Genomic DNA, 113,024 nt, shown 5'->3' on the forward strand with positions numbered 1-113,024 from the left:
CCGACGGCGTCGCGCACGTCGGGCTCGACCTGGGTGACGAGCACACCTCGCTCGCCGGGCGTGGAGAGGTCGAAGAGGAGCGGTTCGTCCCACCGCGCCTGGTGGAACCGACGGTGGGCGGGCTTCGGGGCGATGGGCAGGCTCATGCGCGGTGCTCCTCGGATTCTGCGATGAGGTCGAGCGTGGATGCGGCCTCGGCGGCGGATGCGGCGACGAGACCCGTGACCGCCGCGGCGAGCCGGTCAATGTCGCGCTGCGAGGTCATCTCCGTGACGCACACGACGAGCTCGTGCTCGCCGCCCGGCACGCCCGGCTCGATGCCCTCGGCGCGCAGCGCCGTGACGATGCCCGAGGCGGTGAGGCCGGCGCCCGAGACGTCGATCGCGAACTCGCGCAGGTGCACGGCGCGGTCGGTGAGGCGGATGCCGGGGATGGCGGCGAGTGCGCGCTGCGCGTAGGCGGTGCGCGCGAGCAGCACCTCGCCGAGCTCGCGCATGCCGTGCGGTCCCATGAGGGCGAGGTGCACACCGGCGGCGATGCCCCAGAGGGCCGCTGCAGTGCCGACCCACTCTTTGCCCTCTTCGCGGTGCGCGAACGAGGTGCGGTCGTAGGCGACGTCGCCGAAACCGATCTCACCGGGCACGTCGGTCGTCGCGAGCCCGAACAGGCGCGACGGCATCTCCATGACGAAGCCGGGGTCGTCGTGCACGGCGATGAAGCCGCCGTGGGCACCGCCGTACCACTGGTGCAGGCCGAGCGATTGGATGTCGCCGCAGACGATGTCGGCACCCTGCTCGGCCGGGGGCGTCAGCACGCCGTACCCGACCGGGTCGGTTCCGACGACGAGGATCGCGCCGACCGCGTGCGCGGCGTCGGCGAGCGCCTGTAGCCGATGCTCGATCGCACCGGTGCGGCTCGGGGTCTCGACCCAGACCGCGGCGACGTCGTCGCCGATCCGTTCGGCGATGGATGCGACATCCGCCGTGCCGTCGACCGGGTCGACGAACTCGAGGTCGAGGTGCACCCGCACGTAGTCGCGGACCTTCGAGAGCTTCGCGGGCAGCACGTCACTGGCGACGAGCACCCGGCGCCGGCCGGTCATCCGACCGGCCATCGACAGGCCGGTCGCGGTCGCCTGGAACCCGTCGTAGGTGGGCACGTTGACGACGTCCATCGAGAGCAGTTCGCCCATGAGCGACTGGTACTGCCAGAGCGCCTGGAAGCGGCCGTGGTCCTCGTACGGCTCCCCGGCGTAGGCGGTGAGGAACTCGCTGCGGCCGATGACCTCGTCGACGACGGCGGGTACGTGGTGGTGGTAGGTGCCCTGGCCGAGGAAGCTCAGCCGTTCGGTGGTGGGCACGTTCGAGGCGAGCAGCCCGGAGACGTGGCGGACGAGGTCCTGCTCGGCGACGAGCGGCTCGGGCAGGTCGAGGTCGCGGCCCAGCCGGAGGTCGGCGGGCACGTCGGCGTAGAAGTCCTCGACGGATGCCGCGCCGACAGCGGCGAGCATCTCGGCGCGCACGTCGGGCGCGGTGTTCGGGATGTACGGATGCACGAATGGTCGGTTCATGGGTGGTGCCTCACTCGGTGGTGTCGGACAGGGTGATGAACGGGGGCTCGCTCGCGCGTGGCGAGGCGAGCACGGCGACGCCGAGGGGCGGGAGCACGAGTCGCGCAGCGACGACCCCGTCGGCGAGCAGGTCGGTCGCGCCCTCAGGCACGTCGACGGCGAGCTCGCGCGGGCCGTGGTTGAGCACGAACGTGTAGTCGGTGCGGTCGTCGGCACGGGTGACGACCTCGAGGTGCGGGTCGGTGCGGTCGTGCGCGGGCAGTCCGGCGTCGGTGAGGGCTCGCCGCATGGCGGCGACGAGGCCGTCGGGTGCGAGCACCGCGCCGAGGTACCAGGCGGTGCCCGCGCCGCGCGCGCAGCGGGTGATCGCGGGTCGTCCGTCGAGCACGCCGCCGGTGAAGCGGGCGACGACGGATGCCTCGAGGCCGGCCTCGATCCACTCGGTCCACACCGGCGCGTCGTGGCGGTCGCCGTCGAGGGCGATCCGCTCGACCGAGCCGTCGGGCACCGGCCACGGCTCGTCGACCTCGATGCCGAGGAGCGGCCGGAGTAGACCGGGAGCGCCGCCCGGGTGCACCTTCTCGGTGGGGTCGACGACGCCCGAGAACGGTCCGACGACGACGGTGCCACCGGATGCGGTGTAGACCTCGAGCGCCGCAGCCTGCGCGGCATCCGTCACGTAGAGGTTCGGCACGACGACGAGGTCGTACCCGTCGAACGGGCCCGTCGCTCGCACGGTGTCGACCGGGTGACCGAGCGCGTGCAGGGCCGCGTGCCAGTCGCGGGCCTGCTGCAGCCAGCTCAGGCGCTGGGACGGAAGCGACTCGGTCGCGCTCGTGGCCCACCACGAATCCCAGTCGACGACGAGGGCGACGCGGCTGCGCACGCGCGTGCCGCGGACCGCCGCCAGGCTCTGGAGTTCGCGACCGAGGGCGGCCGTCTCCCTGAAGGTGCGGGATGACTCGCCGCGGTGCCCGAGCATCGCCGAGTGGAACTTCTCCTGGCCGTAGCGGGCCTGCCGCCACTGGAAGAACATGGCGCCGTCGGAGCCGTGCGCGATGGCCTGCAGGCTGTCGATGCGCATCCGGCCGGGGGCCTTGGGCACATTGACGTCGCGCCAGCTGACGGCGCTCGCGGCCTGCTCGAGCAGCAGCCACGGCTGACCGCCCTTGAGCGAGCGCATGAGGCCGTAGTTGAGCGCCGCCGGCACGTGCGCGAGCGGATCGGCGGGGTCGGGGTAGGCGTCGTCGGTGACGAGGTCCTCGTGCTCGGCGAAGCGCCAGTAGTCGAGGTCGCGGAAGAGGCTCATGAAGTTCGTCGTGACGGGCAGCTCGGGCGTGACCTCGCGCAGCACGTCGACCTCGATGCGGAAGAGCTCGAGCAGCGCGTCGGAACTGAAACGCTCGAAGTCGAGCAGCTGGGTCGGGTTGATCGGTCCGGTCGCGCGCCGGGGCGGCTCGATCTGCGTCCACGCCGTGTAGCGCTGGCCCCAGACGTTCACGCCCCACGCCTCATTGAGCCCGTCGAGGTCGCCGTAGCGGGCCTCGAGCCAACGCCGGAAGTGCGCCGCCGACTCGGGGCACCAGCACCGCGCGACGTGGTCGCCGTACTCGTTGGAGACGTGCCAGAGCACGACCGCAGGATGCTGCCCGTAGCGCTCGGCCATCGCCCGGGCCATGCGCGCGACGTGCTCGCGCCAGACGGGCGAGCTCGGGCAGTACGCCTGGCGGGAGCCGAACTCGAGGCGACGACCGTCGGCATCCCACGGCAGCATCTCGGGGTGGGCGCGCACGAGCCACGAGGGTGGCGTGGCCGTCGCGGTCGCGAGGTCGATGCGGATGCCGCCGGCCCAGAGCACCTCGATGACGCGGTCGAGCCACTCCCACTCGTAGATGCCAGGGGAGGTCTCGAGTTGCGGCCACGAGAACACCGGCAGGCTCACGAGGTTCACCCCGGCCTCTCGCATCAGGCGCACATCCTCATGCCAGACCTCTTCGGGCCATTGGTCGGGGTTGTAGTCGCCGCCGAAGGCGAGGGCATCGAGGCGGATGCGGCGCGGTGTCGCGTCGGTCACGCGGATCCTCTCGGTCGGATGTCTGTACAGCTCGTTCTGCGCACTGTATTCTGTATACAGACACGCTAAGCCGCAAGTCGACGAGGGTCAAGCCCTAGGCTTACGGCGTCGGCCCGACCGGCTGGAGGATGGATGGCGATCGAACGCAAGAACCTGCGTTCCCAGGTGCGCGACGAGCTGCTCGCCCGGATGCGGGCCGGGCAGGTCAGCCCGGGCGAGGGCATCAACGAGGTGCAGCTCGCCGCAGAGCTCGGCGTCAGCCGGACCCCCCTCCGCGAGGCGCTCATCGCCCTCGAGAGCGAAGGGCAGATCACCAGCGAGAACGGCAAGGGCTTCCGCTTCGTCCCGCTCTCCGCGACGGAGTTCGAGGAGCTCGCGCCGGTGATGGCCGCGCTCGAGAGCCTCGCCCTCGAGCTGAGCCCCCGCGACGAGCTGAAGTCGATCGGCCGCCGGCTCGAGGAACTGAGTGCCGACTTCCAGCAGGAGGTCGTCGAGCACGCCCTCGTCGTCACGAAGGACGACGAATGGCACGCGATCATGCTCTCGGCGTGCCCGAATCAACGCCTCCTCGAGGTCATCGAGAGCACGCGCGGCGCGTTCCACCGGTACGAGTCGCTGCTCGTGCCCAACGACGTGATGATCGAGCGCGTCGCGGCCGAGCACGCCGAGATCGCGCGGCACCTCGCAAAGGGCGACGTGGCCGCGGCATCCGTCGCCCTGAAGGCCAACTGGATGAACGGGATGCGCCGCATCGTCGAGAACGCCTCGAGCGCGTACTTCAGCGCCTGAGCGGCTCATCTCACCCCTTCACGGCTCCGCCGTGCGATCGCTCAGTCGCCCTGCGACAGCGCGACCGCGAGGTCGATGAACAGGGCGGCGGACCATCCGAATGCCGTGGTGGCACCTGCGGCGCGTTCGCCGGTGTTCGGGTCGAAGTACTCGTGCGGTCCGCCGGCGTGCATGACGAGCTCGAGGGTGCGTTCGGCGAGCGTGCGTGCGCGGTCCGGGTGGCCCGATCGCTCGAGGCCGTCGGCGACCAGTGCGTTGGTGTTCACCCACACGGGGCCGCGCCACATCCGCTGGGGATCGTGATCGGGATCGCCGACGGCCACGGTCGGGATGGGCCAGCGGGTGGCGAACCGGCGCGGGTCGTCGAGCGCGGTGACGAGAGTCTCGACGATCGCCTCGGGCAGGCCGCCGGTCAGCAACGGCATGAGGCCGACGATCGTGTCGCTCGCGACCGGGCGCCCCGCGGCGAGCGACCGGAATCGGCCGGTCGGCTCGTCCCATAGGGTGAGCAGGTGCGCGAGCGTGCGCCTCGCGCGCTCGCGATGAGCGGATGCCGCGGCCGCGCGGCCCGCGTCGGGCTCCGGCTCAGCGCCCCATCGCTCGACCAGATCCGCGAGCTCGAGGTCCTGGCGCACGAGGTACGCCGCGAGGTCGGGCGTCGTCGTCGGCAGCGGACCGTCGAACACCGGGCTGTCGTCGAGTCCCGACGAGTACGGGTGCCCGTACTCGGGCAGGCCGTCGCCGTCGAGGTCGGAGTGGGCGAACCACCACTCCTGCGAGCGGCGGATGGTGCCGATCATGCGGCGCACCCAGTCGGGGTCGGCGCCGTCGGCCTCGAGCACCTTCCGCATCGCCCAAGCGGCGAGCGGCGGCTTCGTGAGCGGCACCGGGGCCGACGGGTCCGCGACGGCGGAGCCGGCGCGACGGAGCGTCTCGCGGTCGGCGGCCGGCAGGTCGTCGCTGCTCGCCAGGATGCCCTCTTCGTGGATCACATCGGGCAGCTGCCCATCCGGAGTCGGGAACCGCAGGGCGAGATCGAGTTGCTCGCGCGCGAGTTCAGGGTCGCCGTGGCGCAGGCCGACGGCGATGAAGTACGCGTCCCACTGCCAGAGGCCGACGTAGCCGATCTTCGAGGGCACGACGGCGCGTGCGTCACCGAGGTGCGGCAATTCGACGGTGTTGGCGCCGAGCACCCACCAGCAGAACGCGGCCATGTCCTGCAGGTCTGGTCGCACGACCGGGCAGCTCGCGAACCAGTCGAGCCAGACCCGCCGGGTCGCCTCGACGTGCTCGCCGTGGTCCTCCGACGGTGCGACCTCGACCTCGCGCGACGGGCCGAGCGAGAAGACGACGGATGCCGCGTGCGGGCCGCCGATCCGGATCTCCTCCGGCTCGTCGCCAGGCTGCCGCGTCCAGCACACCAGTACGTCGCCACTGCTCCGCACCCCAACGGACCACGTGGACGCGCCGGCGAACGTGAGCGAGACCTGGTCGCCGAACTCGATCACATGCGGCAGCACCCGCGTAATCGGCAGGGTCACGCCGGCGGAGTCGCACACCTCGAGCGCCTCCAACGCCACGCACTCGGACAGCGAACGCTCGTACTCCGACGTGTGCACGCGCAGCCGATCGCCGTCGCGCAGCATGAGGATGCGGGAGCGCGGCAGCGTGAACGGGGCTCGCACGAGGTCGAGGTGCGCGCCCGCGCGTGCGGCGGCGGATGCGGCATCCGCTCGCCCCACGACGCGCCGTGTCGACACCGGCACGACGCTCATCGGCCGCCCAGCCCCGACGCAGCCATGCTGTTCAGGATGCGACGCTGCCCGATCACGAAGGCCACGAGCATGGGAATCGTGGCGAGCGCCGACGCCGCCATGACGAGCCCGTAGTCGACCGACCCGAACTGGCCGCGGAAGCTCGCGAGGAGCAGCGGGACCGTGAAGAGGTCGGGCGAATTCAGCAGCACCAGCGGGAACAGGAAGCTGTTCCACACGTCGAGCGCGACGATGATGCTGAGCGCGCCGAGGCCGGGCTTGAGGTTCGGCAGGATGATGCTCCAGAAGATGCGCCAGCGGCCGGCCCCGTCGACGAGCGCCGCCTCTTCCAGCTCCTTGGGCAGGCTGAGCACGAACTGCCGCATCAGGAACACCGCGAACGGGTTCACGAGCATCGCCGGCACGATCAGCGAGAGGTGGGAGTCGACCCATCCGAATTGAGCCATCAGCAGGTAGAACGGGATCAGCGTGACCTGCTTCGGGATCATCTGCGTCGCCAGGAACACGATGAAGAGCACGCGGCTGCCGCGGAAGCGGATCCGGGCGAACGCGTATCCCGCCATCGACGCGGTGAGCAGGGTGCCGACGACCGCCAGCACGCAGATGTAGATGCTGTTCAGGTACGCCTGCCCGAAGGGCACGGCGTTCCACGCGCCGACGTACTTGTCGAGCGTCCACGGGTCGGGCCAGAAGCTCAGCGGGTCCTGCAGCAGCTGTGGGAGCGTCTTGAACGAGGTCAGCAGCATCCAGACGAACGGGAACACCATCGCGAGGCCCGCGACGGCGAGCGCGGTGTGGATGAGGGCGCGGCCGACGGTGCGGCGGCCGCGTTCCCGTCCGGGGTGCGGTCCGGCGCGGCCGGTGCCATCGTGACGCTCGAGGTCGGGGTCGCCGACGAGCGGCTGGGTCAGGTCTGCGGCGGTCATGCGGCGTCGTCCTCGTAGTGCACGAACTTCTTCTGCGCGCCGAACTGGATCGCGGTGATGACGAGGGTCAGCAGCAGCAGGATCACGGAGGCGGCGCTGGAGGGTCCGAACTCGAACCTCCCGAAGCCCAGGTCGTAGATGTGGTAGACGATCGTGCGGGTCGCGTTGTCGGGGCCCGCATTCGCGGTGAGCACGAACACCGTGTCGAACGTCTGCAGCGACGAGATGAACGCGACGATCGACGAGAAGAACACGATCGGCGAGAGCAGGGGCAGGCGGATGTTGCGGAAGAGGCGCCACGCGCCGGCGCCGTCGATGCGCGCGGCCTCGATCACCGACGGCGAGATGTTCTGCAGTCCGGCGAGGAAGATGATCACGTTCAGGCCGAGCGACGACCAGATCGACACGATGCACACCGCGAGGAGCGCGAGGCTCGGGTCGTTGAGCCAGTCCGGCGGGGCGACGCCGAACACGTTCGCGATCGTGGTGCTCAGCACGCCGTCGGCGCGGAAGAGCTGCTGCCAGATCATGGCGACGGCGACCGTGCTCGTGACGACCGGGGCGAAGAAGAGGATGAGGTAGAGCGTGCGCGTGCGCAGCCGCTCGAGGGCCACGGCGATCACGACCGCGAGGCCGAGGCCCACGGGCACCGTGATGACCGCGATGAGCAGCGTGTTCACGATCGATCGCAGGAGCAGCTCGTCCTGCAGCTGGGCCGTGAAGTTCTCGAAGCCGACCCATTCGAGCTCGGTGAGCCCGTTCCATGACGCGAACGCGAGCACGAGGCTCGCCACGAACGGCAGGAGCACGAACAGCGCCATGCCGACGAGCTGCGGAGCGACGAAGACGTAGCCCCAGCGGCGGTCGCGGCGGCGCCAGGCCGCCTCGCGGCGTGGGCCCGTTGCGCCGCGGCGAGACTCACGCCCCCCGGTCGACGCGGGATGGCCGGGCTGATCGGGCGGTGCTGCGGGCGCGGGCGGCGCGACCGGGGTTCCGGTCGCGCCGCCCGTCGTGATCGCCATGGGTCGACTCACTCCCCCGACTTCTCGGCGACGAGGTCGGCGGCGGCGTCGAGCGTCGCCTGCGCGTCGGCCTTGCCCTCATACAGCTCGAGGAACAGCGCGCTGATGTCGCCCGACAGGCCCGGCACACGTGCCTCGGCCGGGTGGTTGGCAAAGCCGATGTCGCGCATGTCGAGGAAGCTCTGAGCGTGGGCCGGGTAGCCGTCCTCGAGCACCACGTCGTCGGCACCCGTGATGGAGGGCACCGCGTTGCCGCCGCCCTGGAGGCGGAACGTCTGCCCCTCGGACGAGAGGAACTCGGTCCAGAAGGTGAACGCGGCATCCTTCGCATCGGTGCGGCCGTTGATCGCCAGGTACGACGCGGCGACGCCGGTGGGCGCCTCGGCGCCGTCGGGAGTGGGCCAGCGGACGATGTCGTAGTCGTCCTCGACGCCCGCGCTCGTCACGGTGCCGATCGTGTAGCGGCCCTGGACGAAGAACCCGGCGCCGTGGGTGACGAAGACGCTGTCGGCGCCGGCGCCCTCGGGCATGGTGTCGGCGACGACGAACGTGCCGTCCTGGAACTCGTCGCCGAGCGTCGTGACGGCGTCGATCGTGGCGGGGTCGGTGTTGCCCACGAACTCGCCGGAGTCGTCGTAGGCGGTGCCGCCCTGCGCCGAGATCCAGCTGTAGTGCGTCGCCCAGTAGTTCCAGAACATCGAGCCGATGAGCCCGGCGTCGGCGAGCTTGTGGTTCATCTCGAGGTACTTCTCGGTGGTCCATTCGCCCTGCTCGGCGAGCGTGGCCGGGTCCTCGGTGATGCCCGCGGCCGCGAGCGCGCTCTTGTCGTACCAGAGCACGTCGGGGTTGGAGTCGTTGGGGGCGGCGAAGTACTCGCCCTCGCGCTCGGCCACCCCGAACAGGCCGGGGAAGAAGTCGTCGGGCTGCGTCTGGCTCTCGTCCGACTCCATCAGGTCGCGTAGCGGCAGGAGCACGTCGGCGTCGACGAACTGGCCGAGCATGTCGTCGCCGATGTAGAAGACGTCGGGCGCGGTGCCGCTCGTGAGCTGCGCGAGGAGCTTGGAGTGGTAGTCGCCGTAGCTCGCGACCGGCTGCAGCTCGACCTTGATGTCGGGATGGCGCTCCATGAAGTCCTCGTTGAACTCCTCGAAGCGCGTGAGCTCCTCGGGGGTCCCCCACGTGGACCAGACCACGGTGTTCTCGTCGGACGCGCCGCCTCCCCCGCTGCACGCCGCCAGGCCGATCGTCATCATGCTGATCGCGCCGGCCGCGAGCAGACGCCTCGTCATTGAGTTCGCACGGCGCATCGCGCCCCACCTCTTCCGTCGTTGGTCGTTCGCCGGCATATCCGGCACTCAGTATTTTGTATACAGAACGCAGGAAGGTCAAGCCCGAAATGGAATCCGCTTGCACTCAATGACGGCTGAGCGGGGCCAGGTGATGCTATGTGGTGGTCATGCGGGCCGCCCGCTCGATGAGCGCCCGCACCTCGGGCACGAGCTCGTCGACCGGCCCCTCAACCGGCAATCCCGGTGCGACGGCCGTGATCGGCAAGACCGCGACGGCGGATGCCGCGGCGCCGATCTCTGCGCGCCATCCGCTGACCTGCTCTGCCGAGGCGACGTACACGATGCGCCCGAGCCCGACCCACGCGTGCGCCGCCGAGCACATCGGGCAGTGCTCCCCCGACGTGTACACCGTCGCCGCCGCCCGCTCGTCCGCGGTCAGGTTCGCCGCCGCCCAGCGCGCGATCTCGAACTCCGGATGCCGCGTGGCATCCCCCGTGGTCGCCTCGCGGTTGCGGTCTTCGAACCGCACGACCCCCGCCCCGTCGACGAGCACCGACCCGAACGGGCCGTCGCCGGCGTCGAGCGCTTCGCGCGCGAGCTCGACCGCCCGGCGGAGATGGACGAGATCGGCCTCGGAGATCGTCATGCACCCAAGCTAGGCGCGCGCCTGCGCCGATGGCACCCCCGTCCATAGGATGTCCCGGTGCCACTCTTCGACCACATCGGCATCACCGTCGATGACCTCCCCCACTCGATCGCCCAGTTCGACCCGGTGATGCAGGCGCTCGGCTGCACCCGGCAGGACGCCGACAACAGCGTCTCCTGGTACCTCGGCGAGGAGGAACTGATCCTCTTCCCCGCCCGCGAACCGGGCACCGGCCCGCACCGGCACGGCCAAGTCGGATGGCAGCACCTCGCGTTCCCAGTCGAGTCCCGCACCGAGGTCGATCGCCTCCACCAGATCGCGACGGATGCCGGGTGGACGGCGGTCAGCGGACCCAAGCCGTTCCCGCGCTTCAACGACCGCTACTACGCCTCCTTCGTCGAGGACGACAACGGCATCCGCCTCGAGTTCATGCACAACCCGCCACGAGAACCGGCCGCGGACTGAATCTCGCCGCTGACCCGCGTCGAGACGTCCGCTAGTTCGGCGAGCCGTGAGTCAAGAGGTTCCGGACCCATGCTTCATGGTCGTCGAGATCGAACTGGGCGAAGGCCAGGCTCTCGTCGATCCACTCCTCTGACACGGTCGCGGTCTTCTCCTGGGAAGCCGTGAGGTCGGGCTCATTGACGCTCGTCACGCCCAGCCAGACCGGCAGCGCCTGTGTGTCGAGGATGATGCTGAGCAGCTTGAGCTCGATCTCGAGTGCCTTCCGAGCGTCGGAGGAAAGCGTGTCCCACTCGATCCGGCGGCTCGCGTCATGCCCTGGTGCCGGGATGAAAGGTGGTGCCGCTGCGTAGCGGGATTGGATGGTGTGTCCGAGCAGTTCGGCGCGCTGGATGATGGCTTGCTGGGCTTCGTTCCACCTCTCCGCGCGTGGCAGGGCGTCCTGCATGTCCTCCAGCGCCTGCTGCGCGGCATCGAGCTTCTCGGCTTCTGCTTCGGCTTCCTTGCGGAGCTTCCGGCCTTTCCAGACGAGCACGCCACCGATGGCCAGAAGCGCGGGCAAGGCGACGATGCCGGCCAGGACCGCCGCACCGCCCGCCACGCCCACGCGACCGGCTGCGAGTGAACCGCCTCCGAGCCAGGCGAGGGTCGTGCTGGAGGCAGCCGCGCCGGAGAGGGCGGCGATCGCGGTCCCGGTCGACGCGGTCCCCGCGGCCGAGAGGGCGACGAACACACCGGCCGCGGTTCCTGGACCCGGCCCAGCCCCGGCGCCCGTGCCTGCCGCGCTCTCGGTCACCGCCTTCAGGATGCTGACCTCCGTCTGCCCCCTGAGCCCTCTGATCTCGTCCTCGAGAGATCCTGCCGTCCTGTCGGTCGCCCCGGCATCGTTGGAATCGAGCATCGGTTGCCAGTCGACCCTCGCGGCGGTCTCGAGGAACGGCAGGACGAATGCAGTGCACGCGCGCTCCAGCGTGCGCTCGGAGTTGCGGATCTGGAACGTGACCCGTTCGGTGAGCAGGTTCGACGATGCGATGATCTGGGCTCGCCTGGCCTCGTTCTCGAGGTGGATCGGCCCAGCCATGGCACGGGCGAAGACGCCGGGGCGCGAGAGCACCGCGAGCGCTCGCTCCGTCTCCTCCTCGAGTTCTGCCTCGGTGTGTCCGAGCGTGTCCAAGAGACGTTGGCGGTACCGACCGGTCGGGTCGGTCTTGCCGGACTCGATGCGGGAGATCGCGACGGCGGCGCTCTTCGGGCTCTCGTCGCTTCCATATCCGGCGATTCGCCCCAGCTCCTGCTGGCCCTTGCCGTTGGCGCGTCGCCACTCCCGCCCCCACGCCTTGAGTACGGATGCCTGCGCGGTCAGCCGGGGCTTGGGAACGGTGCGCTCGGTTGCCACTGTTGACACCTACCCTAACTTCGTGCCTATACTCGGGCTAATACGGGGCTAACTTAGCATCCGCACGACTCACTATATAGGGAGATCATCATGACTATGAGTGCACTGCCGGCGTGGTCGGATCGGTCGGAGCAGGACACGCCTTCGTCCGGGGCCGGTACGAGCGAGCCTCGATACGATGCCCGCCCTCGCAACGGCAGCAGTCCCTGGCTGATGCTGTTTCCCCTCGGGGCTGCGGCGGCAGTCTCGGCGGCTGTCCTGCTGCGGAAGCCGGCCGTGCGCAAGGCGTGCGGCGAGGTCGTGCGGGATCCCGAGGTGCGCGATGTCTGCAGGGATGCCGGCGAGCGGGCCTACCGCGTGATCGCTGCATCGTGGCGTCGGCATGGCGGTCCGGAGGGATTGGCCGAGACCTTCCTGCGCTGACCTCGCCGACGGCGACCACGGCGCGCTGGAGGCGGGGCCGGGACGTGTCAGCACCGAGCCGGACCCGTGCGCCGGGTCACAGCTCGTCTTCCATCAGCGCCTTGATGTTCTCGGCACTCCTCTGCATCCGATCGGTGATCAGCGCTTCGTCGACGGTATCCGGTACCTCTGCGGCGATCGTGACCGACGTCGTCGACGGATCGACGGATTCGAAGCTGGCCCGGCCCGGCATCTCGTATCCACCTTCCCGGATCAGGACTCCGAACGTCCTGTCCCGTTCGAACTCCACCACTTCCATGGTGCCGTCCACCGGTGCGCCGGAACGGACATTCCGCCGGCGGATGACCGTCCCCATGGCGATCGGGGCGTCGGACGTCGCTTCGAGCTCGATGTCGGGATCCCAACGAGGATGGTTCCGGACGTGGTCGTCGGCGTACCAGGCGAAGACCTTTCCGATCGGTCGGTGAACCTCTACAGACGCCTCGATCCACATCATCGCCTCCGGGACCGACACCCCGTCGCGCACCATCGGCCACCTCCATGCTGCTCATGCCGGGCACGATCCGCAACGCGGCCCGAGGGAGGACGCTCGTCGAGGAAGCCGCTTTGTAGTGCAGGGGCTTCTTGACTTCCTCGGTGAGGCCGACGCCGTCGCACAGCTCCCGCGTGTGCTGCGCCTCGTTGTCGTGGAGCGGGCCACCACCGGTGCAGCGCCGCGAGCGGCTACAGAGCACTGGGCACCCGACGCCGCCTACGGAATGCGCCGCCTCGCCCAGCGTTGGAGACCTGTATGAAGCGCATCGGTTTCCTCTCGTTCGGCCACTGGTCGAACTCGCCTGGCTCGCAGGCACGATCGGCGTCCGACGTGCTGCTGCAGTCGATCGACCTGGCGGTCGCGGCCGAGGAGGTCGGTGCCGACGGCGCCTACTTCCGGGTGCACCACTATGCGAACCAGCTCGCGAGCCCGTTCCCCCTGCTCGCGGCGGCCGGCGCGAAGACGAGCCGCATCGAGCTCGGCACGGGCGTGATCGACATGCGCTACGAGAACCCGGTGTACATGGCTGAGGATGCCGGCGCCGCCGACCTCATCGCGGGCGGCCGCCTGCAGCTCGGCGTCTCGCGCGGGTCACCCGAGTCGGTCATCGAGGGCTACCGCTACTTCGGCTACGAGGCGCCCGAGGGTTCGACCATGGCGGATGTCGCCCGCAACAACACGACGGTGTTCCTGAAGGTCATCGACGGGGCGCGGTTCGCCGAGCCGAATCCGCGCCCGATGTTCCAGAACCCGCACCCGGGGCCGCTCGGCATCCAGCCGCAGTCGCCGGGTCTGCGCGACCGCATCTGGTGGGGCGCCGGCTCCGATGCGACCGCCGTGTGGGCGGCCGAGCAGGGCATGAACCTCATGAGTTCGACGCTCAAGGAGGATGAGTCGGGCGAGCCCTTCCACGTGCAGCAGCGCAAGCAGATCGAGGCCTTCCGCGCGGCCTGGGCCGAGGCGGGCCACGAGCGCGAACCGCGGGTCTCGGTGAGCCGATCCATCTTCGCCATCGTCAACGACCTGGACCGCCGGTACTTCGTCGGAGGTGGCGACCGCTCGGACCAGTTCGGCGTGATCGACGACTTCCGCGCCGTCTTCGGCCGCAGCTACGCCGCCGAACCCGATGTCCTGATCGAGCAGTTGCGCGAAGACGAGGCGATCGCCGCCGCCGACACCCTGCTGCTCACCGTCCCCAACCAGCTGGGCGTCGACTACAACGCGCACGTCCTCGAGTCGATCCTGACGCACGTGGCGCCGGCGCTGGGGTGGCGGTGAGCGGGCGCCACGAGTTGAATTCGCGCTCGATGAGCGCTCGCACCTCGGGAACCAACTCGTCGACCGCCCTCGACCGGCAATCCCGGGTGCGACGGTCGTGATCGGCAAGACCGCGACAGCGGATGGCGCGGCGGCGAGCGTTGCGCGCCATACGGAGATCTGCTCGGCTGACGCGACATAGATGATCCGTCCGAGCCCGATCCAGGCGTGCGCCGCCGAGCGCATCGGGCAGCGCTCCCCCGACGTCTACACCGGTGCCGCCGCCCGCTCGTCGGCGGTCAGGTTGGTCGCCGCCCAGCGCGCGATCTCGAACTCCGGATGCCGCGTGGCATCCCCCCTTCGTCACCTCGCGGTTGCGGTCCTCGAACCGCACGGTGCCGGATGCATTGACCAGCTCCCATCCGAACGGACCGTCGCCGGCGTCGAACGCTATACGCGCGAGCTGGAACGCGCGGCGCAGGTGGACGAGGTCGGCTTCGGAGATCGTCATGCGTCCCGCGCTTAAACGACCGCTCCTGCGCCTCCTTCGTAGAGGACGACAACGGCATCCGCCTCGAGTTCGTGCACAACCCGCCGCCCGAGTGGTGATGGACTAATCCGGCGGTGTGGGCAAAGGGCCACATGGTAATGTCGCGCCACCGTCGTTCATCGCCGCATGCTGGTCAGTATGGAGCGAACTGCAATCGCACCGCACGACTTGGAGAAAAGATGCCTCAAGACGCCCTGATCGAAAGCACACGCGAGCTTTTCGGGCGAGTTGTATATACCCACAAGACTCATGAGAAGGAGCGAGAACGACTGTCACGCCTCGGCACATTGTCGAGGTGGACGAATATCATTCTGAACGCCTTGACCCTTGGAGGCGTTGTTTCCATCTTCAATACCGGAAGCCAAGAAGCCCTCATCGCCACGGCGTTGCTTGCGACCCTATCCGCGGCTTATGCGCTGATTCAGCTTAGCTTTGATCCGGTTGGAGCGGCTGCTAGTCACCGAGCCGCAGCGAAGCGCCTCCTGGGGATCCGAGACGAGCTTCAATTGCTGCTTTCGGATCTGTCTGACAACGCTGTCGACCCAGACTCCGCGCGAGCACGACGGAATCGTCTGGCTGACGATGCGCAATACGCCTATGAGCTCGCGCCCGACACGAGCCCGAGGTCGTATCGGGCTGCATCTAAGGCACTCCAGGTTGACGAAGATATGACGTTCAGCGACGAAGAATTGAACCATTTCCTGCCAAAGGCACTGCATTGGCCGAAGTCGGTGGAATAGATCGCATCTCTCGCAAATCGCGGAACGGCAGGAGAAACTCTACTTGCCCCCGTAGGGATGTAGTATCCGTTGCTGCGAGATCGGGTCAAGCGCTTCGGGCCCGTCGCCGTACCACACACCCGTTGCGACCCATACTTCATAGAACAAGAGCCACTGCGACGCCCAAGGGACGAAGGTGTCAGTGAATAGCATGTGCGGGCGCCACTCCCCGTGAATGTTTAGGCAAAGGGCACCAGAGTCGAAGACGTGAGGCAATAGTCCGTCAGCATTCGGCTTCAGTGCCGGAGCGTCAACGTAAATCTCCGCCGGTGCTACGGCCGCAGCCTCGAGTCGCACGCTGTAAATTTCGCTTGCAGGGGCAGGTTGGAGTCGACCGTGCCAGGAGAGCTTGCCGTGCTTTAGATGCGGTCGTGTATCCGGGAACGCCGTCCTGAGCGCCAGAGCTTGCTGGGCCAGCCGAAGCTCAGCGCGCGGGCCCGCCATAGAAGGTGTTCTTCTTGACGACGCGGCTGGGAGAAGGTGAGGACACCGCACCCCGCGGATGCATCTGCAGGGAACCTGTGCCACCTTGCATCGTTACGGTGTTGGTGGACCGGGCGACCGATAGACCGCTAGCGACTGACTCCAGCGCGTGGCTCGCGACGCGCGCGCCGAAAGATCGGTTGAGCGACTCGCCAATACGGTGAATTCCAACGGATGCACCGAGCTCCGCGAAATCCCGAGTTGCTTTTTCCATCCACGTGAAGAACCGGGTTGCCCGGTCAGGCTCGGTTGCCCAGTAGTCGGCGAAATTCTCATCGGGCTCGACGGGATTAGGCAGACGCCACTCGCCGAGCGAGTAGTCGAGGTAGCTCGGCATCCGAGAAGTGACTCCGCGCAGCACATCGAAGAGGTCGCCACCTTCTTCGTATGCGAGTGCGGCGAGAGTCGTAATGATGATCGAAGCGGGCCGATCGGCCGGCCGCTCAGCGAAGTACATGTCACGGTGTCGCTTGAGGGCCTGAACGGATCGCTGCAGCGAGGTCTTGACTCGCCACTCCGGGACATCGTCGATGTTGAGCGCCCTCGCCAGCAGCACGCGCTCGGCCTGCACCTCGGCCGCCATCCGACCATGGAACCACTCCGCGTAACCGTCAGGGTTCGAGTGCTGCCAACTACGCAGGTTCTGATCGGTGATCAGAACGCCCTGATCGATCGATCCATCAGGGATGGCAGGAAGGATATCCAAATGCATACCCGGCCAGCTGAGTGTCCAGCATCTGTCGCTCTCGGCGACCGATGGGCTGCCGGATGCGGGTGCACTCGCGTAGGACTTCACGGCCCGTCCGACATCATCTTTCAGCTCGCTCTGCGTAACTGAGGACTGAGCGAGACCGCGGAGCGCGACGCAGTCGATGTCGATGTCGTCACTAGCAGTGAGCCGGCGAGTTTCCGTTCCGAGCCGAAACGAACCCTGAGTGAACACGCGATTCTCCGTGCGAGTGCTCTCCCACTGTTCGTCGAGTGCGGAGCCCACACCCTCGTAACGTCGAACAGCTCGATCTCTTTCGTTCGGCGTGATGTCGAGAGAAGCAAGACCTCGGCCGAGAAGAGCATCCAGAGTGCCCCATCTACCCGAGGGTGCAGCTCCAATTGAGGGCTCGGTCAGCGTCATGATCAGAAGTCCCAGTCCTCGTCCTCGGTGTTGACCGCCTTGCCGATCACGTACGACGAGCCCGAGCCCGAGAAGAAGTCGTGGTTCTCGTCGGCGTTCGGTGAGAGGGCCGCGAGGATCGCGGGGTTCACGTCGGTGACGGACTTCGGGAACATCGGCTCATAGCCGAGGTTCATGAGGGCCTTGTTGGCGTTGTAGTGCAGGAATTTCTTGACGTCTTCGGTGAGGCCGACGCCGTCGTAGAGGTCCTGGGTGTACTGCGCCTCGTTGTCGTAGAGCTCGTAGAGCAGCGAGAACGTGTAGTCCTTGATCTCGTCGCGGGTCGCGTCATCCGCCCGCTCGAGGCCCTTCTGGAACTTGTAGCCGATGTAGTAGCCGTGCACGGCCTCGTCGCGGATGATCAGTCGAATGAGATCAGCCGTGTTCGTCAGCTTCGCGCGCGACGACCAGTGCATCGGCAGATAGAAGCCCGAGTAGAAGAGGAACGATTCGAGCAGCGTCGAGGCCACCTTGCGCTTCAGCGGGGAGTCGCCCTGGTAGTACTCCATGACGATCGCGGCCTTCTTCTGAAGGTTCTCGTTCTCGACCGACCAGCGGAACGCGTCGTCGATGTCCTTCGTCGAGCACAGCGTCGAGAAGATCGACGAGTAGCTCTTCGCATGCACCGACTCCATGAACGCGATGTTCGTGTACACCGCCTCTTCATGCGGCGTGATCGCGTCGGGGATGAGCGAGACCGCGCCGACCGTGCCCTGGATGGTGTCGAGCAGCGTCAGGCCGGTGAACACCCGCATCGTGAGCTGCTGCTCCTCGGGCGTCAGCGTGTTCCACGACTGGATGTCGTTCGACAGCGGCACCTTCTCGGGCAGCCAGAAGTTGCCGACCAGGCGGTTCCAGACCTCGAGGTCCTTGTCGTCCTGGATGCGGTTCCAGTTGATCGCGTTGACGTGGTCGACCAGCTTCACCTTGCCGTGGTGGGCGGGGTCGTTGGCGGCCGCGTTGACCGGGTCGGTGAGGGTCATGTCAGTTCCTTCTGGGGCGGATGTCGCGAAGCGGACGGATCTTCAAACGTGAGGGATACTCACTACAGCGTGCAGCTGACGCACATATCCAATTCGGTGCCCTCGAGGGCCTGCTGGCGGAGCCGGATGTAGTAGATGGTCTTGATGCCCTTCTTCCACGCGTAGATCTGGGCCTTGTTGATGTCGCGGGTCGTCGCGGTGTCCTTGAAGAACAGCGTGAGCGACAGGCCCTGGTCGACGTGCTGCGTCGCCGCGGCGTAGGTGTCGATGACCTTCTCGTAGCCGATCTCGTACGCGTCCTCGTAGTACTCGAGGTTGTCATTCGTCATGAACGGCGCCGGGTAGTAGACGCGGCCGAGCTTGCCTTCCTTGCGGATCTCGATCTTCGCCGCGATCGGGTGGATCGACGACGTCGAGTTGTTGATGTACGAGATCGAGCCGGTCGGCGGCACCGCCTGCAGGTTCTGGTTGTAGATGCCGTGCTCCTGGACGGAGGCCTTCAGCTCCTCCCAGTCGTGCTGGGTGGGGATGTGCACGCCGGCATCGGCGAAGAGCTCGATGACCCGCGCGGTCTGCGGCACCCACGCGGCATCCGTGTACTTGTCGAAGAACTCACCCGAGGCGTACTTCGAGTCGGCGAACCCGTCGAACGTCTCACCCCGCTCGATCGAGATCTGGTTCGACGCCCGCAGCGCGTGGAACAGCACCGTGTAGAAGTAGATGTTCGTGAAGTCGATGCCCTCTTCGGAACCGTAGAAGATGCGCTCGCGGGCGAGGTAGCCGTGCAGGTTCATCTGCCCGAGGCCGATGGCGTGCGACTTGTCGTTGCCGTCTTCGACCGAACGCACCGACGAGATGTGCGACATGTTCGACACCGCGGTCAGGCCCCGGATGGCGGTCTCGACCGTCTTGCCGAAGTCGGGCGAGTCCATCGCCAGCGCGATGTTCAGCGAGCCGAGGTTGCAGGAGATGTCCTTGCCGATCTGGGCGTACGAGAGGTCTTCGTTGTAGGTCGTCGGCGTGTTGACCTGCAGGATCTCGGAGCACAGGTTCGACATGTTGATCCGGCCCTTGATCGGGTTGGCCTTGTTCACCGTGTCCTCGAACACGATGTAGGGGTAGCCCGACTCGAACTGGATCTCAGCGATCGTCTGGAAGAACTCGCGCGCGTTGATCTTCGTCTTCTTGATGCGCGGGTCGTCGACCATCTCGCGGTAGTGCTCGCTGATCGGCACGTCGCCGAACGGCTTGCCGTAGACGCGCTCGACGTCGTACGGCGAGAACAGGTACATGTCCTCGTTGTTCTTCGCGAGCTCGAACGTGATGTCGGGGATGACGACACCGAGCGAGAGCGTCTTGATGCGGATCTTCTCGTCGGCGTTCTCGCGCTTGGTGTCGAGGAACCGCATGATGTCGGGGTGGTGCGCCGATAGGTACACCGCGCCGGCGCCCTGGCGCGCGCCGAGCTGGTTGGCGTAGCTGAACGAGTCCTCGAGCAGCTTCATGACGGGGATGATGCCGCTCGACTGGTTCTCGATCTGCTTGATCGGTGCACCTGCTTCACGGATGTTGCTGAGCAGCAGTGCCACGCCGCCGCCGCGCTTCGACAGCTGCAGCGACGAGTTGATGCCGCGGGAGATGGACTCCATGTTGTCTTCGATGCGGAGCAGGAAGCACGAGACGAGCTCGCCGCGCTGCGCCTTGCCCGTGTTGAGGAACGTGGGCGTCGCGGGCTGGAAGCGGCCGGCGATGATCTCTTCGACGAGGTCGATCGCGAGCTGCTCGTCGCCGCCGGCGAGGCCGAGCGCGGTCATGACGACGCGGTCCTCGAAGCGCTCGAGGTACCGCTTGCCGTCGAACGTCTTGAGCGTGTAGCTCGTGTAGTACTTGAACGCGCCGAGGAACGTTTCGAAGCGGAACTTCTTCGAGTACGCCAGGTCGTTGAGCTTCTGGATGAACTCGAAGTCGTACTGCGCCAGGACCTCGGGCTCGTAGTACTCCTTCTCGACGAGGTAGTCGAGGCGCTCCTTGAGGGAGTGGAAGAAGACCGTGTTCTGGTTGACGTGCTGCAGGAAGTACTCGCGCGCCGCCTCGCGGTCTTTCTCGAACTGGATCTTGCCGTCGGCGCCGTACAGGTTCAGCATCGCGTTGAGCGCGTGGTAGTCCATCCCCGCGTTGCTCGTGCGCGGTGCGTCGATGACGCTCACGCCACTGTCGCGGCCGGATGCTGCTGCGTTGACCAAAATGCGTCCAATCCCTCGTCGACGGCGCGAACGTCGTCTGGTGTTCCGAACAGTTCGAAGCGATACAGGTGCGGCACGTGGCACTTCGCGGCGATGATGTCGCCGGCGAGGCCGTAGGCCGTACCGAAGTTGGTGTTGCCCGCGGCGATGACGCCGCGGAGGAGGGCCCGGTTGTGCGGGTCGTTCAGGAACTTGATGACCTGCTTGGGCACCGCTCCATGACCGTCGCCGCCGCCATAGGTCGGCACGATCAGCACGTAGGGCTCGTCGGCGACGAGCGGGGCATCCTTCGCATGCAGCGGGATGCGCTCCGCCGGCCGACCGAGCTTCTCGACGAACCGGGCGGTGTAGCCCGAGACGCTCGAGAAGTAGATGAGGTTCGTCATTGCTGCTCCAGGTTCCGCATCACGACCCCCCGGTCGCTGCTCCCGGAAGCGTTACGCGAGCCGGCTCGCCAGCTCGTCGATCTTGTCGGGGCGGAAGCCCGACCAGTGGTCTTCGTCGGTGATGACGACCGGGGCCTGCAGGTACCCGAGCTCCTTGACGGCGGCGAGCGCCTGCTCGTCCTGCGAGAGGTCGAGCACCTCGTAGTCGATGCCCTTGCTGTCGAGGGCTCGATACGTCGCGTTGCACTGCACGCACGAAGGCTTGGTGTAGACCGTGACCGTCATGTCGAAACCCCTCTTCTCTGGCCCCTGAAGGAGCCGACTCCCCCGGTGTTGCTGGTGTCCTTCAATACTACATCTAGTGGCTGACCAAATGCACGACCACAAGATGATGTAGTTACATCCGTGTAGTTTTCCACCGCGTTCTCCACCGTTCATCCCCAGCCCGAGATGGGCCTGACCGGCGGATTTCCGCGGTTCCGGTCGACGTTCTCCACAGGCCCGCTCGTTCGAGCGGATTCTGCCTGTGAACAGATGCCGGGCGTGTCGCGGCGTGTCGCGCCATCCCGATATCTGGGCCTTCATGGCCCCCCGACCCCAACATGTGGTGTTGCCCACGTTCATGCTTCCACCACCCACCGACATTCGACTGGCGGATGGCACGGCGCGTCGCGGCCCGGACGGCCTGCAGCTCGCGGGCAGGTAGCGTGAGCGGGTGATCTCCCATAGCGCGGCCCCATTCGCGGCGAGTCCCCGTCTCCACGTGCGCACCGCACCGGGACTGCCGATCGCGCAGCGACTGGCCGGCACGTCGCTGATGGGCATGCTCGTGGCCGTGGTCACTTTGGCGATCGGAGTCGGCGGGACGCGGGGCGTCCGAGATGGTCTGGTCGCCGCCGTCATCGGGCTTGCTGCCGGCGTGGTGGTGGTGGCCGTTCGGCGCTGGTTCATCGTTCGAGAGGCACGGACCCGGTTGGAGGCGCTCCGCGAGTCGGTGCCCGATGCCGATGCGGTGGCGGTTCGCAGCACGCTCGCCGTCACGGCGTCGGGCCCGGTCGAACGTGATGCCGCCGGCGAGCGTCGCAAGCCCGGTCGATCGTTCCAGTTGCTGACGCTCGACGCGGACGGTTTCGAGCTCAGGGAGCGTCCGATCGGCGGACCTCAGGGATCGGTGTTCGTCCCGTGGGCCGCGGTCGAGGCGATCCGGGTCGGCAGCGCCGACTTCGCCGAGTTCACGGAACGCGCCATCCTGATCGCCGCGGATACGGACCAGGGTGCATTCGTCGTCGGCCTCGCGCCAGTCGACGATCACACCCTCCTGCTCCGCCCGACCGCGGAGCACGAGTACCTGAACCTCATGAATGAGCTGATCCGCCGCGCGGAGGCGATCCACCCCCTGTCGCAGGGCCTCTCACCCCGGTAGCGTGGCCCGCGGACCGAACCCCGCAGACCGGACCTGCGAAGGAGGACCGCATGGCCCCGTCCCACACCGTGATCTCGCGCGACGGCACGTCGATCGCCTACGACCGGGAGGGCGACGGCCCGCCCGTCGTGCTCGTCGGCGGCGCGTTCCAGTTCCGCGCGTTCGATCCGACGACGAAGCAGCTCGCGAAGCTGCTCGCCGGTCGCGGCTACTCGGTGATCAACTACGACCGGCGCGGGCGCGGCGAGAGCACCCACGAGGGCAGCATGACGCTCGCCGACAGCATCGCCGACCTCTACGCAATCGTCACCGAGCTCGAGCGCACGGGCGATGCGCCGCAGGGCGTCGCTCTGTTCGGCAACTCGTCGGGCGGCGCCATCGCGCTCGCGGCCGCCGCGGCAGGGTTCCCGGTCAGCGCGCTCGTGACGTTCGAGGTGCCGCTCGATCCCGAGGGCGGATCCGAGGGCGAGGAGTTCCTCGCCGGGCTGCGGGACCGCATCGCCGGCGACGATCCCGACGCGGTCGTCGAGTACTTCATGAAGGACATGCCGCACGAGTGGCTCGAGCAGGCCAAGGCGAGCCCGTCCTGGCCGGTCATGGTGCGCATCGGGCCGAGCCTCGAAGCGGATGCCGAGTCCATGGCGTGGTCGCAGTCGGCGCCGCACGCCGAGCTGCTCGGCGGCATCACCGCGCCCGCACTCGTGCTCGTCGGCGAGGAGACGCTCGACGTGATGGGACCTGCTGCCGATGCGATCGCCGCCGCCATGCCGAACGCCGAGCGTCGCGCCATCCCGGCCGCCCAGCACCAGTGGCAGCCCGAGCAGATGGCCGAGACCATCGCGGAGTTCCTCGACGCGCACGTCGAGCGCTGAGCCGTCCCAGCGGCCGCGAAGTGACGCGAACGGCGCGAACTCCCGCGGCATGGAGCACCTTGCTTGCGTCACGTCGAGGGCCGAACGGCGCCGACCGGCTAGGAGGTGACGGCCGCGCGGTCGCGCGTGGGCGCGGCCGTGCTCGTGCGCACCACGAGGTCGGGCACGCGCGGCGCCGGCATGCGGTCGTCGTCGCCGAGCACGGCGAGCACGCCCGCCATCGCGTCGCGTCCGAGCGCGTCGAAGTCCTGCCGGATCGTCGTGAGCGGCGGCGCGAAGAACGCCGCCTCGGGGATGTCGTCGAAGCCGACCACCGAGACGTCGCCCGGCACCGAGCGACCCGCCTCGGCCAGCGCGTGCATCACGCCGAGTGCCATCTGGTCGTTCGACACGAACACCGCGGTCATGTCGGGGTCGCCCGCGAGCGCGCGCCCGTGCACGTACCCGCTGCCCGGCGACCAGTCCCCGACCAGGGGCTCGCGCGCCGGCAGGCCGTGCTCGCCGAGGGCGGCGCTCCAGCCGCGGACGCGCTCCGCGGCATCCATCGCGTTCGTCGGCCCGGCCACGTGCCGGATCTCGCGGTGACCCAGGGCGATGAGGTGCTCGACCGCGAGGCGCGCGCCCGCGTACTGGTCGAGCCACACGCGGTGCATCTCGCCGCGATCCTCGGAGGCGACGGCGATGATCGGCACGCCGAGTTCGATCCCGTCGAGCGCGTCGAGCGCGGCGCGCTGCGCGGCGATGAGCACGATGGCCTCGACGTTCTGGCGCACGAGCAGCTCGGCCGTGGAGCGCATGCTCGCGGCATCCGTCTCGAGCATGCTCGCCGTGATGACCGCGTACCGCGCGTCGCGGGCCGCCTCGTTGAAGTGCAGCGCGGTCGACGACGGGCCGTAGTCGGGCGCGCCCGTGACGATTAGGCCGAGCGTGCGCGTGCGCCGCGTCACCAGCGCGCGTGCCGCGGGCGACGGCACGTACCGCAGCTGCTTGATGGCCTGCTCGACCCGTGCGCGCGTGGCCGGTCGCACGTTCGGCAGGTCGTTGAGCACGCGCGACACCGTCTGGTGCGACACGCCGGCGAGCCGGGCCACGTCGAAGATCGTCGCCGCCCGGGTCTTGTCGTCGTGATCGCTCACTCGCTGCCTGGCTCCCTGCCCCGCGCCCCCGGCGCGCTCGTCATGTCGATTATCCCGCCCGGAGCGGGCCCGGGCGGGGAGGCGGAGCGCCCGGTCCCCCGCGGGAACGGGCGCTGCGCCATCCGCTCGCGCTCACCGCCGCCGGGCTGTGAGCACCTTCTGCAGGATGATGAACACCAGCAGCAGCGCGCCGATGAAGATCTTCGTCCACCACGACGAGAGCGTGCCCTCGAACGTGATGATGGTCTGGATCACGCCGAGCACGAGCACGCCGAGCACCGAGCCGAGCACGAAGCCGTATCCGCCGGTGAGCAGCGTGCCGCCGATCACGACCGCGGCGATCGCGTCGAGCTCGGTGCCGATCGCCGTGAGCGGGTAGCCCGACAGCGTGTAGAAGGTGAACAGCACGCCCGCCAGGCCCGAGCAGAAGCCCGAGATGACGTAGACGAGCACCTTCGTGCGCGCAACCGGCAGGCCCATGAGCAGACCGGATGTCTCGCTGCCGCCGATCGCGTAGACCGTGCGGCCGAAGCGCGTCGCGTGCAGCACCCACACCGCGATCGCGACGACGACGAGCGCGATGATCACGCTCGGCGTGATCGACATGCCGCCGCCGAGCGGGATGCGCGACACCGCGAGCTGCACGAAGGTCGGTTCGCTGATCGAGATCGAGCTCTGGCTGATCACGTAGCAGAGGCCGCGCGCCAGGAACATCGCGGCCAATGTCGCAATGAAGGGTTGCACCTTGAACACGTGGATCATGAGTCCGACGAGCAGCCCGAGCACGCTCGTCAGCACGAGGATGAGCGGGATCACGACCGCTGGCGACCATCCCGTCTGCAGCGTGCTCGCGGCGATCATGCCGCTGAGCGCGACGACCGCGCCGACCGACAGGTCGATGCCGCCGGTGAGGATCACGAAGGTCATGCCGACCGCGAGCACGATGAGGTACGCGTTGTCGACGAGCAGGTTGAGGAACACCTGCCCCGAGAAGAACCCGCGGTAGCGGATGCCGCCGATGACGAAGACCGCGACGAAGAGGATGGCGGTGACGGTGACGGGTCCGTACTTCGGGCTGGTCAGCAGCGCGGCGGCGGCGCGGCCGGCGCGGGCGAGGGGGCTGCCGCCGGATGTCGCGGGGCCGGTGCCCCGGCCGTTGCCGGCGCGGCCGGAGCCACCGCCGCGGGTCGGGCGCAAAGCGCGTCGGGCGGTTCCGCGCGGGGCGCCACCGGGTGCGTCGAGCAGCTTGGTCATGATGCGGCGAGCCCCTTCCCGGCTCGGACGGCGAGGCGTCTGCGGAATCCGCTGAACGCCGCGGCCGTCGTGGGCGACTGGAGGAGGCAGACGACGGTGACGACCGCCGCCTTGAACACCATGGTCGCGATCGGCGGGATGCCGACTGTGTACACCGTGGTCACGAGCGTCTGGATCACGAGCGCCCCGACGAGCGTGCCGAGCAACGTGTACCGCCCTCCGGCGAGCGACGTGCCGCCGATGACGACCGCGAGGATCGCGTCGAGCTCGATGAACAGGCCCGTGTTGTTGGCATCCGCCGCCGCGGTGTTCGCGGTGAGGATGAGCCCGGCGATCGCCGCGCACAGCGCGCAGAACGTGTAGACCGCGAACAGCAGTCCGCGCGCCCGAACACCCGCCTGGCGGCTCGCCTCGGGGTTGATGCCGACCGACTCGATGAACATGCCGAGCGCGGTACGCCGGGTGATGAGCGCAGCGGCGCCGAACACCACGGCGGCGATGATGGCCGCGATCGGCAGTCCGAGCCAGAAGCCCGAGCCGAGGGCCTTGAACGGCGGGCTGTTCACCGTGATGATCTGGCCCTCGGTGATGAGCATCGCGACGCCGCGCCCCGCGGTCATCAGGATGAGCGTCGCGATGATCGGCTGGATGCCGAGCACGGCGACGAGGAACCCGTTCCAGACGCCGAGCACGAGCGAGATGCCGAGCGCGACGGCGACCGCGACCGCGACGGTCGCCGGGCTCGCCGGGTCGGGCGAGCCGAGGATGATCGAGCACGCGACGGCCCCCGAGATCGCGGCGACCGCGCCGACCGAGAGGTCGATGCCCCGCGTCGCGATGACGAGCGTCATGCCCACCGCGATGATGAGCGTCGGCGCCCCGTTGCGCAGGATGTCGATGAGGCTGCCGAACAGGTGCCCGTCGCGCACGGTGATCGTGAAGAAGCCGGGGAACGCGACCAGGTTGATCGCGAACAGGACGAGCAGCATCACGACCGGCCAGAACAGCCGGCTGGCGACGATGCGGGCGAGCAGGGCGCTCATCGGGTGCCTCCTGCGGCGGGGTCGGTGGGTTCGGCGGGGTCGGTGGGTTCGGCGGGGTCGGGGGTGACGGATGGCGCGGGGGCGCCGGCCGCGACGGACGCGGGTGCTGCCGTGGCGCCGGATGCCGCGGGCGCGCCATCCGTCAGCTCGTCGAGCGCCTCGTCGTCGGACGCGACGCGCCCGTCGGCGATGAGCCCGAGCAGCGAGTCGACCGTGAGCCCGTCGTTCTCGAGGTCGGCGACGACGTGCCGGTCGCGGAGCACCACGACGCGGTGGCTGAGCCGCAGCACCTCTTCGAGCTCGGCCGAGATGAACAGCACGCTCATGCCGTTCTCGGCGAGGTTGAAGACGAGCTTCTGGATCTCGGCCTTCGCCCCGATGTCGATGCCGCGCGTCGGCTCGTCGAGGATCAGCAGGCGGGGTGCGATCGCGAGCCATCGCGCGAGCAGCACCTTCTGCTGGTTGCCGCCCGACAGGTTGCGCACGAGCGCATCGGCATTGCCGGGCCGGATGTTGAGGGCCTGGATGTAGGACTGCGCGAGCTCGTCCTGCTTCTTCTTCGGGATCGGGCGGAACCAGCCGCGATCGGCCTGCAGCGCGAGCACGATGTTGTCGCGCACGGTGAGGTCGCCGACGATGCCCTCGTCGCGCCGGTTCTCGGACGAGAACGCGATGCGCTTCGAGATCGCCTGCCGCGGCGTGCGCAGCTTCACCGTCTCGCCGCGGATCGTCAGCTCGCCCGTGTCGGCACGGTCGATGCCGCCGAGCAGGCGGGCGAACTCCGTCCGGCCCGAGCCGAGCAGGCCGGCCAGGCCCACGACCTCGCCCGCCGCGATCGGCAGGTCGGCCGGGTTGATCGCGCCGCGACGACCGAGCCCCTCCGCCGAGACGAAGGTCGCGGCATCCGATTCGTCGACGACCACCGTGTGGACGCGCTGCTCGAGCTCGTCGAGGGCGGTGAGCTCCTTGCCGATCATCTTCTGCACGAGGTCGATGCGCAGCAGCTCGTCGACGAGGTATTCGCCCACGAGCTTGCCGTTGCGCAGCACCGTGAGGCGGTCGCAGATCTCGTACACCTGGTCGAGGAAGTGCGAGACGAACAGGATGGCGACGCCCTGGTCCTTGAGCGAGCGGATGACGCGGAACAGCTCGGCGACCTCGTCGGTGTCGAGCGACGAGGTCGGCTCGTCGAGGATCAGGACCTTGGCGTTCACGTCGATCGCGCGGGCGATCGCTACGAGCTGCTGCACCGCGAGCGAGTGGTCGCCGAGCAGCGAGCCCGGGTCGATGTCGAGGCCGAGGCCCGCGAGCAGCTCGGCCGAGCGGCGACGCATCGCGCGCCAGTCGACGCCGCCGAAGCGGCGCGGTTCGCGACCGAGCAGGATGTTCTCGGCCACGGAGAGGTTCGGGAGGAGGTTGACCTCCTGGTAGACCGTGGAGATGCCCGCGGCCTGGGCCTGGGCCGGCCCGCTGAACGAGACCTGCTCGCCCGCGAGCGTGATCGTGCCGGCGTCGATGCCGTACACGCCGGTCAGCGCCTTGATCAGGGTGGACTTGCCGGCGCCGTTCTCGCCCATGAGCGAGTGCACCTCGCCCGGGAACATGCGGAAGTCGACGTCGTCGAGCGCCTTGACGCCGGGGAACTCGATCGAGATGTCGCGCATCTCGACGACGGGCGCGGTCGCGGCGGGCTGGTTGGTCACGTTGCTCTCCATCGAGTCGTCGGATGGTGCGGGGCCGGGGAGCCACCGGCCGGCGGCGTCCCGAGACCGTTCGAGCTGGTCTCGAGCGCCGCCGGCGGTGCTCCCCGTCCCCCAGAGGGGCTCAGTACTGCCGGTCGGGCAGGGCCTCGACGGCCTGCTCCTGGGTGAACGTGGTCTCGTCGGTGATGATCCGCTTCTCGACCTCGCCGCCGTCGTTCAGCGTCGTGATGATGTCGACCAGCTGGCCGCCGAGGAGCGGCGAGCACTCCACGATGAAGTTGATCTTGCCATCGGCGAGCGCCTGCATGCCGTCCTTGACCGCGTCGACCGTGACGATCTTGATGTCCTCGCCCGGCACCAGGCCGGCCGCCTCGATCGCCTCGATCGCACCGAGGCCCATGTCGTCGTTGTGCGCGTAGACCAGGTCGATGTCGGGGTTGGACTTCAGCAGCGCCTCCATGACCTGCTTGCCGCCGGCGCGCGTGAAGTCGCCGGTCTGGCTGGCCACGACCTCGAGGTTCTCGTTCTGGCGGATGACGTCGGCGAAGCCCTCGGCGCGGTCGATCGCGGGCGCGGCGCCCGTGGTGCCCTCGAGCTGGACGATGTTCACGGGCTCGGTCGCGTCCTTGTACTCGTCGAGCACCCAGAGGCCGGCCTTCTTGCCCTCCTCGATGAAGTCGGAGCCGAGGAAGCTCACGTAGAGCGACTCGTCCTTCGAGTCGACGGCGCGGTCGGTGAGCACCACGGGGATGCCGGCGGCCTTGGCCTCGTTGAGCACCGCGTCCCATCCGGTCTCGACGACCGGCGAGAAGGCGATGTAGTCGACGTCCTGCTGGATGTACGACCGGATCGCCTTGATCTGGTTCTCCTGCTTCTGCTGCGCGTCGGAGAACTTCAGCTCGATGCCGGCCTCCTCGAAGGCGGCCTGGATGTCCTTGGTGTTGGCGGTACGCCACCCCGACTCGGCGCCGACCTGGGCGAACCCGACGACGAGCTCGTCGAGCGGCTTGGGCCCTTCGGCCGCGGCGTCGCCGGTGCTGGCGCATCCGGAGAGGGCGAGGAGCATCGCGCCTGCGGCGGCGATGCCGATGAGCTGCTTCTTCATCAGCTGGAACCTCCTTGTTCACTGGCCGGCGGCGGGGGTGCTGCGAAGTCTCGGTGCGCCGGGCGGCCAGTCCATTCGGGCCGCAGTCGAGATGTTAGCGCTCACTTGTGAGCGCTCACAAGTGTGAATTCGATAACGGATGGGTCACGGTGGCGGCGAGGCCGAAGCTGCGCGGTTTCTGGGCGAATCGCCAGCCGTATCTGGTCGTGGCGCGGGACGGGTCGGCGCGCTCGAGTTCTCGATTGTGAGCGCTCAACTCGCACGGTCTGTGTCAGGTCGTTCACCCGCCGGACACACCGCTACGGCAGGATGCTCGACATGACCGAGCCGTTCCAGCTCATCGTCGGCGCGGGGCCCGTCGGCACCGCCCTCGCCCTGCAGCTCGCCGACGGCGGCGAGCGCGTGCGCGTCGTCACCCGCTCGGGCGGCGGGCCGAGCCATCCGCTCATCGAACGGGTCGCGCTCGACGCGAGCGATGCCGGCCTCCTGGCCGATGCGGCCCGCGGAGCCAGCGTCGTGGTCAACTGCGCCAACCCCGGGTCGTACCCGCTCTGGGAGAAGGTGTGGCCGCCGCTCGCCGCATCGATCCTGCGCGCGGCCGAGACCTCCGGCGCCGTGCTGGTGACGATGGGCAACCTCTACGGCTACGGTCCTGTCGACGGGCCGATGCGGCGCGACACGCCCCTGCGGCCGTCCGACCACAAGGGCGCGCTGCGGGCGCGCATGTGGGAGGACGCGCTCGCCGCGCACGAGGCGGGTCGCGTGCGCGTGACCGAGGCGCGGGCGTCGGACTACGTGGGGCCGACTGCGCCGGTCTCGAGCGGACTGCTCCCGATGTACGCAGCGAAGACGCTCGCCGGACGCCCCGCGACGGTGTTCGGCGATCCCGACGCGCCGCACTCGTGGACCGCGGTCGACGACATCGCCGCCACGCTCGCGGTGCTCGGGCGCGACGAGCGGGCGTGGGGGTCGGCGTGGCTCGTGCCGTCGAACCCGCCGGTGAGTGTGCGCGACGCCCTGCGCGCGCTCGGCTCGCGGGTCGATGCCCGCGAGCCGCGGCTGTGGCGGATGCCTCGGTGGGCCGTGGGCGCGCTCGGCGCCGTGGTCCCGATCCTTCGCGAGGTGCGCGGCGTGATGTACCAGTTCGAGCGGCCGTTCGTCGTCGACGCGACGGAGACGACCGATGTGTTCGGCCTGCAGCCGACCGACTGGGAGTCGCTGCTCGACGCGACCACGCCCGCCTGGCGCGAGCGCATCAGCCGCTGACACTGGTGGTCGAGGAGCGCCGGGTTGACCGCGGTCAGCTCGGTCGTTGACATCCGGAGCCGCCGAGAGGACCGTGGTGAGTGAACATACGCGGTGGGAGGGGGCCGCGATATGGCATCTTCCAGCTCGTCTCGCCTTCGTGCGCTGGCAGCGACGGTCCTCCTCGCCTTGGGCGCGGCCCTGGGCGCGGTGACGACCGCGTCAGCCGCGCCGCAGGTCAGCCCGCCTCTCCTCGACCTCGATCCGAATCAGGGAGTGCCCGGCACACCGGTCAAGGCCGTCGCGACGGGCTTCGCAGACTGCCCGATCGAGGGCAACGACGACACCGACCCCTCGGAAGTGGACTTCGCCTGGTTCGAGCAGGGGACACCGAGCGAGCTCGCGACGGCCGAGATCTCGTCGGGGACCGCGAGCACCTCGTTCGTGGTGCCGTTGGATTCGAGTCCGGGCGTGCACACGGTGGTCGCTCGCTGCGCGGGCGACGTGAGGATGACGACGGAGGCGAGCTTCGAGGTGACGCCGTCATCGGTGACGACGACCGTCCCCGATCTGATCGGCCTCTCCATCGATGAGGCGGCGGCGGAGCTCGAGGAAGCCCAACTCGTGCTGGGGAACGTCTCGGGCACGGGTGAACGCGTGGTGTCCCAGGTGCCGCCGCCCGGTACCGACGTCGTCCTGCAATCCGCGGTCGACGTCGACCTGAATGCACCGCCGACGTTCACCGCGGTTCCGGATCTCGTCGGGCTCACACTCGCCGAGGCGCAGGACGCGCTCGCCGACGCGGGTTTGGCGGCCGGAATCATCTCGGGTACGGGTGATCGGGTGGGCGAGCAGTCGCTCGCGCCCGGCACCGAGGTGACCGCCGGAACACCAGTGGACCTGACGATGCAGGCCGTCCCTCCGCGCACCGTTCAGGTACCCGACCTCGTCGGGATGTCGACACAGGACGCGCTTGCGGAGTTGGGTTCCCTCGGGCTGCGGCTCGTCGTCTCCAGCTCGTCCGATGGGAACACCGTCGCTTCGCAGGACCCGGCGCCCGGGACGGCCGTGCCCGTGGGGTCCGACGTCACCGTCGTCACGACCGCCGCGCCATCCGTCTCGACCGAGATTCTGATCCTGGCCGTCGTGCTCCTCGTCCTCGCGATCGTCGTGGCCGCGGCCGCACTCGCTCGAATCCTGTACAACTCGGCACAACGCGCGTGGGTTGCCAAGCACGTGCATGTGAAGCTGGTCACACCTGTCGACGTGAGCAGCACGATCGTCGCTGCGCCCGGCGAGCCCGACGGCACCCGGCACGTGGTGCGGATCGAGCCTCATCCAGGTGAGCGCCACCACGATCTCGAGGAGGTTCGACCATGACCACATTGGCGCCCACGCACGAGGATCGGATCACCGTGCTCGACCTGCTCGGAGCCCAGGGGCGCGCTCACCTCACCGCTGACGAGATCGCCGATGCGCTGATCGAGGCCGATCGCGATGGGGCCAGATCAGGCGGCGTGGACAACATGTCGACTGCTGCCCGGAGAGCCGTGTACGGCCAGGTGGCCGTCGCCGCCCACCGATTGCTCGACGTCGACCTCACGGACGCGATCGTCGGAGGCTGGCTCAAGTACAAGGCGCTCGTGGACGCCGGACGTCGAACCCTCGGCTCCGCCGCGCGCGAGATCGTCGAGCTCGTCTCCCACCGCATCACATCGACCTACAAGCCGGTCATCCAGGTCTACGTCGATGGGCTCCCGGTCGGCAGCGTCGAGTTCCGGCTGGAGCTCGTCTTCGAGATCATCGGTTGCTCCGCCGTCGTCGCAGCCGGTGACCTCGTCGCGGTCGAGGGTGGCGACGTGAAGGTCACCGGCACATTGGCGGTGAAGGGGAAGGCGATCGCCACGAAGAGCAAGCAGTTCGACTCGCATCTGGTGGTGAACCTGCGACGCCCGGTGCACCTGACGCAACGTGCGTCGTGACTCGAAGGACTACGCCTTCGGCGCCTTCGCCCCGGCCTTGGCCGCCTGCTTCGTCGCACGCACCTTCGCGAGCGACTCGGCATCCGTGATGTCGGCGACTGAGGCGAAGCACCCGTCCTCGCCGTAGTGGCCGACGGCCTCGCGCCATCCGGACGCCTCGACCCCCAGCTGCTTGCCCAGCAGGGCGAGGAAGATCTTCGCCTTCTGGTCGCCGAATCCCGGCAGGGCCTTGAGGCGCCGGAGCACCTCAGGTCCGTCGGGGTCGCCCTGCGTCCAGATCGCGGCGGCGTCGCTCCCCCAGTCGTCGCGCACGGCGCCGGCCAGCGCCTGGACGCGGCCCGCCATCGAGCCCGGGTAGCGATGGACTGCGGGCGTCTGCTTGAAGACGTCGACCAGGTGGTCGGGATCGACCGCGGCGATCGTGTCAGGCTTGATCGAGCCGACGCGCTGCTGGATCTTCAGCGGCCCGGCGAACGCGGTCTCCATCGCGACCTGCTGGTCGAGCAGCATGCCCACGAGCAGCGCGAACGCGTCGGTGCTGAGCAGTTCGTCGGCCGCGGCATCCCCGGTGATGTTGAGCGTCGTCATGCGTTCCATCCTCCCACCGGATGCGGCGGGCGGGCCGGGCCGGTCGTGTCGCGGCGGCCGCGCGACATCCGGCACCCGTACGTCGCGGTCAAATCGAACGGTCTTGCGGCATCGCGCGGGTCCGCGACAGGGTGGAGCGCGGAGCCCCCGTCCGGACCGCCTGCCTGTCTGGGGGCATTCCGGACAGGAACTGTCCACATCGTCGAGGAGACTCGTCGTCGAAGAGAGATGCCGGGCACACCCGCCCGGCCCGACCCGGAGGACCACCACCATGGACTGGAAGATCGAGCTCATCCACGTGCCCGTCACCGACGTCGACCGCGCGAAGGAGTTCTACGTCGAGAAGCTCGGCTTCAACGCCGACCACGACCAGCGCGTCAACGAGAACCTGCGCTTCGTGCAGCTCACCCCGCCCGGTTCGGCGTGCTCGATCGCGATCGGCGAGGGTCTCGGCGCCACGCTCGCGCCGGGCTCGCTCGACGTGATCCAGGTCGTGATCCCCGACGCCGACGCCGTGCTCGCCGAGCTGCGCGCGAAGGGCGTCGAGGCCGAGGGCGTCGACGAGCAGGCCTGGGGCCGCTTCATCACCCTGCGCGACCCCGACGGCAACCGCTGGACCCTGCAGCAGCTGCCCGCCTGGTCGGCCTCCTGACCCACTCGGCCGGGCCGGTTCGAAGGATGAGACACGCCAGACCTCCGCATGCGAGGTCATCGCGCGGCCCATCCTTCGAATTCGGTGCCGGATGGCGCCGCGCGCGCCGGAACGCATGAGAATCCGGGACACGGGCGGCCCTGCGGGTCCATTCCCCGGATTCTCCTGCGTTTCTGCATCGACGAGGTACGAGCAGCCCCTCAGCCGCGGAGCGGCGCCGTGCTCGCACGCACCACGAGCTCGGGCACGCGCGTCGTGCGGTCGGGCGCCGACGGCTCGTCGCGCAGCACGTCGAGCACGGTCGCCATGATGTCGAGGCCGAGGGTGTGGAAGTCCTGCCGCATGGTCGTGAGCGCGGGCGTGAAGAACGCCGCCTCGGGGATGTCGTCGAACCCGACGACACTGAGGTCGCCCGGGACCGAGACGTCCGTCGCGTGGCACGCGGCGAGCAGCCCGAGCGACATCTGGTCGTTGCCGACGAACGCGGCGGTGGCCCATCCGTCATCGAGCAGCTGCCGCCCGGCGGCGTGACCGGATGCCGCGAGCCAATCGCCCACGATGGGCTCGCGTTGCTCGAGCCCATGGGCCGTGAGCGCGGCGGCGAATCCGCGGCGGCGCTCCGCAGCATCCATCGAATCGGCCGGACCGGCGACGTGCGCGATGCGCCGATGCCCGAGCCCGATGAGGTGCTCGGTCGCGAGCCGCGCTCCGGCCGCCTGATCGAACGACACGCGGTGCGTTCCCGGCGCGCGCTCGGACGCGACCGCGACGACGGGCACGCCGGCGTCGATGCCGCGCAGCACGTCGACGCCCTCGCGCTCGCCCGAGATGAGCACGATCGCCTCGACGCGCTGCAGCACGAGCCGGTGCACCGCCTGGGTGAGCTCGTCGGCGTCGAGGGCGCGCATGCTCGCCTGGCTCACGGCGTAGCCCGCCTCGCGCGCGGCCTCGTTGAACCCGAGCGCCGCGCTCGACGGGCCGTAGTCGGGCCGGCCCGCCTGGATGAGCCCGATCGAGTCGGATCGGCGCCGCGCCATCGCCCGCGCGGTCGGCGAGGGCGCGTAGTTCAGCTCGGCCATCGACTGCCGCACGCGCTCACGCGTCGCGGCGGCGACGCCGGGCAGGTCGTTGAGCACGCGCGAGACCGTCTGGTGCGAGACGCCGGCGTGCCGGGCCACGTCGAACATCGTCGGCACGCCGGCCGCGGCCGGATCGGCGGCCGGCGCCGAGCCGCCCCCCGCGGTCGGGTCGGACGCGGCAGCCGGGTCCACCGCCCGCCCCGCCGCATCCGCCCCGGTCATCGCGCTCAGCCTCAGAGGCCCTGCGCCAGTCGGTAGTACGCCTGGTTCCAGCGCACCTCGCGCTCGAAGCCGCGCTGCGTGGTCTCGTCGTCGATCACCAGCAGCTCGACACGCGCCATCTCGGCGAAGTCGCGGAAGACCTCGACGCCCACGGCCGTCGACATCACCGTGTGGTGGGCCGCACCCGCAGTCAGCCATGCCGCCGCCGAGGTCTGGAAGTCGGGCGCCGGCTTCCAGACCGCGCGGCCCACGGGCAGCTTGGGCAGCGGATGCCGCGGCTCGACGTTCTCGACCACGTTCGCCGTGAGCCGGAACCGGTCGCGCAGGTCGCTCATCGCGACGACCACGGCGGGGCCGGGGTCGGCCGTGAACACCAGGCGCACCGGGTCCTCCTTGCCGCCGATGCCGAGCGGGTGGATCTCGAGCGACGGCTTGGCCGTCGTGATCGACGGCGCGACCTCGAGCATGTGCGCGCCGAGGATGAGCTCGTCGCCGGGCGTCAGGTCGTACGTGTAGTCCTCCATGAGCGTCGCGCCGCCGGGCAGGCCCGCGCCCATGACGTTGGCGATGCGCACGAGCACGGCGGTCTTCCAGTCGCCCTCGGCGCCGAAGCCGTACCCCTCGGCCTGCAGGCGCTGCACCGCGAGGCCGGGCAGCTGCCGCAGCGCGCCGAGGTCCTCGAACGACGTGGTGAACGCACCGAAGCCGCCCTCCTCGAGGAACGAGCGCAGCCCCAGCTCGATCGCCGCGCCGTAGCGCAGCGAGTCGTGGCGGTCGCCGCCGCGCCGCAGTTCAGGGGCGACGTCGTACTCGTCCTCGTAGAGCGCGACGAGCTGGTCGATCTCAGCATCGGACGCGGCGTGCACCGCCTCGGCGAGCTCGTTCACGCCCCACGTGTTGACCTGGACGCCGAACCGCAGCTCCGCCTCGGTCTTGTCGCCCTCGGTCACCGCGACGTACCGCATGTTGTCGCCGAAGCGCGCGAGCTTCAGGCTGCGCGAGGCCGCGAGGCCTGCGGCGGCGCGCTGCCACGTGCCGAGCTCGGCCTGCACGCGCGGGTCGCTCGCGTGGCCGACGATCGTCTTGCGCGGCACGCCGAGGCGGGTCTGGATGTACCCGAACTCGCGGTCGCCGTGCGCGGCCTGGTTGAGGTTCATGAAGTCGAAGTCGATCTCGCCGTACGGCAGCTCGACGTTCGCCTGCGTGTGCAGGTGCGCGAGCGGCTTCTGCAGCGCGTCGAGGCCGGCGATCCACATCTTCGCGGGGCTGAACGTGTGCATCCACGCGACGACGCCGATCACGTTCGGTGCGGCGTTCGCCTCGAGCACGATCCTCTTGATCGCGGCCGAGTCGGTGAGCACCGGCTGCCAGACGACCTTGACGGGCACAGCGGATGCCGCGTCGAGCGTCTCCGCGATCGTCCGCGACTGGTCGGCGACCTGGCGGAGGGTCTCGGGGCCGTAGAGGTGCTGGCTTCCGGTGAGGAACCAGACCTCGTACCCGTCGAGCGAGGTGGTGAGCGGAGTGCGGGTCATGGGATGTCCTTACTGCTGTCGTGTGTCATCGTGCTGCGAGCGATGCGGGTCACGCGGTCGTGCGGTCGTGTGGTCGTGTGATCGTGCGGTCGGGTCGGTTCTTCGAGTGGGCGATCCTGGCGGCTCGGACGGTCATCACCCCACCGACTTCGCCCACTCGAGGTCAGAGCGCCGCGACCGCGGCGGCTTCGACGGCGAGCCCGGCCCGGTAGCGGTCGAGGTAGGCGGCGAAGCCGGCGATATCCGCGGGATCGGGTTCGACGGTGTCGATGTCGGCGCCGGCGAAGACGCGCTGGTCGAGGTAGGCGCCGAGGTCGAGCTCGCCCGCCGCGTCGAGGTAGGCGGCGAGCACCGCGATCCCCCACGCGCCGCCCTCGGACGCCGTCTCGCCGACGGCGACCGGCGCGTCGAGCGCGCCCGCGAGGAAGCGCTGCGCGACACCAGCGGTGCGGAAGATGCCGCCGTGCGCGAACATCCGGTCGATCTCGACGCCCTCGCCGGCGAGCACGCGCATGCCGAGCGCGAGCGTGCCGTACACGCCGTAGAGCTGGGCGCGCATGAAGTTGCCGAGCGTGAACCGGCTGTCGGGCGTGCGAACGAACAGCGGGCGCCCCTCGTCGAGGCCCGCGATCGGTTCGCCGGCGAGGTGGTTGTAGGCGAGCAGCCCGCCGGCGTCGGCGTCGCCGTCGAGCGCCTCGCGGAAGAGCGCCTCGAACACGGCATCGGACTCGAGCGGCGTGCCGGCGGCGGCGGCGAACCGGCCGAACAGGCTGGTCCATGCGGCGAGCTCGCTCGCGCCGTTGTTGCAGTGCACCATCGCGACCGGGTCGCCGGCCGGCGTCGTCACCAGGTCGAGCTCGTGGTGCGCGTGCGACAGCGCCCCCTCGAGCACGACCATCGCGAAGATGCTCGTGCCCGCGCTGACGTTGCCGGTGCGCGGGGCGACCGAGTTCGTCGCGACCATGCCGGTGCCGGCGTCGCCCTCGGGCGGGCACAGCGGGATCCCGGGCCGCAGGCCCCCGCTCGGGTCGAGGTACGCCGCGCCCTCATCGGTGAGCCGCCCGGCCTCGCGACCGGCGGGCAGCACCTCGGGCAGCAGGTCGGCGACGCGGAGACCGGGCGCCCGGTCGGCGACGAGCCCGTCGTAGACGCCGAGGAGCCGCGCGTCGTAGTCGTGCGTGTCGGCGTCGATCGGGAACATTCCCGAGGCGTCGCCGACGCCGAGCACCATGCGACCCGTGAGTCGCCAGTGCACGTACCCGGCGAGCGTCGTGAAGCTCCGGATGTCGCGGACGTGTGCCTCGTCGTCGAGCACCGCCTGGTGCAGGTGGGCGATCGACCAGCGCAGCGGGATGTTCAGCCCGAACCGCTCGCTGAGCTCGGCGGCCGCCGCGCCCGTCGACGTGTTGCGCCACGTGCGGAACGGCACGAGCAGCTCGCCGTCGCGGTCGAGCGGGAGGTACCCGTGCATCATCGCGGAGACGCCGATCGCGCCGAACGTCGTGGGCTGCACGCCGTGGCGGCGCCGTACATCGGCGACGAGGTCGGAGTACGCGGCCCGGAGGCCGGACTCGACGGACTCGAGCGAGTACGTCCAGCGGCGGTCGACGAACTCGTTCTCCCACTCGTGGCTGCCGACGGCGAGCACCTCGGTGGGGTCGGGCCCGACGAGGCAGGCCTTGATGCGCGTGGAGCCGAGCTCGATCCCGAGCGACGTGCGCCCCTCGAGGATCGTGGCGCGCGCGCCATCCGTCGTGTTCTCGGTGTCGCTCATCGGCGAGCGTCCTCCTTCTGCGTCGCGGCGGCTTCGTTAGCGCTAACAGTCCCCGATGTTAGCGCTAACGAAGCGCCCTGCCAACCCGCGCACGCCGCCGCCCGGCGCTCGCCGACCGACCCAGCCGCCGAGAGTATGCCGAACATCGCCTCTCGAAGACCGGAAGCGCCGTTCGGCATACTCTCGCCGCTGGTGGCGGACACGAACGGCGCCCGCGCGAGCGCGCGGGCGGGCCGGATGCCGCGACCCGCGGGAGCTACGGCGCGAGCGGTCCGCCCAGGCGCCCAGCCGCCGAGAGTTTGCCGAACGTCGGCTCCCACAGTCCGAAAGCGCCGTTCGGCATACTCTCGCCGGACCGTGCGACGGGCACATGCGGCCAGGGCGCGGGGCGACCCGCCGCGGCACGACGAGGGGCGGATGCCGCAGCATCCGCCCCTCGTTCGCCAGGAGGTCGCGCGGCCTAGCTTCCGCCGGCCCGCCGCTTGTTGTACACGTCGAACGCGACCGCGAGCAGCAGCACGAGGCCCTTGACGGCCTGCTGCCACTCGATGCCGATGCCGAGGATCGACATGCCGTTGTTCAGGACACCGATGATCAGACCACCGATGATCGCGCCACCGATCGTGCCGACGCCGCCCTGCACGGCCGCGCCGCCGATGAACGCCGCCGAGATCGCCTCGAGCTCGAAGCCGTCACCGGCCTTCGGGCCCGCGAGGTTCAGGCGGGCCGTGAAGATCAGGCCGGCGAGTGCCGCCAGGAAGCCCATGTTCACGAACAGCCAGAAGTCGACGCGGCGGGTCTTGATGCCCGACAGCTCGGCCGCGTGGCGGTTGCCGCCGATCGCGTAGATGTGCCGGCCGAACACGGTGCGGTTCATGACCACGCTGTAGACGAGCACCAGCACGCCGAGCACGATCAGCGTGACCGGGATGCCCTTGTACGACGCGAGCGAGTAGGCGAAGAACCCGATCGCGGCGGAGATCAGCACGAGCTTGGTGATGAACCACGGCATCGGCTCGACGTCCTGGCCGTACTTCTGGCGGCCGCGACGCGTGCGCACCTGCTGCACGACGAGGATCACGATCGCGAGCGCGCCGACGCCGAGAGTCAGCGGGTCGAGCTCGAACTCGCCGAACACGTTCGAGAGGAAGCCGTTGCCCAGCGCACGGTACTCGGCCGGGAACGAGCCGATGTTCGAGTTGCCGAGCACGACGAGCGCGAGTCCGCGGAAGATGAGCATGCCCGCCAGGGTCACGATGAACGCCGGGATGCCGACGAAGGCGACCCAGAATCCCTGCCAGACGCCGACCGCGGCGCCGACGAGCAGCGAGAGGATGATCGAGAGCCACCACGGAAGTCCCCATTGCACCGCGAACACGCCCGAGACGGCACCGACGAATGCGGCGACCGAACCGACCGAGAGGTCGATGTGCCCGGCGATGATCACCATGACCATGCCGATCGCGAGGACGAGGATGTACCCGTTCTGCACGACGAGGTTGGAGATGTTCTGCGGACGCAGCAGGATGCCGTCCGTCAGGATCGCGAACAGGACCACGACCAGGACCAGCGCGATGAAGATGCCGTTGCGACCGAGGTCGCTGAGCATGTGCGTCAGCCGGTCGGTGAACTTGTTCTCGACGGGATTGGGGCTCGCTGCCGCGGGAGTGGTGTCTTCGAGGAGCGGTGGATTCGGATTCGACATTGGTGTCTCCTGGTGTGATCCGCGAGCCGCCGGCTAGCGGGGCTTCTCCATGGTCATGAGCTTGAGCATCTCTTCGGGCGTGGCCTCCTCGACCGGAAGCTCGCCCGTGATGCGGCCCTCGGAGAGGGCGTAGACGCGATCGCAGATGCCGAGCAGCTCGGGCAGCTCGGACGAGATCACGAGGATGCCCTTCCCCTGCGCCGCGAGCTCGTTGATGATCGTGTAGATCTCGTACTTCGCGCCGACGTCGATGCCGCGCGTGGGCTCGTCGAGGATGAGCACGTCGGGATCCGAGTAGATCCACTTCGACAGCACGACCTTCTGCTGGTTGCCGCCCGAGAGCTTGCCTGTCTTCACGAGCACGCTCGGCGCCTTGATGTTCATCGACTTGCGGTACTTGTTCGCGACCGCGTACTCCTCGTTGTCGTGCACGAGGCCGTACTTCTCGAGCTTCTTCAGCGACGCCATCGAGATGTTGCGCTTGATGTCCTCGATGAGGTTGAGGCCGAAGGTCTTGCGGTCCTCGGTCGCGTACGCGATGCCGTTCTCGATCGCCTCCGCGACGGTGCGGGTCTTGATCTCCTTGCCGCGCAGGAACACCTTCCCGGAAATCCTCGATCCGTAGGACTGGCCGAACACGCTCATCGCGAACTCGGTGCGCCCCGCGCCCATGAGGCCCGCGATGCCGACGATCTCGCCGGCGCGCACGTTGAGGTTCACGTTGTCGACGATCACGCGCGACGTGTCCTGCGGGTGGTGGGCGGTCCAGTCCTCGACGCGGAACAGCTCCTCGCCGATGTTCGGCGTGTGGTCGGGGTACCGGTGCTCGAGGTCGCGACCCACCATGTCCTTGATGATGCGGTCCTCGGTGACATCCTGCTTGGCGATCGTCTCGATCGTCTTGCCGTCGCGGATGACCGTGACGGTGTCGGCGACCTTCTTGATCTCGTTGAGCTTGTGGCTGATGATGATCGACGTGATCCCCTGCCCCTTGAGGTGCAGGATCAGGTCGAGCAGGTGATCCGAGTCCTCGTCGTTGAGGGCCGCGGTCGGCTCGTCGAGGATCAGCAGCTTCACGCGCTTCGACAGCGCCTTGGCGATCTCGACCAGCTGCTGCTTGCCGACGCCGATGTTGCGGATCTTCGTCGTCGGGTTGTCCTTCAGGCCGACCCGCGCGAGCAGCTTCGCGGCCTCGAAGTTGGTCTTGTTCCAGTCGATGAGGCCGCCGGCGCCCCTCTGCTCGTTGTTGAGGAAGATGTTCTCGGCGATCGACAGGTACGGGCTGAGTGCGAGCTCCTGGTGGATGATCACGATGCCCTTGGCCTCGGAACCCGTGAGGTCACGGAACTCGACGGTCTCGCCCTCGAAGACGATCTCGCCGTCGTAGGTGCCGTGCGGGTACACGCCCGAGAGCACCTTCATCAGCGTCGACTTGCCGGCGCCGTTCTCGCCGCAGATGGCGTGGACCTCGCCGCGCTCGACCTCGAAGTTCACGTTCGCGAGGGCCTTCACACCCGGGAACGTCTTGGTGATGCCGCGCATCTCGAGAATGTGGGTGGTCATCCTTGCTCCTGCTCCAGTGCCGGTGCGCCGTCCGGTGCGACGGATGCCGCGGCCGGGACCTGAGGCGAGAGTACTCCCGCCTCAGGTCCCGACACGCGGTGTCGCGTCATCCGATCCGGCTCAACGGCGAATCAGCCGTTGATTTCCTCTTCGGTCCAGTAGCCGCTGTCGACCAGGACCTCGGTGATGTTGTCCTTCACGACGATCTGCGACTCGAGGAGGTACGACGGGACGACCTTCACGCCGTTGTCGTAGTCCTCGGTGTTGTTGACCTCGGGCTCCTCGTCGTTCAGCAGCGCGGTCGCCATGTCCACGGCCACGGTCGCGAGCTCGCGGGTGTCCTTGAAGATGGTCGAGTACTGCTCGCCCGAGTTGATCGCCTTGACCGAGTCGAGCTCGGCGTCCTGGCCCGAGATGATCGGCCACTCGTCGCCGACCGCGTAGCCGGCGTCGGTGAGGGCCGAGATGATGCCGCGCGAGAGGCCGTCGTACGGCGAGAGGACCGCGTTGACGGTCGATCCGTCGGAGTACGACGAGGTGAGGAGGTTCTCCATGCGGCTCTGGGCGACCTGGCCGTCCCAGCGCAGGATGGCGGCCTGCTCGAACTCGGTCTGGCCCGACTTCACGACGAGCGTGCCCTCGTCGATGTACGGCTGGAGGGTGTCGATCGCGCCGTTCCAGAAGAACGTCGCGTTGTTGTCGTCGGGCGAACCGGCGAACAGCTCGATGTTGAACGGGCCGGCGGGCGCGCCGTCGACCGCGGTGCCCTCGAGGTCGGTCAGGCCGAGGCCCGCGAGGAGCGACGTCGCCTGCTGCACGCCGACCTTGTAGTTGTCGAACGAGGCGTAGTAGTCGACGTTCTCGGAGTCGCGGATGAGGCGGTCGTACGCGATGACGGGGATGTCGGCGTCAGCGGCGCTCTGCAGCACCTCGGACAGCGTAGTGCCGTCGATCGCCGCGATGATCAGGGCCTCTGCGCCCTTGGTGATCATGTTCTCGACCTGCGAGACCTGGGTGGGGATGTCGTCCTCGGCGTACTGGAGGTCGACCGAGAAGCCCTGCTCCTCGAGCTGCTCCTTGACGGAGTCGCCGTCCTGGATCCAGCGCTCGGAGCTCTTGGTCGGCATCGCGACGCCGATGAGGCCGCCGTCGCCCTCTCCGCCGCCTCCGCCGCCGCCCGAGCACGCGGCGAGCGCGAGCATCGAACCGGCCGCCAGCGTGGCGAGGAGCACCTTCTTCGTGCTGTTCACGGTGTGTCCTTTCACTGTGTGGTCATGGACGTCGTCGTCTTGGTGACGTTGCGGAATCCGGCCTCGTCCATGACGACCGGCTTCCCTGCGGCGTCCGTTCGGGACCGCGGCTGCCGCAAGCTCTTCAGTTGTGGATGGTCAGCTGGTGGGTGGGTCAGCTGGGGATCGGTCGACGGGCGTCCGAGGACTGTCCGTAGACGTTCTGGTACCGGTCGTACAACCGGTCGATCGCCTCCTGGGGGATCGGGATCAGCGGGCCCGCCTCGCGGGCGAAGTGCACGGTGCGCGCGACATCCTCGACCATGACGGCCGCCTTGACGGCGTCCTTCGCGTTCGCGCCGATGGTGAACGGGCCGTGGTTCTGCATGAGCACCGCCCGCGAGCGGTGCCCGCTGAGCGTCTCGACGATGCCGCGGCCGATGGAGTCGTCGCCGATGATGGCGAACGGCCCGATCGGGATCGGGCCGCCGAACTCGTCGGCCATCGCGGTGATGACGCAGGGGATCTCCTCGCCCCGTGCCGCCCAGGCCACCGCGTACGTCGAGTGGGTGTGCACGACGCCGCCGACCTCGGGCATGTTGCGGTACACGTACGCGTGCGCGGCGGTGTCGGACGACGGCGACCGCTCGCTGCCCGGCGTGCCCGGGATCACGTTGCCGTCGAGGTCGCAGAGGATCATGTTCTCGGGCGCCAGGTCGTCGTAGCTCACGCCCGAGGGCTTGATCACGAACAGGTCGGCGCCGGGGACCCGGCCCGAGACATTGCCGCCGGTCCAGACGACCAGGCCGTACCGGGTCAGCTCGCCGTGCAGCCGGGCGACGTCGGCCCGGACACGGGCGATCGCGACCTCGATCTGCGGGCCGAAACTGGTCACGCGGACTCCCTCGTCGAATGGTGCGGCCGCCGCGGCGGCGATGGATCCTGGCCGATGTGACCGTGATGTGACCGTTCACATGGCGAGTCACATGTTAGCCCCACGATCGGCTCGGCTGTCAACTGACCGATGATCACGGAACGGTAACGGGCCGGAATCCGCCGCCGCGCGCCGTCAGAACGCGGGCGTGCCGACCGACGACCGCACGATGAGCTCGGGCACGATCGTGCCGCGGTACTCGGGCGCCGAAGCGTCGATGTCGCCGAGCAGCAGCGCGACGCAACGTCGCCCGAGCTCGGCGAAGTCCTGGCGCACCGTGGTGAGCGGCGGCCAGAAGTGCGCGGCCTCGGGGATGTCGTCGAATCCGATCACCGAGACGTCCCTCGGGATCTCGAGCCCGGCGTCGCGGACCGCGTGCATCACGCCGAGCGCCATCTGGTCGTTCGACGCGAAGATCGCCGTGAAGTCACGGACGGTGAGCAGCTCGCGGCCGGCGTAGTACCCGAACTCCGCCGTCCAGTCGCCGAGGATCGGCGCGGTCGTGGGCACGTCCCGCGCGCTCATCTCGTCGAGGAATCCGCGCATGCGCGCCTCGGCCTCGATCCAGTCCTGCGGGCCGGCCAGGTGGTAGATCTGGCGGTGCCCGCGCTCGATGAGGTGGCGCGTGGCCAGCCGCGCGCCCGCGATCTGGTCGACCGAGAGCGTGTGCTCGGGGTCTCGACCGGTCGACTGCAGCGTCACGTACGGCACGTCGATCGACAGCTGCGCGAGCGTGTCGAACACGCGCACCTGCGGCGCGATGACGACGAGGCCCTCGATGCCCTGCGCGGCGAGATGGGCGAGCCCGTCGGCGATCGAGCCCGCATCGCCCGACTCGATGTTGGCCGTGGTCACCCAGTACCCGGCCGTTCGCGCGGCCGACTCGATGGCCGCGATGCTCGAGGCCGGCCCGTAGTGCGTGCTCGACGCCGACAGGATCCCGATCGTGCGCGAACGGCTCGTCACGAGGGCGCGCGCCGCGCGATTGGGCTTGTACTGCAGCTCGGCCATGACGTCGAGCACGCGCTGCTTGGTCTCCGGGCGGATGCTGGGATGGTTGTTCAGCACGCGCGACACGGTCTGGTGCGACACGCCCGCCAGGCGCGCCACATCGCGGATGCTGGGCGCACGCCCACGCACGGACTCCTGCGTCGTCTCCGGCACGTGACCTCGGTTTCGATCCCGGCATGTTCACGGTCACACATGCCGCCGCGACCATTATGCACTCGGATGGCGGGAATGTGACCGTCACAATGTGACCGTCACAATGTGACCGTCACATCGGCGGAGAGGACGTCAGCGGGGCGGACGCACCCGCGACGACAGGACGACGCCGACGATCGCGATCCCCACCGTCACGAGGAACTCGGCCGTGAACGCGTCGGGGCCCACGACGCTAGCGACGAGGGCCGTGATCGCGAGGGCGACCGCCGCGCCGAGCGACTCGCCGATCGTCAGCGCAGCGCTGTTGAAGCCCTGCGCCTCCTGCGTCGACTGCTCGAGCACGGAGACCGAGAACCGCGGGTACATGAAGCCCATGGCGGCGCCGCACGCCGTCCAGGCGACGAACGCGATCGCGGGCGAGAGCGTGAAGGCGGCCACCGCGAGCACCACCACGAGCGAGATGGCGAGCACGACGGCGCCGATCCGCACCACGTCGACGTTGGAGACCCGGTCGCCGAGTCGTCCCTGCAGCCACGACGCAACGGCCCACGAGATGCCGGCGCCCGTGAGCACCGCGCCGGCGAGGCTCGGCGCGAACTCGTATCGGTCGATGAGCAGGTACGGCAGGTAGATCTCGGTAGCGAAGAAGGCGCCGGCGACGATCGCGCGCATCAGGACGGTCGCGGGCATGCCGCGCGCGGCCCGAAGCGCGCCGGACGGGAGCAGCGGCCGAACGGCGACGATCGCGACGACGATGCCCGCGACGGCGACGATCCATCGCCACGGCTCGGGCAGCTCCTTCGCGAGGCTCACTCCGAGCGCGGCGAACGCGGCGAGGATCGACCACGCCAGTCGAGAGCCGCTCCACGGCACCGACGGGTCGCCCCGCACGCGGTCGTGCACGCGCAGCAGCGGCACGAGCATCATCGCGCCGGCCGGAAGCACGAGGGCGATGACGCCGAGGAACACCCACCGCCAGTCGAGCTGCTCTGCGACGAATCCAGCGACCGCCGGACCGACGATCGACGGGATGACCCACGCGGCCGCGAACCCCGCGAAGACGCGCGAACGCACCGACTCGGGGTACACCCGCGCGACGATCACGTAGAGCGGCACGATGACGGCCGCGCCGCTGATGCCGTGCACGAGGCGGCCGAGCACCAGCACGGGCATGTTCGGCGCGAGCCCCGCGATCACGAGCCCGATCACGAAGAGCACGCCGGCCGCGATGAGCGGCGGCAGCGGACCCGACCGGTCGCTCCAGTTGCCGGCGACGACCATGCCCACGACGCCGGCGGCGAGCGGTACCGAGAAGGCGAGCGCGTACAGGTGCTCGCCGTCGAGGTCGGCGGCGACCAGCGGCATCACGGTCGTGACCGCGAGCACCCCGAACGCCGCGAGGAAGATCAGCGCGAACATGCCGAGCGACAGCAAGCGCCACGGGCGGGCGAGGGGGCCCCCGACGGGGGCCTCGACGGCCGCGGATGGTGCCGGGGTGGTGCGTTCGCTCACCCGATCGAGCCTACGACGGGCCCGCGACATCCGCCGCGCCGAACCGGTCGCCGACCCGCGAGAACCGGACAGTGCTACAGCTCTTCGTGCACCTCGGGATCGGCACCCCACAGCCGGCCGCGCTCGAGGCCGGAGATCGCGTCGACCTCGGCCGGCTCGAGCCCGACGTCGAAGACGTCGAGGTTCTGCCGGCGACGCGCGGCGTCGGCCGACTTCGGGATCGGCACCGAACCGAGCTCGAGGTGCCAGGCCAGCACGGCCTGGGCGGGCCTCACGCCGTGTCGCGCGGCGATCTCGGTGATCACGGGCTCGGCGAGCAGTTCGCTGCCCTTGGCCAGCGGCGTCCAGCTCTCGGTGCGGATCGCGTGCTCGGAGTGATACGCCCGCAGCTCGGCCTGCGGATGGTAGGGATGTAGCTCGACCTGGTTCACGACCGGCATGAGGCCCGTCTCGGCGTTGAGCCGGTCGAGCATCGCCGGCGTGAAGTTCGAGACGCCGATCGAGCGGACGACGCCGCGCTCCTTGAGCTTGATCATCGAACGCCAGCTGTCGACGTACCGGTCGCGCTTCGGGTTCGGCCAGTGGATGAGGTAGAGGTCGACCCAGTCGAGGTCGAGGCGCTTGCGCGACTGCTCGAAGCTCGCCAGCGTCTCCTCGATGCCGTGGTGCCGGCCGGGCAGCTTGGTCGTGACGAAGAGGTCGCTGCGATCGACGTCGACGCGGCGGATCGCCTCGGCCACGACCTCCTCGTTGCCGTAGTTGTAGGCCGTGTCGATGAGGCGGTAGCCGTCCTGGATGGCGGAGACGATCGCCTGGACGCCGGACTGGTCGTTCAGCCCGTACGTGCCCAAGCCGATCGCGGGGATCGTGTTGCCGTCGGCGAGCGCGTACGCATGGGCGGTCATGGGACCATCCTCACCCGGAACGGCCCCCGCATGCCAGCCACGACGCGCGGACATCGGCGCTTCGGCGGACTTCGGCCGTCTCGACGGCCGTGGCGACTAGGGCAGCTCGGCGAACGCCCGCACCGGGAACGTACCGAAGCCCTCGACCTTGGGCGGCACCGCGGTGAACCGCGCCCCATGAACGGGGACGCGGTCGAGGCCCGTGAGGTGCTCGACGACGTGGATGCCGGCCGCGAGCAGCAGCGAGTGAGCCGGTCGGGTGCCGCCCGACTCGGTGTCGTCGATGTTCAGCGCGTCGATGCCGACGATCGCGACGCCGGCGTCGACCAGGTGCTGCGCGCCCGCCTCGGTGAGGAAGGGCGAACCATGCGCGTACTCGGGCGTGCCGAAGTGCCGGCTCCAGCCGGTGTGCAGCAGCACCGCGGTACCGGCGAGGTCACGGTCGAGGAACGCCGTCGCGGGGATCCCGCGGGTCGCGGCATCCGTGAATCGGAACACCTCGACGGGCACGCCGACGAGCGTCGCCAGGTCGAGGGTCGCAAGATCGCCGCCATGGGCGTAGCGGTGGTAGGGGCTGTCGAGGTAGGTGCCCGTGTTGCCGGCCATCGTGATGAGGTCGATCGCGAACTCGGTGCCCGGCGCGTAGTGCTTCCGCGACGCCTCGCGCGTGAGGTGCGGCGTGATCGTCGGCGCCGGGATGCCCGGGTACGTCACGAGCCCGGCGCGCACCGTGTGGCTGAGGTCGACGATCGCGCCCCTCGTCGGCGTCGAGACGGATGTCGCGGCCGCCGCGGGCGCCGCGGGCGCCGTCTCGGACACGCCGCGCGAGCCCTTGTGCGGCTCCTCGACGATCTCGAGGTTCGAGAGCTCGACGCGACCCGCCATCGCGAGTCCGAGGTGCCGCACGAGCAACTCCCCGATCTGCGCCTCGGTGAGGTCGGGCGACGGCAGGTCGAGCCGGAACGCGTCGGCCCGCAGACCTCCCCCGTTGACGAAGTCGATCTCGGCGTCGAAGCGGGCGCGGTACTCGGTCAACTGGGCTCCTGTCGAGGGGCGATGGTCGCTGCGGGTTCGGGCCCGCGCCGGTCGACGGCGCCGCCGTGGTCTGGTCGTTGGACGGCGCGACCGCGACGCGCGCGCCGCACTACCGTGACGAGCACCGCCGCAGCGGCGAGCACGAGCGGCACCACGAGGTTCTGCCACGCCAGCACGAGCAGGCCCGCCGTGAGCACCGTTGCGACGACCGCGAGCCACCAGCCGACCGACCACCGTCGCAACAGCAGCGTGGCGGCGATCATGCCGGCCGCGTAGATCGCGACCATGTTGCTCGTGTGGATGAGGATGAAGCCGGTGAGGTCGAGGTCGTTGAGGAGCATGAGCCCGAAGTAGACGACGATCAGTACGCCGGTCAGCGCGAGCGCCCGACGCGGGATCTCGCCGTCGGCGGCGCCCTTGGCGAAGAAGCCCGGCAGGTCGCCGTCGCGCCCGAGCGCGGCGCCGAGCTTGCCGAAGGCGGGCAGGTACGCGTTCACCACGCCCACGGTGACGATGGCGGCGACGATCGCGACGAGCACCGAGCCGATGCCGGGCGCCGTGGTCTCGACGAGGTCGAGCAACGGCACCTGGCTCTCACCCGCCCGCTCGCCGAGCGCGGCGACGGTCACGAACTGCAGCGCGAGGTAGCCGAAGCCGACGATCACGATGGCGATGGCCGTGGCGATCGGGATGGTGCGCTTGGGGTCGCGGAACTCGCCCGCGATGTGGGTGCCCACCTCCCAGCCGGCGAAGGCCCACACGAACAGGCTGATCGCGACGCCGACACCCGCCCAGCCGTTCGGCAGGAACGGCGTGAAGTTCGCGGGCTCGGCGGCCGGGAACGTGACGGCGACGACGCCGACGACCACCGAGAGCAGGAGCCCGGTGAGCACGAACTGCACCCAGCCGGCCACGCGAACGCCGAACCAGTTCGCCACGAACGGCGGCAGGAACACCGCGAAGCCGATGATCGGCACCGCCGCCCGGTCGACGCCGAGCACCGCGACGACGTACTCGCCGCCGAGGATAGCGACCACGGGCGCGCCGACGCACACGCCGAAGAAGAACCAGTAGCCGGTCATGCGGGCCGCGGTGGCTCCGAGAGAGCGGCGCACGTAGCTCGCGACCCCGCCCGCGTCGGGGAACCGCGAGGCGAGCGCGGCGAACGTGCCGGCGAGCGGAATGGAGAGCACGAGCACGGCCGCCACGGCGAGGATCGACGCCGGCCCGGCCGCCTGCGCGGCGAGGCCGGGCAACACGAGGATGCCCGTGCCCAGCACGCTCGCGATGTACAGCGCGGTGCCCTGCACGAGACCGAGGCTGCCCCGGTGCCCGGTGGCGGTGGCAGTGGCATCGGTGGATGGCGCGGCATCCAGTGTTCTCGAACTCACCCGCTCATTCTGGGCCACGCCACCGACGCGGCGCGATGGCAGGATAGACAGCCTTCCTCAAGATCCTGCCAGTCCCGGCGTGGGCGACTGCGACGGCGTCGTCGAGCGCCGCACTTCAGCGATCGCCGACTCTCGGTCGAGGAAGTTCGCCAGCTCGCCGATCGAGCTCATCAGCGGCGCCGGCACCACGACGAGCGTGTTCTTGTCGACGCCCACCTCGACGAGGGTCTGCAGGGTGCGCAGCTGCAGGGCGAGCGGATGCGACATCATGGTGTCGGACGCGACGCCGAGCTGGGTCGCGGCGAGCGCCTCGCCCTCGGCGGCGATGATCTTCGCGCGCTTCTCGCGCTCGGCTTCGGCCTGCTTGGCCATCGCGCGCTTCATGGAATCGGGCAGCAGGATGTCCTTCAGCTCGACGAGGGTCACCTCGACGCCCCACTCCACGGTCGTCACGTCGAGGATCTCGCGGATGTTGGCGTTGAGCATCGCGGTGTCGGACAGCGCCTCGTCGAGGTGGTGCTGGCCGATCACCTTGCGCAGCGTCGTCTGCGCGATCTGGTCGATCGCCGACTTCACGTTCTCGATCGCGATCACCGACTTCACCGCGTCGACGACCCGGTAGTAGGCGACCGCCGAGACGCCGACGCTCACGTTGTCCTTCGTGATGATGCCCTGCGACTGGATGGGCAGCGTCACGATCCGTAGCGATACCTTCGTCATGACGTCGACGATGGGGATGATGAAGCGGATGCCCGGCTCGCGCACGCCATGCAGCCGGCCGAATCGCAGGACCACGCCCCGCTCGTACTGCTTCACGATCTTCATCGACATGAACAGCAGCACGATCGCGACGATGCCGAGCACGATCAGGGTGATCCAGAGCCAGACCATGGAGCTCATCTCCTCGGCGCCGGTGACGTGCCGCGCGCCGTCAGCTCAATTGTCCCACCGCAGGATGGTGCGCCGTCCGCGAGGCTACAGCCGGCCGAGCGCCCGGTCGATATCGGCGAGCAGGTCCGCGACATCCTCGATGCCGACCGACAGGCGCACGATCGACTCGGGCACCTCGGCCTCGGTGCCCTTCACCGACGCGTGCGTCATCTCGGCCGGGTAGTTCACGAGCGACTCGACCCCGCCGAGCGACTCGGCGAGCGTGAACAGCTCGGTCGACTCCGCGAAGCGCCGGGCGGCGTCGCCGCCGCCGGCGAGGTCGATCGACACCATGCCGCCGAAGCCCGACATCTGCCGCGCCGCGAGCTCGTGGCCGGGGTGCGACTCGAGCCCCGGATAGAGCACGCGCGCAATGCCCGCGTGCTCGGAGAGCCGCTCCGCGATCGCCATCGCGTTCTCGCTGTGCCGCTGCATCCGGATGCCGAGGGTCTTGATGCCACGGGTGGTGAGGAACGCGTCGAACGGCGACGACACCGCGCCCGCCGCGAACTGCGTGAACCCGACGCGCTCGGCGAGCTCCTCCTGGCCCGCCGCGAACACGAGCGCGCCGCCGACCACGTCGGAGTGCCCGCCGAGGTACTTCGTCGTCGAGTGCACGACCACGTGCCCGCCGAGAGCGATCGGCTGCTGCAGCGCCGGGCTCGCGAAGGTGTTGTCGACGACGACGAGCACGCCGGCCTCGTCGCCGAGCTCGGCCAGCGCCGCGACATCCGAGATCTTCATCAGGGGGTTGGAGGGCGTCTCGACCCACAGCACCTTCGTGGTGCCCAGTTCGATCGCCCGGCGGACCGCGTCGAGGTCGCTCGTGTCGACCGTGGTGTGCCGCACGCCCCAGTCGCCGAAGATGCGGCGGATCAGGCGGTGCGTGCCGCCGTACACGTCGTTGGCGATGACGACGTGGTCGCCGGGCTGCAGCACCGTGCGGAGCAGCGCGTCCTCGGCGGCGAGCCCCGATGCGAACGACAGGCCGCGGATGCCGCCCTCGAGCGCGGCGAGCTGGGTCTCGAGCGCGGTGCGCGTCGGGTTGCCGCCGCGCGAGTACTCGTACCCGTTGCGCAGCCCGCCGATGCCGTCCTGGGCATAGGTCGAGGTCACGTGGATGGGCGGGATGACGTCGCCCGTGGTCGGGTCGGCGTCCTGCCCGGCGTGGACCGCGCGCGTGTCGAATCCGGCGTCGCTGTTCATGAGGTGGTCCGTTCTACTTCGGGATTCAGGAAGACGGAAGGGAATCAGGACGGAATCGGCGATCGCGTCCTGACGAGCCTCCGAGTTCCTGAAACGGGCATGTCAGGAGGAGAGGTAGGCGAGCAGGTCGGCGCGGGTGATGACGCCGAGCGCCTTGCCGCCGTCGGTGACGAGCATCGCGGGCGCCCCGCCGAACGCCTGGCGCGCGGCCACGACGGGCTCGTTCACGCCGATGAGCGGCAGCGGATCGCCGACCACGGTCGACACCTCGTCGGTCAGCTTCGCGCGGCCCGAGAACACCTGCTCGAGCAGTCCCTCCTCGTGCAGCGCGCCGACGACCTCGCCGAGCACGACCGGCGGCTCGGCCGAGAGGACGACGAGCTGCGAGACGCCGCTCTCGGTCATCCGGTCGATCGCCTCGCGCACGGTGTCGTTCGGGTGCACGTACACGAGCGGGGCGGTGCGATCGGCCTTGGCGTCGAGGATGTCGCGGATCGTGTGGCCGGCGGGCGCGTTGCCGAAGCCGTACGCGCGCAGCCACTTGTCGTTGAAGATCTTGCCGAGGTAGCCGCGGCCGGAGTCGGGCAGCAGCACCACGAACACGTCGTCGGCGGTGACCTCGGGGCGGGATGCCGCCTCGAGCGCCGCGACCACCGCCATGCCGCTCGAGCCGCCCACGAGGATGCCCTCCTCGCGCGCGAGCCGCCGCGTCATCTCGATCGACTTCGCATCGGACACGGCGATGATCTCGTGCGGCACGCTCGGGTCGTACGCGCTCGGCCAGAAGTCCTCGCCGACGCCCTCGACGAAGTACGGCCGCCCGGTGCCGCCCGAGTACACCGAGCCCTCCGGGTCGGCGCCGATGATCCGCACCCGATCCTCGGACACCTCGCGCAGGTACCGACCCGTGCCCGTGATGGTGCCGCCCGTGCCGACGCCGGCGACGAAGTGCGTCACGGTGCCGTCGGTGTCGCGCCAGATCTCGGGGCCGGTCGTCTCGTAGTGCGACCGTGGGCCGTTGGGGTTGGAGTACTGGTCGGGCTTGAACGCGCCCGGGATCTCTCGCGCGAGCCGATCGGAGACGCCGTAGTACGACTCGGGGCTGTCGGGTGCGACGGCGGTCGGCGTCACGACGACCTCGGCGCCGTACGCGGTCAGCACGTTGCGCTTGTCTTCGCTGACCTTGTCGGGGCAGACGAAAATGCACTTGTAGCCGCGCTGCTGCGCGACGAGCGCGAGGCCGACGCCCGTGTTGCCAGAGGTGGGCTCCACGATCGTGCCGCCCGGCTTGAGCTTGCCCTCGCGCTCGGCGGCGTCGATGATGCGCCCTGCGATGCGGTCCTTGGCGGAGCCGCCGGGGTTGAAGTACTCGAGCTTCACCAGCACCGTGGCATCCGTCACCCCCTGCGTCACGCGGTTGAGCTTGACGAGCGGAGTGTCGCCGACGAGTTCGGTGATGTTCTGTGCGTACTTCATGCCGGTGTGTTCATCCTCTGGTGGAGTGCGTCGGAGCGGCGCCCGGAACGGCGCGCGACGCAGGGAAGGGGTCGCCTGCCTAGCGACGACAACACCGAGGCGAGAAGCTCACGCCGCAAGCCTAGGGCATGAGGGATGTCGCATGGCAGGCTGGAACCCGGGGCGGATGGCGCATGCCGCCCGGTGTTCTCCCAGCGCATGCGTTCGTATACTCAGACGACTCCCACCGCACGAGGAAGGCCCACGCGTGAGCGCGACCCCGACCGGCAAGAAGCCCACCGTCAAGCAGCAGCGTGCCATCGAGCGCGAACGCAAGCTCGAGGAGTTCAAGAAGCGCGAGGCGCGCATGAAGCGCAACCGCCGCATCGCGATCTGGAGCTCGGTCGCCGTCGGCGTGGCGATCGTCGCGCTCATCGTCACCTCCGTCGTGCTGACTCCGCGCCCGGCGACCTACAGCGCCGGCGGGTCCGGCGCCGAGGTCGAGGGCGTCGAGACCTTCGAGAACACGTCCGAGCACGTCGAAGGCGTCGTCGACTACCCGGAAACGCCGCCCGCCGGCGGCCAGCACAACCCGGCATGGCTGAACTGCGGCATCTACGAGGAGCCGGTGCCGAACGAGAACGCCGTGCACTCGATGGAGCACGGCGCCGTCTGGGTCACCTACGACGCCGACGCGCTGTCCGAGGACGAGCTCTCGACCCTCCGCTCGAAGCTGCCCTCGACGTACGTGATCCTCTCGCCGTTCGACGGCCTGCCCTCGCCGATCGTGCTGAGCGGCTGGAACTCGCAGCTCCAGGTCGACGAGGCCGACGACCCGCGCATCGCCGAATTCCTCGAGGAGTACTGGGTCAGCCAGGACGTGCCCGAGCCCGGCGCATCCTGCACCGGCGCGATCGACGGCCCCGGCAAGGTGTCGTGACCGACCGGTCCGACACTCCCCCTGAGGTCGGCGCCGAGGCGGCGGATGCGGCGTCGAGCGACGATCGCCCCCATCGCGGCCTCGGCCGGTGGGCCGTCGTGCTCGCGGCTGCCGTCGCGCTCGTCGTGGTGGCCGCGGTCGCGTTCTCGGTCGGGCGGCTCTCGACGCTCGGCGAGCCCACGCCCTCGACCACGAGCGCCGAGGCCGGGTTCGCCCGCGACATGCAGGTGCATCACCAGCAGGGCGTCGAGCTCGCGATGATCATCCGCGACGCGACCGACGACGACGCGACCCGCCTGCTCGCCTACGACATCGCGACCACGCAAGCCCAGCAGTCGGGCCAGATGTACGCCTGGCTGGCCGAGTGGGGGCTGCCCCAGTTCGGCGCCGAGCCGGCGATGACGTGGATGACGCAGCCCGCCGACGACGGCGAGACCCACGGCGGTCACGGCGACGGTGCGAACGACGCCGCCGCGACGCACGAGCCCGGCGGGCCCATGCCGGGCCTCGCGACGCCCGAGCAGATCGAGGAGCTCGAGTCCCTCGAGGGCGTCGAAGCCGAGCGCATGTTCCTCGAGCTCATGATCGCGCACCACCAGGGCGCGGTCGAGATGGCCGAGGCCGTGCTCGCACGCTCGGACTACCCCGTGGTCGTGTCGCTCGCCGAGGCGATCGTCGCCAGCCAGGAGTCCGAGATCGCGCTCATGGAGGACATGCTCGCCGAGCGCTCGTAGCGCGGCGCAGCGCCGCGGCGCGCTACGCCCGCGGCGCGGCGACCTCGGGTCGCTCGGCCTGCTGGCGGTAGAGCGACGCGTAGACGCCGCCCACCTCGATGAGCTCGGCGTGCGTGCCGCGCTCGGCGATCCGGCCGGCGACGATCACGAAGATGACGTCGGCCGCGACCACCGTCGAGAGCCGGTGCGCGATCGCGATGGTCGTGCGCCCGCGCGACGCGTCGTCGAGCGCCGCCTGCACCACGCGCTCGCTGATCGTGTCGAGCGCACTCGTCGCCTCGTCGAGCACCAGCACCGCCGGGTCCTTGAGCAGCACGCGCGCGATGGCGATGCGCTGCTTCTCACCCCCCGAGAGCCGGTAGCCGCGTTCGCCGACGACGGTCTCGTAGCCCTCGGGGAACGACGCGATGGTCTCGTGGATGTTGGCGGCACGCGCCGCAGCCTCGAGCTCGGCGTCGGTGGCATCGGGCTTGGCGTACCGCAGGTTCTCGGCGATGGTCGCGTGGAAGAGGTAGGTCTCCTGGCTGACGATGCCGATGTGCGACATGAGCGACTCCTGCGACAGGTCGCGCACGTCGATGCCCGCGAAGCGGATGGATCCGCTCGACGCCTCGTACAGCCGCGGGACGAGGTACGACACGGTCGTCTTGCCCGCCCCGCTCGGTCCGACGAAGGCCGCGTACTGGCCGGGCTCGATCGTGAACGACACGTCGTCGAGCGTGGGCCGCCCGTCGTCGTCGGCGTCGGGGTACCGGAACGAGACGTGGTCGAACTCGACGCTGCCGAGACGCGGCCCGCCCGCGACATCCGTGCCCATCGGCACCTCGCTCGCGCCGGGACGATCGGTGATCGCGGGCGTGAGGTCGAGGTACTCGAAGATGCGGGCGAACAGCGCGCTCGAGGTCTGCAGGTCGAGCGCGACGCGCATGAGCCCCATGAGCGGGAAGAGCAGTCGCGCCTGCACGGTCGTGAACGCGACGATCGTGCCGGCCGTGATGTCGGAGACGCCGCCCGTGATGAGCCATCCGGAGACCAGGTAGACGATCGCCGGAATCGACGACATGAAGATGGAGACCATCGCGAAGAACCACTGACCCGACATCTGCTGGCGCACCTGCAGCTGGATCTGGTTGCCGTTCTCGTCGGCGTAGCGGTCGATCTCGCTCTTCTGCCGGGTGAAGCTCTTGGAGAGGAGGATGCCGCTGACCGACAGCGTCTCCTGCGTGATCGCCGTCATCTCGGACAGGGACTCCTGCGTCTTCGCCGCGATGCGGGCGCGCACCTGGCCGACGCGCCGCTGGGCGATGACCATGAACGGCATGAGCACGAGCGCGATGAGCGTGAGCTGCCAGTTGAGCAGCAGCATCGCCACGAACGCCGAGATGACCGTGACCGTGTTGCCGAGCACGCTCGAGACCGTGTTGGTGAGCACGGATGCCACGCCGCCGACGTCGTTCTGCAGGCGCGACTGGATGATGCCCGTCTTCGTGCGCGTGAAGAAGCTGAGCTCCATCGACTGCAGGTGGCTGAAGAGGCGCACCCGCATGGCGCCCATGACCTTGTTGCCGATCGTCGCGGTGAGGAAGGTCTGCCACACGCCGAGCAGCGCCGAGAACACGTAGACGCCGATCATCGCGCCCACGATCCAGACGAGCGCGGTCAGGTCGGGTGCGCCGACGTCGCCCGAGGCGTCGGTCGGGAACAGCGCATCGTCGAAGGCGCGCTGCGTGAGCAGCGGCGGGATGACGCTGAGCGCCGCCCCGAGCAGGACCAGGACGACGACCACCGCGAGCGGGGCGCGATGCGGCCGGAACAGCTCGGCGATCCGACGCAGGAGGTGCGGGATCTTCGGCGCCTCGGCGTTCTCGGCGCGCTGGGCCGCTTCGTCGGCGCTGGAGATCCGCCGGCTGACCCCGCCGCCGCGACCTGGGGCACCCCCGCCCGCCCGGGCGCCCGGGGGCACTCCGCCACCGTGCATGCTCATGGATTCACCCTAAGCGGCGCCTCCGGCACGGCCGCCGCGGGGGCGCCTCGAACGTGGGATGTTCGCCGACGGCGTCGCGGGAGGCGATGCGAAGGGGCGGATGCCTGGCGACATCCGCCCCCGATGCGGATGCCGCGGCATCCGCCCGCCGTCAGCCCTTCGTCGCGCCCGCAAGCAGGCCACGTACGAAGTAGCGCTGCAGTGCGAAGAACACGATGAGCGGGATGACGATCGAGATGAACGCCGAGGCGGTCAGGAGCTGCCAGTCCTGGCCTCTCGTGCCGACCAACTCGGCCAATCGTTGGGTGAGTGGCGCCACGTCTTGCGTGCCGCCCGAGAAGATCAGGGCGACCAGCAGGTCGTTCCACACCCAGATGAACTGGAAGATCGCGAACGACGCGAGCGCGGGCGTGGCGAGCGGCAGCACGATCCGACCGAAGATCTGGCCGTGCGTCGCGCCGTCGACCCGGGCCGCCTCGATGACGTCGTTCGGGATCTCGGCGATGAAGTTGTGCAGCAGGAAGATGGCCAGCGGCAGGCCGAACATCGCGTGCGCGAGCCACACCGGGGCGTAGTTCTGCTCGGGGATGATCGGGACCACGTCGTGCAGCCACGCCTGCATCGGTCGCAGCCAGGTCGAGAACGTCTGCAGCAACGGCACCAACGCCATCTGCAGCGGCACGATCTGGAGCGCGAACACGAAGATGAACAGCCAGTTCACCCACTTGAACTTGATCCACGCGAAGGCGTAGGCCGCCATCGACGCGAACACCAGGGTGATGAGCGTGCCGAGCAGCGCGATGGCGATCGAGTTCACGATGTACGCCCCGAGCTGCGGCGACGACGACGACGTCGAGAGGAGCACGTCGCGGTAGTTGTCGAGCGTGAGACCGGGGTTCGCGAAGAAGGTCCACCACCCGGTCGTCCGGATCAGCTCGGCCGGCCGGAACGACGACAGGAACAGGCCGAACGTCGGGATGGTCCACAGGACGGCGATGATGAGCGAGGCGATCGTCGCCGTGCGCGACGTGAGTCGCTTCTTGACCCGGGCCGCCTTCGGCTCGCCGTACTCGGCCTGTTCGGCCGCCTCGATCGAGCCGAGGTCCTTGCCGACCGGAAGATCGGCGGGTGCGACGCTGCTCATCGGATCTCCCTCTGCTTCCTCAGGACGTTGACGTTGTAGACGACGATGGGCAGGACCAGGATGAACAGGATCAGCGCGAGCGCGGATCCGCGCCCGACCTCGCTCGCCCGGAACGCCTGCGTGTACATCTCGTTCGCGATGGTGCTCGTGTTGAAGTTTCCGGCGGTCATCGTGCGGACGATGTCGAAGACCTTCAGCGTGGCGATCGAGATCGTCGTGACCACGACCACGAGGGCGCCCCGAATGCCGGGGACGGTGACGTTCAGGAACCGCTGCCAGGCATTGGTGCCGTCGAGCTGGGCGGCCTCGATCTGCTCGGTCGGGACGCCCTTGATCGCCGCGCTCAAGAGGACCATCGCGAACCCGGTCTGGATCCAGATCATGACGACGATGAGCAGGAACGTGTTGATCGGGTCCGTCTGCATCCATTGCACCGGCTCGCCGCCGAACGCGACGACGATGGCGTTGAGCAGGCCGATCTGCTCGCGGTCGCCCGACCGGTACTCGTACACGAAGCGCCAGATGACGCCGGCGCCCACGAACGAGATCGCGATCGGCATGAACAGCACGACCTTGTAGTACTTCTCTCCGCGCGAGCGGTCGATGAAGACCGCGTAGGCGAGTCCGATGATCGTCGCGAACGTCGGCACGATCAGCACCCAGATGACGGTGTTGATGAGGACGCGGATGGCGGTGGGCTGCGTGAACGTCCAGACGAAGTTGTCCCACGTCCAGTTCCCGCTGCCGTCCTGGAACGCGAGGAGGCTGGTCCGGATCGCCGGGATCACGAGTCCGATGACCACGAACAGCATGGCGGGGAGCAGGAAGCCGGCGAGCTGCCAGTAGTCCCGGCCCTTCTTCGGCGCCTTGTCGATGAAGAAGATGAGGAGGCCGACGACCGCCGCGAGGATCGCGAGGCCCATCACCACCTGAAGGAGTTTGCCGAGCAGATCGGCCGTAGTCATGGGTGCCTCCCGGGATCGTCGCTGAAACTGGGGGTGCCGAGGGGCGGGGCTGTGAAACCCCGCCCCTCGATCATGCCGTGCGCTGGGCGAGCCAAGCGTACGGCGCGCGGGCGGCTAGCTCGCCGGCCAGCTCGCCTCGACGGTGTCGAGGACCTGCTCGGTGCTCTCGCCGCCGACCCAGGCCACGATGCCCTTCCAGAAGGAGTCGGCACCGACGGCGCCGGGCATCAGGTCGGATCCGTCGAACCGGAATGTGGTCTCGGGATCCTGCAGGATCTCGACGGCCTGCACGAGCAGCTCGCTGGACGCGTTCTCGGGGTCGAGCCCCTTGTTCGCGCTCACGACGCCGCCGAGGCTCACCCGGTTGTTCGCCCAGAGGTCGCTCGACAGGTAGGTGCGGAACGCCTCGACCTCCTCCGCGTCGCGGAAGGCGACGGGGAACTCGCCACCACCGGTGACCGAGAGCGGGTCGCCTGCCGTCGCCGGCGGGAGCAGGAAGCCGAACACCGTGCCGTCGGACGCGACGGTGTTCTCGTCGCCGCCCTCGGGGTTCCAGAAGGTCTCGTAGAACGAGGCCTGGTGGTGCAGCGAGCACTCGCCGTCGAGGATCGGCAGGCCGGCGGTCTGGAACGCCTCGGTGACCAGCGTGGAGACGTCGCCGATGCCGCCGTTGACCATGTCGTCGCTCTTCAGGTACTCGCCGACCGCGTCGAACGCCTCGGCCACCTGCGGGTCGTTGAACGGAATGCCGTGCGTGACCCACTGGTCGTACACGTCGGCGCCGTGCAGGCGGATCATGTAGTCCTCGATCCAGTCGGTGCCGGGCCAGCCGGTGGCATCACCGGACTCGAGGCCCACGCACCACGGCTTGTGGTCGCCTTCGGCTGCGATGGTGTCGGACAGTTCCTTCACCTCGTCGAGGGTCTGCGGGATCTCGTAGCCCTTCTCCTCGAACTCGGCTGGTGAGTACCAGACCCATCCCTTGACGCTCGCCATGAGCGGGGCGGCCCACACCGTGTCGTCGACGGTGGCGTACTCCTTCCAGATCGGGTCCCAGAACTCGTCGATGTTCGCGACGACGCCGTCGGATGCCGGGATGAGCCATCCGCCGTCGGCGAGCCGCTTGAGCAGGCCGGGCTGCGGGACGATGCCGACGTCGGGGGCGTTGCCACCCTCGGCGAGGACTGCGATCTGCGCCTCGAACTCGCTCGAGCCCTGGTAGTCGACCGAGATGCCGGTGCAGCTCTCGAAGTCGGACCACGACTCGACGAGGCGGTCTGCCTCGAGGTCGAGGATGGTGCCCGCGACCGTGACCTCGGCGCCGTCGAACGTGCCGTACTCCTCGTAGTCGGCGCAGTCGACGTCGCCCGCGTCCTCCTCCGCGATGTCGCCGGTGCACGCCGTGAGCGTCAGGCCGACCGCTGCGGCCGCCACGATGGGGACCGCCCAACGGCGATGCCGTGTGAGTCTCATGTCATCTCCTCGTTGAGTTGGTGCAGGGCGGAACCGGGAACCGGTTCCAGCGACCACGCTAGGACACCGAGGCGATTCCTCACAAGGTTCCGAGGGTCACGGTTCGGCCTCCGTCGCGCATCGGCAGCCCTGCGGTGCGAGAGCGCTCCCACCTGGGGAAACCGGCAGTGCTCTCGGATACGAGTCCGGATCGGGAACCGGTTCCACATCGCTCCTCCGAGCACTACACTCTGCAACGGAGCAGCCCGACGGAGGGAGGCGGCGATGGCGGCCATCGGCGACGTCGCCCGTCTGGCGGGAGTCTCCAAGGCCACCGCATCCCGAGCCCTCTCCGGCGGCGGCTACGTGGCCGACGAGACACGGCGGAAGGTCGAGGCCGCCGCGAGGGAGATCGGCTACATCGCATCACCCGATGCCGCGAGCCTCGTGACCGGACGCACGAAGAACATCGGGGTGATCATCCCCTTCGTGAACCGCTGGTTCTTCGGCGAGGTGCTCGAAGGCGTGGAACGTGCGCTCCTCTCCGCCGGGTACGACCTCACGCTCTACAACCTCTCCGAGCACGGCCCGCAGCGCACCCGGGTCTTCGAGTTCTTCCTGGCCCGCAAGCGCGTCGACGCCGTCATCGCGATCGGCGTCGACCTCGACGAGCACGAGGTCGCCGCGCTCGAGCGACGCGAGAAGCCCCTCGTCGCGCTCGGCGGCAGCGGGGGCGCCGACGCACGACTGTCGGTGGACGACCGCGCGGTCGGCCAGCTCGCGACCGAGCACCTGCTGCACCTCGGGCATGAGCGAATCGCGCATCTCGCGGGCCTCGGCGCGGCCGAACGACCCCTGAGCGTTCAGGGTCAGCGGCGCCAGGGCCATCTCGACGCGCTCGCGGCCGCCGGAGTCCTCGACGACGCGGGACCCCATGTCCTCGAGGCCGAGATGAGCCTTCCCGGCGGCTACACCGGTGCGCTCCAGCTGCTCGGCCACCCCGGCGCCCGCCCGACGGCGGTCTTCGCGTCCTCCGACGAGATGGCGATCGGCACCATCCGCGCGGCGGAGAAGCTCGGGCTCGACGTGCCCGGCGACCTGTCGGTCATGGGCGTGGACGGGCACGAGTACGCCGAGATGTTCGAGCTCACGACCGTCGAGCAGTATCCGGGCGAGCAGGGGCGGGCCGCGGTCGACGTGGTCATGGCGCTGCTGCTCGACGACGCCACGGCCGAGCCGCTTCCCGATTCGGGCGCGCCGCTGCCGACCCGGCTGGTCGTCCGGGCGACGACCAGCGCGCCCCGCTGAGGGCGTCTCGGTCCGGTCCGCCGTCCTCAGGGTCAGCCCGGTGGCAGCGCCTGCGACGCGGTCGTAGCGTCCGCATGGGCGGCTGCGGAACCCTCAGACGCACGCAGCCCTTCATTCGACAGAGGAGGGCATCATGACCACCGAATCCGCTGCCGCGACCACCGCGGCGATCACCCACGAGCAGGGACTCATCCTGCAACGGATCTCCCGCGCGGGCGGCTACAGGGGCCCGAACGACGGCGTACCCGGCCCGAACACCTGGAAGGCGCTCCAGCAGACCGGCAAGGGCTACCGCTATGCGGGCCACGTCGACGGCTACCCGGACCCGCCGACCTGGGATGCGCTCGAGCGGCTCGCCGCCAAGGGCGGGTACACCGGCCCCAACGACGGCGCCATGCGGCCAGAGGCGTGGAAGGGCGTGCAGACCGTGCTCGCCGGCTTCGGCTATGCGGGACCCGTCGACGGGTACCCCGGAGAGGACACCTACCGGGCGCTCCAGGTGCTCGCCCGCATCGGCGGCTACTTCGGCCCGTACGACGGCGAGCTCGGGAACAACTCGTGGAAGGGCGTGCAGTTCGTGCTCGCGGGCACCGGGTACGCGGGCCCCATCGACGGCGTGCCGGGACCGAACACGTGGAAGTCGCTGCAGCGCATCGCGCAGCGCGGCGGGTACACCGGGCCGATCGACGGCGTCCCCGGTCCGAACACGTACGCCGGCCTCGCCTACCTCCTCGTGAGGAGCGAGCACGACTGAGGCACCAGACGGCGCCGAGACGACGGATGCCCCGTGCCGAGCGAATCGGCACGGGGCATCCGTGTGTTCAGGTGACGCAGGTCACCTCAAGCTGGTGCGCTCGAGCGAGCGCGCCGGATTACTTGAGGGTGACGGTCGCGCCGGCCTCCTCGAGGGCAGCCTTGGCCTTCTCGGCGGTCTCCTTGTTCGCGCCCTCGAGCACGGCCTTGGGAGCACCGTCGACGACGGCCTTGGCCTCGCCGAGGCCGAGCGAGGTGAGCTCGCGGACGACCTTGATGACCTGGATCTTCTTGTCGCCGGCAGCCTCGAGGACGACGTCGAAGGAGTCCTTCTCCTCGACCTCTTCAGCAGCAGCGCCGGCGCCGCCGGCAGCCGGAGCGGCAACCGCGACGGGGGCAGCAGCGGTGACCTCGAAGGTCTCCTCGAATGCCTTCACGAACTCCGAGAGCTCGATGAGGGTCAGGCCCTTGAACTGCTCGAGCAGCTCCTCAGTGGACAGCTTCGCCATTTTTTCTTCTCCTTGGATTTCTCGTTACTCACCGCTTGAGAGGCTCGCGCCTACGCAGCGGACTCCTGCTTCTCACGCAGCGCGTCGACCGTACGGACGGCCTTCGACAGCGGTGCGTTGAACAGATATGCGGCTCCGAACAGCGAGGCCTTGAAGGCACCGGCGAGCTTCGCCAGGAGCACTTCGCGGGACTCGAGGTCGGCGAGCTTGCCTACCTCTTCGGCGGTCAGGGGCTTGCCATCGAAGTAGCCGCCCTTGACCACGAGGAGGGGGTTCGCCTTGGTGAAGTCACGCAGCGACTTCGCGACGGCGACCGGGTCGCCGTGCACGAACGCGATCGCCGACGGGCCCTTGAGCTCGTCGTCGAAGGCGGTGATCCCGGCGTTGTTCGCCGCGATCTTGGTCAGCGTGTTCTTCACCACGGCGTAGCTCGCGTCCCCACTGATGGACTTGCGCAGCTCCTTGAGCTTCGCAACAGTGAGGCCGCGGTATTCGGTCAGCAGAACGGCGGTCGAGCCCTGGAACTTCTCCGTGAGCTCGGCAACCGCGGCTTCCTTGTTCGCCATGGCCACTCCTTGTGTGTTCAACGTGCATCGCGGTGGCGGTGCACGGCCTCGGAGCGCTGGCAACGTTCGGGGAAATGGAAAGAGCTCCGGCGCAGACGCGCGGAGCTCGGCCGGATTCGATCCGGAAGTCTTCGTCACACCTGCGCGGGCCCCTGCATTCGCAGAGCTTCGGTCGGCCCGCATTGCTGTGGGCGCGACGACCAGCGGTCTTCGGCTCCGTCAAGGGTAGCGGATGGCTCGGACGCCGCCAAATCGGGCAGCGCCGACGCGCGCAGGGCGATCCGGTCCATCCGGGAATAGTTGACCATTGTCCATGAGTTACCTATAGTTGACGCTTGTCAACGATTTCAGGAGCTCAATGTCCAACCCCTCGCGCACCCGTGCAACCGCCTCGCCGGCGCCGTCCGGCGCGCTCTCCGACAACGGGATGACGCACCGCGAGGTGCTCACGGCCCTGTCGGGCCTGCTGCTCGGCATGTTCGTGTCGATGCTCGCCTCGACCGTCGTCGGCACCTCGCTGCCGCTGATCATCTCCGACCTCGAGGGCGACCAGTCCGCCTTCACCTGGGTCGTCACCGCGACGCTGCTCGCCACCACCGTGTCGACGCCCATCTGGGGCAAGCTCGCCGACCTCTTCAACCGCAAGTTCCTGCTCCAGCTCGCCCTCGTCATCTTCGTGGTCGCATCGGCGGTCGCCGGCTTCTCGCAGGACCCCGGCACCCTCATCACCATGCGCGTCTTCCAGGGCATCGGCGCCGGCGGCCTCGCCGCCCTCAGCCAGATCGTGATGGCCGACATCATCAGCCCGCGCGAGCGCGGCAAGTACGCCGGCCTGTTCGGCGCCGTCATGGCCGTCGCGACGGTCGGCGGCCCGCTGCTCGGCGGCGTCATCACCGACGGCCTCGGCTGGCGCTGGAACTTCTTCGTGGGCCTGCCGATCGCCGTCGTGGCGCTCATCCTGCTCCAGCGCACGCTGCACCTGCCGACCCGTCCGAAGACGAAGGTCTCGATCGACTACGCGGGCATCGTCCTCATCTCGGCCGGCGTCTCGCTGCTGCTGCTCTGGGTGACGTTCGCCGGCACGGACTTCGAGTGGTTGTCGGTGCCGAGCCTGCTCATGGTCGGCGCCGCCGCACTGCTCCTCGTGATCGCGATCGTCGTCGAGCTGCGCGTGAGCGAGCCGGTCATCCCCCTCGGCCTCTTCCGCAACCGCACCTTCACGCTCTCGGTGATCGCGTCGATCTCGGTCGGCGTCGCGATGTTCGGCACGGCGGTGTTCCTCAGCCAGTACATGCAGCTTGCGCGTGGAGCGACCCCCACCGAGTCCGGCCTGCTGACCATCCCGATGATGGCCGGCGTGCTCATCTCCTCCACCGTCATCGGCGCGCTCGTCAGCCGCCGCGGCACGTGGAAGGGCTTCATGGTCACCGGCGCCGTGCTCATGATCGCCGGCAGCATCCTGCTCTCGCGCCTGCACTACGACACGCCGTTCTGGTACGTGGGCATCTCGATGTTCGTGCTCGGCGCCGGCGTCGGCATGCTCATGCAGAACCTCGTGCTCGTCGTGCAGAACACGACCGAGGTGAAGAACCTCGGCGTCGCCACGAGTGCGGTCACATTCTTCCGCAGCCTCGGCGGCACCGTCGGCGTCGCGGTGATGGGCTCGATCCTCGGCACCGTCGTGGCCGACTCCATCAAGGAGGGCATCGGAGGGCTCGAGCCCGAGCAGCAGCTCCAGGCTGCGCAAGCGCTCGGCGGCGGCACCATCCCGCAGATCAGCCAGCTGCCCGAGTTCCTGCGCGTGATCGTCGAGTCGGCCTACGGCACGGGCGTCGGCGCCGTGTTCCTCGCCGCCGTGCCGCTCGCGATCGTGACCCTCATCGCCGTCGCGTTCCTCCCGAACATCAGCCTGGGCACGCAGAACGCGATCCAGCGGGCGAAGTCCGAGACGCAGGACGCGGCGACCGGCCGCGGGGACCGTCAGGTCGAGCACGTCCGCGAGCTCGAGGATGCGGAGGATGCGGCGATCGACGCCGCGGCGGCATCCGTCGCCCTGCGCCCGGTCGGCCTCGTGCACGACCCGGCGACCGGCTCCGTCGAGGTGCCTGCCGAGCAGACCGCCGGCGCACGGAGCGCCCGATAGCATGAGCGCCATGACCGCCGAACCCGCCGTCGACGAGGCCGTCGCGCTCGTCGAGGAGCAGCTCGGCGTGGTGTTCAACCGGGCCCGGCTGGTCTGGAAGGAAGCCGCCGACCAGGTTCAGCCGGGCCTCCAGCCCGCCGCGTACAAGGTGCTCGCCACGATCGTGCGCCTCGGCTCGACGAATGCACATGTCCTCGCCGACGTGCTCGACATGGACAAGAGCGTCGTGAGCCGGCAGATCCGCGTGCTCGAAGAGGCCGGCCTCGTCGAGAGCCGGCCCGACGAGCGCGACGGACGCCTGCGTGCGCTCAGCGCGACGCCGACCGCGGTCGAGCGAGTTCTTGCCGTGCGGGCGGCCAACCAGGCGCGGGTCCGTGCGGCGCTCGAGCCGCGCTCGGTGGATGAGCTGCGCACGTTCGCCGAGATGCTCCGAGTGCTCGCCGAGGCGTAGTGGTCCGCCGCGCTCTCAGCGCGGGCGGTCGCCTCGCGCCCCGACGAGTGCATGCCAGATGCACCGCAGGCGCGCGTACACGGTGCGTTCGGCATGCACTCGTCGGCCTGTGCGCGGCTCAGGCGGGCAGTTCGACCGCGAACTCCGTGCGTCCGGGCTCGCTCTCGACCGAGACCTCGCCGCGGTGCGCCGCGACGACCGCCCGCACGATCGCGAGTCCGAGGCCGGTGCTCCCGGCGCGGCGCGACCGCGACGCGTCGCCACGGGCGAACCGCTCGAAGAGCGTGGTGCGGACCGCGGGATCGATGCCGGGTCCGTCGTCAGTCACGCTGATCCGCACGCGGCGGCCCGAGCCATCCGTCGGCACGACCTGCTGGAGGCGCACGACGACCTTCGTGCCCTCGGGCGTGTGCACGCGGGCGTTGGCCAGGAGGTTCGCGAGCACTTGGCGCAGGCGCGACTCGTCTCCCATGATCTCGACGGAACCGTCGGGCACCGCCACGCGCCAGTCGTGATCGGGCGCCGCGACCTGCGCGTCGCCCACGGCGTCGACGACGAGCTGCCGCACGTCGACCCGGTCGCGCCGCAGCTCGCGACCCTCGTCGAGCCGCGCGAGCAGCAGCAGGTCCTCGACGAGCTCCGTCATCCGCAGCGACTCCGACTCGATGCGGCCGACCGCGTGCGCCACGTCGGGTGGCAGATCGCCGCCGTGGAGGCGCGTGAGCTCGGCGTAGCCGCGGATCGAGGCGAGCGGGGTGCGCAGCTCGTGGCTCGCATCGGCAACGAACCGGCGCACCTTGCGCTCAGACTGCTCGCGGGCCGAGAGGGCGGATGACACGTGCCCGAGCATGCGGTTGAACGCGGTGCCCAGGCGACCCACCTCGGTCCGCTCGTCCTCGACGGGCACCTGATCGGGCAGTTCGACGTCGCCGCGCGCAAGGGGCAACTCGGACACGAGCGTCGCCGTGTCGGTCACCTGGTCGAGCGGTTGCAGCGCGCGCCGCACCGTCACCGCCCCGAGCAGGAGCGCGCCGGCAAGGCCGGCGAGCGCGACGATCGCGACAGTGATCGCGAGTTGCGTCGTCACGGCGTTGACCTCGGCGAGGGGGAAGGCGACCACGTACGAGTACCCGCCGTTCGTCGGCGCGGCGATGGCACGGTACTCCCCCAGCTCGTCGAGCTCGACGGTCACGGGCTGGCGGTCGGTCGGGATCGCGGCGATGGCCTCGCCCGCCTCGTCCGACAGCTTCCCGATCTGGCCCTCGCGATCGATCGTGCCGGAGTACAGCACCGCACGATCAGTGACGAACGCGGCGATCGCGCCGAGCGGCTGGCCGGGTATCCGGAGAAGCGCCTCGGCACCCTCCGGCGGGATGGGCAGTGGACCACCCGGGTCGTCGACCACCCGCGCGGCGCGCTCGACGGCCTGCTGGAGCTGGGCGTCGAGCCGCCCGATGAGCTGGTTGTGCAGCGCCGCGACGCTCACGAGTCCCACGACCGCGCTCACGAGCACCACGAGCGACGCGATGAGCATCAGCAGTCGTCGGCGCAGGGTCTTCGGCGCGCCGCGGCGGGGTGCGGCATCCGTCGTCGATGCGCCGCCGGCGGCGACCGATGCGGCTGCTTCCGGAGTGCCGGCAGCGTCGCCGGACACCGGCGCGGCAGGGTCGCCAACGGGCGCCTCGATGCCACGTGCGTCGGCAGCCCGCGCGTCGGCGACGGCCTGTCGCGCGGCGGCGGCGTGCCCCGGGTCGCCGGGCCGCGTCATCCGGCCGCCTTGAGCATGTAGCCCGCGCCGCGCACGGTGTGGATCATCGGCGCGCGGCCGGCGTCGATCTTCTTGCGCAGGTAGGAGATGTAGAGCTCGACGACCGACTCCTTGCCGCCGAAGTCGTAGTTCCAGACGCGATCGAGGATCTGCGCCTTCGACAGCACGCGTCGCGGGTTCCGCATGAGGAACCGCAGCAGCTCGAACTCGGTCGCGGTGAGCTCGATGGGCGCGCCGTCGCGCTCGACCTCGTACGAGTCCTCGTCGAGCGAGAGGTCGCCGACGCGCAACACGGGATCCTTCGCCTGCGCGAGGGTGAGGGTCGAGCGACGGATGAGTCCCCGCAGGCGCGCCACGACCTCCTCGAGGCTGAACGGCTTGGTGACGTAGTCGTCGCCGCCCGCGGTGAGCCCGGCGATGCGGTCGTCGAGCGAGTCCTTCGCCGTGAGGAAGAGCACCGGGGTCTCGGTACCGTCGGCGCGCACGCGCTGCAGCACCTCGAGCCCGTCGATGTCGGGCAGCATGATGTCGAGCACGATCGCGTCGGGTCGGAACTCGCGTGCGACCCGGACGGCGCCGAAGCCGTCGGACGCGGTCCGGACCTCCCAGCCCTCATAGCGCAGGGCCATCTTGAGCAGGTCGGTCAGCGAGTGCTCGTCGTCGACGACGAGCACTCGCACGGCGCTGCCGTCGGCCTTGGCGATCTGCGGTCGCTGCACGGTTCCGGGTGCGGGAAGACTCGTCATGTCTTCCGAGTATGCGCACTGCCCTGTGGGTTTCCTATGGGCCGGGCGGATGCCGCCTGTGATCCGTCAATGACGACCGCGACGGCCGGCGCGGACCGCTCATATCGGAGACATAGGTCCGGCATCGGACGGGCACAGTCGCCGTTCCTAGCGTCCCCCTCGAGCCCATCGTCCGGTGGGTGCCCCGAGACACCGAGGACCCCACATGTTCTTCACCTACCTCCGGCGCGAGCTCGCCGGGCGTCGCAGGCAGACCGCGATCATCGCGGTGGGCATGGCGCTCGCGATCGCGCTCGTCATGATCGTGAACGCCGTCTCGGCGGGTGTGCGCGACGCGCAGGCCGCCGTGCTCGAATCCGTCTACGGCGTCGGCACCGACCTGACCGTGTCGCAGGAGCCCGCCGCACCCGGCGAAGGCGAGGGACCCGGCGGCGGCGTGCGGTTCGAGTTCGGCCAGGACGACGGTGCGACCGGAGCGGACGGGTCGACGACCGAGCTGAGCAACTCGCGCCTGACCGCGGGCCCCGGCTCGGCGACCTTCGACGCCTCGGCGCTCGACACCGTGCAGGACGTCGACGGCGTCGCCGCGGCATCCGCGACCCTCAGCCTCACCAACGTCACCTTCGACGGCGAGCTGCCCGCCCCGCCGACCGACGGCACCGACGGCACCGACGGCGCCGACGGCAGCCAGGGCGACGCCACGATGCCCGCACCGGGCGAGGGCGGCACCCGCAGCTTCGGCGGTGGTGCGTTCGACGTCGCGAGCACCAGCGTGACGGGCGTCGACCCGGCCGCCGACGCGGTCGGGCCCCTCAGCGCGGTCGAGCTCGTCGACGGCCGCGGCCTCGACGCCGACGACACCGGCGAGGAGGTCGTGGTCCTCGACGAGGCCTACGCGACGAGCGAGGGCATCGCGGTCGGCGACACGATCGACCTCGGCGGCGCCGAGTTCGAGGTCGTCGGCACCGTCGCCTCCACGTCGGCGGACGCCTCGACCGCGTCGGACGCGTACATCCCGCTCGACGTCGCGCAGGAGCTCTCGGGCCTCGACGGCCAGGTCTCCGACATCGCCGTGCAGGCCGAGTCGGCCGAGCTCATCTCGAGCGTGAAGTCCGACCTCGAGGCGGCCCTGCCCGACCAGCAGGTGAGCACGCAGGAGGAGCTCGCGGCGTCGGTCTCGGGCTCCCTCGGCAGCGCGAGCCAGCTCATCGCGAGCCTCGGCCTGTGGCTCTCGGTCGCGGTGCTCGCGGCGGCGTTCCTCATCGCCATCCTCTTCACCATCCAGGGCGTGACGCGCCGCACGCGCGAGTTCGGGACGCTCAAGGCGATCGGATGGTCCAACCGGCGCATCGTCGGCCAGGTCACGGGCGAGTCGCTCGTGCAGGGCCTCATCGGCGGCGCGGCGGGACTCGTGCTCGGCTTCGCGGGCATCGCGATCGTGAACGCGATCGCGCCCACCCTCGCCACGACGTCCACGCCCCAGGTGGCGGCGGCCGGCCCGATGGGCGGCGGCTTCGCGGGCGGTGGCAACCCGTTCGACGCCGCGCAGGCCTCGAGCGAGGTCGTGCTCACGGCCCCCGTCACTCTCTCGGTCGTCGCGATCGCCGTCGGCCTCGCGGTGCTCGGCGGCCTGCTCGCCGGTGCGATCGGCGGATGGCGGGCCAGCCTGCTCCGCCCCGCCGAGGCGCTGCGCAGCGTCGCATGACGGATGCCGCGGCATCCGCTCGCCCCCACCTCCACCCGCACGACGGAAGGAACCACCGCATGTACACGCTCGAGAACGTCTCGAAGACCTACCGCCAGAAGGAGCGCACGATCGCGGCGCTGAACGACGTCAGCCTCGAGATCCCGACGGGCCAGCTCGTCGCGATCCAGGGGCCGACCGGCGGCGGCAAGTCGACGCTGCTGCAGCTGCTCGGCGCGCTCGACCGGCCCAGCTCGGGCCGCATCACGCTCGGCGAGGCCGACCTGTCGGGCATGCCCGACACGAAGCTCGGCGCCATCCGCGCCCGCGAGATCGGCTTCGTCTTCCAGGGCTTCAACCTCATCCCGACGCTGACCGCGCAGGAGAACGTCGAGACCGCGCTCGAGCCGCTCGGGGTCACGGCAGAGGAACGCCGTCGCCGTGCGACGGCCGCACTCGAGTCCGTGAGCCTCGGCGATCGCGCGCACCACGTGCCGAGCGAGTTGTCGGGCGGGCAGCAGCAGCGAGTCGCGATCGCCCGCGCGCTGGTGAAGGAGCCCGAGGTGCTGCTCGCCGACGAGCCCACGGGCAACCTCGACGAGCAGACCCGCGACGAGATCATGGACCTCCTCGAGGGACTCTGGCGCGACCGCGGGCTGACGCTCGTGATCGTGACGCACGACTCCGCCGTCGCCAGGCGCGCGGAACGGCGGCTGCACCTCAAGCACGGGTCGGTGACCGAGCGGGCGTAGCCGCGGGGCGGATGTCGCGGGCTTCACCGGCCGGCCCGCGGCATCCTCACTTCTCCGCGAGTCCCGGGTTCGTGCGGGTGCGCCCGCACGAACCCGGGATTCGGCGCGCCCTACTGGTTCGAGAACGCGGCGTCGAACGACGCCGTCGGCCGCGGCCAGATGAGCGAGCGCACGAACTCGAGCGCCTGGGGGCCGCCGTGCAGGCGGTCCATGCCGGCGTCCTCCCACTCGACCGAGATCGGGCCCGTGTAGCCGATCGCGTCGAGGGCGCGGAAGGCGTCCTCCCACGGCACGTCGCCGTGCCCGGTCGAGACGAAGTCCCAGCCGCGGCGCGGGTCGCCCCACGGCAGGTGCGAGCCGAGGATGCCCGACCGGCTGTTCGCCGTGCGGATGCGCGTGTCCTTGCAGTCGACGTGGTAGATCCGGTCCTGGAAGTCCCAGATGAACCCGACCGGGTCGACGCCCTGCCACATCATGTGGCTCGGGTCCCAGTTGAAGCCGAACGCCGGTCGCCGGTCGATCGCCTCGAGCGTGCGCACGCTGGTCCAGTGGTCGTACGCGATCTCGGACGGGTGCACCTCGTGCGCGAACCGCACGCCCTCGTCGTCGAACACGTCGAGGATCGGGTTCCAGCGGTTCGCGAAGTCCTCGTAGCCTGCGTCGATGACCGATGCGGGCACCGGCGGGAACATCGCCACGTACTGCCAGATCTTCGAGCCCGTGAAGCCGACGACCGTGTCGACGCCGAGCTTGCGCGCGACGCGTGCGGTGCGCTTGAGGTCCTCGGCGGCGCGCTGGCGCACGCCCTCGGGGTCGCCATCGCCCCACGTGTAGGGCCGCACGATCGCCTGGTGGCGGAAGTCGATCGGGTCGTCGCACACCGCCTGGCCGGTGAGGTGGTTGGAGATCGCGTAGACCTTCAGGTCGTAGCGCTTCAGGAGCTCCAGCTTCTCCTTGAGGTAGCCGGGCTCCTCGTCGGCGAGCTTCGTGTCGAGGTGGTCGCCGCCGATGCCGATCTCGAGGCCGTCGTAGCCCCACTCGGAGGCCAGGCGCGCGACCTCCTCGAACGGCAGGTCGGCCCACTGGCCGGTGAACAGCGTGACGGGATGCGTCGAGGCGGGAGTGTCGGTCATGCTCGGATCCTTTCGTGGGGGTCGGACATCGTGGCGGTGTCGCCGAGGCCCTGCCACCGCAGCACGAGGTCGCGCACCTCGGTCGCGTGCACGCGGTCGCCGACGCCGGTGAGGAAGCGCGGGTCGGAGGCCAGGAGCAGTGGCGTGTCGGCCGCGGAATCGGGGAGCCGGCCGTGCGAGCCGCGCACGCACGACGGGTCGAGGGGCACCGTGCTCATCGCGTACCGCAGGCCGAGCTTCTTGCGCACGAGGTTGCCCGCGGCCTTGGCCTTCGCGAGCCGGTCGGCCGGGTCGAAGAACAGCTCGGCGGGGTCGTAGCCGGGCTTGCGGTGGATGTCGACGCCGCGCGCGTACTCGGGCGCGCGGTCGTCGTCGAGCCAGAAGTAGTAGGTGAACCACGCGCCCCGCTCGGCGACCACGACGAGCTCGCCGGATCGCGCGTGGTCGAGGCCGTAGCGCGCCTGCGCCTCGCGATCGAGCACCTCGTCGACGCCCTCGAGGTCGCGGAGGATCGAGGTCACGCGCGGCACGTCGGCCGCGTCGGCGACGTAGACGTGCGCGACCTGGTGGTCGGCGACGGCGAACGCGCGCGAGGTCCAAGGATCGAGCTGCTCGCGGCCGTCCTGCACGTACACCTCGAGGAGCCCCTCGCGACGCAGCGCTCGGTTGATGTCGACCGGGCGGTCGGCCGCGGCGATGCCGTACTCGGCGAGTGCGACGACCGTGACGTCCTGCGCCTCGGCCTGGTCGAGGAGCGGGGCCATCGCGGCGTCGAGCTCGGCCGCGGCCCGCGCCGCCTGCGGTCCGTCGGGCCCGAACCGCTGCAGGTCGTAGTCGAGGTGCGGCAGGTACGCCATCGTGAGGTCGGGCGTGCCGGGGTCGGCGAGCACCCGCCGGGTCGCGTCCACGATCCACTGCGTCGAGCGGATGCTCGCGGTCGGCCCCCAGTAATGGAAGAGCGGGAACTCGCCGAGCTCCTCGCGCAGCTCGTCGTGCAGGCCCGGCGGGCGGGCATAGAAGTCGGGCGACTTGCGCCCGTCGGCGTGGTAGACCGGACGCGGCGTGACCGTGAGGTCGGTCGTCGCGCCCATCGCGTACCACCAGCCGAGGTTGGCGCTCGTGTACTCGCCGCCGCGGCGGCGCCGGGCGGTCTCCCACAGCTTCTCGCCGCGGACGAGCCGGTTGTGCTGGCGCCACAGCAGCACGTCGCCGAGGCCGCGGAAGTACCATCCGTTGCCCACGATGCCGTGGCTCGAGGGCATGGCGCCCGTGAGCACCGACGACTGGACCGAGCAGGTGACGGCCGGCAGCACGGTGCCGAGCTCGGCGCGGGCGCCGGTGCGTGCCATCCGGTTCAGGCGCGGCATGTGGCGCAGCGCGTCGGCGGTCAGCCCGACGACGTCGAGCAGGAGCACCTGGCCGCTCATGCCGGCTGCCCCTCGCGCTCGAGCAGTTCGGCCGCGGCCCATCGCAGCTCGGCGGCGATGCCGTCGATGAGGTCGACCGGACCGCCCGGCAGCACCGACCACGTGTACGTCTCCACGTCGACGTGGAGCTGGTCGACCGGCTGCGCCTCGCGCACCGCGGCGAGCGCGGTGCGCAGCACGTCGGTGGTCGATGAGAGCGGTGCCTCGGGCTCGAGGTGCAGGGGCACGTGGAAGTGCACGCGCCACGGCGCCTCGGCCGGCAAGCGGTCGAGCGCTTCGGGCAGGTCGTCGACGCGGATGGCGCCGCCCGTCGCCTGCTCGCGGACCTGGTGCAGGTAGCGGTCCTCCTGATAGGTGCCCACGACGCGGCGGGCGTCGGCGTCGGCGGGTCGCTCGACGTGCAGGGCGGCCGACGCCTGCACCTTCACGACCCGGATGCCGGCCTCGGCGATGCGGGCGACCGCGCCGGCCGGGTCGGCGAAGGACACCGCCAGGTGGCACGTGTCGAGGCAGACCCCGATGTGGTCGAGGTCGAGCCGGTCGCGGTGCGCCGAGAGCCACGCCACCACGTCGTCGACGTCGTCGAGCACGCAGCCCGGCTCGGGCTCGACGGCGAGGCGGATGACACGTCCGGTCTCCGCACGGATGGCACGGAGCTCGGCGCCGAGCGCGACCAGCGCGTCCGTCGCGGCACGGTCGGCCGCGTCGTCCCAACCGACGCGCCAGCCGAGCGGCAGCGTCGAGATGCTGCCTTCCGCTCCGGGCGGAAGCAGCGCGGCGAGCACGCGCGCCGCATCGATCGTGTAGTCGAGCCGTGCGGGATCGGTCCAATCGGGCCGGTAGACGTCGAGCTTGACGACCTCGGCGTGGAACGCCTCATAGGGGAACGCGTTGAGCGTGCGCACCTCGAGCCCGTTCCGGTCGAGCGCGGTCCGGAGGCGGTCGAGCGCCGCGGGCTCGGTCGCGAGCCGCGCCGCGAGCGGAGCCGGCAGCCAGAGTCCGACGCCGAGCGTGTCGAGGTCCGCGGCGCGCCGGATGGGCCCGGCCGCGGTGTCGAGCTGGCGGATGACGCCGTCCAGGTCCTCGGCCGGGTGCACGTTGGTGCAGTACGAGAGGTGCATCAGCGCGCCGCCCCCTCGGCGACCGGCGCCTGCGCCGCGACATCCGCCGCGCCGCGCAGGATCGAGTTGCCCGAGAAGGTGTCGGGCGCACTCGCGAGGTCGAAGCCCGGAAGGGGCGAGAGGTCGAGCCGTCCGCTCTGCGCGAAGAAGTCGACCGGGTTCTGCCAGAGCACGGTGTCGACGTCGTCGGCCGTGAAGCCCACGTCGACCATGGCCGCGCCGGTCTTGGCCGTGAGCAGCGGGTCGGAGCGGCCCCAGTCGGCGGCCGAGTTCACGAGCACGCGCTCGGTGCCGTACTGCTGGAGGAGGGCGACCATGCGGTGCGGGTCCATCTTGGTGTCGGGGTAGATCGAGAATCCCATCCAGGCGCCGCTCTGCTTCACCATCTCGATCGTGACCTCGTTGAGGTGGTCGAGCACGACGAGCTCGGGCGCGATGCCCGAGTGCGCGATCACCTCGAGCGTGCGCCGCGTGCCGTGCTTCTTGTCGCGGTGCGGTGTGTGCACGATCACGGGCAGCCCGTGCTCGATCGCGAGCGCGAGGTGCGCCTCGAGCACCTCGTCCTCCTCGGGCGTCATCGAGTCGTAGCCCGTCTCGCCGATCGCGACGACGGACTCGCGGCGGAGGAACCGAGGCAGCTCGGCCATGACCTCGCGGCAGCGCGGGTCGTTCGCCTCCTTCGGGTTGAGCGCGAGCGCGCAGTGGTGGCGGATGCCGAACTGCGAGGCGCGGAAGCGCTCCCAGCCCGTGAGCGCGTCGAAGTAGTCGATATACGAGCCGACGTTGGTGCGCGGCTGGCCAAGCCAGAACGACGGCTCGACGAGCGCGCGCACGCCCGCCGCGTACATGGCCTCGTAGTCGTCGGTCGTGCGCGAGGTCATGTGGATGTGCGGGTCGAAGATGCGCATCAGCGGGCTTCCTCTCGTCGGGCGTGGGTCTCGGGCAGCAGCGCCCGCAGGTCGCCGGGGATGGCGCGGCCGGCGGCCTCACGCTCCTCGGCCAGGTCTTCGGCCATGCGCGCGAGCTCGGCGTCGGCGCGGTCGTCGAGGCCGGCGACGACCGCGAGCGGCACGCCCATGAAGACGAGCTTGACGACGCCGTGCCGCCAGTCGTGGTCGGGCAGGTGCCGTTCGGCGAATGCGCCCATGGCGGTCGCGACCAGCCGCGGATCGTTCGCCCGCAGAGCATCGCGGACAAGCGCGACGCCCGTGTCGCGGATGGCGGTGCCTGCGGCATCGGCGACGGCGAGCCGGTTCAGCTCCTCGAGCACCCGGACGCGCTCGTCGGTGTCGCCGTCGCGGTAGCGCTCCTCGATGGACTCCATGCGAATCACCCGATCCTCTCGATGATGTCGTTCAGCCGCGCGATGCTCTCCTCGGCGATCCGGGGCGCCGCGTGCGAGTGCCGCGGCAGCTCGATGGCCGCGACGCCCCGGTAGCCGAGCTCCGCGAGCACGCGGAACGCCTGCTCGAGATCGACGCTGCCCGCACCGAGTTCGAGGTGCTCGTGGGCGTGCGGCAGCATGTCGTCGACCTGCACGTTGACGAGGACCTCGCCGGCAGCGCGAAGCGCGCCCTCGACGCCGTCGGGCTCGACGACGACGCAGTGGCCGAGGTCGACCGTGAGGCCGAGCTCGGGCGGATCCCCGACTTCGGCCCGCAGGCGCAGCGCGTCGGCGACGGTCTCGACGAGCATGCCGGGCTCAGGCTCGAGGCCGAGCCGGACGTCGGCGTCTCGGGCCGCGGCGACCACCTCGCGCACCCGGTCGACCAGGCGGCGCCACGCGACATCCGATTCGACGCCCTCGGGCCGCACCCCCGACCAGAAGGACACGCATTCCGCGCCGAGCAGGGCCGCGATCTCGATCGCCCGGACGAGGAACGCCACGCGCTCGGCCGCCTCGGCGTCGTCGTCGAGCAGGTTCGGTCGGTGCTTGCGCACGGGATCGAGCACGTAGCGGGCGCCGGTCTCGACCACGACGCGCAGGCCGCGTCGCTCGAGGTCGGCTCGCAGCGCGATCGCGCGGTCGAGCCATCCCGCGGCGAACGGGTCGAAGTGCGGATGGCCCAGCGTGAGGGCGACCGCGTCGTAGCCGTTCGACTGCAGCACGTCGAGCGCGTCGGCGAGTGGGTGGTCGGCGAAGCCGTTCGTGCCGTAGCCGAGGAGCGGCCGCGGCCCCGTCTCGGCCGTCGTGGCGGTGGGGGCGGGCGTGATCGTGCTCATGTCACGTCACGGCCCTTCGCGGCACCGCGCCGCGCGAGCAAGGTCGCGACGGCGTCGATCGCGAGCAGCACGAGCGCGTCGACCGGGCGTCCGGCGCGCGCCGTCAGGGCCGCCTGCAGCGGCACCATGCCGAGGATGCCGCGACGCGTCGCCGTGCGGACCACGGGCGCCGACGGCGTGCGGATCGCCGCCGCCTGCGCACGCAGGGTCGGCACGGCGAACCGGGCTGCCGCCGCCGCCGACACCACGCCGGCCGTGCTCGCCTCGGGGCGCACGGCCGCGACGCCGGCCGCGACCGTCGTCGCTGACGCAACCGCTGCGATCGCGGGGCGAGTGCCGTGCACCTCTCCGCGCGCGAGCGCCGTGACGCTCGCCGTGTGCCCCGCCATGACGAGTGCCGGTCGCAGCGCGTCGGCCGCACGGTCGCGGCCCGCGCCGAGCAGCACGTCGAGCCCGCGACAGGCCGCCATGACGAGCGGGCCGGTCCAGCCGCGCTTGGCCACGAGGTCGTAGGTCCAGATGGATGCCGCGAGCGGCACGGCCACGGCGAGCGAGCTCCGGCCGCCGGTCAGCCCGGCGACCACCACGCCGGCGACCGTGAGGGCGCCGGCCACCCCGATCGCACCGCGGCGCGAGATGCGGCCTGAGGGGATCGGGCGCTCGGGCCGCTCGACGCGGTCGAGCTCGGCATCGGCGGCGTCGTTGAGCGCCATCCCGCCCCAGTAGAGCAGCACCGACGCGACAGGGAGTCCCAGTCGCGGCAGCAGGCCGGTGCGGCCGACGGCCGCCATGCCCGCCGTCGAGTCGCCGAGGACTGTCAGGCCGGCCGGCGCGCGGACCAGCTGGAGGAAGGTGGACGCCGACGCCATCACGCCACCTGCGCCGTGGTCCTCCGCACCGCCGTGCGCAGCGCCCACGAGACCAGCTCGTCGGCCTGGCGGGCGAACGCATGCTCCTCGCTGCCCCACGGGTCCTTGAAGAAGTACCCGAGTTCGGCGATGGGGCCCGACAGCCCCGCCTCGTCGGCGAGCGTGAGCAGGCGCGCCAGGTCGATGACGAGCGGTGCGGCGAGCGTGGAGTCGTAGGCGGTCCAGGTCGTCTGCAGCGTGATGCGCGTGTCGAGAAAGCCCTCGGCGTGCACGTGATCCCACGCCGTCTTGATGTCGCCCAGGTCGGGCACGTTGTCGATGTGCAGCGGCGTCACCACGTCGTGACCCAGCAGGTCGTGCAGGCCGCGGTTCTTCGAGGCCAACTTGGACTCCACCGCCGCGGGGTCGGCGAGGGTCGCACCGTCGCCGCCGCCGAGCAGGTTCGCGCCCGCCCACGAGAGCACGCGCATGCCGCGCGAGGAGAACATCGGCGCAAGCACGGTGCGCAGCAGCGTCTCACCGGTCTTGCCGTCCTGGCCGGCGATCGGAACGCCCGCCTCGGCCGCGACGGCGTGCAGGGCGGGGATGCCGAGCGAGACCGACGGCGTGAAGCACGCGTACGGCGCGCCGGCGCCCGTGACGGCGGCGAGCGCCGACATCGTGCTCGAGGGCAGGACTTCGACGCCCTCCTGCGCCAGGGCGGTGGCGAGCGCGTCGTGGTCGTGGAACTCGGGGCGGTCGGCGGGGAGCGGCTCGGTCGACGCGACGTCGATCACCACGACGCGACGGAGGCCGTGGCGCTCGCGGAAGGAGCGGATGTCGTCGGCGCGGAGCTCGATCTCGCGCTGCTGGGAGCCGCGCGCAGTGCGCGGGATGAGCCGGATCTCCGCGTCCGCGGCATCCAGGCGGTGTGCGACGGACTCGACGGTCGCGGCCGAGATCATGCCGCCGGCGGCGAGGCGCCGGGCACGCTCGACGAGCGGCGTCTCATCGACGTCGTGCCCGCCGACGACGAAGTCGTCGAAGTCGGGCAGCGGCACGCCCTCGAAGGCGGGACCCGCGGTGACCAGGCCCACCGGCCGGGCGGTCCCCTCGGCCAGCGCGGCCAGGCCGACCGTCGCCGTCGTCGCGACACTGCCGCGCGCGCCCACGAACCAGACTCCCGTGCGTCCCTCGTTCATCGTCGAACCACTCCGTTCCGTGTGCATCATTGCCCGGGCGCCTCCGCCCTCGCCGGCTCGCTCCGAACGTATCGAAGCTTGCGTCTTTGGTCAATCAGAAGTCGCAGCGAGCGTGTATGAAACCTGCGCACTGCTCGACCGAAGTCATCGGTCGCGCCCCGGCACGCTTCGAGCGATCACCTGGAGGTAGGCATCGAGCCCCCTGGGAAGCGCGGTCGTCTCGAGCGCGGCGACCGCCTCGGCCGCATGGCCCACGATGAGCGCGCGATGGCGTTCGAGCGCACCCGAGCGGCGCATCACCGCGCGCACGCGTTCGACGCCGGCCTCGGTGACCTCGGCCTGCCCGACCTCTCGATCGAGCACCAGCCGGTCCGCCGGATCGGCGGCGTCGAGTGCGAGCTGCAGGAGCCGGGTCCGCTTCCCGCCGCGGACGTCGGAGCTGGTCGACTTCCCGGTGCGACCCGGGTCCCCGAAGATCGCGAGCTCATCGTCCTTCAGCTGGTACGCGATGCCGAGATGGCGCCCGTACTCGGCGAGTGCGGCGAGCGTCGTGGCGTCGGCCGCGCCGGATGCCACGGCGCCCAGGCGCAGCGGGAGGATCACGCTGTATCCGGCGGTCTTCAGCTCCGCCATCCGGATCGGCCGCGCCTCCTCCGGGGCGAGTTGCTCGCTGCGGACGTCGAGGAGCTCGCCGGCGATCGCCGCGTCGAGTGCTCCGAGGACCTCCCGCATGAGCTCGACGCGCAGCTCGGGACGGACCGGCGCTTCGGCGACCGCGCGCAGGCTCGCGCTGATCGCCAGGTCACCCGCGAGCAGCGCCGCGGAGTGGGCCTGGCGCGTCGCGACATCCGGTGCGGCCCCCGCCGCGCCCCACGCGCTGCGCACGGTGCCCGCCACGTTCGGTCGACCGTGACGGCGGTCGTCGCCGTCGATGAGGTCGTCGTGCACGCAGAGCCCCGTGTGCAGGAGCTGCACGGCGGCGCCGAGCGCGTCGCACACCGCCGGATCATCGCCGCCCATCCCGAGGTAGGCGGCGATGGCGAGCCGCGCGCGCAGCTGCTTGCCGCCCTCCTGCCCGGCGAGGATCCCGATCAGCTCGCGCGGCTCGGGGTCACCCGCCGCGGCGGAGTCGGCAACGCGCTCCCACGCTCCGGCCACCGCCGTCGTCGTCCTGGCGACGGCCCGGCCGACCGCGTCGGCGAGCCCAGCCGAACCGTCCCGCGGATGCGGCATGCGTGCCGCGACTCGGGCCTGCTCCTGCAGCGGCATGGCTCACTCCTCCCCGCCCGATGCGCCATCGCACGGGCCGAACGGCGTGGACGGGGTCGGTCAGTCCGATCCGTCGGCGACGCCCACCCACGCGCCATCCGTGGCAGAGCTGTGCTCGACGGCGTCGAGCACCCGCTGCACGTGCAGCCCGTCGGCGAACGACGGCCGCGGGGACGAGCCGGCGGCGATCGCGTCCACGAAGTCCTTCGCCTGGTTGGCGAAGCCGTGCTCGTAGCCGAGCATGTGCCCGGCCGGCCACCACGCGTCGACCCAGGGATGCTCGGGCTCGGTCACGATGATGGTCTTGAAGCCCTGCTCGACCGTGGGCTCGGTCGCGTCGTAGAACTCGAGCGCGTTGAGGTTCTCGAGGTCGAACGCGATCGAGCCGAGCGAGCCGGAGATCTCGATGCGCAGGGAGTTCTTGCGGCCCGTGGCCATGCGCGAGGCCTCGAACGTGCCGAGCGCACCCGAGGCGAACCGGCCCCGGAAGAGCGCGAGGTCGTCGACCGTGACCTCGCCGTACTCGGTAGCGGGTTCCGACGACGCGGAACCGGCGATCGCGCCCGAGCTGGACCCCGCGGACAGCGGCCGGCGGCGCACGAACGTCTCGAGCACGCCCGAGACCTCGCTGAGTCGCAGGCCGGTCATATACTGCGCCAGGTCGACGGCGTGGGCGCCGATGTCGCCCAGGGCGCCGGACCCCGCGCGGTCCTTCTCGAGTCGCCAGGTCATCGGTGCCGCCGGGTCGACCAGCCAGTCCTGGAGGTAGGACGCGCGCAGGTGGCGCACCTCGCCGATGCGCCCGTCGGCGATGAGCTGGCGCGCCAGGGCGGTGGCCGGCACGCGGCGGTAGGTGAAGCCGAGCATCGAGCGGATGCCGCGAGCCGACGCGGACTCGGCCGCGCGGGTCATCGCCTCGGCCTCGACCGTCGAGTTGGCCAGCGGCTTCTCGCACAGCACGTGCTTGCCGGCCTCGAGTGCCGCGATCGCGATCTCGGCATGGCTGTCGCCGGGGGTGACGATGTCGACCACGTCGATGTCGTCGCGTTCGACGACCTGGCGCCAGTCGGTCGAGACCTCGCTCCAGCCCCACTTCTCGGCGGCCTCGCCGGCACGGCCCGGATCTCGCCCGACCAGCACGTCCATCGTCGGCTGCAGCGGGAGGTCGAAGAACCTCGGCGCCACGCGCCATCCCTGCGAATGGGCGGCTCCCATGAAGCCGTTGCCCACCATCGCGACGCGGAGTCGTTCAGCCATGCGGATCGAAGCCGCCTTCCTGTGTAGGGGAGGCCGGGCGCCCGTGGGCGCCCGGCCTCGAGGGTGTTCGGATCAGGACTCGAACGCGAACTCGATGTACTGGTCCACGTTGTCGGCCGTCACGACGGGTGCGTCGAGCACGATGCGGTTCGGGACGCTCGGCGTGTAGAGGTCGCTCATGGTCTTGCCCTGCGCGATGAGGCGCGCGAGCGCGATGCCGTCGGCCGCCTGGGTCGACGGGTAGATGACCGTCGCCTCGAGCACCGAGTCGCCCGACTCGATGGCGCGCATCGCGTTCGCGCTGCCGGCGCCGCCGACCATGAAGAACTCGTCGCGGCCGGCCGCCTCGATCGCAGCGAGGACGCCGACGCCCTGGTCGTCGTCGTGGTTCCAGATCGCGTCGATCTCGGGAGCCGCCGACAGCAGCTGCGAGGTCACCGCCTCACCACCCTGGATGGTGAAGTCCGCGGCGACGCGGTTGCTCACCTCGAGGCCGCAGTCCGCGAGCGCGTCGGCGAAGCCGCGCGAGCGGTCCTGCGTGAGCGGCAGCGAGTCGATGCCCGCGATCTCGGCGACCACCGCGTCGTCCTGGCCCTCGAGGCGCTCGCAGATGTAGTTGCCGGCCGAGACGCCCATGCCGTAGTTGTCGCCGAGGATCGTCGCGCGAGCGGCGGCGGGGTCCGAGAACTCACGGTCGACGTTGATGACGGGGATGCCGGCCTCCATCGCCTGGATCGCGGCCTCGGTCAGCGCCGCGCCGTCGGTCGGCAGCAGCACGATCGCGTCGACGCCCTCGTTGACGAAGGTCTCGACCTGGCTGATCTGGAGGTTGGCGTCGTTGGTGCCCTCGGCGACGCGCAGCTCGACGTCGTCGTACGACTCGGCCGCGGCCTGCGCGGCGGAGTTGATGGCGCCGAGCCAGCCGTGGTCAGCGGCGGGGCCGGAGAAGCCGATGACGACCGTGTCGCCCGAGGCGGCGTTCTCCTCGGCTGAGTTCTGGTTCTCGGTCACGCTCGATCCCGAGTCGCCCGCGGTGCAGCCCGCGAGCAGGCCGGCGACGGCGAGCGAAGCTCCCGCCATGACGAAGGCGCGAGCACGTGAAGTGCGCTTGACGCTCATTGTGGTTGTCCTCTCGTTGGATGTGACGCAGCGCCGTCAGATGGACTTCATCCACCCGAGTGCGACCACACCCGACGGAGTCCACGTTGACGTTTCGTCACCGTAGCAGAAGATCACCCGCATTGCGCAACTTATGCACGATGATTGTCGAAAGTGGGACAGCTGGCCGACACGACCCTCGAAGTCGGTACTCGCGCACGATCGCCGAGGGGGCCAAGATGAGACTTGCTTCTTGGCGAGATGGAGTTATGATTCCAGAGTGATCAAAGACGACCATTCTCCGGCATTACTCCGAATGAGCGGCATCTCGAAGAGCTTCGCCGGCGTGCAGGCGCTGAAGGGCGTCGACCTCGAGATCGTCGCCGGCGAGGTGCACTGCATCCTCGGGCAGAACGGCGCCGGCAAGTCGACGCTGATCAAGACGCTCGCGGGCGCGCACACTCCCGATGAGGGCACCATCCTCTGGAACGGCGAGGAGGTGACGCTCTCCTCCCCTCAGGACGCCATCGCGCTCGGCATCGCCACGATGTACCAGGAGCTCGACGTGGTCGACGGGCTCTCGATCGCTGAGAACATCTTCCTCGGGCACGAGCTCGAGGTCGGGGGCTTCCTGCGCACCGGCGAGGCGAACTCGCGCACGCGCCAGTTGCTCAAGCGGCTCGGGCACTCCAACCTCTCCCCCACGCGCGAGGTCGGCTCGCTCAGCGCGGCGAACAAGCAGATCGTCAGCATGGCCCGCGCCTTGAGCCACGACACCAAGCTGATCATCATGGACGAGCCGTCGGCGGTGCTCGACAGCGAGGAGGTCAAGAACCTCTTCCGCGTCGTGCGCGAGCTCACGGCCGACGGCATCGCCGTGGTCTACATCACCCACCGGCTCGAGGAGATCCGCGAGATCGGCGACCGCATCACGGTCCTGAAGGACGGGCGGAGCACCGCGAACGGGCTGCCCGTCGCCGACACGCCGACCGCCGAGCTGATCCGCCTCATGACCGGTCGCGAGGTCGCGAACGTGTTCCCGCCCGCGACGCCGGTCGAGCCGTCCGCCCCCGTCAAGCTCGAGGTCGAGGGCCTCACGCTCGACGGCGTGTTCCACGACATCAGCTTCAGCGTGCGCGCCGGAGAGATCGTCGGGCTGGCGGGCCTCGTCGGGTCGGGCCGCTCCGAGATCCTCGAGACGATCTACGGCGCCCGGCGCGCCACCGGCGGCTCGGTCCAGGTCGACGGCCGCGAGCTGCGCCGAGGCTCGGTGCGCCACGCCGTCCGTGCCGGCGTCGGGCTCTCGCCCGAGGAGCGCAAGAGCCAGGGGCTCCTGCTCGACGAGCCCATCTACCAGAACGTGACGCTCGCCTCCTTCACGCAGTACGCGCGGGGCGGCTTCGTCAACGAGCGGGCCGAACGCCGCGTCGCCCAGGAGCAGATCTCCGCGCTGCAGCTGCGACCCGCCGATCCCGAACGTCCGGCACGCACCCTCTCGGGCGGCAACCAGCAGAAGATCCTCCTCGCGCGCTGGCTCGTCAACCGCACGTCCGTGCTGCTGCTCGACGAGCCCACCCGCGGTGTCGACGTCGGCGCCCGCGCCGAGATCTACGCCCTCATCCGCAAGCTCGCAGCGAATGGCGATGCCGTCGTCATCGTCTCGAGCGAGATCGAAGAAGTCCTCGGACTGGCCGACACGGTCCTCGTCATCGCCGACGGCCGGGTGCTCAGCACCGTGAAGGCAGACCAGATCGACGAGCACCGCGTGCTCGACCTCATCATGGAAGGAACCGCCGCGTGAGCGAGCAGCAGTCGCAGACCATCACCTCTGCCCAGAACGATCCCGACCAGCTGGCCCCGACCGAGCGCCGCTTCTCGGCCAAGTCGCTCCTCAGCGGCTCGGTCGGCCGCAACCTCGGCCTCGTCCTCGCCTTGCTGGCGCTGTTCGTGGTCGGCGCCATCACCGCGGGCGACCGGTTCACGAACATCGACAACATCCTCGTGATCCTCCGCCTCGCCTCCATCATCGGCGTCATCTCGATCGGCATGACGTTCGTGATCATCGGCGGCGGCATCGACCTGTCGGTCGGCTCGGTCATGGGCCTGGCCTCGGTCGTCGCCACGCTGAGCGCCGTGCAGGCCGCAGCCGAGAACTCGACCTGGCTCGTCATGGTCTTCGTGGCCCTCGCGGTCGGCCTCGCGGCCGGCTTCATCAACGGCATCGTCATCGCGTACGGCAAGGTGGTCGCGTTCATGGCGACCCTCGCGATGCTCGTCGCGGCACGAGGTCTCGCCGAGATCCTCGCCAACCGCCAGACCCAGGTCGTCCGCATCCCCGAGTACATCGAGTTCATGAACCTCGACCTGATCGGCATCGACATGCTGATCTGGATCTTCATCCTGGTCGCGGTCGGCGGCTGGATCCTGCTGAACCGCACCACCTTCGGCCGACGCACGATCGCGATCGGCGGCAACCGCGAGGCCGCCCGCCTCGCCGGCCTCGCCGTGCGCCGCCACACGATCTACCTGTACGCCCTCGCCGGCCTCACCGCCGGCATCGCCGCGGTCATGATCCTCGGCCGCACCACGGCCGGCACGTCCACCCACGGCACGCTCTACGAGCTCGACGCGATCGCCGCGGTCGTCGTCGGCGGCACGCTGCTCGCGGGTGGTCGAGGCACGATCACGGGCACGGTGTTCGGCGTGCTGATCTTCGCGACGCTCACCAACGTGTTCACCCAGAACAACCTCTCCACGTCCGTCCAGGCGGTCGCGAAGGGCGTCATCATCGTGATCGCCGTGCTGCTCCAGCAGCGCTTCTCCGGACAGGGGTCGCGAACGCAGTAGCGTCCCTCGATCTGGGGCGACGGCGAACGGACGGGTGCGTGCGAATCCATGCGAGGCATGACATGGGCTATGGGAGGATCGAAGGATGGTTGACGTAAGTGCGGGGGGCTCCCGGCCCCACGTGAACGCGCTCGGATCGACCGCGATGAGCGACCTCTTCCAGATCCTCCGCGACGGTCAGCCGCGCACCCGCAGCGAGCTCGCGGCCATCACTGGCCTCGCGCGCACGACGGTCGCCATGCGCATCGACGCCCTCACCGACCTCGGCCTCGTCGGCCCGGTCGGCGAGGCCGCGTCGACCGGCGGGCGCCCGTCCTCCCTCTTCGCCATCACCGCGAGCGATCGGTACGTGATCGGCGTCGACATCGGCGCCTCGCACGTGCGGGTCGCGCTGAGCGACATCACGGGTCGCGTGCTCGAGGAGACGAACTCGATCATCGCGGTGTCCGAGGGCCCGAGGATCGTGCTCGACCGGGCGGTCGCCTCGGCTCGCGAGCTCATCGAGCAGGCGGGCCGGCGCATCGAGGACCTCCTGGCGATCGGCGTGGGCGTCCCCGGCCCCGTCGAATTCAGCTCGGGCCGGCCGATCAACCCCCCCATCATGCCCGGCTGGGATCGCTTCGATGTCGCCGGCTGGATCCGCCAGGAACTCGACGTCCCGGTGCTCGTCGACAACGACGTGAACATCATGGCCCTCGGCGAGCGCGAGCGCGCCTGGCCCGACGTCGATCACCTCCTGTTCGTCAAGATCGCGACGGGCATCGGCGCGGGCGTCATCTCCGGCGGCTTCCTGCAGCGCGGCGCCCAGGGCACCGCGGGCGACATCGGTCACGTGTACGTGTCGCGCGGCGCCGAGATCGCGTGCAACTGCGGCAACTTCGGATGCCTCGAGGCCCTCGCCTCGGGCAGTGCGATCGCGCGTGCGCTCACCGCCGACGGCATCCCCGCGAGGAACTCGCGCGACGTGGTCGACCTCGTGAAGAACGGCAACGTCAAGGCGATCCAGGCGGTCCGCCAGGCCGGGCGCGACATCGGCGAGGTGCTCACCACGTGCCTGAGCCTCATGAACCCGTCGGTCATCGTGCTCGGCGGGGCGATGGCCGAGGCGGGCGAGCACCTCATCGCGGGCGTCCGCGAGGTCGTCTACCGACGCTCGATGCCGCTCGCGACCGAGGCGCTGCACATCACCCTCTCGCAGACGGGGGCCGATGCGGCGGTGCTCGGCGCCACGATGCTCGCGATCCACCACTCGCTCTCGCCCGCCAACATCGAAGCGATGATCGCCGCGTCGTCGGCCGGGCTCATGCGCGCGGTGAAGTAGGCGCGCGACGTCGCTTCGGTGAAGTCGGCGCCGCGCGTCCGTCGCGGCCGTCCACTGGTGGCGGTCGGGGGTACCGTGGTCGGGTGACCGACACCCCGTTCGCGCTCTTCGACCTCGAGTCGGTCGCGCCGCGCGTCGCGTCGGCCCTCCGCGAGCCGGTGCATCCGCACGAGCGACGCATCGTCGCCGACGCGGGCGACCGCGTCGCGTGGCTCAAGGCCCGGTCCCGGGGCGTCACGGCGACGGATGCCGCGAAGCTCGCGTCCGCGGCATCCGTGAAGGCTGCGGCGAACGAGAAGCTGTACGGCACACCCGGCCGCGGGTTCGGCGGGAGCCGCTACACCGACCACGGCCGCTCGCGCGAACCCGTGATCGCCGAGTGGGTGCGACGCGAGCACGGCATCGCGCCGTCGAGCCTGCTGTTCCACGCCGAGCGCGACCGACGCCATCTCGCCACGCCCGACGGGCTGCGCGTCTCGACCGTCGGTGCGGTCGAGCTGTGCGAGATCAAGACCACCTCCAAGCCGTGGCGCGGCATCCCACGCGGCTACCTGCGGCAGGTGTGGTGGCAGCAGTACGTGCTCGGCGCCGAGCGCACGCTCATCGTCTGGGAGCAGCACGACGGCTTCGTGCCCGTCGGCGACCCGCAGTGCCGCTGGGTCGACCGCGACGAGAACCAGGTCGCCCAGCTCGTGCTGCTCGCCGACCTGCTGCTCGAGGCGATCCGGCCGCAGCCCGGCGCACCCGAACCGGTCGGCTACCGGGAGTCGCCCGAGCGCGCGTTCTACCGCCCGGGGCCGCTCGCTTGACGTCTGAGGTCGTGCTCCTGCACGGACTCGGTGCAGCGCGCAGCCAGCCGCTCGGGCTGTTCGGGCCGGTGCTCGACGGGCTGGGCGTGCCGCCCGGCCCGATCGCGGCACCCGACGTGCGGGCGCACGGCGCGTCCACGCTCATCGGCGAACCGGGCGACTTCGCGCTCGACCGGCTCGCGCGCGAGGTCGCGGAGTCGACCCGAGCGATGCTCGGCCATGCGAGCGGCGCCGCCGCGGCATCCGCCCCGCCCGCCGGCGTGCCGACGAGGCCGCTCACGATCATCGGCATCTCGATGGGCGCCGCGCTCGCGCTGCGGATCTGCCTGCTCGGCCTGCTGCCCGTCGAGCGCGCGGTGTTCGTGCGCCCCGCGTTCGGCGACCGGTCGCTTCCGCCGAACCTGCGGGCCTTCCCCGTGATCGGCGAGCTGCTGCGTGAGCTGGGCCCCGCCGCGGGCGCCGAGCGGTTCCGGCACACCGACCCGTACGTGCGCGTCGCGGACGAGTCCCCGGCCGGCGGGCGTGGGCTGCTCACGCAGTTCACCGCACCGGATGCCGCGCGGCGGGCGATGCGCCTCGTCGAGATCCCGCGCAACCGAGCGTTCGACGCCGACGGCGATCTCGGCGCGCTCGCGAGCCGCGGCATCCGCTCGCTCGTGGTCGGCGCGCCCCGCGACCCGGTGCACCCCTTCGCGCTGGCCGAGCGCTGGGCGGGCGGCCTCGGCTCCCCGCTCGAACGCGTGCCGCCGCGCGACGACGGTCAGCCCGCCCAGGATGCCGCGATACGCGCGATCGTCGGCGGATGGCTCAGCCGGCCCTGACCGGCTCGTCGAGGTCGTCGGGCTCGCCCACGCCGGCGACCGAACCCCGCGCGGGCGCCGCCACCACCTCGTGCGGCCACGGCGTTCGGCTCAGCGCGAGCACCCCCGCGCCCACGAGGAGGATGAACGCCGCGATCGCGATCACGTAGACCGCGACGCCGCCGTACCCCGCCTCCTGCGCAGGATTCAGGAACGGATACGGGTACCAGCCCACGATCGGGCCGCGGATCAGCGAGTACACCGCCCATGCGAGCGGGAACAGCGCGATGGTCCACAGCCGCGCCCACGGGATGCGATGACGCCCGGGCGCGAGCACCCAGTCGGCGACGACGTAGAGCGGCGCCCACACATGCAGGATCTCGTTCGACCACGGCACGGTCGTGGCCTGGTCGAGCGAGATCTCGCGCAGCAGCAGGTTGTAGACGACGAAGGTCGTCGCCATGTACGTCACCGCGCATGCACGGACGAGGTTGAACCAGGCGGGGTCGTCGCGCCGGGTGAATGCGAGCCAGGCGCCGGCGAGCAGGACCAGGGCGGTGAGCGCGTTCGAGAGGATCGTGAAGAAGCTGAAGAAGTTCACGATGAACCCGGCTCGGTCGGGCACCATCGACCAGCTCACGACGAACTGCCCCACGATGGCCACGATCACTGCGGCCGCCGCCGCGATGCGGAGCACCCCGAACAACGCGCGCATGCCGATCCCCCTCGACTCCCCCGGTGCTCGCAGCCTAACCTGCCCCAGAATGGACGCACGGGAGGCGAGCGGATGGCGGATGCGATGCGGGCACTGGTGATCGACGAGGCGGGCGAGGGTGCCGAACTGCGGGTCCGCGAGGTGCCGCGCCCCACGCGCGTGTCCGACGAGGTGCTCGTGCGCGTGGTCGCCGCCGGCGTGAACCCCATCGACCGCAAGACCAAGCTCGGCAAGGGGGTGGCGGCCGCCATCCCGTCGTTCCCCGCGGTGCTCGGCAACGACTTCGCGGGCGTGGTCGAGGCGGTGCCGTACGCGGCGCATCCGCTGCAGCCCGGCGACCGGGTGTACGGCATGACGCGCGTGCCGCGCGGTTCGGGCAGCTATGCCGAGTACGTGAGCGTCTCGTCGATGAGCGTCGCGCCCATGCCCGTGGCGGCGAGCTTCATCGAAGCGGCGGGGGTCCCCTGCGCCGCCCTCACCGCGTGGGGCGCGGTCGTCGATGTGGCTCGTGCACACGACGGGCAGCGCATGCTGATCCACGCCGGAGCCGGCGGGGTCGGTCACTTCGCGGTACAGCTCGCGAGCTACTTCGGGGCGCACGTCACCGCGACCGGCTCACCCCGCAACGCGGAGTTCCTCACCTCGCTCGGTGCGCGCCGCGTGATCGACCACACCTCCGAGCGGTTCGAGGATGTCGCAGGCGAACAGGACGTCGTGATCGACCTGGTCGGCAATGTGGTCGACGACACCGGCACGCGGTCGCTGCGCGTCCTGCGCCGTGGCGGACTCGTCGTGAACGTGCCGACGCGGTCGTGGCCGACCATGGCCGAGGAGGCGGAGGCCGCCGGCGTGCGCGCCACGGGCTACTCGGTCTCCCCCGACGCACGGACGCTCTCGGTGATCTCGCGGCTCATCGACGACGGGTCGGTGCGCGTGCACGTCGACGACGAGTACCCGCTCGACGAGGGCGAGGCCGCGCACCGCCGGCTCGCAGAGGGGCACGTGCGCGGCAAGCTCGTCCTGCGCGTCGCGCCCGATCCCGACTGACGCGGCCGGCCGGGAGGACATCGCGCGGTCGGGAGGACGGCCTCCGCCGTCGCGACCTCCGCAGCCCGCGATCTCCTCCCGGCCGGGTTCACGCGGTGGGCGTGCTGCCGCCGAGCAGCGCCGACCCGAGTTCGCTCCGCAGGTAGAGCACGCTGCGGCCGTACCGGGTGCTGACGAGCAGCCCGGCATCCCGGAGCGCGCGAAGGTGCTGGTTCACCGCGCTCGGCGTCACGCCGAACCGCACGCCGAGCTCGGTTGACGAGGCCGGATCGCCGAGCGCCGCGAGCAGCGAGGCGCGGGTCTCGCCGAGGATGCCGGCGACCGCGGCCGGGTTCGCGACGCGCTCGGCCTCCCAGAGGGCGCCCTGTCCGCGCGCCGGGTACATGACCATGGGCGGGCCCAGGCCGACGGGCGCCGACGCGCGACGGGTGAACATGGTCGGCACGAGCGTGAGTCCGGTGCCGTCGATGCGCTGCGTGCGATCGGTGGGGTCCTTGAGCCGCACCGACAGGATGTCGCCGTCGTAGTCGATCGTCGCCGAGAGCCCGTTGAGCATCGCCCCGAGGCCGCCCTGCGCGATCTGCCGGCCGCGATGCACCACGTCGGCCTCGAGCACGGCGCGCATGCGCGGCCAGTACGGCGCGAAGCACGCCTCCCACAACTCCTCCAGCGCGCGGACGATGCGGCGCAACGCATGCCGCTCCGACCCGGCGAACACGTCGGGCATGCGACCATGAACGGCGAGCAGGTCCCGACGGAAGTCGGCGGGCGGCGTCGCGGCGAGCCGGGCGAGTTCGTCATCGAGCCGGGTGAGCGGAGACGCCGGTCGCGGGTTCAGGAAATCGGGCGTCCACAGTCGCTCGTCGATGAGTGCGGCGAGGACGTCGTGATCGAGTCCCGCGCGGGCGACCTCCGTGCGCGCGAGCCAGGGCAGCTGCAGCGGGTAACGAGACGGCTCGCGGATGGCGCGGAGCGAGAGGCCGAGCTCGCACAACGGCGAGATGCCGAAGCGCACGGCCGCGACATCCTGCTCCTCGAGCACGTACCGCAACATGTAGCAGAACGCTACATCGATTCCGTAGCTCGTGCAGCGCTGGCAGAACGGAGAGGTGACCGTCGCCCCCAGTCGTCCCCCGCTCCTCTCCCGCACCCTCGCTCCGCTCGCCGATCCCGTGCTCCGCGTCCTGGTCGTCGCGACCCTGATCAGCCGCGTCGGCCGCGGCATCTTCCTGACCGTCACCGTGCTCTACTTCACCTTCGTGGTGGGCCTGCCCGCCCATGAGGTCGCCATCGTGCTCTCGCTCGCGAGCGCCGCGGGCGTGCTGTCCTCGCTCGCGGGCGGATGGCTCGCCGATCGCGTCAGCGCTCGCGCCCTGCTGATCGGGCTCTCGGTCGCCGACGGCGTCGGCCTCATCGCGTACGTCTTCGCGGGCGACTTCGTCACCGCGCTCGTCATCGCCGTGAGCGTGGGCGCGGTCGAACAGGCGGCGAACGCGACGCGCACCGCGATCATCGCGCGCGCGTTCACCGGCGAGCAGCGGGTCGAGGCCCGCGCGGTGCTGCGGACCGTCACGAACCTCTCGATCGCCGCGGGCTCGGGGATCGGCGCGATCGCGCTGCTCGTCGGCACGCCCGAGGCGTACCGGGCCACCATCGTCGGGGCCGGCGTCGCCTACCTGCTCGGCGTCACCCAGCTCGTGCGGCTGCCGCGCACCGGCGACGCCCCGGCGCAGCCCCTCGCGGCGCCGGTCACGACGGCGACCGGTTCGACGGATGTCGCGGCCTCCGCCCGCGCCGAGCGCGTCGCGTTGCGCGCGCACTCCCCCTGGCGCGACCCGCAGTACCTGCTGCTGACCCTGTGCAGCGCGGTGTTCGGCATGCAGTTCGGCGTCTCGGACGTGGGCGTTCCGTTATGGATCGCGCATCACACCGCGGCGCCCGAGGTGCTCGTCGCGTTCGTGCTGGTGCTGAACACCGCGATCGTCGTGCTCTTCCAGGTGCCGCTCTCGCGCGGCACCCACGACCTCCGAGTCGCGGGGCGCGTCTCGGCGATCGCCGCCTGGCTGATGGCGGGCGCGTGCGTCGTCTACGCGCTCGCGGCGGGCCTGCCGACGTGGGCCGCGGTCGCGGTGGTGCTCGTCGCGGCGCTCTCGCACGCGTTCGCCGAGGTGCTCTCGCAAGCCGGCGGCTGGGGTCTGAGCTTCGAGCTCGCCGACCCCGTGCGCGCGGGCACCTACCAGGGCGTCTTCTCGATGGGGTATTCGCTCGGCGCGATGTGCGCGCCGATCGTGGTCGCGTCGACCGCACTCGAGCACGGACTCGCGGGATGGGCCGTGCTCGGCGCGATCTTCCTCGCGTCGGGCCTCGGCACGTGGGCGATCGCGCGCCGTGCGGTGGCCCGCGGCGCGGACGATGAGCGCGTTTCAGGAAAGGGGAAGCTGCTCAGGACCGGATCCGCAGTTGCGTCCTGATCCGCCTCCGATCTCCTGAAACGGTGAGAAGCCGGCGGGGTGCGCAGGCGACCCTGAGCGTGGCGTCGGATGTCGCGACTAGCGTGACGGCATGAGCGCCGCGCCGTCCGTCGTCTGGTTCCGCGACGACCTGCGCGTCGCCGACCATCCTGCCCTGCACGCGGCGGTCGAGCGCGGCGAGCCGATCGTCGCGGTGTACGTGCTCGACGAGGAGTCGCACGGCATCCGCCCGCTCGGCGGGGCCGCGAAGTGGTGGCTGCACCACTCGCTCGCGTCGCTCGCGGCCGACCTGCGCGATCGCGGCGTGCAGCTCGTGCTGCGGCGAGGACCGGCGGGTCGCGTCATCCGCTCGCTCGTCGACGACGTCGGCGCCGGCGCCGTGTACTGGAACCGTCGGTACGGGGGCGCCGAGCGAGCCGTCGACACCGACCTGAAGACGTGGCTGCGCGATGCCGGCCGCGAGGTCGAGAGCTTCGGTGCATCCCTGCTGTTCGAGCCGTGGACGATCCGCACCGGCTCGGGCACCCCGTTCTCGGTGTTCACGCCGTTCTGGAAGGCGTGCCTGGCCGCCGACGAGCCGCGACGTCCGCTGCCCGCGCCATCCGAGCTCGACGGGTTCGGCGGGCCGAGCGGGCGCGGCGGCCCGGCGAGCGACGACCTCGACGACTGGGCGCTGCTCCCGACGGCGCCCGACTGGGCCGGCGGCCTCCGCGACACATGGAAGCCGGGCGAGGCGGCCGCGCATCGCCGGCTTCTGGAGTTCCTGCACGACGACCTCGGCGACTACGCGACCGGCCGCGACCGCATGGACCGGCAGACGACGAGCCGCCTCTCACCGAGACTGCGCTGGGGCGAGCTGAGCCCGCATCAGGTGTGGCACGCGACGCGCGACCGAGCGGGCGGCACGGCGGGGGCCCGCACCTTCCTCTCCGAAGTCGGATGGCGCGAGTTCGCGTGGCACGTGCTGTTCCACTTCCCGGATCTCGCGACGAAGAACTGGCGGGCCGAGTTCGACGCATTCCCGTGGCCGCGGCTGCATCCCTCGGCGCTCACCGCGTGGGAGCGCGGGCGCACCGGCGTGCCGGTCGTGGACGCCGGCATGCGGGAGCTCTGGCACACCGGCGTGCTGCACAACCGCGTGCGCATGGTCGCCGCGTCGTTCCTCACCAAGAACCTGCTCATCGACTGGCGCCGCGGCGAGCAGTGGTTCTGGGACACGCTCGTCGACGCCGACCACGCATCGAACCCGTTCGGCTGGCAGTGGGTCGCGGGCTCGGGTGCCGATGCCGCGCCGTACTTCCGCGTGTTCAACCCCGAGCTGCAGCGCGAGAAGTTCGACCCCGACGGCGCGTACGTGCGCCGCTGGGTGCCCGAGGTCGGAACCGTCGAGTATCCCGAGCCGATCGTCGACCTCAAGGCGACGCGCGAGGCGGCGCTCGCGGCGTACCAACACGTGAAGGCGGCGCGATAGGTCAGGGCAGCGCGAGGCCACCCGACTTCTTGTCTGGGCTGCGCGGCTTACGTTACGAGCCTTGCACATTCTGTTGACACGACGACATAAGTTCGCGAAGGTTGGCTGACGTGCTCGATGGCGAGTCGAGGGCGACGCAGCTCTCACGAAAGGGAACCCACCATGTGTTACGGATTCGACGGCGACCAGGCGATGCAGGCATCACGCCCCCAGCGCGGCATCAGCAGGCGCGGAGTGCTGGTGGGGCTGCTCGGTGCTTCCGCCGCCGCGCTCTCGCTCGGCGGCGGAGCGATGCCGGCGGCCGCCGACGTCGCGACCAAGCCGTGGAAGCGCGTGCCCCCCGGCAAGATCAGCATCCAGCTCTGGACGGTTCGTGAGGCACTGGGTGCACCGTGGGGCCCCGGCGACTACGACACGACGCTGCGCGCGATCGCCGAGCTGGGCTACCCGCGCGTCGAGCAGGCGCTCGGCTACTTCGGTCGGTCGGCGGCCGAGCTGCGCGCGTTCTACGACTCGATCGGCATCCGTGCCAGTTCGTCGCACGACGGGGTGTCGGCCGACGACGCGGCACTCGCGATCAAGCTCGAGAACGCGGCGACACTGGGGCAGAAGTACCTCAACGTGCCCTACTTCGCCTCGAACTCCCTGGCCGACTGGCAGGGGCTCGCCGATCGCATGAACGTCGAGGCGCAGGCCGCGGTCTCGTACGGCATCGCGTACGGATACCACAACCACGCCCACGAGTTCACGACCGACCTCGGCGGCGGGCGCACGCCGTGGCAGGTGCTCACCGAGCGGCTCGACCCTTCGCTCGTCCACCTCGAGGTCGACCTGTACTGGGCGGTCACCGGCGGCGCGGACCTCGGCGAGGCCGACCCGGTGCAGTTCGCCATCGACACGATCCACGAGGCGCCGCAGCGGGTGCGCCAGTTCCACGTGAAGGACCGCCACCTCGACGGCGACATGGCCGACCTGGGCACCGGCACGATCGCGTTCGACCGGATCTTCGCGGCGCACGCGGTCGAGGAGTACATCGTCGAGAACGACACCCCCGATGTCACGCCGCTGCAGACCGCCGAAGTGGGGTACGACTACCTCCGGTCGCTCCGGTTCTGACCACGCCTACCAGGAGGGCGTCCGATGTTCGTCGAGGCTCACTTCGACGGCAGGGCGCCCTCCACAAGCGCGGAGCCGAAGCGGCTCCGACGGGGAGCACGGTCCGATCGGTCAGGGCAGCGGGCGCTCGAGCACGTGGTCGTGCTCCCAGCGATCACCGATCTTGAAGCGCTTCGAGCCGACGATGGCGAAGCCGTGCTTCTCGTAGAAGCGGATGGCGCGCGCGTTCTCCTCGTTCACGCCGAGCCAGACCACGGGGGCGCCCTCACGGGACGCCTCGGCGAGCGTCACCCGCATGAGCTCGCCCGCGACGCCGCGTCCGTGCGCGGCAGGGTGCGCGTACATCTTGCTCAGCTCGACGGCAGGTCGACCCGACACGGCGGCCGCCGCATCCGCATCGGCGGGCACGCCGTCCGCCGTGCGGATGAGCATCGACCAGCCCACGAGGCCGTCGGTGCCGTCGAGCTCGCCCCGCCACGACTGGTCGCCGGCGTCGTCGGCGACCGCGACGAGCAGCGTGCGATCGCGGTCCGTCAGGTACTCCGCGAACCGGTCGCGCGTGAGGTGCCGAGCGATGAACTCCGAGATCGCCCGGGCGGTGGTCGAAGGCGGGCACGCCAGCGGGAACGTCACGGCGGCGAGCGCCGCGAGCGCCGCGGCATCCGCCGGGCCCGCGGGTCGGATCTGGATGGTCACCACGGCAACATACCCCCGGCGCGAACCCGTTGAGCGAACCCCGGCGCGAACGCTCGACGCGCGCCGACGCCCCGTGAGAGGGTGACGTCAGGCAGCGGGCGACGAGCGCCCGGGCTTCGGAAGGGGGATCCGGATGTCAGGGGTGCTCGCGGCCTCGGTCGACGGTCGGTCGTTCACGACGAGCGAGGGCGAGGGGGCGCCGACCGGCACGCTCGTCCGGCTCGAGACGCCCGAGGGCGCGTGGCTCGGGCTCGTCGAGGCGGTCTCATCCGACGGCGCCGAGGTCGGCCGCGTGCTCGGCGTGCTCGACGGCCACGGCGGGCTGGACCAGCGCTCGGACGCGCCGTTCCGCAACGCGCACGTACGGCGGGCGGACGCGGCATCCGTCGACGCCCTGCATCGCGCGTCGCACGCCACCCTCGGCATCGGCACGATGCTCGCCTCACCCGGGCCGGCGAACGTCATCGGCACGCGCTTCAACCGGCACACGTTCTGGTGCGGCCAGTCGGGGTCGGGCAAGACGTACGCGCTCGGGGTCGTGCTCGAGCAGCTCATCGCCCACACGGCACTCCCGGTCGTCGTGTTCGACCCGAACTCCGACTTCGTCCGGCTCGGCGAGCTTCGCGAGGGCGTGACGGGGCCGGATGCCGCGGCCCTCGCCGAGCGGAACATCCGGGTGCTGCGACCGAACGGGCCCGACCCGCTGCTCGTGCACTTCCGGTCGCTGCCGATCGAGGCGAAGGCCGCGATCCTGCGCCTCGACCCCGTCGCCGACTCGCGCGAGTTCAACACGCTGCTGCACAGCGACGAGATCGCGACCGCGCTCGACAAGGACACGCTGCTCGGCCAGCTCCGGGCGTCGGCCGATCCCGGCCGCCAGGCGCTCGCGACGCGGATCGACAACCTCGGCATGCTCGACTGGGAGGTCTGGGCGGGGCCACGCACGCCGGTCAACGACATCGTCGCCGAGCGACCGGATGCCACGGTGCTCGACCTCGGCGGCTTCTCGACGCCCGATCAGCACCTGGCGGTCGCGATCTCGGTGCTCGACGACCTGTGGGCGCGCCGCGCGGAGCGACGGCCGGTGCTGCTCGTGATCGACGAGGCGCACAACCTGTGCTCGCCCGACCTGGTGACGCCGCTCGCACTCGCCGTGCGCGAGCGGATCATCCAGATCGCCGCCGAGGGACGGAAGTACGGCCTCTGGCTGCTGCTGTCGACGCAGCGCCCCTCGAAGATCCATCCTGGGATCATCTCGCAGTGCGACAACCTCGCCGTGATGAAGATGAGCTCACCCGGCGACCTGGCCCAGCTCGGCTCGTACTTCGGCGTCGCGCCGGCCGGGCTGCTCGCGATGTCGCCGTGGTTCCGCCAGGGCGAGGCGCTGTTCGCCGGTGGATTCGTGCCCGCTCCGACGCTCGTGAAGGTGGGGTCGCGGCTCACGCCCGAGGGCGGCAGCGACGTCGGCGTGCCCATGCGCTGAGACGACGAAGCGGATGTCGCGGGGTGGAGCCCGCGACATCCGCTCGCCTTCATCGCTTCCCGGCGATGCCTAGAGGAACCGTGCGTACGCCCCCACCGTCAGGAAGGTCGGGAACTCGGGCTCGAGCGCGACCGACCGGAAGACCGAGATCGCATCGTCGAACCGGTCGCCCTCGAAACGGGGCAGGGCAGCCACGGCCTGCGCCATGATCCGCACGATCGAGGTCTGGTCGATGCGCGTGCCCTCGGCGGTGACCGTGTTGTCGTGCAGCCACTGCCACACCTGCGAGCGTGAGATCTCCGCGGTCGCGGCGTCCTCCATGAGGTTGTCGATGGCCGCGGCGCCGGTCCCGCGGAGCCACGACTCGACGTACCGGATGGTGATCGAGATGTTGTCGAAGACGCCGGCTTCGGTGACTTCGCCGGCGCCCGACGGGATGTCGAGCAGCTCGGCCGCCGTGACGTGCACGTCGTCGCGCAGGCGCTCGACCTGGTTCGGCCGGTCGCCGAGCACGGAGTCGAACTCCGCGCGGGCGGTCTCGATGAGGTCGGGGTGCGCGACCCACGTGCCGTCGAAGCCGTCGGTCGCCTCGCGGCGCTTGTCGGCCGACACCGCGGCGAGCGCGCGCTCGGTCACCTCGGGGTCGCGGCGGTTCGGGATGAACGCGCTCATGCCGCCGATGGCGTGCGCACCCCGCTTGTGGCAGGTCTGCACGAGCAGCTCGGTGTACGCCCGCATGAACGGCACGGTCATCGTGATCGACTTGCGGTCGGGCATGACCCAGCGGCGACCCCGCGAGCGGAACGTCTTCACGATCGAGAAGATGTAGTCCCAGCGGCCGGCGTTCAGGCCCGCGCAGTGGTCGCGCAGCTCGTAGAGGATCTCGTCCATCTGGAACGCGGCCTGGATCGTCTCGATGAGCACGGTCGCGCGGACCGTGCCGTGCGGGATGCCGACGTACTCCTCCGCGAAGGTGAAGATGTCGTTCCACAGCTTCGCCTCGCGGTGCGACTCGAGCTTCGGCAGGTAGAAGTACGGTCCGCGACCGGCCGCGATGAGGCCCTTCGCGTTGTGGAAGAAGTAGAGGCCGAAGTCGACGAGCGAGCCCGAGGCGTGCATCGCGCGTCCCGCACGGTCGTGGAACCGCAGGTGCTTCTCGACGAGGTGCCACCCGCGCGGGCGGAACACGATCGTCGGCGTCTCCGTCGCGGCGACGCGGTACTCCTTGCCCTCGGGGCTCGTGTACTCGAGGTTCCCGCGCAGGAAGTCGAACAGGCTCAGCTGGCCCTCGACGACGTTCGCCCAGGTCGGGCTCGTCGCGTCCTCGTGGTCGGCGAGCCAGACCTTCGCGCCGGAGTTCAGCGCGTTGATCGCCATCTTCCGGTCGGTCGGGCCGGTGATCTCGACCCGGCGGTCCTCGAGGCCCGGTCCGGCGCCGGCGACGCGCCACGAGGCGTCGTTGCGGATCCACTCGGTCTCGGGAAGGAACTTCGGGTCGCGGCCGTTCGCGGCGTCGACGCGGGTCTGCAGGCGGACGGCCAGCAGCTCGTGGCGGGTGTGCGCGAAGCGGTCGTGCAGCGCGGCGAGGAACTCGAGCGCCTCGGGCGTGAGGATCTCCTCGTACCGCTCGCCGTACGGCGCGGTGACCTCGAGGTGCGGCTGCACGGTCTCGAAGGCGGGTGCCGTGCGAGCCGGTCGCGGTTCGTGGGTGGTCGTCTGATGCGGGCGAGCGGATGTCGCGACATCCGTGCGCTCGATGGTGATCGTGTTCATGATGTTCTCCTCCTCACGCTCCCGACCGGTCGGGAGGATTCCGGCTGCTCGGGAGGTCGTTCCGACTGGAACGGTCCTCCCCAGCGAGCGATGTCCTCCCGCTCGGGTGTGGAGCGGTCGTGGTGGTCAGTGCTGGAACTGCTCTTCCTCGGTCGATCCGACGAGGGCGAGGGTCGCGCTGGTGGGGTTCAGCGCCGTGGCGATCTGGTCGAAGTAGCCGGTGCCGACCTCGCGCTGGTGGCGCGTGGCGGTGTACCCGGATGTCTCCGAGGCGAATTCCGCCTCCTGGAGCTCGACGTAGGCCGACATGTGGCGCTCGCTGTAGTCCTTGGCGAGCGTGAACATGCCGTGGTTCAGTGAGTGGAAGCCCGCGAGGGTGATGAACTGGAATGCGTAGCCCATCGACGCGAGCTCTCGCTGGAAGGTCGCGATCTGGTCGTCGTCGAGGTGGCGCTTCCAGTTGAACGACGGCGAGCAGTTGTACGAGAGGCGCTTGCCCGGGAACTTCGCGTGCACGGCCTCGGCGAACCGGCGGGCCAGGTCGAGGTCGGGCTCGGCCGACTCGACCCAGAGCAGGTCGGCGTACTCGGCGTAGGCGAGGCCTCGGGCGATGACGGGCTCGATGCCGTTCTGCACGTTGTAGAAGCCCTCGGCGGTGCGCTCGCCCGTCACGAACGGCTGGTCGCGCTCGTCGTGATCGCTCGTGATGAGGGTCGCTGCGAGCGCGTCGGTGCGGGCGATGATGATCGACGGCACGCCCGCGACGTCCGCCGCCAGCCTCGCCGCGTTGATCGTGCGGATGTGCTGCGACGTCGGGACGAGCACCTTGCCGCCCATGTGGCCGCACTTCTTCTCGGAGGCGAGTTGGTCCTCCCAGTGCACGCCCGCCGCGCCCGCCTCGATCATCTGGTGCATGAGCTCGTAGGCGTTCAGCGGTCCGCCGAACCCGGCCTCGGCGTCGGCGACGATGGGCGCCATCCAGTCGCGGTCGTCGGTGCCCTGCTCGACCTGGCCGGCGCGCAGCAGCGCGTTGTTGATGCGGCGCACGACGGCCGGGACCGAGTTGGCGGGGTAGAGCGACTGGTCGGGGTAGGTCTGTCCGCTGAGGTTCGCGTCGGCGGCGACCTGCCAGCCCGACAGGTAGATCGCCTTGAGGCCGGCGCGCACCTGCTGCACGGCCTGGTTGCCGGTGAGGGCGCCGAGCGCGGCCGACCACTCCGGGTCCTCCATGCGCTCGAACGCGGTGCCGGTGTTCTTCCGGATGTCCTGCCACAGCTTCTCGGCGCCGCGGCGGGCGAGCGTGCGCTCCTCCCGCACCGGGCCGCGCAGGGCGATGACATCCTCGGCCGTGTAGTCGCGCTTGACGCCCTCCCAGCGGGGGTCGGCGTCCCACTCGAGCTGCAGCTCGGCGGCGGTCTGGGTCTGGTCGCCGGGGCGGTTCTCGGTGCTCATCGTCGTGCTCCTTCGGTGCGATGGATGTCTCGTGCGTCCCCTCCGTCCGGGGTTCGCCGTGGTCCGTGGCATCCATGCTGCGGGGCGCGCAACCACCCTGACCGGCCGATCCGGGGGTGAACTTTCCCGGTTCTTCCGTGCTGCGGAACTCCACGGATGGCTGCGGAGGAATTCGCCCCGAACGAGGAGAATGGTGGGCGTGACCCACGACGGAGAGGTGGGCGCCGGCACTCGACGCGATCAGGCTCGCGCCCGCGCCCGGAGCACCCGCGCCAGGCGGCTCGGGACGGCCGGGCTCGCGTTCTTCGTCCTCGGGCCGGTGCTCGGCCTCGCCCTCGTCGTGGCGGGCGTCGTGCTCGCGCTGCAGGAGGTGGCGTGGTGGCCGCTCGCGATCCTCGTCGCCGTCGTCATCGGGCTGGTCCTGCATCGCATCGGGCTGCGGATGCTGCTGGCCGCCGAGGACGCCCGGACTCCCGTGGACCCGCCTCCCGCCGACTCTTCGCTCGACGGGCCGGCGCCCGATCAGCCGTCGCCGGCGCGGACCAACCCCGACTCGTAGCCGCGACGCTGTGCGGCTGTTCCAGTCATCGACCCGCACGGGCCGGGGTGATACCTTGTGGTTCTAGGTACATTGCAGTACGAGGTATCACGAGGGGGTCGCATGCGCATCGGGAAGGACCTCGTGGCCGCCGCGGCGACGCCGGTCGTGCTCGGCATCCTCGCCGAGGGCGAGTCCTACGGCTACGCGATCCTGCAGAAGGTGGCCGAGCTCTCGGAGGGGAAGCTCGAGTGGAGCGACGGCATGCTCTACCCGCTGCTGCACCGGCTCGAGCGCGTCGGCCACGTCGAGTCGGAATGGCGCACGTCGCCCTCGGGTCGCCCGCGCAAGCACTATCGGCTGAGCGCGCAGGGCGCCGCGGCGCTGGCCGAGCACCACCGGCAGTGGACAGTCGTCGGCGACGTCCTCGACCGGCTCTGGTCGGCGCCGGCGCAGGGCGGCACCGCCGCCGGCCTCGCCCTCGGTGGAGCGTGACGCGATGGGCATCGACGAACGACGCGATCTCGACGGGCTCGTCGCCTCCTGGCGCGAGTGGCTCGAGCGTCGCGACGTCCTCGACCCGCCCGACGTCGACGAGCTCGAGAGCCACCTGCTCGACCGCATCGACGAGCTCCGCGCGCTCGGGCTCCGAGATGACGAGGCCTTCCTCGTCGCCGTGAAGCGCCTCGGCGCCGTCGACGAGCTCTCGCGCGAGTATGCGCGCGTGCACTCCGAGCGGCTCTGGGCGCAGCTCGTGCTCGGCGATGCCGACGGCGGCGCCGAGCACGGTTCCGCAGCCGCCGGAGCGGACGGCGCGGGAGCCGGGCTCCCGTTCGCTCGCCGCGCCCACGGTCTCGCCGTCGCCCTCGGCCTCGGCGTCGGCGCGGGCGTCGCCGTGAAGGCGGCCGACCTCCTCTCCACCGACCCGACGTTCCTGCTCCGGAACATCGCCGTGCTCGTGCTGCCCTTCCTCGCCGCGTGGTTCGCGTGGCGGCACCGCCCGCCCGCCGGGGCAATCGCCGTCATTGCCGGCGCCTTCGTCCTCGCGGCCGTGGTCCTGAACGCCTACCCGTTCGGCCCGGGTGCGGGCACGGAGGCGTTCGCGACCGAGCCATCGATGACCGAACTGCTCGCCGCGATCCACGCGCCCGTCGCCCTGTGGCTCATCACCGGCGTCGCGTACGCCTCGGGCGCATGGCGGAGCAGCACCGCCCGCATGGACTTCGTCCGCTTCAGCGGCGAGTGGGCCGTGTACTACCTGCTCATCGCCCTCGTCGGCGGCGCACTCTCGATGCTCACGATCGCGGTGTTCGACTCGATCGGACTCGACGTGATGACGTTCGTGGCCGAATGGGTGCTCCCGTGCGGGGCCGCGGGCGCCGTGCTCGTCGCCGCGTGGCTCGTCGAGGCGAAGCAGCGGGCGATCGAGAACATCGCCCCGGTCCTCACGAAGGTGTTCACGCCGATCTTCGCGCTCATGATGCTCGCACTGGTCGTGGCCGCCGTCCTGCAGTGGAACCTGGTGGACGCGAGCCGCGACCTGCTCATCGCGTTCGACCTCGTGCTCGTGGTCGTGCTCGGGCTGCTCGTGTACGCGTACTCGGCGCGCGACCCGCGCACGCCGCCCGGATGGTTCGACCGCCTCCAACTCGTCCTGCTCGCGAGCGCCCTCGTGGTCGACCTCGTCGTGCTGGTCGCGATGGTGGCCCGCATCGGCGAGTTCGGGGTCACGGCGAACAAGGCCGCATCCCTCGGGCTCAACCTCATCCTCCTCGCGAACCTCGTCTGGGCCGGATGGCTGCACCTCGGCTTCCTCCGAGGACGGGTCGCGTTCGTTCGCCTCGAGCAGTGGCAGACCGCGTACCTGCCGGTGTACGCCGGCTGGGCCGCGGTCGTCGTGATCGCCTTCCCGCCGCTCTTCGGCTTCGCCTGACCGACACCCGGCCGGCCGGCGGGAGACGCTCACCCTCGGCTCGTGTGACGTTCGCGTGACGAATCGGCCGGACGTTCTGCGCGCACGCGCCACCCGATCGGATGGTTCGTCCGGTTCTCCACATGGACATTGCACACACGGCCAATAGGCCGTTGAATGGCCGGACGCGACGTGGCGGACAGGGAAACCGGGAGGTGCCAGGAGTGACAGTGGCGACCGAGGCGATGACGACCTCACCGACGGAGGGGCGCCGAGGCGCACCGGGCTCGGTGGAGCTGGACCGCGTGATCAAGCGCTACGGCGAGGCGACGGCGGTCGACGGCGTGACCCTCTCGATCGAGCCGGGCGAGTTCATCTCGCTGCTCGGCCCGTCGGGGTGCGGCAAGACCACGACGCTGCGCATGATCGCGGGCTTCGAGCAGCCGGATGGCGGTGACATCCGCATCTCCGGACAGTCCGTCCTGGGCGCCCCGCCGTACCGGCGCGACGTGAACACCGTGTTCCAGGCCTACGCGCTGTTCCCCCACATGTCGGTCGCCGAGAACGTCGCCTACGGACTCCAGCAGCGCCGCACGCCCAAGGCCGAGCTGCGCGACCGCGTGTCGCAGGCACTCGACCTCGTGCAGATGCGCCGCTTCGCCGACCGCAAGTCCACCCAGCTCTCGGGCGGTCAGCAGCAGCGCGTGGCACTTGCGCGCGCGCTCGTGAACCGCCCGGCGGTGCTGCTGCTCGACGAGCCGCTCGGCGCGCTCGACCGGCAGCTCCGCGAGGAGATGCAGCTCGAGCTGAAGCTGCTGCAGTCGCGGCTCGGCATCACGTTCGTGTTCGTCACGCACGACCAGGGCGAGGCGCTCTCGATGAGCGACCGCATCGCGATCATGCGCGACGGGCGGATCGAGCAGCTCGCCGACGCCGACACGATCTACGCGCGTCCCGCGTCGGCGTACGTGGCCGCGTTCGTCGGCCAGCAGAACTTCTTCCGCGGGACCGCGTCCGAGGGCGGCGCGGCCGTGTCCTCCGAGCACGCGCTGGTGCGCGGCATCCGCTCGGTGTCGGATGGCTCGACGGCACCGTCCGACGGCGCACGCGCGCAGGCCGCGGTGCGGCCGGAGTACGTGCGCATCGAGGCCGAGTCCGCTGCCGTCGCCCGGACGGGCGGCGAGGGCGACGGTGCCAACCTGGCGCGCGGCACCCTGCTCGGCGTCGCCCACCTCGGCGAGACCATGCAGTACCTCGTGCGGCTCGGCGACGACCAGAGCCTCATCGCCCGGCGACCCACCCCCGAGGCGCCCGACCTCGCGGTCGGCGACGCCGTGCGCTGCAGCTGGAGCCCCGAGAGCGTCCTCGTCTTCCCGGCCGACGGCGCGGCCGACGAGGGCGGCTACGTCGCTCCGCCGACCCACTGACCCCGCACCGTCCGACCCATCCCCCACCCCTGAGGAGACCCGAATGAGCCCGTCGCGCACCCCCGTCCGCATCCTCGCCTCGACCACGGCGGCGAGGGCCATCACCGCCGAGCTCAGCCGCCGGCGCTTCCTTGCCGCGGCCGCGGCGGCCGGCGCCACGAGCCTGCTCGCCGCCTGCTCGACCGGCGGCGGCACGTCGAGCGCCCCGCAGGCGACCGGCGGCGAGCTCGAGGACAGCCTCTCGATCTACACCTGGGGCGACTACGACGCCCCCGATGTGCTCGAGGGCTTCACCGCCGAACTCGGCCCCACCATCCAGATGGACTCCTTCGGCTCGAACGAGGAGCTCATCTCCAAGCTCGTCGCGGCCAAGGGCAGCTCGGGCTACGACATCATCGTGCCCACCGGCGTGTTCATCCCGCAGATGATCGAGAACGGGCTGCTCTCGAAGCTCAACAAGAACCTCATCCCCAACCTGCAGCACGTCGACGACGCCTACCTCGGCCGCGCGTGGGACCCCGCGAACGACTACTCCATCTGCAAGGCGTGGGGCACGACGGGCTACGTGTACGACACGACCGTCATCACGCGCGAGCTGTCGACCTGGGCCGACTTCCTGGATGCCGCGCAGTACGAGGCGAGCGGCAAGACGAGCGTGCTCGACGACCCGGGCGACCTCACCGGCATGTACTTCTGGGCGAACGGCATCGACTGGAACACCACCGACGAGGCCGACCTCGCCGCGGCCGAGGACTACCTCGTGAACTCGCTCGCGCCGCACGTCTCCGCCTTCGACTCGTACCCCGGCGGCGCCGCGATCCCGCAGGGCACGCACGTGCTCATGCAGGCGTGGAACGGCGACGCCCGCATCGGCATGCTCGAGGGTGGCGAGCCCGACCGCTGGAAGTGGGTCTTCCCCGGCCCCGAGACCGAGATCTGGATGGACAACTGGGCGATCGCGACGGGCGCGCCTCACCCCGAGGCCGCGCACGCGTTCATCGACTACGTGCTCAGCCCCGAGAACTCGCTCGCCGAGCTCGACTACATCGGCTACCACACGGGCGGCAAGGACATCGAGCAGGCGGCGGCCGACGCGGGCCTGCCGATGCTCGACCTCGTGTTCTTCACCCCCGAGCAGCTCGAGACCATGCGCGAGGGCGAGGTCAACGAGGCCCAGCAGGTGCGCGTCGACATCTGGAACAAGACGAAGGCCGCGGCGGGGGCATAGTGCGAGGGCTGCGCATGCCGCGCTTCGCCCTCGCGATCCCCGCGTGGGCCTGGCTGGTCGTCTTCTTCGTCGCCCCCGTGGCGATGGTCGTGTACTTCAGCTTCGGCTACAAGCCGGGCATCTTCGGAACCCACGCGACCGACGTGCTGTCGTTCGACCGGTACGCCGAGGCGCTGTCGCCGACCTTCTTCCAGACGTTCACGAACACGCTGTGGGTCGGCATCGCGGGCACGCTCCTGTGCCTCGTGATCGGCCTTCCGGTGGCGTACTGGATGGCGGTGAAGGTGCCGGCCTCGCGGCGCGGCCTGCTCCTTGCTCTCGTGATGGTGCCGTTCTGGACGAACTTCCTCGTCCGCACGATCGGCTGGCAGGTGATCCTCGCGCCCGAGGGCTGGCTGTCGACCCTGCTGCAGGGCGTCGGGGTGACGGATGGCCCGCTGGAGGTGCTGTACACGAGGACCGCGGTGCTCATCGGCGTCGTCTACAACTACCTGCCGCTCATGATCCTGCCGCTGTTCGTCGCGTTCGACCGCGTCGGCGGGCCGCTGCGGGAGGCGTCGAAGGATCTCGGTGCCGGCCGGGTGCGCACGTTCCTGCGGGTCACGCTGCCGCTCGCCCGCCCGGGCCTGATCGCGGGCGTGCTGCTCGTGTTCATCCCGCTCATGGGCGACTACATCACGGCGACGGTCCTGGGCGGCGCGCGCGGCAACATGGTCGGCCAGCTCGTCGCGAGCCAGTTCCAGACGGCGCAGAACTGGGCGCTCGGCTCCGCGATGGCGGTGCTGCTGATCCTCGTGATCATGCTGACGGTCGCGGTCGGCGGCGTGATCGTGTGGCTCGTCTCGCTGCCGTTCCGGACGCGGAACCGGCTCGTGCTCGGCGACCCGCCGCCCACTGCGCCCGCCGCCGACACCGAGGCCGCCGCCATGCCGGCCCGCACCCCCGAGGAGGTGACCGCGTGAAGCACCGGTCCTGGTCGGATGTCGCGCTCGCCGTGTGGGGCGTGGCGGTGTTCGCCTTCCTGTTCCTGCCCATCGCGGTGATCATCTTCTCGTCGTTCAACACCGGTCGACTGCTCGTCGCCTGGGACTCCTTCGGATTCGACGCGTTCACGATGCTCGTCGCCAAGCCCGCGATCCGCGACGCGGTGCTCGTGTCGATCCAGACCGGGTTCATCGCGGCGGTGCTCGCGACGCTCCTCGGTACGCTCGCGGGCATCGCGATGGCGCGCCATCCGGGCCGCTGGGCGCTCTGGTTCATCGGCCTGCTACTGCTCGTCTCGGTCACGCCCGAGATCGTCGATGCCGTCGCGCTGCTGCCGTGGCTCGTGTTCCTCGGACAGGACCTCGGCCTCGGCGTCTTCAGCGACGGCATCGTGCGGCTCGTGATCGGGCACTCGCTCTTCTCGATCGCGGTCGTCTCGTACATCGTGCGAGCGCGGCTGGTCGGGCTCGAGGCACAGCTCGAGGAGGCGTCGGCCGACCTGTACGCGCGGCCGTTCACGACGTTCCGCCGCGTCACGCTGCCGCTCGCGATGCCCGCTGTGCTCGCCGGCTTCCTGCTCTCGTTCACGCTCAGCCTCGACAACACGGTGATCGCCGCGTTCGTCCAGGTCTCTGGCACGACCCCGTGGCCCGTGTACGTGCTGAGCGCGCTGCGTTCGGGCCTGCGCCCCGAGATCGCCGCGGTCTCCACGATCATGCTCCTGCTCACGCTCGTGGCCCTGGCGCTCGTCGCGCTCGTGCTGCGCCGCGCGGGCGACTCGGCGACGCAGATCGCGCGCACCATGACCGGCAATTAGAGAGGACCCTCCCCCGCATGAGCCACGCCGATCTCGTCTTCACGAACGGCCCCGTCTTCACCGCCGACACGGTGCGATCGCGCGCCGGTGCCGTCGCCGTGCGCGCCGGTCGCATCGTCGCGGTGGGTTCCGACCACGACGTCCGCGACCTCGTCGGCCCGTCGACCGAGGTCGTCGACCTCGCGGGGCGACTGCTCGTGCCCGGATTCCAAGATGCCCACGTGCACCCGGTGTGGGGCGGGCTCGACCTCATCCGGTGCGACCTCGCCGAGCTGGGCAGCGAGGCGGAGTACCTCGAACGGATCGCGGCGTACTCGGCCCAGCACCCCGACGACGAGTGGGTGCTCGGCGGCGGATGGTCCATGTCGGCGTTCCCGGGCGGCACGCCGACCGCCGCGGCGCTCGACCGCGTCGTGCCCGATCGTCCCGCCTTCCTGCCCAATCGCGACGGACACGGCGCCTGGGTCAACTCGGCCGCCCTCCGCCTGGCGGGCATCGACTGGCACACGCCCGACCCCGCCGACGGGCGGATCGAGCGCGATGCCGACGGCATCCCGACCGGCACGCTGCACGAGGGCGCGATGACCCTCGTCAACCGCCACCTGCCGGAGACGAGCCTCGAGACGCTGACCGAGGCGCTGCTCATCGGCCAGCGGTACCTGCATTCGTACGGCGTGACAGCGTGGCAGGACGCGATCGTCGGCCCGTACGGGGACGCCGGCGACCCCGGCCCCGCCTACCTCGCGGCTGCGGCCGCCGGCACGCTCACCGCCCGGGTCGTGGGTGCGTTGTGGTGGGACCGCACCGCGGGCCTCGAGCAGATCCCGTCGCTCGTGGAGCGCCGTGAACGCTACCGCGGGGGCCGCTTCGCGGCGACGAGCATCAAGGTCATGCAGGACGGCGTCGCCGAGAACTTCACCGCATCGATGCTCGAGCCGTACTGCGACGGCCACGGTCACTTCACCGACAACTCGGGCATCTCGTTCGTCGACCCCGCGGTCCTGAATCCGGCGGCCGTCGAGCTCGACCGGCTCGGGTTCCAGCTGCACTTCCACGCCATCGGCGACCGCGCCGTGCGGGAGTGCCTGGATGCCGTCGAGCACGCGATCGCCGCGAACGGCCGCAACGGGCACCGGCACCACATCGCGCACATCCAGGTCGTGCACCCCGAGGACGTGCCGCGCTTCCGCGAGCTCGGCGTCGCCGCGAACATGCAGTCGCTGTGGGCCGCGCTCGAGCCCCAGATGGTCGAGCTGACGCTGCCCTTCCTCGGCGAGCCGCGCAGCGCGTGGCAGTACCCGTTCGGCGACCTGCTGCGATCGGGCGCCGTGCTCGCGGCGGGCAGCGACTGGTCGGTCTCGACGCCCGATCCCATGGCCGCGATCCATGTCGCCGTGAACCGCCGCTCCGCACCGGGCCACGAAGAGGGCGAGTACGACGCGTTCCTGCCCGAGCAGGCGATCGACCTGGCCACCTCGCTCAGCGCCTACACCGCGGGCTCCGCCTGGGTGAACCATCTCGACGACGTCACCGGCACGGTCGAGGTCGGCAAGTACGCCGACCTCGTGGTGCTCGACCGCGACCCGTTCGCCGGCCCCGCCGACCAGATCGGGGCGACGCGCGTGCTGCAGACGTTCGTCGAGGGGGAGCGCGTCTACGCGGCATCCGACGCCTGACGCAGAGCGGCGCCCGCCGTCGAGCCGTGGCTCGAAGGCGGGCGCCGCTCAGTTCCGCCTGAGCGGTCAGTAGGTGGTGTACTGCGTGCCGGTGCCCGTGGATCCGCTGCCCTGCTGGGCGGCATCCTTCACGTCGGCCGCCGCGTCCTTGCCCTCGGACTTGACGTTCTCGACGCCCTCCGCGGCGCGCTCCTTCACGGAGTCGACCGCGTCGCGCGCCTCGGGCTTGAGGTTCTGCGCAGCCTCCTGGGCCACGTTCTTCACCTCGTCGACGAGCGGAGCCGCGGCATCCTTCGCCTTCTCGGCGATGTCGCGCTCGGGGCGCGACGCCGGGATGAGCGACGAGACGAGCCACGCCGCACCGAGGACGATCAGGCCCGCCGCGATGGGGTTGCCGCGCGTCGCCGAGGCGACGCGCTGCGGTGCCTGCCCGACCGCCTCTCCGGCGGAGTGCATCGCACCCTGCGTCGAGTCGGCCGCGTCGTGCGCGCTGCCCATCACGCGGTCCTTGGCGCGGATGAAGGCGCCCTTGACCCGCTCGGTCTGCCGGTGGACGGCCTTGCCGGGGTTGACCTTGTCGGCGAGGGCGTCGACGTCCTGGCCCAGCTCCACTCGCGTCCGCTCGATATCGGAACGGATGGCGTTCGGATCGGTAGTCATCGGTTCTCCTCATTCCTCTTCAACGTGTCCGGAATCTGCTTGAGGCTGTCGACGGTGCGGGGCAAGCCCTGCACCCGGTCGAACTCCTTCTTGCCCATGGAGTACAGGACGGCCGCCACGATCCCCCAGATGACCGCGACGATCACGGCCGACCAGCCCAGGTTGTCGATGAGCGCGCCGAGGCCCCACCAGAGCGCGACCGACAGGAACAACAGCGTGAACCATCCGGCGACGCCCGCGCCGCCGTACATGCCCGCGCCCTTGCCGGCCCGCTTCGCGGTCTGCGTGGCCTCGGCCTTCGCGAGCTCGACCTCCTGGCGCATGAGCGTCGAGACGTCGCGGCTCACCTCGGCGACGAGGTCGCCGAGCGAGGTCGTCGCCGCCTGCTGCTCCGAGGGCGTCGGCAGGTCCGGCGACGGCGCGTTGTACGCCGCCCCGGACGTCGCCCCGGCGACATGCGCGCCCGTCGAGCGCGGGTCGATGCCTCCCACGTGCGCGCCGCTCATCACGGGGCTCCGGTCACGTCGCCCCGGCGGGTGCCCTCACCGGGAAGCGGCTCGGTGTACGGGTTCTCGGTGCCCGTCACGCCGGTCGGCTCGGCCGACCACGTCGTGTCGGGGTCGGCGACGTGCGCGCCGCCGGTGCCGGTCCCGTACGGATCGCCGGTCCCCGTGCCGGTCCCGTACGTCCCGTCGGTCCCGGTGTAGGTGCCTCCGGTGCCGGTGTAGGTGCCGGTCGTGCCCGGGTTCTCGGTCGTGTACGGTGCGTCGACCGTGCCGGCGAGCTGCGCCTGCGTGCGCGCTCCGCCCGTCGTCGAGTCGCTCGGCGTCGCGAGCGAGCGCGTCAGTCGCCCGATCACCACCCCTGCGCCGGCCGCGATCGCGAGGAAGACCCCCGGACGCCGGCGTGCGAAGCGCTTGACCTCTTCGAGGAGGTCCTGCGGTTCGCGCTGCTCCAGCCACGACGCGACCGAGTCGGCGCGGGAGCCGACGTTCTCGACGACGTCCCTCGCGAGTCCGGACTGGCCCGTCGCGGCCATCTCCGAGAACTGCGACCCCACGTTCCGGAGTCCACCCGCGGCCCGCTGCTGCTGCGTCGACGCCTGCGAGCGGACCTCGCTGCCGACTCGGTCCGCGAGCCTGCGGGCCTGGTACTTCGCCTCGGACCCGACGTTGCGGGCCTCCTGCTTGGCGGTGTCGGCGACCCGGTGGCCGGCCGCACCTGCTTCCTGCTTGAGATCCGGAGTCCCGGTCCCTGCGGTGTTCACCATGTTCGCCCCTTTCCTCTCCGAGACCGGGGCGTGTGCTCCCGGTCTCGACGGTGGATCTGCATCGGCCACGCTAGGTCGGCGGTGCTCACGCATGAAGGGTCTTGCGATCCCGAGAACCGGGGCGTATAACCCGCGCGCGGAACCGCCTCATGCGGTCTCCGGGGCATCGCTACACGCCGGATGCGCCGGAAGCAACCGGCTCCCCGGCCGCCGAACGGTCGGGTACCGTCGCCATCCACGACCACCGTTGCCGCGCTGGGTGCGCGCGGGCGGGAGGGAGCCGGGCATGCCCGCACAGCACGGTCACAAGCTCGCCGCCGAGGCGTTCGAACCCCGCGAGCTCGTGCGCCAGGCCCGACTGGCAGAGGAGGCCGGCTTCGACTTCGTCGAGATCAGCGACCACTTCCATCCGAGGAGGCGGGCTACGACCGCGTCGCGATCATGAACCTCGGTCCCGACGTCGACGGCTTCCTCGGGTTCTTCGCCGACGAGCTCCGTCCTGCGCTCGCGGCTGGGTGAGCGCAGGACGGGTACGCTCAGCCGGCGCAGGCCGTCTGCAGTTCGGCGAGCGCCGCCGCGAACTCGCTGAGCTCATCCTGCACCGCTTCGCGGTCGGCACTCGCCGGGTCTTCTGCGGCCTCGCGGGCCGCGTCGAAGAACCCGCGCGTCGCGTCGGCGGCGCGGTCGGCGTACGGGCGGATCTCGGCGTTGTCGACCTCGTCGGTGGCATCGACGATGGCGGCCTGCGCCTCCTCGAGGGTGGCCTCGGCGGCCTCGGGGTCGTTCACGAGGTCGTCCTGCAGCGTGGTGGCGTCGACCCTCCCGAGCTCCTGCAGGCCGGCGAGGATCGCGTCGCACGCCTCGGCCACGCTCTGCTCTCCATCGCCCGTGCCTGCATCGTCGGTCTCGGCCGGCGAGGTGGCCGATGCCGTCGCGTCGGTCGACCCGGGCGCCGGAGCGAGGGTGCCGGTGCAGCCGGCGAGCAGCGCCGCGGCGAGCAGCGAGGCGGCCACCCCGGCGGCAGGTCGGATGGTGCGTCGTAGGGTCGTCACGTTCGGGTCCTCCGTTCGACAGTCCCGCGTCCGCGGGCGCCGCCATGCTCGCAGACCCTCCACGCCGCCGGAACTCCTTGCACGCGGCCCTCGGATCGGGTACCGAGCGCTTCCCTAGCGCCCGAGCGTCGCGGCATTCCGGGGATTCTTCGCTCGGCGATGCGAGCCACGAAGGTCTGAATCGGTTCGGTCGGCTCCCAAACGCAGAACTTCCGTCATTCTTCCGTTTGCGGCATTCGACCGCTCATGTGAGCATGAGGCATGGTCACCGCCGATCGCATCCGTTCCACCGTCCGTGCCGGCGCGTACGGCGGTGCCGTCGTCGCGACAGAGCCCGCGACCGACGAGGTCGACGCGCTGACGCTGGGCCGGCGCATCCGCGACCGCCGCCTGGCCGCCGGACTCACGCTCGGCGAACTCGCGACCGCGATCGACCGCGCGCCCAGCCAGGTCTCGGCGATCGAGAACGGCAAGCGCGAACCTCGGCTGTCGATGCTGCGCACGATCGCCCTCGCCCTCGGTACCACCGCGGACGAACTGCTGCGCCCCGACCCGCCCTCGGAGCGTGCGGCGCTCGAGAT

General features: G+C 70.4%; 104 protein-coding genes (2 of these 104 running past the window's edge). 40 read left to right on the forward strand and 64 right to left on the reverse strand.

Annotation, left to right across the window (positions count from 1 at the left end; genetic code table 11):
- The 3 genes in view from gcvPB to ACFQ58_RS14200 are tightly spaced (at most 10 nt apart) and all read right to left on the reverse strand, a layout consistent with a single transcriptional unit that may run on beyond the window.
- Positions 1 to 146, reverse strand: the 5' portion of a protein-coding gene (gene gcvPB, locus ACFQ58_RS14190; RefSeq protein ID WP_376951803.1) for an aminomethyl-transferring glycine dehydrogenase subunit GcvPB. 1,429 nt of this gene lie to the left of the window's left edge; only the first 146 of its 1,575 coding nucleotides appear in the window; its start codon is at positions 144 to 146; its stop codon lies beyond the left edge, outside the window.
- Positions 143 to 1,570: an aminomethyl-transferring glycine dehydrogenase subunit GcvPA gene (gene gcvPA / locus ACFQ58_RS14195; RefSeq protein ID WP_376951804.1), complete on the reverse strand. Its 1,428-nt coding sequence runs from the start codon at positions 1,568 to 1,570 to the stop codon at positions 143 to 145. Before gcvPA ends, gcvPB begins: the two co-directional genes overlap by 4 nt.
- Before the next feature lie 10 nt (positions 1,571 to 1,580).
- A complete protein-coding gene (locus tag ACFQ58_RS14200) occupies positions 1,581 to 3,644 on the reverse strand; it encodes a beta-galactosidase (protein ID WP_376951805.1) in 2,064 nt (687 codons plus the stop codon).
- Positions 3,645 to 3,776: 132 nt separating this feature from the next.
- Between ACFQ58_RS14200 and ACFQ58_RS14205 the strand changes: the two genes are divergently transcribed.
- On the forward strand, positions 3,777 to 4,433 hold the full coding sequence (locus tag ACFQ58_RS14205; RefSeq protein ID WP_376951806.1) for a GntR family transcriptional regulator: 657 nt from the start codon (positions 3,777 to 3,779) through the stop codon (positions 4,431 to 4,433).
- 41 nt (positions 4,434 to 4,474) lie between these two features.
- Here the strand turns inward: ACFQ58_RS14205 and ACFQ58_RS14210 are convergent, their stop codons facing one another.
- From ACFQ58_RS14210 to ACFQ58_RS14230, 5 genes are all read right to left on the reverse strand, one after another.
- Positions 4,475 to 6,208: an amylo-alpha-1,6-glucosidase gene (locus ACFQ58_RS14210; RefSeq protein WP_376951807.1), complete on the reverse strand. Its 1,734-nt coding sequence runs from the start codon at positions 6,206 to 6,208 to the stop codon at positions 4,475 to 4,477.
- Complete coding sequence (locus ACFQ58_RS14215; RefSeq protein WP_376951808.1) at positions 6,205 to 7,134, reverse strand: carbohydrate ABC transporter permease; 930 nt, start codon at positions 7,132 to 7,134, stop codon at positions 6,205 to 6,207. The genes ACFQ58_RS14210 and ACFQ58_RS14215 overlap by 4 nt, the downstream gene beginning before the upstream one ends.
- Positions 7,131 to 8,156 carry a carbohydrate ABC transporter permease gene (locus ACFQ58_RS14220; RefSeq protein WP_376951809.1) on the reverse strand — a complete coding sequence of 342 codons (1,026 nt, stop codon included), beginning with the start codon at positions 8,154 to 8,156 and terminating at the stop codon, positions 7,131 to 7,133. The genes ACFQ58_RS14215 and ACFQ58_RS14220 overlap by 4 nt, the downstream gene beginning before the upstream one ends.
- An 8-nt stretch (positions 8,157 to 8,164) precedes the next feature.
- Positions 8,165 to 9,445: an ABC transporter substrate-binding protein gene (locus ACFQ58_RS14225; RefSeq protein ID WP_376951810.1), complete on the reverse strand. Its 1,281-nt coding sequence runs from the start codon at positions 9,443 to 9,445 to the stop codon at positions 8,165 to 8,167.
- A 154-nt stretch (positions 9,446 to 9,599) separates the two neighbouring features.
- Positions 9,600 to 10,091, reverse strand: a complete 492-nt coding sequence (locus ACFQ58_RS14230) for a nucleoside deaminase (protein WP_376951811.1) — start codon at positions 10,089 to 10,091, stop codon at positions 9,600 to 9,602.
- A gap of 57 nt (positions 10,092 to 10,148) precedes the next feature.
- Between ACFQ58_RS14230 and ACFQ58_RS14235 the strand changes: the two genes are divergently transcribed.
- Positions 10,149 to 10,556 (forward strand): VOC family protein, encoded by a 408-nt coding sequence (locus ACFQ58_RS14235; protein ID WP_376951812.1) that lies wholly within the window; start codon positions 10,149 to 10,151, stop codon positions 10,554 to 10,556.
- A 31-nt stretch (positions 10,557 to 10,587) separates the two neighbouring features.
- Here ACFQ58_RS14235 and ACFQ58_RS14240 read toward each other — a convergent pair whose 3' ends face one another.
- The gene (locus ACFQ58_RS14240) at positions 10,588 to 11,949 is read right to left on the reverse strand and encodes a helix-turn-helix domain-containing protein (protein WP_376951813.1); all 1,362 of its coding nucleotides are present in this window, start codon (positions 11,947 to 11,949) and stop codon (positions 10,588 to 10,590) included.
- A 96-nt stretch (positions 11,950 to 12,045) separates the two neighbouring features.
- Here ACFQ58_RS14240 and ACFQ58_RS14245 point away from each other — a divergent pair, with 96 nt between their 5' ends.
- Positions 12,046 to 12,372 carry a hypothetical protein gene (locus ACFQ58_RS14245; protein WP_376951814.1) on the forward strand — a complete coding sequence of 109 codons (327 nt, stop codon included), beginning with the start codon at positions 12,046 to 12,048 and terminating at the stop codon, positions 12,370 to 12,372.
- A gap of 76 nt (positions 12,373 to 12,448) precedes the next feature.
- Here ACFQ58_RS14245 and ACFQ58_RS14250 read toward each other — a convergent pair whose 3' ends face one another.
- Positions 12,449 to 12,901: an SRPBCC family protein gene (locus ACFQ58_RS14250; protein ID WP_376951815.1), complete on the reverse strand. Its 453-nt coding sequence runs from the start codon at positions 12,899 to 12,901 to the stop codon at positions 12,449 to 12,451.
- A gap of 261 nt (positions 12,902 to 13,162) precedes the next feature.
- Here ACFQ58_RS14250 and ACFQ58_RS14255 point away from each other — a divergent pair, with 261 nt between their 5' ends.
- From ACFQ58_RS14255 to ACFQ58_RS14265, 3 genes are all read left to right on the forward strand, one after another.
- Positions 13,163 to 14,185, forward strand: a complete 1,023-nt coding sequence (locus ACFQ58_RS14255; RefSeq protein ID WP_376951816.1) for an LLM class flavin-dependent oxidoreductase — start codon at positions 13,163 to 13,165, stop codon at positions 14,183 to 14,185.
- Positions 14,186 to 14,366: 181 nt separating this feature from the next.
- Positions 14,367 to 14,690: a hypothetical protein gene (locus ACFQ58_RS14260; RefSeq protein WP_376951817.1), complete on the forward strand. Its 324-nt coding sequence runs from the start codon at positions 14,367 to 14,369 to the stop codon at positions 14,688 to 14,690.
- A gap of 203 nt (positions 14,691 to 14,893) precedes the next feature.
- Positions 14,894 to 15,454, forward strand: a complete 561-nt coding sequence (locus ACFQ58_RS14265) for an SLATT domain-containing protein (RefSeq protein ID WP_376951818.1) — start codon at positions 14,894 to 14,896, stop codon at positions 15,452 to 15,454.
- Between the two features lie 463 nt (positions 15,455 to 15,917).
- On the opposite strand, the gene ACFQ58_RS14270 is transcribed toward ACFQ58_RS14265, so the two are convergent.
- The 5 genes from ACFQ58_RS14270 to nrdH all read right to left on the reverse strand — a co-directional run bounded on the left by ACFQ58_RS14270 (position 15,918) and on the right by nrdH (position 21,044).
- Positions 15,918 to 17,108 (reverse strand): nucleotidyltransferase, encoded by a 1,191-nt coding sequence (locus tag ACFQ58_RS14270; protein WP_376951819.1) that lies wholly within the window; start codon positions 17,106 to 17,108, stop codon positions 15,918 to 15,920.
- Positions 17,109 to 17,110: 2 nt separating this feature from the next.
- Positions 17,111 to 18,130, reverse strand: a complete 1,020-nt coding sequence (nrdF, locus tag ACFQ58_RS14275) for a class 1b ribonucleoside-diphosphate reductase subunit beta (RefSeq protein ID WP_376951820.1) — start codon at positions 18,128 to 18,130, stop codon at positions 17,111 to 17,113.
- Between the two features lie 62 nt (positions 18,131 to 18,192).
- Entirely contained in the window at positions 18,193 to 20,298 is a 2,106-nt protein-coding gene (gene nrdE, locus ACFQ58_RS14280) for a class 1b ribonucleoside-diphosphate reductase subunit alpha (RefSeq protein ID WP_376952028.1), read from the reverse strand.
- A gap of 35 nt (positions 20,299 to 20,333) precedes the next feature.
- Positions 20,334 to 20,759, reverse strand: a complete 426-nt coding sequence (gene nrdI, locus ACFQ58_RS14285) for a class Ib ribonucleoside-diphosphate reductase assembly flavoprotein NrdI (RefSeq protein WP_376951821.1) — start codon at positions 20,757 to 20,759, stop codon at positions 20,334 to 20,336.
- A gap of 51 nt (positions 20,760 to 20,810) precedes the next feature.
- Entirely contained in the window at positions 20,811 to 21,044 is a 234-nt protein-coding gene (nrdH, locus tag ACFQ58_RS14290; protein WP_092672516.1) for a glutaredoxin-like protein NrdH, read from the reverse strand.
- A 478-nt stretch (positions 21,045 to 21,522) separates the two neighbouring features.
- Between nrdH and ACFQ58_RS14295 the strand changes: the two genes are divergently transcribed.
- A complete protein-coding gene (locus ACFQ58_RS14295) occupies positions 21,523 to 22,182 on the forward strand; it encodes a hypothetical protein (RefSeq protein WP_376951822.1) in 660 nt (219 codons plus the stop codon).
- Between the two features lie 50 nt (positions 22,183 to 22,232).
- A complete protein-coding gene (locus tag ACFQ58_RS14300) occupies positions 22,233 to 23,054 on the forward strand; it encodes an alpha/beta fold hydrolase (RefSeq protein WP_376951823.1) in 822 nt (273 codons plus the stop codon).
- 98 nt (positions 23,055 to 23,152) lie between these two features.
- On the opposite strand, the gene ACFQ58_RS14305 is transcribed toward ACFQ58_RS14300, so the two are convergent.
- The 5 genes from ACFQ58_RS14305 to ACFQ58_RS14325 form a co-directional block, all read right to left on the reverse strand.
- Positions 23,153 to 24,190: a LacI family DNA-binding transcriptional regulator gene (locus ACFQ58_RS14305; protein ID WP_376951824.1), complete on the reverse strand. Its 1,038-nt coding sequence runs from the start codon at positions 24,188 to 24,190 to the stop codon at positions 23,153 to 23,155.
- 132 nt (positions 24,191 to 24,322) lie between these two features.
- Positions 24,323 to 25,444, reverse strand: coding sequence for a galactofuranose ABC transporter, permease protein YjfF (yjfF, locus tag ACFQ58_RS14310; protein ID WP_376951825.1), 1,122 nt, complete (start codon positions 25,442 to 25,444; stop codon positions 24,323 to 24,325).
- Positions 25,441 to 26,487, reverse strand: coding sequence for an ABC transporter permease (locus ACFQ58_RS14315; RefSeq protein WP_376951826.1), 1,047 nt, complete (start codon positions 26,485 to 26,487; stop codon positions 25,441 to 25,443). The genes yjfF and ACFQ58_RS14315 overlap by 4 nt, the downstream gene beginning before the upstream one ends.
- Entirely contained in the window at positions 26,484 to 28,202 is a 1,719-nt protein-coding gene (locus ACFQ58_RS14320; RefSeq protein WP_376951827.1) for a sugar ABC transporter ATP-binding protein, read from the reverse strand. Before ACFQ58_RS14320 ends, ACFQ58_RS14315 begins: the two co-directional genes overlap by 4 nt.
- Positions 28,203 to 28,311: 109 nt before the next feature.
- On the reverse strand, positions 28,312 to 29,295 hold the full coding sequence (locus tag ACFQ58_RS14325) for an ABC transporter substrate-binding protein (protein WP_376951828.1): 984 nt from the start codon (positions 29,293 to 29,295) through the stop codon (positions 28,312 to 28,314).
- 318 nt (positions 29,296 to 29,613) lie between these two features.
- Between ACFQ58_RS14325 and ACFQ58_RS14330 the strand changes: the two genes are divergently transcribed.
- From ACFQ58_RS14330 to ACFQ58_RS14340, 3 genes are all read left to right on the forward strand, one after another.
- Complete coding sequence (locus tag ACFQ58_RS14330; RefSeq protein ID WP_376951829.1) at positions 29,614 to 30,561, forward strand: NAD-dependent epimerase/dehydratase family protein; 948 nt, start codon at positions 29,614 to 29,616, stop codon at positions 30,559 to 30,561.
- Between the two features lie 255 nt (positions 30,562 to 30,816).
- Positions 30,817 to 31,920 (forward strand): PASTA domain-containing protein, encoded by a 1,104-nt coding sequence (locus ACFQ58_RS14335; protein WP_376951830.1) that lies wholly within the window; start codon positions 30,817 to 30,819, stop codon positions 31,918 to 31,920.
- On the forward strand, positions 31,917 to 32,522 hold the full coding sequence (locus tag ACFQ58_RS14340; protein ID WP_376951831.1) for a hypothetical protein: 606 nt from the start codon (positions 31,917 to 31,919) through the stop codon (positions 32,520 to 32,522). The genes ACFQ58_RS14335 and ACFQ58_RS14340 overlap by 4 nt, the downstream gene beginning before the upstream one ends.
- Before the next feature lie 9 nt (positions 32,523 to 32,531).
- On the opposite strand, the gene ACFQ58_RS14345 is transcribed toward ACFQ58_RS14340, so the two are convergent.
- Positions 32,532 to 33,110, reverse strand: a complete 579-nt coding sequence (locus ACFQ58_RS14345; protein WP_376951832.1) for an HhH-GPD-type base excision DNA repair protein — start codon at positions 33,108 to 33,110, stop codon at positions 32,532 to 32,534.
- 271 nt (positions 33,111 to 33,381) lie between these two features.
- Between ACFQ58_RS14345 and ACFQ58_RS14350 the strand changes: the two genes are divergently transcribed.
- Positions 33,382 to 33,762: a glyoxalase superfamily protein gene (locus tag ACFQ58_RS14350; RefSeq protein WP_376951833.1), complete on the forward strand. Its 381-nt coding sequence runs from the start codon at positions 33,382 to 33,384 to the stop codon at positions 33,760 to 33,762.
- 200 nt (positions 33,763 to 33,962) lie between these two features.
- Here ACFQ58_RS14350 and ACFQ58_RS14355 read toward each other — a convergent pair whose 3' ends face one another.
- The 15 genes from ACFQ58_RS14355 to ACFQ58_RS14425 form a co-directional block, all read right to left on the reverse strand.
- Positions 33,963 to 35,063 carry a LacI family DNA-binding transcriptional regulator gene (locus tag ACFQ58_RS14355; RefSeq protein WP_376951834.1) on the reverse strand — a complete coding sequence of 367 codons (1,101 nt, stop codon included), beginning with the start codon at positions 35,061 to 35,063 and terminating at the stop codon, positions 33,963 to 33,965.
- An 11-nt stretch (positions 35,064 to 35,074) separates the two neighbouring features.
- Positions 35,075 to 36,598 (reverse strand): L-arabinose isomerase, encoded by a 1,524-nt coding sequence (gene araA / locus ACFQ58_RS14360; protein ID WP_376951835.1) that lies wholly within the window; start codon positions 36,596 to 36,598, stop codon positions 35,075 to 35,077.
- 163 nt (positions 36,599 to 36,761) lie between these two features.
- Positions 36,762 to 38,372: a xylulokinase gene (locus ACFQ58_RS14365; protein WP_376951836.1), complete on the reverse strand. Its 1,611-nt coding sequence runs from the start codon at positions 38,370 to 38,372 to the stop codon at positions 36,762 to 36,764.
- Between the two features lie 460 nt (positions 38,373 to 38,832).
- The gene (mmsB, locus tag ACFQ58_RS14370; protein WP_376952029.1) at positions 38,833 to 39,981 is read right to left on the reverse strand and encodes a multiple monosaccharide ABC transporter permease; all 1,149 of its coding nucleotides are present in this window, start codon (positions 39,979 to 39,981) and stop codon (positions 38,833 to 38,835) included.
- Between the two features lie 129 nt (positions 39,982 to 40,110).
- On the reverse strand, positions 40,111 to 41,640 hold the full coding sequence (gene mmsA / locus ACFQ58_RS14375; RefSeq protein WP_376951837.1) for a multiple monosaccharide ABC transporter ATP-binding protein: 1,530 nt from the start codon (positions 41,638 to 41,640) through the stop codon (positions 40,111 to 40,113).
- Positions 41,641 to 41,771: 131 nt separating this feature from the next.
- Entirely contained in the window at positions 41,772 to 42,842 is a 1,071-nt protein-coding gene (chvE, locus tag ACFQ58_RS14380; protein ID WP_376952030.1) for a multiple monosaccharide ABC transporter substrate-binding protein, read from the reverse strand.
- Positions 42,843 to 43,044: 202 nt separating this feature from the next.
- Positions 43,045 to 43,764: an L-ribulose-5-phosphate 4-epimerase gene (locus tag ACFQ58_RS14385; protein ID WP_376951838.1), complete on the reverse strand. Its 720-nt coding sequence runs from the start codon at positions 43,762 to 43,764 to the stop codon at positions 43,045 to 43,047.
- Between the two features lie 174 nt (positions 43,765 to 43,938).
- Positions 43,939 to 44,913 (reverse strand): LacI family DNA-binding transcriptional regulator, encoded by a 975-nt coding sequence (locus ACFQ58_RS14390; protein ID WP_376951839.1) that lies wholly within the window; start codon positions 44,911 to 44,913, stop codon positions 43,939 to 43,941.
- Positions 44,914 to 45,099: 186 nt separating this feature from the next.
- Positions 45,100 to 46,479 (reverse strand): MFS transporter, encoded by a 1,380-nt coding sequence (locus tag ACFQ58_RS14395; RefSeq protein WP_376951840.1) that lies wholly within the window; start codon positions 46,477 to 46,479, stop codon positions 45,100 to 45,102.
- 74 nt (positions 46,480 to 46,553) lie between these two features.
- Positions 46,554 to 47,384, reverse strand: coding sequence for an aldo/keto reductase (locus ACFQ58_RS14400; RefSeq protein WP_376951841.1), 831 nt, complete (start codon positions 47,382 to 47,384; stop codon positions 46,554 to 46,556).
- Positions 47,385 to 47,480: 96 nt separating this feature from the next.
- Positions 47,481 to 48,419, reverse strand: a complete 939-nt coding sequence (locus tag ACFQ58_RS14405) for a cyclase family protein (protein WP_376951842.1) — start codon at positions 48,417 to 48,419, stop codon at positions 47,481 to 47,483.
- Positions 48,416 to 49,810, reverse strand: coding sequence for an APC family permease (locus ACFQ58_RS14410; RefSeq protein ID WP_376951843.1), 1,395 nt, complete (start codon positions 49,808 to 49,810; stop codon positions 48,416 to 48,418). Before ACFQ58_RS14410 ends, ACFQ58_RS14405 begins: the two co-directional genes overlap by 4 nt.
- Before the next feature lie 57 nt (positions 49,811 to 49,867).
- Complete coding sequence (locus tag ACFQ58_RS14415; RefSeq protein WP_376951844.1) at positions 49,868 to 50,701, reverse strand: slipin family protein; 834 nt, start codon at positions 50,699 to 50,701, stop codon at positions 49,868 to 49,870.
- Between the two features lie 84 nt (positions 50,702 to 50,785).
- On the reverse strand, positions 50,786 to 51,946 hold the full coding sequence (locus tag ACFQ58_RS14420; RefSeq protein ID WP_376951845.1) for a cystathionine gamma-synthase: 1,161 nt from the start codon (positions 51,944 to 51,946) through the stop codon (positions 50,786 to 50,788).
- A gap of 102 nt (positions 51,947 to 52,048) precedes the next feature.
- Positions 52,049 to 53,422: a cystathionine beta-synthase gene (locus tag ACFQ58_RS14425; protein ID WP_376951846.1), complete on the reverse strand. Its 1,374-nt coding sequence runs from the start codon at positions 53,420 to 53,422 to the stop codon at positions 52,049 to 52,051.
- Between the two features lie 247 nt (positions 53,423 to 53,669).
- Here ACFQ58_RS14425 and ACFQ58_RS14430 point away from each other — a divergent pair, with 247 nt between their 5' ends.
- Both ACFQ58_RS14430 and ACFQ58_RS14435 read left to right on the forward strand, forming a co-directional pair.
- Positions 53,670 to 54,341, forward strand: coding sequence for a DUF3105 domain-containing protein (locus tag ACFQ58_RS14430; protein ID WP_376951847.1), 672 nt, complete (start codon positions 53,670 to 53,672; stop codon positions 54,339 to 54,341).
- Positions 54,338 to 55,075, forward strand: a complete 738-nt coding sequence (locus tag ACFQ58_RS14435) for a DUF305 domain-containing protein (RefSeq protein WP_376951848.1) — start codon at positions 54,338 to 54,340, stop codon at positions 55,073 to 55,075. The genes ACFQ58_RS14430 and ACFQ58_RS14435 overlap by 4 nt, the downstream gene beginning before the upstream one ends.
- Before the next feature lie 22 nt (positions 55,076 to 55,097).
- Here the strand turns inward: ACFQ58_RS14435 and ACFQ58_RS14440 are convergent, their stop codons facing one another.
- The 4 genes from ACFQ58_RS14440 to ACFQ58_RS14455 all read right to left on the reverse strand — a co-directional run bounded on the left by ACFQ58_RS14440 (position 55,098) and on the right by ACFQ58_RS14455 (position 60,641).
- Entirely contained in the window at positions 55,098 to 57,059 is a 1,962-nt protein-coding gene (locus ACFQ58_RS14440; protein ID WP_376951849.1) for an ABC transporter ATP-binding protein, read from the reverse strand.
- Positions 57,060 to 57,210: 151 nt separating this feature from the next.
- Positions 57,211 to 58,203 carry a carbohydrate ABC transporter permease gene (locus ACFQ58_RS14445; RefSeq protein WP_376951850.1) on the reverse strand — a complete coding sequence of 331 codons (993 nt, stop codon included), beginning with the start codon at positions 58,201 to 58,203 and terminating at the stop codon, positions 57,211 to 57,213.
- A complete protein-coding gene (locus tag ACFQ58_RS14450; protein WP_376951851.1) occupies positions 58,200 to 59,168 on the reverse strand; it encodes a carbohydrate ABC transporter permease in 969 nt (322 codons plus the stop codon). Before ACFQ58_RS14450 ends, ACFQ58_RS14445 begins: the two co-directional genes overlap by 4 nt.
- Positions 59,169 to 59,282: 114 nt before the next feature.
- Entirely contained in the window at positions 59,283 to 60,641 is a 1,359-nt protein-coding gene (locus ACFQ58_RS14455) for an ABC transporter substrate-binding protein (RefSeq protein ID WP_376951852.1), read from the reverse strand.
- Between the two features lie 264 nt (positions 60,642 to 60,905).
- On the opposite strand from ACFQ58_RS14455, the gene ACFQ58_RS14460 reads away from it, so the two are divergent.
- On the forward strand, positions 60,906 to 61,928 hold the full coding sequence (locus ACFQ58_RS14460) for a LacI family DNA-binding transcriptional regulator (protein WP_376951853.1): 1,023 nt from the start codon (positions 60,906 to 60,908) through the stop codon (positions 61,926 to 61,928).
- A 133-nt stretch (positions 61,929 to 62,061) separates the two neighbouring features.
- The gene (locus tag ACFQ58_RS14465) at positions 62,062 to 62,682 is read left to right on the forward strand and encodes a peptidoglycan-binding protein (RefSeq protein WP_376951854.1); all 621 of its coding nucleotides are present in this window, start codon (positions 62,062 to 62,064) and stop codon (positions 62,680 to 62,682) included.
- A gap of 118 nt (positions 62,683 to 62,800) precedes the next feature.
- Here the strand turns inward: ACFQ58_RS14465 and rplL are convergent, their stop codons facing one another.
- Together rplL and rplJ are read right to left on the reverse strand one after the other, a co-directional pair.
- Positions 62,801 to 63,190, reverse strand: coding sequence for a 50S ribosomal protein L7/L12 (gene rplL / locus ACFQ58_RS14470; protein WP_376951855.1), 390 nt, complete (start codon positions 63,188 to 63,190; stop codon positions 62,801 to 62,803).
- 50 nt (positions 63,191 to 63,240) lie between these two features.
- Positions 63,241 to 63,756, reverse strand: a complete 516-nt coding sequence (rplJ, locus tag ACFQ58_RS14475; RefSeq protein WP_376951856.1) for a 50S ribosomal protein L10 — start codon at positions 63,754 to 63,756, stop codon at positions 63,241 to 63,243.
- A 427-nt stretch (positions 63,757 to 64,183) separates the two neighbouring features.
- Between rplJ and ACFQ58_RS14480 the strand changes: the two genes are divergently transcribed.
- On the forward strand, positions 64,184 to 65,899 hold the full coding sequence (locus ACFQ58_RS14480) for an MDR family MFS transporter (protein WP_376952031.1): 1,716 nt from the start codon (positions 64,184 to 64,186) through the stop codon (positions 65,897 to 65,899).
- 10 nt (positions 65,900 to 65,909) lie between these two features.
- The gene (locus ACFQ58_RS14485; RefSeq protein WP_376951857.1) at positions 65,910 to 66,350 is read left to right on the forward strand and encodes a MarR family winged helix-turn-helix transcriptional regulator; all 441 of its coding nucleotides are present in this window, start codon (positions 65,910 to 65,912) and stop codon (positions 66,348 to 66,350) included.
- A 118-nt stretch (positions 66,351 to 66,468) separates the two neighbouring features.
- On the opposite strand, the gene ACFQ58_RS14490 is transcribed toward ACFQ58_RS14485, so the two are convergent.
- Together ACFQ58_RS14490 and ACFQ58_RS14495 are read right to left on the reverse strand one after the other, a co-directional pair.
- A complete protein-coding gene (locus ACFQ58_RS14490) occupies positions 66,469 to 68,118 on the reverse strand; it encodes a sensor histidine kinase (RefSeq protein ID WP_376951858.1) in 1,650 nt (549 codons plus the stop codon).
- Positions 68,115 to 68,864 (reverse strand): response regulator transcription factor, encoded by a 750-nt coding sequence (locus tag ACFQ58_RS14495; RefSeq protein ID WP_376951859.1) that lies wholly within the window; start codon positions 68,862 to 68,864, stop codon positions 68,115 to 68,117. Before ACFQ58_RS14495 ends, ACFQ58_RS14490 begins: the two co-directional genes overlap by 4 nt.
- Before the next feature lie 205 nt (positions 68,865 to 69,069).
- Between ACFQ58_RS14495 and ACFQ58_RS14500 the strand changes: the two genes are divergently transcribed.
- Together ACFQ58_RS14500 and ACFQ58_RS14505 are read left to right on the forward strand one after the other, a co-directional pair.
- On the forward strand, positions 69,070 to 70,569 hold the full coding sequence (locus tag ACFQ58_RS14500) for an ABC transporter permease (RefSeq protein WP_376951860.1): 1,500 nt from the start codon (positions 69,070 to 69,072) through the stop codon (positions 70,567 to 70,569).
- 59 nt (positions 70,570 to 70,628) lie between these two features.
- Positions 70,629 to 71,300: an ABC transporter ATP-binding protein gene (locus ACFQ58_RS14505; RefSeq protein WP_376951861.1), complete on the forward strand. Its 672-nt coding sequence runs from the start codon at positions 70,629 to 70,631 to the stop codon at positions 71,298 to 71,300.
- A 110-nt stretch (positions 71,301 to 71,410) separates the two neighbouring features.
- Here ACFQ58_RS14505 and ACFQ58_RS14510 read toward each other — a convergent pair whose 3' ends face one another.
- From ACFQ58_RS14510 to ACFQ58_RS14560, 11 genes are all read right to left on the reverse strand, one after another.
- Positions 71,411 to 72,433 (reverse strand): sugar phosphate isomerase/epimerase family protein, encoded by a 1,023-nt coding sequence (locus ACFQ58_RS14510; RefSeq protein WP_376951862.1) that lies wholly within the window; start codon positions 72,431 to 72,433, stop codon positions 71,411 to 71,413.
- Complete coding sequence (locus ACFQ58_RS14515; protein ID WP_376951863.1) at positions 72,430 to 73,860, reverse strand: alkaline phosphatase family protein; 1,431 nt, start codon at positions 73,858 to 73,860, stop codon at positions 72,430 to 72,432. Before ACFQ58_RS14515 ends, ACFQ58_RS14510 begins: the two co-directional genes overlap by 4 nt.
- Complete coding sequence (gene eboE / locus ACFQ58_RS14520) at positions 73,857 to 74,981, reverse strand: metabolite traffic protein EboE (protein ID WP_376951864.1); 1,125 nt, start codon at positions 74,979 to 74,981, stop codon at positions 73,857 to 73,859. The genes ACFQ58_RS14515 and eboE overlap by 4 nt, the downstream gene beginning before the upstream one ends.
- Positions 74,981 to 75,889, reverse strand: a complete 909-nt coding sequence (locus ACFQ58_RS14525; protein ID WP_376951865.1) for a TatD family hydrolase — start codon at positions 75,887 to 75,889, stop codon at positions 74,981 to 74,983. Before ACFQ58_RS14525 ends, eboE begins: the two co-directional genes overlap by 1 nt.
- Positions 75,889 to 76,305 (reverse strand): EboA domain-containing protein, encoded by a 417-nt coding sequence (locus tag ACFQ58_RS14530; RefSeq protein WP_376951866.1) that lies wholly within the window; start codon positions 76,303 to 76,305, stop codon positions 75,889 to 75,891. The genes ACFQ58_RS14525 and ACFQ58_RS14530 overlap by 1 nt, the downstream gene beginning before the upstream one ends.
- 5 nt (positions 76,306 to 76,310) lie before the next feature.
- The gene (locus ACFQ58_RS14535; protein WP_376951867.1) at positions 76,311 to 77,204 is read right to left on the reverse strand and encodes a sugar phosphate isomerase/epimerase family protein; all 894 of its coding nucleotides are present in this window, start codon (positions 77,202 to 77,204) and stop codon (positions 76,311 to 76,313) included.
- Positions 77,201 to 78,073 (reverse strand): SCO3242 family prenyltransferase, encoded by an 873-nt coding sequence (locus ACFQ58_RS14540; RefSeq protein ID WP_376951868.1) that lies wholly within the window; start codon positions 78,071 to 78,073, stop codon positions 77,201 to 77,203. Before ACFQ58_RS14540 ends, ACFQ58_RS14535 begins: the two co-directional genes overlap by 4 nt.
- Entirely contained in the window at positions 78,073 to 79,254 is a 1,182-nt protein-coding gene (locus ACFQ58_RS14545; protein WP_376951869.1) for an inositol-3-phosphate synthase, read from the reverse strand. Before ACFQ58_RS14545 ends, ACFQ58_RS14540 begins: the two co-directional genes overlap by 1 nt.
- Before the next feature lie 144 nt (positions 79,255 to 79,398).
- Positions 79,399 to 80,523, reverse strand: a complete 1,125-nt coding sequence (locus ACFQ58_RS14550) for a polyprenyl synthetase family protein (RefSeq protein WP_376951870.1) — start codon at positions 80,521 to 80,523, stop codon at positions 79,399 to 79,401.
- 60 nt (positions 80,524 to 80,583) lie between these two features.
- Positions 80,584 to 81,780 carry a Gfo/Idh/MocA family protein gene (locus ACFQ58_RS14555; RefSeq protein WP_376951871.1) on the reverse strand — a complete coding sequence of 399 codons (1,197 nt, stop codon included), beginning with the start codon at positions 81,778 to 81,780 and terminating at the stop codon, positions 80,584 to 80,586.
- A 72-nt stretch (positions 81,781 to 81,852) separates the two neighbouring features.
- Complete coding sequence (locus tag ACFQ58_RS14560; RefSeq protein ID WP_376951872.1) at positions 81,853 to 82,899, reverse strand: substrate-binding domain-containing protein; 1,047 nt, start codon at positions 82,897 to 82,899, stop codon at positions 81,853 to 81,855.
- Positions 82,900 to 83,194: 295 nt separating this feature from the next.
- On the opposite strand from ACFQ58_RS14560, the gene ACFQ58_RS14565 reads away from it, so the two are divergent.
- From ACFQ58_RS14565 to ACFQ58_RS14585, 5 genes are all read left to right on the forward strand, one after another.
- Complete coding sequence (locus ACFQ58_RS14565) at positions 83,195 to 84,679, forward strand: sugar ABC transporter ATP-binding protein (protein WP_376951873.1); 1,485 nt, start codon at positions 83,195 to 83,197, stop codon at positions 84,677 to 84,679.
- Between the two features lie 50 nt (positions 84,680 to 84,729).
- On the forward strand, positions 84,730 to 85,725 hold the full coding sequence (locus ACFQ58_RS14570) for an ABC transporter permease (RefSeq protein ID WP_376952032.1): 996 nt from the start codon (positions 84,730 to 84,732) through the stop codon (positions 85,723 to 85,725).
- A 145-nt stretch (positions 85,726 to 85,870) separates the two neighbouring features.
- Entirely contained in the window at positions 85,871 to 87,046 is a 1,176-nt protein-coding gene (locus ACFQ58_RS14575; RefSeq protein ID WP_376951874.1) for an ROK family protein, read from the forward strand.
- An 83-nt stretch (positions 87,047 to 87,129) separates the two neighbouring features.
- Positions 87,130 to 87,855: a YqaJ viral recombinase family protein gene (locus tag ACFQ58_RS14580; protein ID WP_376951875.1), complete on the forward strand. Its 726-nt coding sequence runs from the start codon at positions 87,130 to 87,132 to the stop codon at positions 87,853 to 87,855.
- On the forward strand, positions 87,852 to 88,676 hold the full coding sequence (locus tag ACFQ58_RS14585) for a hypothetical protein (protein ID WP_376951876.1): 825 nt from the start codon (positions 87,852 to 87,854) through the stop codon (positions 88,674 to 88,676). Before ACFQ58_RS14580 ends, ACFQ58_RS14585 begins: the two co-directional genes overlap by 4 nt.
- Here the strand turns inward: ACFQ58_RS14585 and ACFQ58_RS14590 are convergent.
- Positions 88,663 to 89,370 carry a Pr6Pr family membrane protein gene (locus tag ACFQ58_RS14590; protein ID WP_376951877.1) on the reverse strand — a complete coding sequence of 236 codons (708 nt, stop codon included), beginning with the start codon at positions 89,368 to 89,370 and terminating at the stop codon, positions 88,663 to 88,665. The two genes, ACFQ58_RS14585 and ACFQ58_RS14590, sit on opposite strands and share 14 nt — an antisense overlap.
- Before the next feature lie 72 nt (positions 89,371 to 89,442).
- Between ACFQ58_RS14590 and ACFQ58_RS14595 the strand changes: the two genes are divergently transcribed.
- A complete protein-coding gene (locus ACFQ58_RS14595; RefSeq protein WP_376951878.1) occupies positions 89,443 to 90,417 on the forward strand; it encodes an NADP-dependent oxidoreductase in 975 nt (324 codons plus the stop codon).
- Between the two features lie 88 nt (positions 90,418 to 90,505).
- Here ACFQ58_RS14595 and ACFQ58_RS14600 read toward each other — a convergent pair whose 3' ends face one another.
- Positions 90,506 to 91,471, reverse strand: coding sequence for a DUF5937 family protein (locus ACFQ58_RS14600; protein ID WP_376951879.1), 966 nt, complete (start codon positions 91,469 to 91,471; stop codon positions 90,506 to 90,508).
- A 55-nt stretch (positions 91,472 to 91,526) separates the two neighbouring features.
- On the opposite strand from ACFQ58_RS14600, the gene ACFQ58_RS14605 reads away from it, so the two are divergent.
- The 3 genes from ACFQ58_RS14605 (at position 91,527) to ACFQ58_RS14615 (ending at position 95,475) form a co-directional block, all read left to right on the forward strand.
- Positions 91,527 to 92,888 (forward strand): MFS transporter, encoded by a 1,362-nt coding sequence (locus tag ACFQ58_RS14605; protein WP_376951880.1) that lies wholly within the window; start codon positions 91,527 to 91,529, stop codon positions 92,886 to 92,888.
- Between the two features lie 91 nt (positions 92,889 to 92,979).
- Positions 92,980 to 94,359, forward strand: coding sequence for a cryptochrome/photolyase family protein (locus tag ACFQ58_RS14610; protein ID WP_376951881.1), 1,380 nt, complete (start codon positions 92,980 to 92,982; stop codon positions 94,357 to 94,359).
- Positions 94,360 to 94,521: 162 nt separating this feature from the next.
- Positions 94,522 to 95,475, forward strand: coding sequence for a sugar phosphate isomerase/epimerase family protein (locus tag ACFQ58_RS14615; protein ID WP_376951882.1), 954 nt, complete (start codon positions 94,522 to 94,524; stop codon positions 95,473 to 95,475).
- Between the two features lie 111 nt (positions 95,476 to 95,586).
- On the opposite strand, the gene ACFQ58_RS14620 is transcribed toward ACFQ58_RS14615, so the two are convergent.
- Positions 95,587 to 96,171, reverse strand: coding sequence for a GNAT family N-acetyltransferase (locus ACFQ58_RS14620; protein ID WP_376951883.1), 585 nt, complete (start codon positions 96,169 to 96,171; stop codon positions 95,587 to 95,589).
- Positions 96,172 to 96,304: 133 nt separating this feature from the next.
- Here ACFQ58_RS14620 and ACFQ58_RS14625 point away from each other — a divergent pair, with 133 nt between their 5' ends.
- On the forward strand, positions 96,305 to 97,654 hold the full coding sequence (locus ACFQ58_RS14625) for an ATP-binding protein (protein WP_376951884.1): 1,350 nt from the start codon (positions 96,305 to 96,307) through the stop codon (positions 97,652 to 97,654).
- A 69-nt stretch (positions 97,655 to 97,723) separates the two neighbouring features.
- Here ACFQ58_RS14625 and aceB read toward each other — a convergent pair whose 3' ends face one another.
- Positions 97,724 to 99,427, reverse strand: coding sequence for a malate synthase A (gene aceB / locus ACFQ58_RS14630; protein WP_376951885.1), 1,704 nt, complete (start codon positions 99,425 to 99,427; stop codon positions 97,724 to 97,726).
- A 126-nt stretch (positions 99,428 to 99,553) separates the two neighbouring features.
- Positions 99,554 to 100,879 carry an isocitrate lyase gene (gene aceA / locus ACFQ58_RS14635; RefSeq protein ID WP_376951886.1) on the reverse strand — a complete coding sequence of 442 codons (1,326 nt, stop codon included), beginning with the start codon at positions 100,877 to 100,879 and terminating at the stop codon, positions 99,554 to 99,556.
- 199 nt (positions 100,880 to 101,078) lie between these two features.
- Here aceA and ACFQ58_RS14640 point away from each other — a divergent pair, with 199 nt between their 5' ends.
- From ACFQ58_RS14640 to ACFQ58_RS14675, 8 genes are all read left to right on the forward strand, one after another.
- Positions 101,079 to 101,438, forward strand: coding sequence for a hypothetical protein (locus tag ACFQ58_RS14640; protein WP_376951887.1), 360 nt, complete (start codon positions 101,079 to 101,081; stop codon positions 101,436 to 101,438).
- Positions 101,439 to 101,540: 102 nt separating this feature from the next.
- A complete protein-coding gene (locus ACFQ58_RS14645; protein WP_376951888.1) occupies positions 101,541 to 101,912 on the forward strand; it encodes a PadR family transcriptional regulator in 372 nt (123 codons plus the stop codon).
- A 4-nt stretch (positions 101,913 to 101,916) separates the two neighbouring features.
- Complete coding sequence (locus tag ACFQ58_RS14650) at positions 101,917 to 103,350, forward strand: permease prefix domain 1-containing protein (protein ID WP_376951889.1); 1,434 nt, start codon at positions 101,917 to 101,919, stop codon at positions 103,348 to 103,350.
- Positions 103,351 to 103,553: 203 nt separating this feature from the next.
- Positions 103,554 to 104,756: an ABC transporter ATP-binding protein gene (locus ACFQ58_RS14655; protein ID WP_376951890.1), complete on the forward strand. Its 1,203-nt coding sequence runs from the start codon at positions 103,554 to 103,556 to the stop codon at positions 104,754 to 104,756.
- 43 nt (positions 104,757 to 104,799) lie between these two features.
- The gene (locus ACFQ58_RS14660; protein ID WP_376951891.1) at positions 104,800 to 105,984 is read left to right on the forward strand and encodes a spermidine/putrescine ABC transporter substrate-binding protein; all 1,185 of its coding nucleotides are present in this window, start codon (positions 104,800 to 104,802) and stop codon (positions 105,982 to 105,984) included.
- A 14-nt stretch (positions 105,985 to 105,998) separates the two neighbouring features.
- Complete coding sequence (locus ACFQ58_RS14665) at positions 105,999 to 106,946, forward strand: ABC transporter permease (RefSeq protein WP_376951892.1); 948 nt, start codon at positions 105,999 to 106,001, stop codon at positions 106,944 to 106,946.
- Positions 106,943 to 107,785, forward strand: a complete 843-nt coding sequence (locus tag ACFQ58_RS14670; protein WP_376951893.1) for an ABC transporter permease — start codon at positions 106,943 to 106,945, stop codon at positions 107,783 to 107,785. The genes ACFQ58_RS14665 and ACFQ58_RS14670 overlap by 4 nt, the downstream gene beginning before the upstream one ends.
- Before the next feature lie 17 nt (positions 107,786 to 107,802).
- Complete coding sequence (locus ACFQ58_RS14675; protein ID WP_376951894.1) at positions 107,803 to 109,461, forward strand: amidohydrolase; 1,659 nt, start codon at positions 107,803 to 107,805, stop codon at positions 109,459 to 109,461.
- 66 nt (positions 109,462 to 109,527) lie between these two features.
- Here the strand turns inward: ACFQ58_RS14675 and ACFQ58_RS14680 are convergent, their stop codons facing one another.
- From ACFQ58_RS14680 to ACFQ58_RS14690, 3 genes are read right to left on the reverse strand one after another with little or no spacing between them, the layout of a single operon-like run.
- Entirely contained in the window at positions 109,528 to 110,121 is a 594-nt protein-coding gene (locus ACFQ58_RS14680) for a DUF3618 domain-containing protein (protein WP_376951895.1), read from the reverse strand.
- On the reverse strand, positions 110,118 to 110,627 hold the full coding sequence (locus ACFQ58_RS14685; protein ID WP_376951896.1) for a phage holin family protein: 510 nt from the start codon (positions 110,625 to 110,627) through the stop codon (positions 110,118 to 110,120). Before ACFQ58_RS14685 ends, ACFQ58_RS14680 begins: the two co-directional genes overlap by 4 nt.
- A complete protein-coding gene (locus tag ACFQ58_RS14690; protein ID WP_376951897.1) occupies positions 110,627 to 111,391 on the reverse strand; it encodes a hypothetical protein in 765 nt (254 codons plus the stop codon). Before ACFQ58_RS14690 ends, ACFQ58_RS14685 begins: the two co-directional genes overlap by 1 nt.
- Positions 111,392 to 111,677: 286 nt before the next feature.
- Here ACFQ58_RS14690 and ACFQ58_RS14695 point away from each other — a divergent pair, with 286 nt between their 5' ends.
- Positions 111,678 to 111,836, forward strand: coding sequence for an LLM class flavin-dependent oxidoreductase (locus ACFQ58_RS14695; RefSeq protein ID WP_376951898.1), 159 nt, complete (start codon positions 111,678 to 111,680; stop codon positions 111,834 to 111,836).
- A 91-nt stretch (positions 111,837 to 111,927) separates the two neighbouring features.
- On the opposite strand, the gene ACFQ58_RS14700 is transcribed toward ACFQ58_RS14695, so the two are convergent.
- Positions 111,928 to 112,443 (reverse strand): hypothetical protein, encoded by a 516-nt coding sequence (locus tag ACFQ58_RS14700; RefSeq protein ID WP_376951899.1) that lies wholly within the window; start codon positions 112,441 to 112,443, stop codon positions 111,928 to 111,930.
- 261 nt (positions 112,444 to 112,704) lie between these two features.
- Between ACFQ58_RS14700 and ACFQ58_RS14705 the strand changes: the two genes are divergently transcribed.
- Positions 112,705 to 113,024 carry the 5' end (the start) of a helix-turn-helix domain-containing protein gene (locus tag ACFQ58_RS14705; protein WP_376951900.1) on the forward strand. The gene runs 1,195 nt beyond the window's last position, so 320 of the gene's 1,515 nt are visible here — the first part of the coding sequence; it begins with the start codon at positions 112,705 to 112,707; its stop codon lies off the right edge, out of view.

The organism is Agromyces sp. NPDC056523, assembly GCF_042794545.1.
GTDB lineage: Bacteria > Actinomycetota > Actinomycetes > Actinomycetales > Microbacteriaceae > Agromyces.

Coding starts and splice junctions, on each gene's coding strand:
- gcvPA (WP_376951804.1), bottom strand. CDS start 1,570: ATGAACCGACCATTCGTGCATCCGTACATCCCGAACACCGCGCCCGAC.
- ACFQ58_RS14205 (WP_376951806.1), top strand. CDS start 3,777: ATGGCGATCGAACGCAAGAACCTGCGTTCCCAGGTGCGCGACGAGCTG.
- ACFQ58_RS14210 (WP_376951807.1), bottom strand. CDS start 6,208: ATGAGCGTCGTGCCGGTGTCGACACGGCGCGTCGTGGGGCGAGCGGAT.
- ACFQ58_RS14215 (WP_376951808.1), bottom strand. CDS start 7,134: ATGACCGCCGCAGACCTGACCCAGCCGCTCGTCGGCGACCCCGACCTC.
- ACFQ58_RS14220 (WP_376951809.1), bottom strand. CDS start 8,156: ATGGCGATCACGACGGGCGGCGCGACCGGAACCCCGGTCGCGCCGCCC.
- ACFQ58_RS14225 (WP_376951810.1), bottom strand. CDS start 9,445: ATGACGAGGCGTCTGCTCGCGGCCGGCGCGATCAGCATGATGACGATC.
- ACFQ58_RS14230 (WP_376951811.1), bottom strand. CDS start 10,091: ATGACGATCTCCGAGGCCGATCTCGTCCATCTCCGCCGGGCGGTCGAG.
- ACFQ58_RS14245 (WP_376951814.1), top strand. CDS start 12,046: ATGAGTGCACTGCCGGCGTGGTCGGATCGGTCGGAGCAGGACACGCCT.
- ACFQ58_RS14250 (WP_376951815.1), bottom strand. CDS start 12,901: ATGGTGCGCGACGGGGTGTCGGTCCCGGAGGCGATGATGTGGATCGAG.
- ACFQ58_RS14255 (WP_376951816.1), top strand. CDS start 13,163: ATGAAGCGCATCGGTTTCCTCTCGTTCGGCCACTGGTCGAACTCGCCT.
- ACFQ58_RS14260 (WP_376951817.1), top strand. CDS start 14,367: ATGATCCGTCCGAGCCCGATCCAGGCGTGCGCCGCCGAGCGCATCGGG.
- ACFQ58_RS14265 (WP_376951818.1), top strand. CDS start 14,894: ATGCCTCAAGACGCCCTGATCGAAAGCACACGCGAGCTTTTCGGGCGA.
- ACFQ58_RS14270 (WP_376951819.1), bottom strand. CDS start 17,108: ATGACGCTGACCGAGCCCTCAATTGGAGCTGCACCCTCGGGTAGATGG.
- nrdF (WP_376951820.1), bottom strand. CDS start 18,130: ATGACCCTCACCGACCCGGTCAACGCGGCCGCCAACGACCCCGCCCAC.
- nrdE (WP_376952028.1), bottom strand. CDS start 20,298: ATGGACTACCACGCGCTCAACGCGATGCTGAACCTGTACGGCGCCGAC.
- nrdI (WP_376951821.1), bottom strand. CDS start 20,759: ATGACGAACCTCATCTACTTCTCGAGCGTCTCGGGCTACACCGCCCGG.
- nrdH (WP_092672516.1), bottom strand. CDS start 21,044: ATGACGGTCACGGTCTACACCAAGCCTTCGTGCGTGCAGTGCAACGCG.
- ACFQ58_RS14300 (WP_376951823.1), top strand. CDS start 22,233: ATGGCCCCGTCCCACACCGTGATCTCGCGCGACGGCACGTCGATCGCC.
- yjfF (WP_376951825.1), bottom strand. CDS start 25,444: ATGACCAAGCTGCTCGACGCACCCGGTGGCGCCCCGCGCGGAACCGCC.
- ACFQ58_RS14315 (WP_376951826.1), bottom strand. CDS start 26,487: ATGAGCGCCCTGCTCGCCCGCATCGTCGCCAGCCGGCTGTTCTGGCCG.
- ACFQ58_RS14320 (WP_376951827.1), bottom strand. CDS start 28,202: ATGGAGAGCAACGTGACCAACCAGCCCGCCGCGACCGCGCCCGTCGTC.
- ACFQ58_RS14325 (WP_376951828.1), bottom strand. CDS start 29,295: ATGAAGAAGCAGCTCATCGGCATCGCCGCCGCAGGCGCGATGCTCCTC.
- ACFQ58_RS14330 (WP_376951829.1), top strand. CDS start 29,614: ATGACCGAGCCGTTCCAGCTCATCGTCGGCGCGGGGCCCGTCGGCACC.
- ACFQ58_RS14340 (WP_376951831.1), top strand. CDS start 31,917: ATGACCACATTGGCGCCCACGCACGAGGATCGGATCACCGTGCTCGAC.
- ACFQ58_RS14345 (WP_376951832.1), bottom strand. CDS start 33,110: ATGACGACGCTCAACATCACCGGGGATGCCGCGGCCGACGAACTGCTC.
- ACFQ58_RS14350 (WP_376951833.1), top strand. CDS start 33,382: ATGGACTGGAAGATCGAGCTCATCCACGTGCCCGTCACCGACGTCGAC.
- ACFQ58_RS14355 (WP_376951834.1), bottom strand. CDS start 35,063: ATGACCGGGGCGGATGCGGCGGGGCGGGCGGTGGACCCGGCTGCCGCG.
- araA (WP_376951835.1), bottom strand. CDS start 36,598: ATGACCCGCACTCCGCTCACCACCTCGCTCGACGGGTACGAGGTCTGG.
- ACFQ58_RS14365 (WP_376951836.1), bottom strand. CDS start 38,372: ATGAGCGACACCGAGAACACGACGGATGGCGCGCGCGCCACGATCCTC.
- mmsB (WP_376952029.1), bottom strand. CDS start 39,981: ATGCTCAGCGACCTCGGTCGCAACGGCATCTTCATCGCGCTGGTCCTG.
- mmsA (WP_376951837.1), bottom strand. CDS start 41,640: ATGACCACCCACATTCTCGAGATGCGCGGCATCACCAAGACGTTCCCG.
- chvE (WP_376952030.1), bottom strand. CDS start 42,842: ATGCTCGCGCTCGCCGCGTGCTCGGGCGGCGGCGGAGGCGGCGGAGAG.
- ACFQ58_RS14400 (WP_376951841.1), bottom strand. CDS start 47,384: ATGACCGCCCATGCGTACGCGCTCGCCGACGGCAACACGATCCCCGCG.
- ACFQ58_RS14415 (WP_376951844.1), bottom strand. CDS start 50,701: ATGGTCTGGCTCTGGATCACCCTGATCGTGCTCGGCATCGTCGCGATC.
- ACFQ58_RS14420 (WP_376951845.1), bottom strand. CDS start 51,946: ATGAACAGCGACGCCGGATTCGACACGCGCGCGGTCCACGCCGGGCAG.
- ACFQ58_RS14425 (WP_376951846.1), bottom strand. CDS start 53,422: ATGAAGTACGCACAGAACATCACCGAACTCGTCGGCGACACTCCGCTC.
- ACFQ58_RS14440 (WP_376951849.1), bottom strand. CDS start 57,059: ATGAGCATGCACGGTGGCGGAGTGCCCCCGGGCGCCCGGGCGGGCGGG.
- ACFQ58_RS14445 (WP_376951850.1), bottom strand. CDS start 58,203: ATGAGCAGCGTCGCACCCGCCGATCTTCCGGTCGGCAAGGACCTCGGC.
- ACFQ58_RS14450 (WP_376951851.1), bottom strand. CDS start 59,168: ATGACTACGGCCGATCTGCTCGGCAAACTCCTTCAGGTGGTGATGGGC.
- ACFQ58_RS14455 (WP_376951852.1), bottom strand. CDS start 60,641: ATGAGACTCACACGGCATCGCCGTTGGGCGGTCCCCATCGTGGCGGCC.
- ACFQ58_RS14460 (WP_376951853.1), top strand. CDS start 60,906: ATGGCGGCCATCGGCGACGTCGCCCGTCTGGCGGGAGTCTCCAAGGCC.
- ACFQ58_RS14465 (WP_376951854.1), top strand. CDS start 62,062: ATGACCACCGAATCCGCTGCCGCGACCACCGCGGCGATCACCCACGAG.
- rplL (WP_376951855.1), bottom strand. CDS start 63,190: ATGGCGAAGCTGTCCACTGAGGAGCTGCTCGAGCAGTTCAAGGGCCTG.
- rplJ (WP_376951856.1), bottom strand. CDS start 63,756: ATGGCGAACAAGGAAGCCGCGGTTGCCGAGCTCACGGAGAAGTTCCAG.
- ACFQ58_RS14480 (WP_376952031.1), top strand. CDS start 64,184: ATGACGCACCGCGAGGTGCTCACGGCCCTGTCGGGCCTGCTGCTCGGC.
- ACFQ58_RS14485 (WP_376951857.1), top strand. CDS start 65,910: ATGACCGCCGAACCCGCCGTCGACGAGGCCGTCGCGCTCGTCGAGGAG.
- ACFQ58_RS14490 (WP_376951858.1), bottom strand. CDS start 68,118: ATGACGCGGCCCGGCGACCCGGGGCACGCCGCCGCCGCGCGACAGGCC.
- ACFQ58_RS14495 (WP_376951859.1), bottom strand. CDS start 68,864: ATGACGAGTCTTCCCGCACCCGGAACCGTGCAGCGACCGCAGATCGCC.
- ACFQ58_RS14500 (WP_376951860.1), top strand. CDS start 69,070: ATGTTCTTCACCTACCTCCGGCGCGAGCTCGCCGGGCGTCGCAGGCAG.
- ACFQ58_RS14505 (WP_376951861.1), top strand. CDS start 70,629: ATGTACACGCTCGAGAACGTCTCGAAGACCTACCGCCAGAAGGAGCGC.
- ACFQ58_RS14510 (WP_376951862.1), bottom strand. CDS start 72,433: ATGACCGACACTCCCGCCTCGACGCATCCCGTCACGCTGTTCACCGGC.
- ACFQ58_RS14515 (WP_376951863.1), bottom strand. CDS start 73,860: ATGAGCGGCCAGGTGCTCCTGCTCGACGTCGTCGGGCTGACCGCCGAC.
- eboE (WP_376951864.1), bottom strand. CDS start 74,981: ATGCACCTCTCGTACTGCACCAACGTGCACCCGGCCGAGGACCTGGAC.
- ACFQ58_RS14525 (WP_376951865.1), bottom strand. CDS start 75,889: ATGCGCATCTTCGACCCGCACATCCACATGACCTCGCGCACGACCGAC.
- ACFQ58_RS14530 (WP_376951866.1), bottom strand. CDS start 76,305: ATGGAGTCCATCGAGGAGCGCTACCGCGACGGCGACACCGACGAGCGC.
- ACFQ58_RS14535 (WP_376951867.1), bottom strand. CDS start 77,204: ATGAGCACGATCACGCCCGCCCCCACCGCCACGACGGCCGAGACGGGG.
- ACFQ58_RS14540 (WP_376951868.1), bottom strand. CDS start 78,073: ATGGCGTCGGCGTCCACCTTCCTCCAGCTGGTCCGCGCGCCGGCCGGC.
- ACFQ58_RS14545 (WP_376951869.1), bottom strand. CDS start 79,254: ATGAACGAGGGACGCACGGGAGTCTGGTTCGTGGGCGCGCGCGGCAGT.
- ACFQ58_RS14550 (WP_376951870.1), bottom strand. CDS start 80,523: ATGCCGCTGCAGGAGCAGGCCCGAGTCGCGGCACGCATGCCGCATCCG.
- ACFQ58_RS14555 (WP_376951871.1), bottom strand. CDS start 81,780: ATGGCTGAACGACTCCGCGTCGCGATGGTGGGCAACGGCTTCATGGGA.
- ACFQ58_RS14560 (WP_376951872.1), bottom strand. CDS start 82,899: ATGAGCGTCAAGCGCACTTCACGTGCTCGCGCCTTCGTCATGGCGGGA.
- ACFQ58_RS14565 (WP_376951873.1), top strand. CDS start 83,195: ATGAGCGGCATCTCGAAGAGCTTCGCCGGCGTGCAGGCGCTGAAGGGC.
- ACFQ58_RS14575 (WP_376951874.1), top strand. CDS start 85,871: ATGAGCGACCTCTTCCAGATCCTCCGCGACGGTCAGCCGCGCACCCGC.
- ACFQ58_RS14590 (WP_376951877.1), bottom strand. CDS start 89,370: ATGCGCGCGTTGTTCGGGGTGCTCCGCATCGCGGCGGCGGCCGCAGTG.
- ACFQ58_RS14595 (WP_376951878.1), top strand. CDS start 89,443: ATGGCGGATGCGATGCGGGCACTGGTGATCGACGAGGCGGGCGAGGGT.
- ACFQ58_RS14600 (WP_376951879.1), bottom strand. CDS start 91,471: ATGTTGCGGTACGTGCTCGAGGAGCAGGATGTCGCGGCCGTGCGCTTC.
- ACFQ58_RS14610 (WP_376951881.1), top strand. CDS start 92,980: ATGAGCGCCGCGCCGTCCGTCGTCTGGTTCCGCGACGACCTGCGCGTC.
- ACFQ58_RS14615 (WP_376951882.1), top strand. CDS start 94,522: ATGTGTTACGGATTCGACGGCGACCAGGCGATGCAGGCATCACGCCCC.
- ACFQ58_RS14625 (WP_376951884.1), top strand. CDS start 96,305: ATGTCAGGGGTGCTCGCGGCCTCGGTCGACGGTCGGTCGTTCACGACG.
- aceB (WP_376951885.1), bottom strand. CDS start 99,427: ATGAACACGATCACCATCGAGCGCACGGATGTCGCGACATCCGCTCGC.
- aceA (WP_376951886.1), bottom strand. CDS start 100,879: ATGAGCACCGAGAACCGCCCCGGCGACCAGACCCAGACCGCCGCCGAG.
- ACFQ58_RS14645 (WP_376951888.1), top strand. CDS start 101,541: ATGCGCATCGGGAAGGACCTCGTGGCCGCCGCGGCGACGCCGGTCGTG.
- ACFQ58_RS14650 (WP_376951889.1), top strand. CDS start 101,917: ATGGGCATCGACGAACGACGCGATCTCGACGGGCTCGTCGCCTCCTGG.
- ACFQ58_RS14660 (WP_376951891.1), top strand. CDS start 104,800: ATGAGCCCGTCGCGCACCCCCGTCCGCATCCTCGCCTCGACCACGGCG.
- ACFQ58_RS14665 (WP_376951892.1), top strand. CDS start 105,999: ATGCCGCGCTTCGCCCTCGCGATCCCCGCGTGGGCCTGGCTGGTCGTC.
- ACFQ58_RS14675 (WP_376951894.1), top strand. CDS start 107,803: ATGAGCCACGCCGATCTCGTCTTCACGAACGGCCCCGTCTTCACCGCC.
- ACFQ58_RS14680 (WP_376951895.1), bottom strand. CDS start 110,121: ATGACTACCGATCCGAACGCCATCCGTTCCGATATCGAGCGGACGCGA.
- ACFQ58_RS14685 (WP_376951896.1), bottom strand. CDS start 110,627: ATGAGCGGCGCGCACGTGGGAGGCATCGACCCGCGCTCGACGGGCGCG.
- ACFQ58_RS14690 (WP_376951897.1), bottom strand. CDS start 111,391: ATGGTGAACACCGCAGGGACCGGGACTCCGGATCTCAAGCAGGAAGCA.
- ACFQ58_RS14695 (WP_376951898.1), top strand. CDS start 111,678: ATGCCCGCACAGCACGGTCACAAGCTCGCCGCCGAGGCGTTCGAACCC.